This is a genomic window from Plantactinospora soyae, from assembly GCF_014874095.1.
GTDB classification, from domain to species: domain Bacteria; phylum Actinomycetota; class Actinomycetes; order Mycobacteriales; family Micromonosporaceae; genus Plantactinospora; species Plantactinospora soyae.
In genome coordinates, this window is sequence record NZ_JADBEB010000001.1 from 4305863 (window position 1) to 4420781 (window position 114919).

The 114919-nt window shown below is 69.1% G+C and carries 103 protein-coding genes and 6 pseudogenes (1 of these 109 only partly in view); 58 read left to right on the forward strand and 51 right to left on the reverse strand.

Annotated features, from left to right (window positions below; genetic code table 11):
• Positions 1-936: 936 nt before the first annotated feature.
• From H4W31_RS19250 to H4W31_RS19260, 3 genes and pseudogenes are all read left to right on the forward strand, one after another.
• Positions 937-3024: a serine/threonine protein kinase gene (locus H4W31_RS19250; RefSeq protein WP_192767926.1), complete on the forward strand. Its 2088-nt coding sequence runs from the start codon at positions 937-939 to the stop codon at positions 3022-3024.
• A gap of 125 nt (positions 3025-3149) precedes the next feature.
• Positions 3150-3476: pseudogene (locus tag H4W31_RS19255) on the forward strand (VOC family protein); the annotation flags it as partial.
• A gap of 422 nt (positions 3477-3898) precedes the next feature.
• Positions 3899-4558 (forward strand): hypothetical protein, encoded by a 660-nt coding sequence (locus H4W31_RS19260; protein WP_192767928.1) that lies wholly within the window; start codon positions 3899-3901, stop codon positions 4556-4558.
• 263 nt (positions 4559-4821) lie between these two features.
• Here H4W31_RS19260 and H4W31_RS19265 read toward each other — a convergent pair whose 3' ends face one another.
• A complete protein-coding gene (locus H4W31_RS19265; protein ID WP_192767929.1) occupies positions 4822-5220 on the reverse strand; it encodes a winged helix-turn-helix transcriptional regulator in 399 nt (132 codons plus the stop codon).
• Positions 5221-5374: 154 nt separating this feature from the next.
• Here H4W31_RS19265 and H4W31_RS19270 point away from each other — a divergent pair, with 154 nt between their 5' ends.
• Positions 5375-6229 (forward strand): NADP-dependent oxidoreductase, encoded by an 855-nt coding sequence (locus H4W31_RS19270; protein WP_318783273.1) that lies wholly within the window; start codon positions 5375-5377, stop codon positions 6227-6229.
• A 211-nt stretch (positions 6230-6440) separates the two neighbouring features.
• Entirely contained in the window at positions 6441-6818 is a 378-nt protein-coding gene (locus tag H4W31_RS19275) for a DUF4267 domain-containing protein (protein ID WP_192767931.1), read from the forward strand.
• Between the two features lie 153 nt (positions 6819-6971).
• Here H4W31_RS19275 and H4W31_RS19280 read toward each other — a convergent pair whose 3' ends face one another.
• Positions 6972-7343, reverse strand: coding sequence for a tetratricopeptide repeat protein (locus tag H4W31_RS19280; protein WP_192767932.1), 372 nt, complete (start codon positions 7341-7343; stop codon positions 6972-6974).
• Positions 7344-7370: 27 nt separating this feature from the next.
• On the opposite strand from H4W31_RS19280, the gene H4W31_RS19285 reads away from it, so the two are divergent.
• Together H4W31_RS19285 and H4W31_RS19290 are read left to right on the forward strand one after the other, a co-directional pair.
• Positions 7371-7631, forward strand: coding sequence for a hypothetical protein (locus tag H4W31_RS19285; RefSeq protein WP_192767933.1), 261 nt, complete (start codon positions 7371-7373; stop codon positions 7629-7631).
• 256 nt (positions 7632-7887) lie between these two features.
• Positions 7888-8295, forward strand: a complete 408-nt coding sequence (locus H4W31_RS19290; RefSeq protein ID WP_192767934.1) for a hypothetical protein — start codon at positions 7888-7890, stop codon at positions 8293-8295.
• A gap of 184 nt (positions 8296-8479) precedes the next feature.
• On the opposite strand, the gene H4W31_RS19295 is transcribed toward H4W31_RS19290, so the two are convergent.
• From H4W31_RS19295 to H4W31_RS19305, 3 genes and pseudogenes are all read right to left on the reverse strand, one after another.
• Complete coding sequence (locus H4W31_RS19295) at positions 8480-9250, reverse strand: S1 family peptidase (protein WP_192767935.1); 771 nt, start codon at positions 9248-9250, stop codon at positions 8480-8482.
• 519 nt (positions 9251-9769) lie between these two features.
• Positions 9770-9925: pseudogene (locus H4W31_RS19300) on the reverse strand (YdeI/OmpD-associated family protein); the annotation flags it as partial.
• A gap of 152 nt (positions 9926-10077) precedes the next feature.
• Complete coding sequence (locus H4W31_RS19305) at positions 10078-11025, reverse strand: helix-turn-helix domain-containing protein (protein WP_192767936.1); 948 nt, start codon at positions 11023-11025, stop codon at positions 10078-10080.
• Positions 11026-11144: 119 nt separating this feature from the next.
• On the opposite strand from H4W31_RS19305, the gene H4W31_RS19310 reads away from it, so the two are divergent.
• A complete protein-coding gene (locus H4W31_RS19310) occupies positions 11145-12170 on the forward strand; it encodes a saccharopine dehydrogenase family protein (RefSeq protein ID WP_318783274.1) in 1026 nt (341 codons plus the stop codon).
• A gap of 577 nt (positions 12171-12747) precedes the next feature.
• Here H4W31_RS19310 and H4W31_RS19315 read toward each other — a convergent pair.
• Genes H4W31_RS19315 through H4W31_RS19330 form a run of 4 tightly spaced genes read right to left on the reverse strand, consistent with a single transcriptional unit; the run spans position 12748 to position 15993 of the window.
• Entirely contained in the window at positions 12748-13377 is a 630-nt protein-coding gene (locus H4W31_RS19315) for a response regulator transcription factor (RefSeq protein ID WP_192767938.1), read from the reverse strand.
• Positions 13374-14546: a sensor histidine kinase gene (locus tag H4W31_RS19320; RefSeq protein ID WP_192767939.1), complete on the reverse strand. Its 1173-nt coding sequence runs from the start codon at positions 14544-14546 to the stop codon at positions 13374-13376. Before H4W31_RS19320 ends, H4W31_RS19315 begins: the two co-directional genes overlap by 4 nt.
• A gap of 20 nt (positions 14547-14566) precedes the next feature.
• Positions 14567-15313, reverse strand: coding sequence for an ABC transporter permease (locus H4W31_RS19325; RefSeq protein WP_192767940.1), 747 nt, complete (start codon positions 15311-15313; stop codon positions 14567-14569).
• Positions 15310-15993 (reverse strand): ABC transporter ATP-binding protein, encoded by a 684-nt coding sequence (locus H4W31_RS19330; RefSeq protein ID WP_225945593.1) that lies wholly within the window; start codon positions 15991-15993, stop codon positions 15310-15312. The genes H4W31_RS19325 and H4W31_RS19330 overlap by 4 nt, the downstream gene beginning before the upstream one ends.
• A 314-nt stretch (positions 15994-16307) precedes the next feature.
• Between H4W31_RS19330 and H4W31_RS19335 the strand changes: the two genes are divergently transcribed.
• Positions 16308-16856, forward strand: coding sequence for an aspartyl/asparaginyl beta-hydroxylase domain-containing protein (locus tag H4W31_RS19335; protein ID WP_192767942.1), 549 nt, complete (start codon positions 16308-16310; stop codon positions 16854-16856).
• Positions 16857-17009: 153 nt separating this feature from the next.
• Here the strand turns inward: H4W31_RS19335 and H4W31_RS19340 are convergent, their stop codons facing one another.
• Positions 17010-17612 (reverse strand): hypothetical protein, encoded by a 603-nt coding sequence (locus tag H4W31_RS19340; RefSeq protein ID WP_192767943.1) that lies wholly within the window; start codon positions 17610-17612, stop codon positions 17010-17012.
• A 612-nt stretch (positions 17613-18224) separates the two neighbouring features.
• On the opposite strand from H4W31_RS19340, the gene H4W31_RS19345 reads away from it, so the two are divergent.
• The gene (locus H4W31_RS19345) at positions 18225-18548 is read left to right on the forward strand and encodes a GNAT family N-acetyltransferase (RefSeq protein ID WP_192767944.1); all 324 of its coding nucleotides are present in this window, start codon (positions 18225-18227) and stop codon (positions 18546-18548) included.
• Positions 18549-18814: 266 nt separating this feature from the next.
• Here the strand turns inward: H4W31_RS19345 and H4W31_RS19350 are convergent, their stop codons facing one another.
• On the reverse strand, positions 18815-19453 hold the full coding sequence (locus tag H4W31_RS19350) for a hypothetical protein (protein ID WP_192767945.1): 639 nt from the start codon (positions 19451-19453) through the stop codon (positions 18815-18817).
• Between the two features lie 328 nt (positions 19454-19781).
• On the opposite strand from H4W31_RS19350, the gene H4W31_RS19355 reads away from it, so the two are divergent.
• The gene (locus tag H4W31_RS19355) at positions 19782-20984 is read left to right on the forward strand and encodes an IS110 family RNA-guided transposase (RefSeq protein ID WP_318783272.1); all 1203 of its coding nucleotides are present in this window, start codon (positions 19782-19784) and stop codon (positions 20982-20984) included.
• Here H4W31_RS19355 and H4W31_RS19360 read toward each other — a convergent pair.
• From H4W31_RS19360 to H4W31_RS19370, 3 genes are all read right to left on the reverse strand, one after another.
• Positions 20956-21900 (reverse strand): serine/threonine-protein kinase, encoded by a 945-nt coding sequence (locus tag H4W31_RS19360; protein ID WP_192767946.1) that lies wholly within the window; start codon positions 21898-21900, stop codon positions 20956-20958. The two genes, H4W31_RS19355 and H4W31_RS19360, sit on opposite strands and share 29 nt — an antisense overlap.
• Before the next feature lie 296 nt (positions 21901-22196).
• Positions 22197-23195, reverse strand: a complete 999-nt coding sequence (locus H4W31_RS19365; RefSeq protein ID WP_192767947.1) for a hypothetical protein — start codon at positions 23193-23195, stop codon at positions 22197-22199.
• 11 nt (positions 23196-23206) lie between these two features.
• Complete coding sequence (locus H4W31_RS19370) at positions 23207-23704, reverse strand: sigma-70 family RNA polymerase sigma factor (RefSeq protein ID WP_192767948.1); 498 nt, start codon at positions 23702-23704, stop codon at positions 23207-23209.
• 236 nt (positions 23705-23940) lie between these two features.
• Between H4W31_RS19370 and H4W31_RS19375 the strand changes: the two are divergent.
• Positions 23941-24359, forward strand: a pseudogene (locus H4W31_RS19375) (helix-turn-helix domain-containing protein); the annotation flags it as partial.
• A 44-nt stretch (positions 24360-24403) separates the two neighbouring features.
• Here the strand turns inward: H4W31_RS19375 and H4W31_RS19380 are convergent.
• The gene (locus H4W31_RS19380) at positions 24404-25351 is read right to left on the reverse strand and encodes a MerR family transcriptional regulator (protein WP_192767949.1); all 948 of its coding nucleotides are present in this window, start codon (positions 25349-25351) and stop codon (positions 24404-24406) included.
• 293 nt (positions 25352-25644) lie between these two features.
• On the opposite strand from H4W31_RS19380, the gene H4W31_RS19385 reads away from it, so the two are divergent.
• Positions 25645-26598 carry a ketopantoate reductase family protein gene (locus H4W31_RS19385; RefSeq protein ID WP_192767950.1) on the forward strand — a complete coding sequence of 318 codons (954 nt, stop codon included), beginning with the start codon at positions 25645-25647 and terminating at the stop codon, positions 26596-26598.
• A 601-nt stretch (positions 26599-27199) separates the two neighbouring features.
• A complete protein-coding gene (locus H4W31_RS19390; protein WP_192767951.1) occupies positions 27200-27415 on the forward strand; it encodes a hypothetical protein in 216 nt (71 codons plus the stop codon).
• Positions 27416-27484: 69 nt separating this feature from the next.
• Here H4W31_RS19390 and H4W31_RS19395 read toward each other — a convergent pair whose 3' ends face one another.
• On the reverse strand, positions 27485-28165 hold the full coding sequence (locus tag H4W31_RS19395; RefSeq protein WP_192767952.1) for an SDR family oxidoreductase: 681 nt from the start codon (positions 28163-28165) through the stop codon (positions 27485-27487).
• Between the two features lie 59 nt (positions 28166-28224).
• On the opposite strand from H4W31_RS19395, the gene H4W31_RS19400 reads away from it, so the two are divergent.
• Positions 28225-28605 (forward strand): MerR family transcriptional regulator, encoded by a 381-nt coding sequence (locus tag H4W31_RS19400; RefSeq protein WP_192767953.1) that lies wholly within the window; start codon positions 28225-28227, stop codon positions 28603-28605.
• Between the two features lie 393 nt (positions 28606-28998).
• Here the strand turns inward: H4W31_RS19400 and H4W31_RS45015 are convergent.
• Positions 28999-29150: pseudogene (locus H4W31_RS45015) on the reverse strand (IS110 family transposase); the annotation flags it as partial.
• A gap of 206 nt (positions 29151-29356) precedes the next feature.
• Between H4W31_RS45015 and H4W31_RS19405 the strand changes: the two are divergent.
• Positions 29357-30190 (forward strand): arginase family protein, encoded by an 834-nt coding sequence (locus H4W31_RS19405; protein WP_318783275.1) that lies wholly within the window; start codon positions 29357-29359, stop codon positions 30188-30190.
• A 323-nt stretch (positions 30191-30513) separates the two neighbouring features.
• On the opposite strand, the gene H4W31_RS19410 is transcribed toward H4W31_RS19405, so the two are convergent.
• Positions 30514-31278, reverse strand: coding sequence for a class I SAM-dependent methyltransferase (locus tag H4W31_RS19410; RefSeq protein WP_225945594.1), 765 nt, complete (start codon positions 31276-31278; stop codon positions 30514-30516).
• A gap of 140 nt (positions 31279-31418) precedes the next feature.
• Between H4W31_RS19410 and H4W31_RS19415 the strand changes: the two genes are divergently transcribed.
• The 4 genes and pseudogenes from H4W31_RS19415 to H4W31_RS44780 all read left to right on the forward strand — a co-directional run.
• Entirely contained in the window at positions 31419-32021 is a 603-nt protein-coding gene (locus H4W31_RS19415; protein WP_192767956.1) for a TetR/AcrR family transcriptional regulator, read from the forward strand.
• Positions 32022-32357: 336 nt separating this feature from the next.
• Positions 32358-32930, forward strand: a complete 573-nt coding sequence (locus tag H4W31_RS19420) for a GNAT family N-acetyltransferase (RefSeq protein WP_192767957.1) — start codon at positions 32358-32360, stop codon at positions 32928-32930.
• 465 nt (positions 32931-33395) lie between these two features.
• Positions 33396-33977: an alpha/beta hydrolase gene (locus H4W31_RS19425; RefSeq protein ID WP_192767958.1), complete on the forward strand. Its 582-nt coding sequence runs from the start codon at positions 33396-33398 to the stop codon at positions 33975-33977.
• An 89-nt stretch (positions 33978-34066) separates the two neighbouring features.
• A pseudogene (locus H4W31_RS44780) lies at positions 34067-34153 on the forward strand (hypothetical protein); the annotation flags it as partial.
• Between the two features lie 411 nt (positions 34154-34564).
• Here H4W31_RS44780 and H4W31_RS19435 read toward each other — a convergent pair.
• The gene (locus tag H4W31_RS19435; RefSeq protein ID WP_192767959.1) at positions 34565-35170 is read right to left on the reverse strand and encodes a TetR/AcrR family transcriptional regulator; all 606 of its coding nucleotides are present in this window, start codon (positions 35168-35170) and stop codon (positions 34565-34567) included.
• Between the two features lie 170 nt (positions 35171-35340).
• Between H4W31_RS19435 and H4W31_RS19440 the strand changes: the two genes are divergently transcribed.
• Entirely contained in the window at positions 35341-36081 is a 741-nt protein-coding gene (locus H4W31_RS19440; protein ID WP_192767960.1) for a GOLPH3/VPS74 family protein, read from the forward strand.
• 64 nt (positions 36082-36145) lie between these two features.
• Here H4W31_RS19440 and H4W31_RS19445 read toward each other — a convergent pair whose 3' ends face one another.
• The 4 genes and pseudogenes from H4W31_RS19445 to H4W31_RS19455 all read right to left on the reverse strand — a co-directional run bounded on the left by H4W31_RS19445 (position 36146) and on the right by H4W31_RS19455 (position 38458).
• The gene (locus tag H4W31_RS19445) at positions 36146-36496 is read right to left on the reverse strand and encodes a hypothetical protein (RefSeq protein WP_225945595.1); all 351 of its coding nucleotides are present in this window, start codon (positions 36494-36496) and stop codon (positions 36146-36148) included.
• Between the two features lie 28 nt (positions 36497-36524).
• Positions 36525-36677, reverse strand: a pseudogene (locus tag H4W31_RS44785) (PadR family transcriptional regulator); the annotation flags it as partial.
• A 27-nt stretch (positions 36678-36704) separates the two neighbouring features.
• Positions 36705-37307, reverse strand: coding sequence for a response regulator transcription factor (locus tag H4W31_RS19450; RefSeq protein WP_192767961.1), 603 nt, complete (start codon positions 37305-37307; stop codon positions 36705-36707).
• Complete coding sequence (locus H4W31_RS19455; RefSeq protein ID WP_192767962.1) at positions 37304-38458, reverse strand: sensor histidine kinase; 1155 nt, start codon at positions 38456-38458, stop codon at positions 37304-37306. Before H4W31_RS19455 ends, H4W31_RS19450 begins: the two co-directional genes overlap by 4 nt.
• A 104-nt stretch (positions 38459-38562) precedes the next feature.
• Between H4W31_RS19455 and H4W31_RS19460 the strand changes: the two genes are divergently transcribed.
• From H4W31_RS19460 to H4W31_RS19475, 4 genes are all read left to right on the forward strand, one after another.
• Complete coding sequence (locus H4W31_RS19460) at positions 38563-39468, forward strand: ABC transporter ATP-binding protein (protein WP_192767963.1); 906 nt, start codon at positions 38563-38565, stop codon at positions 39466-39468.
• Positions 39469-39494: 26 nt separating this feature from the next.
• A complete protein-coding gene (locus H4W31_RS19465) occupies positions 39495-40214 on the forward strand; it encodes an ABC transporter permease (RefSeq protein WP_192767964.1) in 720 nt (239 codons plus the stop codon).
• Between the two features lie 324 nt (positions 40215-40538).
• The gene (gene bla, locus H4W31_RS19470; RefSeq protein WP_404825600.1) at positions 40539-41459 is read left to right on the forward strand and encodes a class A beta-lactamase; all 921 of its coding nucleotides are present in this window, start codon (positions 40539-40541) and stop codon (positions 41457-41459) included.
• Between the two features lie 229 nt (positions 41460-41688).
• Positions 41689-41880: an alpha/beta hydrolase gene (locus tag H4W31_RS19475; protein ID WP_225945596.1), complete on the forward strand. Its 192-nt coding sequence runs from the start codon at positions 41689-41691 to the stop codon at positions 41878-41880.
• 460 nt (positions 41881-42340) lie between these two features.
• On the opposite strand, the gene H4W31_RS19480 is transcribed toward H4W31_RS19475, so the two are convergent.
• A complete protein-coding gene (locus H4W31_RS19480; RefSeq protein ID WP_192767966.1) occupies positions 42341-43264 on the reverse strand; it encodes a serine hydrolase in 924 nt (307 codons plus the stop codon).
• On the reverse strand, positions 43261-44193 hold the full coding sequence (locus tag H4W31_RS19485; RefSeq protein ID WP_192767967.1) for a LysR family transcriptional regulator: 933 nt from the start codon (positions 44191-44193) through the stop codon (positions 43261-43263). Before H4W31_RS19485 ends, H4W31_RS19480 begins: the two co-directional genes overlap by 4 nt.
• Before the next feature lie 604 nt (positions 44194-44797).
• On the opposite strand from H4W31_RS19485, the gene H4W31_RS19490 reads away from it, so the two are divergent.
• Entirely contained in the window at positions 44798-45703 is a 906-nt protein-coding gene (locus tag H4W31_RS19490; protein WP_192767968.1) for an SDR family oxidoreductase, read from the forward strand.
• A 397-nt stretch (positions 45704-46100) separates the two neighbouring features.
• Here the strand turns inward: H4W31_RS19490 and H4W31_RS19495 are convergent, their stop codons facing one another.
• The 6 genes from H4W31_RS19495 to H4W31_RS19520 form a co-directional block, all read right to left on the reverse strand.
• A complete protein-coding gene (locus tag H4W31_RS19495; RefSeq protein ID WP_192767969.1) occupies positions 46101-46790 on the reverse strand; it encodes a DUF6461 domain-containing protein in 690 nt (229 codons plus the stop codon).
• Between the two features lie 105 nt (positions 46791-46895).
• Entirely contained in the window at positions 46896-48227 is a 1332-nt protein-coding gene (locus H4W31_RS19500) for a NucA/NucB deoxyribonuclease domain-containing protein (protein WP_192767970.1), read from the reverse strand.
• 131 nt (positions 48228-48358) lie between these two features.
• A complete protein-coding gene (locus H4W31_RS19505) occupies positions 48359-48694 on the reverse strand; it encodes a hypothetical protein (protein ID WP_192767971.1) in 336 nt (111 codons plus the stop codon).
• 321 nt (positions 48695-49015) lie between these two features.
• A complete protein-coding gene (locus H4W31_RS19510) occupies positions 49016-49507 on the reverse strand; it encodes an SRPBCC family protein (protein ID WP_192767972.1) in 492 nt (163 codons plus the stop codon).
• Between the two features lie 251 nt (positions 49508-49758).
• A complete protein-coding gene (locus tag H4W31_RS19515; RefSeq protein WP_192767973.1) occupies positions 49759-50730 on the reverse strand; it encodes a hypothetical protein in 972 nt (323 codons plus the stop codon).
• A 706-nt stretch (positions 50731-51436) separates the two neighbouring features.
• A complete protein-coding gene (locus H4W31_RS19520) occupies positions 51437-51697 on the reverse strand; it encodes a hypothetical protein (RefSeq protein ID WP_192767974.1) in 261 nt (86 codons plus the stop codon).
• A 128-nt stretch (positions 51698-51825) separates the two neighbouring features.
• On the opposite strand from H4W31_RS19520, the gene H4W31_RS19525 reads away from it, so the two are divergent.
• Positions 51826-52536 (forward strand): DNA alkylation repair protein, encoded by a 711-nt coding sequence (locus H4W31_RS19525; RefSeq protein ID WP_192767975.1) that lies wholly within the window; start codon positions 51826-51828, stop codon positions 52534-52536.
• Between the two features lie 314 nt (positions 52537-52850).
• Here the strand turns inward: H4W31_RS19525 and H4W31_RS19530 are convergent, their stop codons facing one another.
• Together H4W31_RS19530 and H4W31_RS19535 are read right to left on the reverse strand one after the other, a co-directional pair.
• Positions 52851-53528 (reverse strand): YoaK family protein, encoded by a 678-nt coding sequence (locus H4W31_RS19530; protein WP_192767976.1) that lies wholly within the window; start codon positions 53526-53528, stop codon positions 52851-52853.
• Between the two features lie 424 nt (positions 53529-53952).
• A complete protein-coding gene (locus tag H4W31_RS19535; protein WP_192767977.1) occupies positions 53953-55026 on the reverse strand; it encodes an FG-GAP repeat domain-containing protein in 1074 nt (357 codons plus the stop codon).
• A gap of 443 nt (positions 55027-55469) precedes the next feature.
• Between H4W31_RS19535 and H4W31_RS19540 the strand changes: the two genes are divergently transcribed.
• On the forward strand, positions 55470-58835 hold the full coding sequence (locus H4W31_RS19540) for a S8 family serine peptidase (protein ID WP_192767978.1): 3366 nt from the start codon (positions 55470-55472) through the stop codon (positions 58833-58835).
• 557 nt (positions 58836-59392) lie between these two features.
• Entirely contained in the window at positions 59393-60448 is a 1056-nt protein-coding gene (locus H4W31_RS19545) for an SMP-30/gluconolactonase/LRE family protein (RefSeq protein WP_318783276.1), read from the forward strand.
• Positions 60449-60666: 218 nt separating this feature from the next.
• Here H4W31_RS19545 and H4W31_RS19550 read toward each other — a convergent pair whose 3' ends face one another.
• Positions 60667-63078 carry an MGH1-like glycoside hydrolase domain-containing protein gene (locus H4W31_RS19550; RefSeq protein ID WP_225945597.1) on the reverse strand — a complete coding sequence of 804 codons (2412 nt, stop codon included), beginning with the start codon at positions 63076-63078 and terminating at the stop codon, positions 60667-60669.
• Between the two features lie 436 nt (positions 63079-63514).
• On the reverse strand, positions 63515-64984 hold the full coding sequence (locus H4W31_RS19555) for an Ig domain-containing protein (RefSeq protein ID WP_225945598.1): 1470 nt from the start codon (positions 64982-64984) through the stop codon (positions 63515-63517).
• A gap of 34 nt (positions 64985-65018) precedes the next feature.
• On the opposite strand from H4W31_RS19555, the gene H4W31_RS19560 reads away from it, so the two are divergent.
• Both H4W31_RS19560 and H4W31_RS19565 read left to right on the forward strand, forming a co-directional pair.
• On the forward strand, positions 65019-65165 hold the full coding sequence (locus H4W31_RS19560; RefSeq protein WP_192767980.1) for a hypothetical protein: 147 nt from the start codon (positions 65019-65021) through the stop codon (positions 65163-65165).
• Positions 65166-65518: 353 nt separating this feature from the next.
• Positions 65519-65887, forward strand: a complete 369-nt coding sequence (locus tag H4W31_RS19565) for a cupin domain-containing protein (RefSeq protein ID WP_192767981.1) — start codon at positions 65519-65521, stop codon at positions 65885-65887.
• A gap of 234 nt (positions 65888-66121) precedes the next feature.
• Here H4W31_RS19565 and H4W31_RS19570 read toward each other — a convergent pair whose 3' ends face one another.
• Positions 66122-66547 carry a hypothetical protein gene (locus H4W31_RS19570; RefSeq protein ID WP_192767982.1) on the reverse strand — a complete coding sequence of 142 codons (426 nt, stop codon included), beginning with the start codon at positions 66545-66547 and terminating at the stop codon, positions 66122-66124.
• 150 nt (positions 66548-66697) lie between these two features.
• Between H4W31_RS19570 and H4W31_RS19575 the strand changes: the two genes are divergently transcribed.
• From H4W31_RS19575 to H4W31_RS19600, 6 genes are all read left to right on the forward strand, one after another.
• Entirely contained in the window at positions 66698-67348 is a 651-nt protein-coding gene (locus H4W31_RS19575) for a DUF998 domain-containing protein (RefSeq protein WP_192767983.1), read from the forward strand.
• 33 nt (positions 67349-67381) lie between these two features.
• Positions 67382-67753 (forward strand): YciI family protein, encoded by a 372-nt coding sequence (locus H4W31_RS19580; protein WP_192767984.1) that lies wholly within the window; start codon positions 67382-67384, stop codon positions 67751-67753.
• A gap of 64 nt (positions 67754-67817) precedes the next feature.
• Positions 67818-69056, forward strand: coding sequence for an RNA polymerase sigma factor (locus tag H4W31_RS19585; protein WP_192767985.1), 1239 nt, complete (start codon positions 67818-67820; stop codon positions 69054-69056).
• A 506-nt stretch (positions 69057-69562) separates the two neighbouring features.
• Positions 69563-70078, forward strand: coding sequence for a putative immunity protein (locus tag H4W31_RS19590; RefSeq protein WP_192767986.1), 516 nt, complete (start codon positions 69563-69565; stop codon positions 70076-70078).
• A 373-nt stretch (positions 70079-70451) separates the two neighbouring features.
• Positions 70452-71474 (forward strand): hypothetical protein, encoded by a 1023-nt coding sequence (locus tag H4W31_RS19595; RefSeq protein WP_192767987.1) that lies wholly within the window; start codon positions 70452-70454, stop codon positions 71472-71474.
• A gap of 19 nt (positions 71475-71493) precedes the next feature.
• On the forward strand, positions 71494-72684 hold the full coding sequence (locus H4W31_RS19600; RefSeq protein ID WP_192767988.1) for an amidohydrolase family protein: 1191 nt from the start codon (positions 71494-71496) through the stop codon (positions 72682-72684).
• A gap of 349 nt (positions 72685-73033) precedes the next feature.
• On the opposite strand, the gene H4W31_RS19605 is transcribed toward H4W31_RS19600, so the two are convergent.
• Positions 73034-74323 (reverse strand): hypothetical protein, encoded by a 1290-nt coding sequence (locus H4W31_RS19605; protein ID WP_192767989.1) that lies wholly within the window; start codon positions 74321-74323, stop codon positions 73034-73036.
• 251 nt (positions 74324-74574) lie between these two features.
• Here H4W31_RS19605 and H4W31_RS19610 point away from each other — a divergent pair, with 251 nt between their 5' ends.
• Positions 74575-76848 (forward strand): HelD family protein, encoded by a 2274-nt coding sequence (locus tag H4W31_RS19610; protein ID WP_318783277.1) that lies wholly within the window; start codon positions 74575-74577, stop codon positions 76846-76848.
• Positions 76849-77158: 310 nt separating this feature from the next.
• Positions 77159-78313 carry a serine hydrolase domain-containing protein gene (locus H4W31_RS19615; RefSeq protein WP_318783278.1) on the forward strand — a complete coding sequence of 385 codons (1155 nt, stop codon included), beginning with the start codon at positions 77159-77161 and terminating at the stop codon, positions 78311-78313.
• Positions 78314-78408: 95 nt separating this feature from the next.
• Here the strand turns inward: H4W31_RS19615 and H4W31_RS19620 are convergent, their stop codons facing one another.
• The 3 genes from H4W31_RS19620 to H4W31_RS19630 form a co-directional block, all read right to left on the reverse strand.
• Entirely contained in the window at positions 78409-79650 is a 1242-nt protein-coding gene (locus H4W31_RS19620; RefSeq protein ID WP_192767991.1) for a serine hydrolase domain-containing protein, read from the reverse strand.
• 131 nt (positions 79651-79781) lie between these two features.
• Positions 79782-80264, reverse strand: a complete 483-nt coding sequence (locus tag H4W31_RS19625; protein ID WP_192767992.1) for a hypothetical protein — start codon at positions 80262-80264, stop codon at positions 79782-79784.
• Between the two features lie 170 nt (positions 80265-80434).
• Entirely contained in the window at positions 80435-82717 is a 2283-nt protein-coding gene (locus H4W31_RS19630; protein ID WP_192767993.1) for an ATP-binding protein, read from the reverse strand.
• Positions 82718-82903: 186 nt separating this feature from the next.
• Here H4W31_RS19630 and H4W31_RS19635 point away from each other — a divergent pair, with 186 nt between their 5' ends.
• The 4 genes from H4W31_RS19635 to H4W31_RS19650 all read left to right on the forward strand — a co-directional run bounded on the left by H4W31_RS19635 (position 82904) and on the right by H4W31_RS19650 (position 89256).
• On the forward strand, positions 82904-85873 hold the full coding sequence (locus H4W31_RS19635; RefSeq protein ID WP_192767994.1) for an AfsR/SARP family transcriptional regulator: 2970 nt from the start codon (positions 82904-82906) through the stop codon (positions 85871-85873).
• A 189-nt stretch (positions 85874-86062) separates the two neighbouring features.
• Complete coding sequence (locus H4W31_RS44300) at positions 86063-87019, forward strand: C40 family peptidase (RefSeq protein ID WP_192767995.1); 957 nt, start codon at positions 86063-86065, stop codon at positions 87017-87019.
• Between the two features lie 26 nt (positions 87020-87045).
• Positions 87046-87990 carry a CHAP domain-containing protein gene (locus tag H4W31_RS19645; RefSeq protein WP_192767996.1) on the forward strand — a complete coding sequence of 315 codons (945 nt, stop codon included), beginning with the start codon at positions 87046-87048 and terminating at the stop codon, positions 87988-87990.
• Between the two features lie 231 nt (positions 87991-88221).
• Entirely contained in the window at positions 88222-89256 is a 1035-nt protein-coding gene (locus H4W31_RS19650; protein WP_192767997.1) for a Rossmann-fold NAD(P)-binding domain-containing protein, read from the forward strand.
• 84 nt (positions 89257-89340) lie between these two features.
• Here H4W31_RS19650 and H4W31_RS19655 read toward each other — a convergent pair whose 3' ends face one another.
• Entirely contained in the window at positions 89341-92178 is a 2838-nt protein-coding gene (locus H4W31_RS19655; protein WP_192767998.1) for an AfsR/SARP family transcriptional regulator, read from the reverse strand.
• A gap of 468 nt (positions 92179-92646) precedes the next feature.
• On the opposite strand from H4W31_RS19655, the gene H4W31_RS19660 reads away from it, so the two are divergent.
• Both H4W31_RS19660 and H4W31_RS19665 read left to right on the forward strand, forming a co-directional pair.
• Positions 92647-93591, forward strand: a complete 945-nt coding sequence (locus tag H4W31_RS19660; RefSeq protein WP_192767999.1) for a hypothetical protein — start codon at positions 92647-92649, stop codon at positions 93589-93591.
• Positions 93592-93745: 154 nt separating this feature from the next.
• Positions 93746-94045, forward strand: a complete 300-nt coding sequence (locus tag H4W31_RS19665; protein WP_192768000.1) for a hypothetical protein — start codon at positions 93746-93748, stop codon at positions 94043-94045.
• Between the two features lie 226 nt (positions 94046-94271).
• On the opposite strand, the gene H4W31_RS42905 is transcribed toward H4W31_RS19665, so the two are convergent.
• Positions 94272-94673, reverse strand: coding sequence for a hypothetical protein (locus H4W31_RS42905; protein ID WP_225947833.1), 402 nt, complete (start codon positions 94671-94673; stop codon positions 94272-94274).
• Here H4W31_RS42905 and H4W31_RS19670 point away from each other — a divergent pair.
• The 5 genes from H4W31_RS19670 (at position 94629) to H4W31_RS19690 (ending at position 101315) form a co-directional block, all read left to right on the forward strand.
• Positions 94629-95555, forward strand: a complete 927-nt coding sequence (locus H4W31_RS19670) for a M20/M25/M40 family metallo-hydrolase (protein WP_225946842.1) — start codon at positions 94629-94631, stop codon at positions 95553-95555. The two genes, H4W31_RS42905 and H4W31_RS19670, sit on opposite strands and share 45 nt — an antisense overlap.
• A 223-nt stretch (positions 95556-95778) precedes the next feature.
• Positions 95779-98793, forward strand: a complete 3015-nt coding sequence (locus H4W31_RS19675; protein WP_192768002.1) for an AfsR/SARP family transcriptional regulator — start codon at positions 95779-95781, stop codon at positions 98791-98793.
• Between the two features lie 101 nt (positions 98794-98894).
• Complete coding sequence (locus tag H4W31_RS19680) at positions 98895-99266, forward strand: peptidase inhibitor family I36 protein (protein ID WP_192768003.1); 372 nt, start codon at positions 98895-98897, stop codon at positions 99264-99266.
• On the forward strand, positions 99227-100162 hold the full coding sequence (locus H4W31_RS19685) for a hypothetical protein (RefSeq protein WP_192768004.1): 936 nt from the start codon (positions 99227-99229) through the stop codon (positions 100160-100162). The genes H4W31_RS19680 and H4W31_RS19685 overlap by 40 nt, the downstream gene beginning before the upstream one ends.
• Positions 100163-100262: 100 nt before the next feature.
• Positions 100263-101315, forward strand: coding sequence for a right-handed parallel beta-helix repeat-containing protein (locus H4W31_RS19690; protein WP_192768005.1), 1053 nt, complete (start codon positions 100263-100265; stop codon positions 101313-101315).
• A gap of 167 nt (positions 101316-101482) precedes the next feature.
• Here the strand turns inward: H4W31_RS19690 and H4W31_RS19695 are convergent, their stop codons facing one another.
• A complete protein-coding gene (locus tag H4W31_RS19695; protein ID WP_192768006.1) occupies positions 101483-101773 on the reverse strand; it encodes a DUF1905 domain-containing protein in 291 nt (96 codons plus the stop codon).
• A 402-nt stretch (positions 101774-102175) separates the two neighbouring features.
• On the opposite strand from H4W31_RS19695, the gene H4W31_RS19700 reads away from it, so the two are divergent.
• Positions 102176-102544: a YciI family protein gene (locus H4W31_RS19700; protein ID WP_192768007.1), complete on the forward strand. Its 369-nt coding sequence runs from the start codon at positions 102176-102178 to the stop codon at positions 102542-102544.
• Positions 102545-102793: 249 nt separating this feature from the next.
• Here H4W31_RS19700 and H4W31_RS19705 read toward each other — a convergent pair whose 3' ends face one another.
• Together H4W31_RS19705 and H4W31_RS43765 are read right to left on the reverse strand one after the other, a co-directional pair.
• Positions 102794-103489: a TIGR03089 family protein gene (locus H4W31_RS19705; protein WP_404825601.1), complete on the reverse strand. Its 696-nt coding sequence runs from the start codon at positions 103487-103489 to the stop codon at positions 102794-102796.
• A gap of 201 nt (positions 103490-103690) precedes the next feature.
• Positions 103691-104044 carry a hypothetical protein gene (locus tag H4W31_RS43765; RefSeq protein ID WP_264084074.1) on the reverse strand — a complete coding sequence of 118 codons (354 nt, stop codon included), beginning with the start codon at positions 104042-104044 and terminating at the stop codon, positions 103691-103693.
• Between H4W31_RS43765 and H4W31_RS44790 the strand changes: the two genes are divergently transcribed.
• The 4 genes from H4W31_RS44790 to H4W31_RS19725 all read left to right on the forward strand — a co-directional run bounded on the left by H4W31_RS44790 (position 103931) and on the right by H4W31_RS19725 (position 106606).
• Positions 103931-104395 (forward strand): phosphotransferase enzyme family protein, encoded by a 465-nt coding sequence (locus H4W31_RS44790; protein ID WP_404825720.1) that lies wholly within the window; start codon positions 103931-103933, stop codon positions 104393-104395. The genes H4W31_RS43765 and H4W31_RS44790 overlap by 114 nt on opposite strands.
• Before the next feature lie 330 nt (positions 104396-104725).
• Entirely contained in the window at positions 104726-104866 is a 141-nt protein-coding gene (locus H4W31_RS19715) for an NAD(P)-dependent oxidoreductase (RefSeq protein WP_192768009.1), read from the forward strand.
• 261 nt (positions 104867-105127) lie between these two features.
• A complete protein-coding gene (locus H4W31_RS19720; protein ID WP_192768010.1) occupies positions 105128-105658 on the forward strand; it encodes a hypothetical protein in 531 nt (176 codons plus the stop codon).
• 405 nt (positions 105659-106063) lie between these two features.
• On the forward strand, positions 106064-106606 hold the full coding sequence (locus H4W31_RS19725) for a hypothetical protein (RefSeq protein ID WP_192768011.1): 543 nt from the start codon (positions 106064-106066) through the stop codon (positions 106604-106606).
• Positions 106607-107147: 541 nt separating this feature from the next.
• On the opposite strand, the gene H4W31_RS19730 is transcribed toward H4W31_RS19725, so the two are convergent.
• Positions 107148-107741 (reverse strand): nucleotidyltransferase domain-containing protein, encoded by a 594-nt coding sequence (locus H4W31_RS19730; RefSeq protein ID WP_192768012.1) that lies wholly within the window; start codon positions 107739-107741, stop codon positions 107148-107150.
• Between the two features lie 231 nt (positions 107742-107972).
• On the opposite strand from H4W31_RS19730, the gene H4W31_RS19735 reads away from it, so the two are divergent.
• The 3 genes from H4W31_RS19735 to H4W31_RS19745 all read left to right on the forward strand — a co-directional run bounded on the left by H4W31_RS19735 (position 107973) and on the right by H4W31_RS19745 (position 109945).
• Positions 107973-108794, forward strand: coding sequence for an SAM-dependent methyltransferase (locus H4W31_RS19735; protein WP_192768013.1), 822 nt, complete (start codon positions 107973-107975; stop codon positions 108792-108794).
• A 315-nt stretch (positions 108795-109109) separates the two neighbouring features.
• Positions 109110-109466, forward strand: a complete 357-nt coding sequence (locus H4W31_RS19740; RefSeq protein ID WP_192768014.1) for a PadR family transcriptional regulator — start codon at positions 109110-109112, stop codon at positions 109464-109466.
• A 2-nt stretch (positions 109467-109468) separates the two neighbouring features.
• Positions 109469-109945 carry a hypothetical protein gene (locus tag H4W31_RS19745; RefSeq protein WP_192768015.1) on the forward strand — a complete coding sequence of 159 codons (477 nt, stop codon included), beginning with the start codon at positions 109469-109471 and terminating at the stop codon, positions 109943-109945.
• Positions 109946-109962: 17 nt separating this feature from the next.
• Here the strand turns inward: H4W31_RS19745 and H4W31_RS19750 are convergent, their stop codons facing one another.
• The 5 genes from H4W31_RS19750 to H4W31_RS44305 all read right to left on the reverse strand — a co-directional run.
• Positions 109963-110757 carry a hypothetical protein gene (locus H4W31_RS19750; protein ID WP_192768016.1) on the reverse strand — a complete coding sequence of 265 codons (795 nt, stop codon included), beginning with the start codon at positions 110755-110757 and terminating at the stop codon, positions 109963-109965.
• 193 nt (positions 110758-110950) lie between these two features.
• Positions 110951-112207, reverse strand: a complete 1257-nt coding sequence (locus H4W31_RS19755) for a hypothetical protein (RefSeq protein WP_192768017.1) — start codon at positions 112205-112207, stop codon at positions 110951-110953.
• A gap of 236 nt (positions 112208-112443) precedes the next feature.
• A complete protein-coding gene (locus H4W31_RS19760; protein ID WP_192768018.1) occupies positions 112444-112992 on the reverse strand; it encodes an SMI1/KNR4 family protein in 549 nt (182 codons plus the stop codon).
• Positions 112993-113311: 319 nt separating this feature from the next.
• Positions 113312-113986: a response regulator gene (locus tag H4W31_RS19765; protein WP_192768019.1), complete on the reverse strand. Its 675-nt coding sequence runs from the start codon at positions 113984-113986 to the stop codon at positions 113312-113314.
• A gap of 141 nt (positions 113987-114127) precedes the next feature.
• Positions 114128-114919 carry the 3' portion of a sensor histidine kinase gene (locus H4W31_RS44305; RefSeq protein ID WP_318783279.1) on the reverse strand. It continues 465 nt past the right edge of the window, so 792 of the gene's 1257 nt are visible here — the last part of the coding sequence; the start codon falls outside the window, past its right edge; the stop codon is at positions 114128-114130.

Sequence of the window (114919 nt, forward strand, 5' to 3'; positions counted from 1 at the left end):
CCGAGCAGGACACCGCGATCGGCGACTACATCCGATGGCGCAACCGCCGAGCCCAACCCAAGTCCGGATTCGCCATCAACTCCAAGATCCGACACCCGGATTACCCGCTCAGGACTGCATAACGCGGCACTAGGACACCCCGACCCTCCACCGGCATCGGCTCAGCACCTGGTGAGACTTCGCTGGTCTGGGACAGGCTGGCGGTGACCACCGTGTCGAGCGGGAGACCAGCCGAGGCCGCGACGGTGACTGCGGTGCCGATCATCCGTGGCGGATCGAACCAGCACGGCGGCGAGGGCCGCCGTGGCATCGTCGCTGTGTTGACTGGTGCGGGCGAGAGTTATTGCCAGAGATCGGGCTCGGGCGTTGTCGTGCGCGGCGGTAGCGCGGTCAGCGTGTCGGTGAGCGCCGGAGGCCTGGGAACGGTTTGCGCAGCGAGTCGCTCCAGCAGCACGGCCGGCAGGTGCGGTGCCAGTCAGGCCGGTCCCTGTTGCTTCCGATAGACACCCCGCAGCCGGTGAGTTGCCCGGCCCGCTCCCGGCACCACCAAGCCCGGGCCAAACCAGCCACTATCGACGATGCGATCAACTCGTTGATCGACCAGCTGTCGGCGTACTGGCCCAGGCGCAGAGACGGGTACGACTTGACGGTAAACAGCTGCATCGGGGTCAGCCTGAGCTTCTGCTGATCGGCTGCCTCGACGCCGCGGGCCCGGCCGACGGTTCTAGGTGGTGACGGTGCGTAACGAGCGACCGCCCGACGACGTGTGGCTCAGTTTCCGCTTCTGCCGAAAGTAGTGCGTCGGACCGTCGTCGGCGCTCCTTATAGAGACGATGCGGGGACAGCGCTCAACGGGCGATTGCTTCGTTTGATGGGAAGCCATCTCGTGAGCATCGAGACCAGGGGGTCGAGCGGGATGCCGCTATCCTGCCCCGTGTGACCTCTCCAATGATGCCGAACGATCCGCGGCGGCTTGGTAACTATGAGCTGCTCGGTCGTCTTGGCGAGGGCGGCATGGGCACCGTCTTTCTTGGACGCTCGCCGGATGGCCGGCTGGTGGCGGTCAAGATGTTGCGGGCCGAGCACGCTTGGGACACCGAGTTCCGGGGGCGGTTCCGCAGCGAGGTCAACCGGGCCCGCGAGGTGCCCGGCTTCTGCACTGCGGCGGTGCTCGACGCCGACCCGGATCACGAGACGCCGTATCTGGTGGTCGAGTACGTCGACGGGCCGAGTCTCTCCGAGGTGATCCGGGAGCGGGGGCCGCTGGACGGCGGCACGCTGCACAGCGTGGCGGTCGGGGTGGCCACGGCGCTGGCGGCGATCCACGGCGTGGGGGTCATCCACCGGGACCTGAAGCCGCAGAACGTGCTGTTCTCGCTGGGTACGCCCAAGGTGATCGACTTCGGGATCGCGCGGGCGGTCGAGATGACCAGCCGGCATACCAAGACCGACCAGATGGTCGGCACGGTGGCATACATGGCGCCGGAGCGGTTCGACAACGACTCGGATCGCACGGTGGGGCCGGCGGCTGACGTGTTCGCGTGGGGTGTGGTGGTGGCTTACGCGGCGACCGGACGTACCCCGTTCTGGGCGGATTCCCCGGCCGCCACGGCGGCTCGCATTCTGACCCAGCCGCCCGACCTGACCGGGCTCGGCGGGTCGTTGCGTGACCTGGTGGGCCGCACGCTGGCCAAGGATCCGACCGAGCGGCCGACCGCCCATCAGCTGCTCGACCTGCTGCTGGAGGCGGAGAGCGGGGGAGCGCTCGCCCAGCGGCCGGAGCTACTCAAGGCCGCCGAGGCGGCACAGCACACGGGTCGGGTGCGGCCTTCCGGCGTACGCGAGCCAGCCGCACCCGTTCGTCGGCGGGTGAGCCGCCTGGTGGCCGTGGCCGCGGCGGTGACCGTCGTGTGTGCCAGCATCGGGTTCGCGTTGTTCCGCCACCAACTCGATGGGGCGCTGGCGTCGTTCGTGCCCAGTACGTCGCCGTCGGCGTCGCGGCCCGTGGCGTCGGCCGCGCCCAAGTCGACGGTGGCCGTCTCGGGCAAGCCCCGGATCCAAGGGCCGGGGGTGTCCGATCGGCTCGACCGGCGCGGCCTGTGGAAGGCCGACCGGGCTGCCGACAGCGCCGCCGGATGGTGCACCTTCGACGAGCGGATGCTGGCGACAACCCACATGTCCACCCTCTATCAGTGCAAGGGGCCTAAGGACTCGTTCGCCGGCGACCAGACGATCGCGGTCGACGTCGGCATCGTCACCAAGGGCGCCTGCGCGGTGATCTGGTTCCGGTTGGTCGACCAGCGCGGTTACGTAGCCTCGTTCTGCGAGAACGAGATCCGGCTGGGGATCGACGAGAGCTCGGGAAATGGGTTCAACTCGGAGCAGCGGGTCGCCTCGAGCGCGTTTCAGGTCGGGCAGACGCACCGGACCGGCATCACCGTGCACAACGGCACGGCCCAGGTGACGGTCGACGGCACGCCCGCTCTGAGTATGCCGGTCACCGACCCGCAGCTGGTCGCGGGCCGGGTCGTGCTCGGGGTGCTCAACGACGCGTCCGAGGGGGACGCCGCAGTGGCCTTCGCGAACGTCGATCTGCGGTCGCCGCTGGTGGGTCAGCCGGCGCATTTCACCGATCCGGCCACCGGGTCCAGCCAGTCGATAGTGGAGCTTTACTCGTACGATCCGGTCGCGCACTCCGCCGTGGCCCAGCCGGTGCTCGTGATGGACAGTGCGGACTACTGCAAACAGTTCAAGATCGACTCGGACGATATCAGGTGCAGCGATCCGTTCCAGATCGTCGAGAGCCACACGAAGGTGACGATCCCGGTCCGGTCCGCGCCGAAGCTGACGTCGTGGGAGAACGTCGGTGGCGGGGACGGCATCGTCTCGGTGCGCGCCGGCGCCGGTCACTCCATCTCTGCGTCCAAGTTCACAAAGTGGCTGGCCGGGAAGCAGGGTGGCCTGGTCGCGGTCACCACCACCAACGGCGAGGTCACCACGCTGACCAAGATTGACAACCCCTGACCCGGTTGCGTCGCGGTCCCGGTCACCAGCGCGTCCGGGTCGGCGATCCGCCCCCAGGGCCGCGCTCTCTGTCGCCGTCAAGGCGCGGCAGCATCGGAGGCGACTGCTCGCGTGCGCTGCCCGACATGCAGATCGACTTGGTAGCTCTGATCGTTGACGAGTACGACCCTGCCATTGCGTTCTTCACCGGCGTACTCGGGTTTGACCTTGTCGAGGACTCCCCGTCGCTCACCAACGACGGACGACTAAGCGCCGGGTGGTCGTACGTCCCGCCGGGTGCTCAGACCGGTCTTCTTCTCGCCAGGGCAGATGGTGATCGCCAGAGCGCTGCCGTCGGTGATCAGGCAGCCGGTCGAGTCGGGTTCTTCCTTCCCGTCGATGACTTCGACGTCGCGTACCGAAGGATGACGGATGCCGGCGCAGTTTTCCTTCGCCAGCCGCGAACCGAGTCCTAGGGCCGAGTGGCGGCCTTCCTAGACATCGCCGGCAACCGCTAGGACCTCCTTGGAGACACCTTCGGTGAAGAAGACGCGGTGAATGACCGGGCGCACTAATCTGCTGCCGACCGCGCGCGCCACTCGCAGCCGAAGCAGCACGCTTCGTGACCGAGTTCCGACCTCCATGCACCGGGGGCCTCTTCGCGCACGGACGCTAGCGTCCGTACTGCGTCAAGGTCCGCTTGCGAGGCGGGTTCGGCCGCGGCCCGCTCCATCGCTGTGCCGGTCGACGGCATACGGGAAGGCATGCCGCGCTGGCTATTGGCCTGTAGAGGCGGGTACCGGCGAGTCGTAGACCAGGGCCGAAGTGTGAAGATCTCTTGCAGGTAATTTGTGCTGGGTTCCGCCCAGACGGTCAACCGATCAAGCTTAACCGGGTGATCGTCATCCTCGTTCTTGGTGCGCTGTCTGCTGTGGTGTGGTGGCTCGTTGCTCGTACCCGGCGGGTTGGCTGGACTGTCGGCCTGGCGCTGGTCGGCTGGGCTGCCGTCGCGGCCGTCGTCGTTACCGCTTTTCCACGGGCGCGGGCAGATGTAATCGTGGGCTACCTTCCCGTGGCCGTGGCGATCATTGGTGTAGGTCGAGCTGTCGAAAACCGGCGGCTTGGCCGAGCCGAACGAGACCGAGGCTCGTGGCTCTACCGGCTCGCGATTGTGCTGACTTCGTTTGTTGCCTGCGTCTGTGCACCGTTCTCCTTCTACGCCTTCAACGGCGAGCCGTACCTTCCCTCAGCCGATGAACTGTTGCCGGTGCCAGCAGGCCTTACCGCCACAGTCGAGGAGCCAGCAGGTCCTCCGTGTGGGTCAGGTGCATGCGGTCGTTTCATCACCGTGACTGGCAGGCCGGGGCAGTCGACGGGCGATGTTTATGAACAGATCCGACAACATCTGATTAGTCGTGGATGGGATCTCGGGCATGGCGGTCAGTCCTGCCGGCCAACTGGCTGGCTACTTGATCAACATTCGATGTGCGTCAGCCTTTCCATCCGCGAGGGCGGAGTACGCGTGTCCTTCGAGGGATGGCGGGCATGGCCCTAGCGGCTCGCCCTAACCCGGAACCCGAACGCACTGTACGAGCCGGCGCCGACGCAGCCCTTACTCGCGTCCTAGAACGCCCAACACCGCCCAACATCGACGAGCCGGCGTAAGGCGCAAACCTGCATCCTGATCTGCCGCCGACCGTGTGTGCCACCAGCCACAGCCGTCACACTCCGTGGGCGACTTCCGGGCCGGCCGACGTCCGCAATTAGCCGATCCGAGTGTGCCGATGAGCGGACACGTTGCGCCGTCTCTGAGGAGGTTTAGGGGCGTGCGTCGAATTGGGCGCGGGCTTCGAAGACTTGGTCCATGTGCATCTCCGCCCAGTTCTTGATCGCGACCATGACCGGAAACAGTTCATGGCCGAGGGAAGTGAGTTCGTAGTCGACGCGGACCGGTACCGAGGCGGTGACCGTGCGGGTGACCAGGCCGTCGCGCTCCAGCGTGCGCAGGGTCTGAGTGAGCATCTTCTGGCTGACGCCGGCGATGCGGCCGGCGAGTTCGCTGTGCCGCTGCGGGCCGTTGGCGAGGGCTGGGATCACCAGTGCGACCCACTTGTCAGTAAGCCTGCTCAACAACTCGCGGGTCGGGCACCGTTCCAGGAACGCGTCGTAGTCGCGTTTGGCCTGTTCGCGGCGTTGTGCCGCAGTCGTCGTCGCCATCCTGCCCTCCACCGGTGCCCTAGGCACTCCACGGTACCTACTTTCTGACAGTGCCCGCTGACTCCTACGGTCTTGGTGATCACGAGAGCCCACCGAGGAGACAGCGATGCGCGCAGTCAGCTATGCACAGTTCGGCGGGCCGGAGGTCCTGCACGTGGCCGACGTGCCGGTGCCCGAGCCGGGGCCGGGGCAGGTACGGGTGAGGGTCGCCGCCTCCGTCGTCCACCCAGTCGACCTGATGATCCGCTCCGGTCGGTTCCCGGCCCCGCTGCCGATCAGTCTGCCGTACACCCCCGGCTGGGATGTGGCCGGTACCGTCGACGCGGTCGACCCGGCAGTCGAGCATTTCACGATTGGCGACGAGGTCATCGGCTTCTCGCCATGGCTGCAAACCACGGTCGGTGCCCATGCGGAGTACGTGGTGCTTGACGCAGCCTGGCTGACCCCCGCACCCGCCGGCGTCCCTGCCACCGAGGCGGCGACCCTGCCGACCAATGGCCTCGCGGCCGCCCAGGCCCTCGACCTGCTCGCGGTCCCGGCGGGTTCGACCGTGCTCGTCACCGGCGCCGCTGGGCAGGTCGGCGGGTTCGTCCTGGCGCTGGCCCGCGCGACCGGCCTGCGCGCCACGGGACTCGCCGGAACCGACGACCGTGCGTTCGTGGAGTCACTGGGCGCGGCATTCTTGTCGCGCTCCGACGACCCGACGGGGACGTTCGATGCGGTCATCGACCTGGCGGTGATCGGCCCCTCGCTGCTGGGACTCATCCGCGACGGTGGCGGCTACGTGGCCGCGTCGCCTCCGCTTCGCCCGGAACCAGTGCGGGAAATCCGGACCTTCGCGCTGGAGGTGCGACCGGACGGATCGCGGCTGAATGAACTGGTCAAACTCGTTACCAGCGGCGACATCCCGCTCCGGGTTGCCGACGTGTACCCCTTCGCCGACGCCGCGGCCGCGCACGACCGGCTGGCCAAAGGCGGCGTTCGCGGCGGCGTGGTGATCGTTCCATGACCCCAGCCGAACCTCCGCCGTCACGATCAACTGATGCGCCCCACCGCGAGTACGCCGCTCGCGCCACGCCTGCTGCACGGCGGCGCGGCGCGGCGCGGGTGGCTGTACTCGACGCGTTCAGCCAGCCGTCGTGTGGTGACCACAAGCTACTGCCGCTACGAAATCTAGCGTCGCTAGGACTCTGCCAGTCTGACCAAGAGGGAAGCCGCCCATGCTCACCATCATCGCCAAGGTGCTCGTCGGACTGATCGGCGCAGGCATCATCTTCATCGGCGTGAACGCCTTCCGGGCGCCGCAGGCCGCAGCCGGCTTCGGCATCCCCGGCACGCCGACCGAGGACCGCACCTTCCAGGCCTGGCTGGCTGTCAAGGCTGTGCGCGACATCGCCTCGGGGCTCTTCATCTTCATCCTGCTTGCTGGGGCCACACCGCACCTGCTGGGCTGGTTCATGCTGGCCGCCGCCGGCATGCCCGCCGGCGACGCACTGATCGTGTTGCGCAGCAACGGGCCCAAGGCGGTCGCCTACGGCGTCCACGGGGCCACCGCCGCGGTAATGGTGGCGATCAGCGTGCTCCTGCTCGTCGCGTGACCACGCGTCACGCCGCTTCGGCCGAAGATCGCATCCACTGAAGGGAACAGCCTCTTTTCATGCTCAGCTTCGAGATCAATCTGATCGGTACGGTCCGCAATGACTGGACGGATGTCCAACACACGGACAACTGGGGTGCCGTCCGCAGCAGGATCACCCGAGTTCCTTCATGGTGGCGACCGCCTGCGGGTGCCCGAGGCGTGCGGCTTGCGCAATGTGGATGTTCGCCTCGTCGAACCGCTCGACCCTGCCGAGGACAAACGCGAGGACCCTGTGCCCGTCTGGCCATTCCGGATCCAGCCGAAGTCCCTCCTGCAACGGATCGATCGCCTCGGCCGGGCGGCCGGCCCTCACCAGTGACGTTCCGCAGAGCAGCCGGGCCGACATCCAGAGCGACCCGCGCACACCTTCGTTGACCTTGGCGAACTCCTCGGCGGCCTCCGACCAGCGTTCTTGCTCGAAGAGGTCAAAACCCCGGTCGTACGCCTCTTGGCCGCGATCATGCCCGGACCCCCACGATTCCAAGGGCAAGCCGTCGGGTACTGGGCGATCATGAACCGATTCGTGAATCCGGGCCGGAATGGCTGGCTGGCGTTGCTCGGCGGCTTGGTGCTGGGTGTGGTGTGCGCCTCGGCGTTCTTCAGGGTCGCGACGTTCGGTGACTCGTGGATGGTGCTGGCAGTTGTTGCGTTGCCTTGCCTCTTCGCTGCGATTCCTTACCGCCCGAACCGACCCTCGGCGCTGGCGCCTTGGCGTTACTTCGTACTGGCACTGGGCTTGACATTTTGTGCGTCTTCGCTGATCGGAAGTTAGGGCTCGTTCGCCATCTCGGTGTCAGCGCGATTCGTCACCGCTGACTCGGTCGCGACCCGGATCGGGCGCGAGTGGTGATGGTGCGGGTTGCTCGTGTGCGTCAGTTGCTCGGGTCAACTGCCGATGCGCGCCGGCGGCGGGTCTGCTCCACACCCCGCAGCTGCCGGTCGAGCCGGTCCCGGCGCGCGGTCCGGGCCCGCTGCACCGCCCGGACCTGCTCCGGGCCGGCCTAGTCGGCGAGCACGGCGCGGCCCAGGTGCGCTGGACACCCGATCGGGTCCACGCCGCGCTCGAACATGCCGCCACCCACCCCGATCTGGGCGGGCCACTCACCCTGCGCCGCACCGCCCCGCACACCTACACCGTCGGCCCTCGACTCGACCTGCTCACCGATGAGCAACGCACCGCCGTGCTCAACCCCGACCAACACACCCAACCGCTCACCGTTGAACAGGCCAACGTGCTGCTCGCCGCAATCGCCCTGCTCGGCGTCCGTCGCCTCGAACACGACCGCTTCGAACACGAGGCGCCCGCGGTCACCAGACCGCGTGAGACGGGACAGGACGCTCGCAAAATGCGCCGGACAGCTCGCAAGATCACTCGCAAACTGGCCTGGACACTCGCAGGGTTCGGTGGACCGGACAACACTGTCGCGTCCGCCTGAAGGTTGCGGATGATCAAGGCGGTGACCAGCCGCTCGCAAGGTAGGTCCGGACGCCGGCGAGTCCAGTCGTCCGGACCTACTTTGCGGTTTCCGACGAGGGTCACCCCGCAGACACCGTTGTGTGCGGTGGTGGCAAAGCTGTTCGTCCGATCTGCAGACCTCGGCCACCGCTGTCGGGTGTCGGTCAGGTGGAGCTTGAGAGCAGTTGGTTGACGGCTCGCTGGATGTCCTGGCTGAAGTAGGCGACGTCGGTGTAGGTGGGGGTCGGCTCCTCGCCGGCGTCCCAGTCACAGTCTGAGCCGCTGCTCACGATGCCGACCTGCTCCCAGACACCACTCGGAAGACGGTGCACTGCCGGCCCGCCGGAGTCTCCGCCGCAGTGGCTCTTCTGGTCCACAGACTTTGCGCAGATCGACGACCTCGGGTACTCGGGGTGCTCGATCCACCAGGGGTCGTCGAAACACTGCTCGTCCGGCAAGAACGGCAGCTCCACCTTGCCAAGGAAGCGTTCCTGAGGGGCCTCCCACTTTTGTTTGCCCCAACCGGCCACGGTCAGTGTCTGCAGCTGCCTGGGCTCGGTCGCGAGTCGCACGGTGGGCAGGTCGAGCGTCCGCTCTAACTTGATCACTGCCCAGTCTGGTCCCTCCCACCATTCGATTCCGCCGATGATGGCGGTGGACTTGGTGATCGTCCGCTGCGGGTCCTCAAGGTCGACTGCACCGGAGACGACGGTGAAGCTGTCCCCGGGTTGTCCATCGACGCAATGCTGGGCGGTGAGGACCAGTTGGGGGTGGATGAGAGTCCCGCCGCAACCCACCGGCAGGAGCCGGACCGTCCACGGGAACTCACCGGGTGCAGCCCGCTCACCTCCGCTGATAGCGGCGGCGGGAGCGGCCATGGCCAGCGTGGCGGCCAGCGCCAACCCGGCAGTCAGAAATCGCTTGAAGCGCATCATGCTCCTTGGGTGGGTTACAGGTCTCCACTAAGACGGCGCCGATGGGGCCTTTGGTTCAGGTCGGACCGATTTCCGGCCATCTCGGCGGTTCTAGGTCTCTGACGCGCGAAGCACCGCCTGCGATCGGCCGCGCAGCGCTGACCCGCGCAGCGCGCGGCGAACACCTCCCGCTGCACCCGTTCCAGTTCGGCCCACGTGGCTCCGGCGACGCTGCCCGCGGCATCCGCCCGGGCCACCGCGACCACCAGTTCCCCGCGTACCCGTTCGACATCCGCGCCCGAGTCCGGGCCAGCGGTAACACCACCCCGGGCACTGCCTGAGGGTGAGCGCATCCGATGAAACCCGCCGCCCTTGACTGGCAGGAGCGCGTATTCGAACTGTGCGGACTCCTGTGACGGGGAGGATCAGCGGTTACGCGGCGTTACTGTTCATGGCAGGCAGTCGCGGAGCTGGTGGTGTCGCGGGACCGGTCGCGGCGCGATCGACCCTTCGGGGCGTTGGACCGATGGCGGTTCGGGTTCACTTCTGTGGGCGTTCCTTGTGTCCGGCTTCGAGGAGTTGGAGCATCTCGGCGATGCGTTGTGGGCGTTGTTCGGGGCGGCGTTTGGTGGCGTCGATCCATCGGAGGTAGGCCCGCCGGTAGAACTGGGCCAGGGAGTCGAAGAACGCTGCGGCCTTCGGGTGGTGCCGGCGTTGATGGCTTGTCTGGTCGCGGTCGTCTGGTGGATGCCGAGGGCGTCGGCGATGACGGGGGCGGGGACCTGGGCGACGAGCTGGCGGAGGGCGCTGCTGGACGGCCGAGAGCCGTCAAGGCGAGGACCGCAGCCTCACGCCCGGAACGTGCGGCGGTAGGCGTCCGGCGGTACGCCGATCGTGCGGTGGAAGTGGCGGCGCAGTGTCGTCGCCGTGCCCATGCCCGCGGCCGAGGCGATGGTGTCGACGCTGTCGTCCGTGGTCTCCAGCAGCTCCTGCGCGCGGCGGATCCGCTGCGTCAGCAGCCACTGCAGCGGGGTGGTGCCGGTTACCGAGTGGAAGTGGCGGGCCAGGTGGCGCGAGCTCATGTTCGCCTGGCGGGCCAGGTCCTCCACGGTGAGCGGCTGGTCCAGCCGCCGCATCAGCCAGGGGAGCAGCTCGGCCAGGGGATGGCCGTCCTGGGTGGGCACCGGTGTGGTGACGAACTGGGCCTGGCCACCGGCCCGGTGGGGCGGCACGACCAGGCGGCGGGCGACCACGTTGGCGATCGCCGAGCCGTGGTCGCGGCGGACTAGATGCAGGCACAGGTCCATCGCTGCGGCCTTGCCCGCAGACGTGAGCACGCTGCCGTTGTCGACGTAGAGCACGTCCGGGTCGACCTTCACCCGGGGATAGCGCGCGGCCAGTTCATCGGTGTGGGCCCAGTGCGTGGTCGCGTGTAGCCCGTCCAGCAGGCCGGCGGCGGCGAGCACGAACACGCCCGTGCACAGGGAGACCACCCGCGCGCCCGACTCGTGGGCCGCGCGCACCGCCTCGACCAGGTCGGCCGGCGGGTCCTCGTCGACGTCCGCCAAGGCGGGGACGATCACGGTGTCGGCGTGCGCCAGCCGGTCGAGCCCGCAGTCCGGCTCCAGCAGGAACCGGCCGACCCGGACGGCGTGCGTGCCGCACACCTTGACGTCGTACCAAGGGCCTGGCAGGGCGGCCGGGGCGGAACCGAAGACCTCGTAGGCCAGGGCCAGCTCGAAGTGCAGCATCCCGTCGGTAGCGGCGACCGCGACGGAACGCGGGAAAGAACTCATGTCGGGAATTGTACGGGTCATGTCGTTCCGGACACTGGCACCGATGGGCAAACGGGGACATGATTTCCGCAGTGGATCACTTCGAGCACGCGGGAGCAGACGTGGGATCAGGTCGGAACGTGGCAGTGTTCGGGGCCTACGGGCATACCGGGCGGTTCGTGGTCGCGGAGTTGCGCGAGCGCGGATACGTCCCGCTGCTCCTCGGTCGCGACGAGGACAAGCTGCTGGCGCTGGCGCAGGTCCAACCGGGGCTCGAGGCGCGGCAGGCGTCGGTCGACGATCCAGCCTCGCTCGACCGCGCGCTGAACGGCGCGGCCGCCGTGATCAACTGCGCCGGGCCTTTCGCCACGACCGCAGCCCCGCTGGTCGAGGCGGCGCTGCGCGCCGGTATCCCGTATGTCGACGTGGCGGCCGAGATCGAGGCGAACCTTGACACGTTCGCGCACTTCGAGGAGCGCGCCCGCGCCGCGGGCACCGTGGTGGTCCCTGCGATGGCCTTCTACGGCGGCCTCGGCGACCTGTTGGTCACCACCGCGATGGGCGACTGGACGGCGGCGGACGAGGCGCACATCGCCTACGGCCTGAGCAGTTGGCACCCCACCGCCGGGACGCGTGTCGCGGGCGTGGTCTCGGGGCAGCGACGGGGTGGCCGCCGTGTCCGCTACACCGGCGGACGGCTGGAGTACCACGACGACACTCTGCCGACCCTGGAGTGGCCCTTCCCGGCTCCGCTCGGCCCCCAGAGCGTCATCGGAGAGTTCACCATGGCCGACGTCGTCACCATTCCCAGCCACCTGGCCATCCCGGAGGTGCGCACCTACATGACCGCCAAGGCGGCCGCGGACCTGTCCGCTCCTGACGCCTCGGCACCGACCGCCGTCGACGAGCGCGGCCGCTCCGCGCAGACCTTCGTCGTCGACGTCCTCGTCCGCTCCGGCGGAGCGGAACGCCGCGTGGTCGCCGCCGGTCAGGACATCTACGCCATCAGCGCGCCGCTCGCGGTGGAGGCCGTCGACCGCATCCTCACCGGCCGGACCAGGACCACCGGCGTCGCCTCCGCGGGCGCGGTCTTCGACGCCCCGGACTTCCTCCGCGCCCTGTCCTCGCACCTCTCGCTGCACGTCCCGCTCGACACACGCGGCTGACCGGCGACCCGTGCCGGGATCCAGACCGTGGTCAGTGCGGCCACTTTGCCAACTCGGCCGCGAACGGACAGCGCCCACGACGCACCCGAAAGGTAAGTCCGAACGCCGCAAGATCATCCGAAAGGTAAGTCCGGACTCCGCAAGGTTCGCGTGGACAGGACACCAACGATCGCGCAATCGCATCTGATCGAACAGGCGGCGGTTGCAGCAAGATATGCCGATTGGCGGCCAATTGCGCTCGACCGGGCGCGGTCGAGCGAGGCGAGCGGGCCGGCGTGTTGTCCGGCCCAACGGTGAAGCCCCGTGCCTGCTTGCCGTTCCTGGGTGTTCCGTGGTGGTGCAGCGGCCCGCGTTGGCGGCCGTCAGCCGTGGGGGGTGCCATCGTCAGCAGACACGGCCGCTTCGTCTGACTACGTTCGGTCACCCGCACGGTGGAGGGATGTGCGCGGGTCGCGGCAGAAGAGTGCGTTTCACCGGGCATGGTGCGCTGCGGGTAACGCGATGACCGGCGCGGCCATCAAACCCGGGATGGTGATTCGAGCGTGGTTGCTGGAGGTGGCCGTTGGCTACGGACTGGTTAGGTGCTGAGGTCGAGCAGGCCGCGTTGCAGGGCGGTGGTGACCGCCGCGGTGCGGTCGTCCACCCCGAGTTTGGTGAACGTGCGTACCAGGTGGGTCTTCACCGTGGTCTCGCTGATGTTCAGGCGGCGGCCGATCTGGCGGTTGGTGAGCCCGTCGGCGACGAGGGTGAGCACCTGCTGTTCGCGGGCGGTCAGTGGTTCGGTGGGCGGCGCCGCGGAGTGCGCCATCAGCCGGGCGGCCACGGTCGGGGCCAGCGCCGCCTCACCTATGGCGGCCGCCCGCACACCCCGTACAAGATCATTTCGCGGTGTGTCCTTGAGCAGGTAACCGACCGCGCCGGCGGCGAGCGCGCGCTTGATGTCGCGGTCGGTGTCGAACGTGGTGAGCACCAGCACCCGGGTGCCGGGCAGCTCGTCGCGCACGGCGAGGGTGGCGGCGACACCGTCGAGGCCGGGCATGCGCAGGTCCATCAGCACCACGTCCGGGCGCAGCCGCCGTGCCGCGGTGACCGCGTCCCGGCCGTTGCCCGCCTCGCCGACCACCTCGATCCCCGGCTCGTCGGCGAGCATCCCGCGCAGTCCGTCGCGCACGACCGGGTGGTCGTCGACCAGCAGCACGGTGATCATCGCTGGACCTGCATGATCACGGTGGTGCCGGAGCCGGGTGCGCTGTCGATCGACACGGTGCCGCCGGTCGCGGCCAGCCGGTCCCGCATGGTGGCCAGGCCGTAGCCGCCGGCCGAGCGCGCGGTGTCGAAGCCGAGCCCGTCGTCGGCGACCCGCACGGTCACCCGGCCGGCGCCTGCGCCGATCGTCAACCGCACGGCGCTGGCCCGCGCGTGCCGCGCCACGTTGGCCAGCGCCTCCTGCACCGCGCGCAGCAGGGCGTGCTCGGCGTCGGCGTCGAGCACCTCAGGCTCGCCGAGCACGCGCAGCTCGACGGGCAGCCCGGTGTCGATGGACCAGCGGCGCACCGCCAGCCTCGTGGCCGCGACCAGCCCACCGCCCAGCGCATCCGGACGGATCGCGTGCACCGCCGCGCGGATCTCGCCGAGCCCGTCGCGTGCCGCGGCGACCGACCTGGCCAGGTGTGCCTGGGCGCGCTCGCCGTCGGTGGCGAGCGCGCGCTGCGTCGCCTCGAGCTGGGTGACCACCCCGACCATGAGCTGGGCGACCGTGTCGTGCATCTCGCCGGCCAGCCGCTGCCGTTCGGCCAGCACACCCTCCCGGCGCGCGGCCTCGTCCAGCTCCACCCGTGCCGCCGCCAGCGCCTGCAACGCCTCCCGCCTGCGTAGACCCTGCCTGGCGACCAGGTGCACGAAACCGCCGATCGCGACCGACAGGATGACTGCGCCGGCCAGCTCGAACACGCCGCTCGGTCCGTCGAGGTCGTACCCGCGGTACCCCAGCCCGATGACTCCGGCGACCGCTGCCCCCGCGACCATGCCCCACCGGCCGAGCAGCACGAACGCCTGCGGGATCAGGCCGTAGATGCTCAGCACGAACGCCTCGCCGAAGCCGTACAGCGTCAGTACGCCAGCGCAACTGCCGGTCAAGGCCAGCAGACCACGCCACACCGACACGTCGATCCCGGGCCTGTACACCGGCAGGACCAGGCCCGCGTGCCAGACCATGATCGCCACGACCAACCCCCACATGGCCGGCCACCGGTCTGTGGCCGGGTCGGCAACCGTCATCAGCACCGCGGGGAACAGCAGCAGCACGTAGAACAGGCCGTGCCAGGCCAGGTCCGCCTGGTCCAGCACGTCCCGTTCGACCGACGATTCATTGCTCACCGCATCAGCCTGGCAGCACGTCAGGACCAGCGGAACAGTCGTGTGGCCAGCCCGGCGGCCAGCACCGCCGTAGCCGCGCCGATGCCGAGCGCGGGCAGGTCGAACCGGCCGTCCCACCATGCCGTGCGGACGCCCTGGACCAGGTAGCTGAACGGCACCCAATCGCCGATGGCCCGCACCGCCGCCGGCAACCCTTCGCGGGGAATCACCGCGCCGGCGACGAAGATCGCCGGAAAGTACAGCGCGGCACCGACGGCCTGGGCAGTACGAGTGGTCGGCGCGACCCCGGCGATCACGAAGCCGACGCCGAGCACCGCCGCCAGCGCGACCAGGAGAGCCAACACCAACGCGACCAGACCGACCCCAGAGGGCAACCGGGCACCGTAGGCCACGATCGCGATGCCCGCCAGCAGGACCAACCCGACCACGGTGACCAGCGCCTGCGTGCCCGCGTGCGCGCCCAACACCTGCCAGGAGCGCATCGGACTGGCCTGCAGCCTGCGTAGCACGCCGCGCTCCCGGTATCCGGCGAGCGTCTCGGGCATCGCCATCAGACCGGCGGTGAGCATCACCATCAGGATCAGACCGGGCGCCATGCCATCCGCGGTGGTCAGCCCACTGGCCTGCAGCTCGGGCCACGGATCGGCCGCCGAGTTGAACACCAACAGCAGCGCCGGCAGAACCAACGTGAAGAACACAGCGGCCGGCTCACGCAGGAATATGGCGAGCTCGATTCGGGTGGCCACGGTGAGCAGTCGCACAGTCATCCCCTCCCAGTGAGCTGGAAGTAAGCCGACTCGAGGTCGGCATGGCCGGCGGCGAGGTCGGCCGGGGTACCCAAGGCGACCAGCCGGCCGGCGGCCAGCACCGCCACCCGGTCGCACAGCGCGGCTACCTCGGCGAGGTCGTGCGAGACCAGCACGACCGTGCTGCCGCGCTCACCCAGCCGGCGGACCAGCCCCCAGGTCTCCCGGCGCGCCTCCGGATCCAGACCAGTGGTGATCTCGTCGAGGAACACCAGCTCCGGCTCGTTGATCAAGGCCAGCGCGATGAACAGGCGCTGCCGCTGACCGCCGGACAGCGAGCCGAACCGGGCTCGCTCGCGGCCCGCCAGCCCCCACTCCTCCAGCAACAGCCGCCAGGGCTCCCGGCGCCGGTACGCCGCCGCGAACAGCGTCATTGCCTCGGCCACCCGCATCCCGTCCGGCAGCGCGGCCTGCTGCAACTGAACGCCGATCCTGGACCGCACCGCCGGCGACGCCGGCTCCCCACCCAGCACGGTGAGCACGCCAGCATCAGCTCTCCGCAACCCGATAAGGCACTCCACCGTCGTGGTCTTGCCGGCCCCGTTGGGCCCAACGATGCCGAACACCTCACCGCCCGACACCTCGAATCCCACTCCGTCCACCACGGTCACCCCGCCATAACGCTTAGTCAGCCCAGCCATTTCGATCACCATGTGACCGATCATGGGGCCAGGACAGGCCCAGCAAAGTCATCCAGTGGGACGGCGTGATTGTCCTCCTTATGGAGGACGGCTCACTCAGCCAGGCTGGCGACGTCCGCTCTTCGGCATGATCGTGTCCCACACGCCTTCCGGGATCGTCACCCTGCGTACCTTAATAGGCAACCTAGCGACGCGCGTGCTCTGCGGCATGAGCGTGCGTCTACCGGTGGAGGTACGAACAAAGTGCCGACCATGACCGGGCTCCACGAAGCGGCGCCCACACAACGCGCGAGGTTGGTGCATCATGGTTTCTCATGTTCGTGGACCAGCGGCAGTTTCCCTTCCTGGCCGACCTTCGGGCACGGTGGGAAGCCATCCGGGATGAATGCCTTACTCTTCCGCTTGAGACCTACCAGCCGTGGGTCCAACGCGAGATGTACGGACAGGGCTGGAGTGTCTACGGACTTGTCGCCTTCGGGGAACGGATCGAGGAAGCGCTCGAAGCCTGCCCGAACACCGCCTCCGCGTTGACCAAGATTCCTCACCTGACGACCGCTGGGTTTTCTCGGATGGCTCTGGGCACCCACATCAAGCCACATCAGGGATGGGTCACCACCGTTTACCGCGCGCATCTCGGACTTGTCGTGCCGGAGGACTGCGCGCTGCGAGTGGGCGACGAGACTCGACAGTGGCGCGAAGGCGAGACCGTCGTCTTCGACGACACCGTCACGCACGAAGCGTGGAACTACGGCACCAGCAACCGCGTCGTGCTCCTGTTCGACTTCGCCCGTCCCGGCTGCGAGGACATGCCGCAGGATGAACTGCCGGCCTCGGTCGCAGGCTTCGTACGGCACGGAGGATGAGCGAGACCACACCAGAGCACCTCCACGGCCCTGTCTCATCCTCTGTCCCGTCCCGAGAACCCGGCCGACCGCCGGGCGTGCGCAGCGGCACCCCGGGGCATCACGCTCCGTGCAGCGCGGTTCGCGGCAGATGCGGATGTGCCCTGCCAGCGACTATTCCGAGGTCGGCGCGGTGCGTCGCCTGCGAGTCCATTCCTCGAAATCGGCAGGGCTGCGCACGCCGTCGTCAAGCACCGCAGCGTAGATATCCCACCTGGACACGCCTTTTCCGTACTCTGGTCGCCCAGCCCAGGCATCCTTGACCAGCAAAATCGCGGCACGAGTCTCGTCGGTCAGCCTCGTAGGGAGGTCCCTCAAGTGGGCAAGATCGGGTTGGCGGTCGGGCTCATCTACGAACCAGATGTCAATCTTCCATCGTTGGCCGGCGCGGTTGCGGCACCGCAAACCCAGGTACAGACCGTCGGGATACCGGGGATCGGAGTTCCAGTCGCCCGTATCGTTCCTGAAGCACACCTCACGCATCTGTCCATGGAGAGCCAGTAAAGCACCCGTTTGGGCCACGTCTCCCGTGTCCAGGGTTGGGCAGACTACCGTCGGGTCCAGGTCACGCCACACCATCAAGCCCAGCGCGGCGCTACCGACTCCCGTGACGCGGCCATGCCGAGCCAGGACGTCATCGAGTGCGAGGTCCGCCCGCAGATCGGCTGCCTCGGACTGGAGCTCATGCTGCCGACGGACGAGGTCATCGATTTTCACGAACGGATTGTTCCAGCCCTCGGCAGCGAAATGATGCTCGGTCTCGCGACCGCAGCGACACACTTCCGCTCATCGGCTATGTCCGGACGCTCACCGGCACGCCGATGATCACGCTCTGCGGCGCCCTGATCGCGGCAGAAGAGTACGTCACATCCCGGTGGCCCTGGGCGGGTTGCAGTGCTCCGATGTGGGGGGAGGTGACCTTCTAGGGTGCCTCTGTGAGTCTGCGTGGAGGAATCGAGCTGGCCAACGCCAACACAGTCGCCTTCGCGGTCGCCATGGCCGGGGCGAATGGTCAGCACGTCGCCCGTTCTCTGGACCTGCTCGTCGTCCTGACCGGAAACGAAAAGGTCCGGGTCATCGTCCTGTCACCCAGTCCAGGCGTCGATGCGCAGGCCACGATCCGCAGGCTGGTTCAGGAGTACGGCAAGGGCAGAACTGTGGTGGAGGACCCGTTCTGCTGTCTCGATCTTGCGTGGTCCGGACTGGAGGCCAGGTGCATGACGATCATGGTCCGATCCCCGGGCACCGAGCGACATCGGACCGTCGAAGATTGGGCTGGACGTCGTCCAGGCGGACACGTCGGACCTGCTCGCCGTCGTCGGTCAGACAATGGTGGACGGCTTCCCCCTGCCCGGTAGGGCGCCGGAGCAGATAGCGCCACCCAGCGCCCTCGGAACGATCTCGTTCTTCCTGGCTCGATCCGACAATGCTGCCGCTGGCGCCTGCGCGACCCTCGTCCGCGCGGACACGATCGGGCTCTACCTACTCGCTGTACTGCCCGAACACCGTTCGAAGGGGATCGGCCGCGCGCTGGTGCGCGCGGCTGTCGTGAGCGCGGACCTGCCGATGGTGCTGACGGCGACCGCCGCCGGACTACCGCTCTACAGTTCGATGGGCTTCCGTCCGCTCGGCCCGACCCACTGGTGGCGCTGACAATCCGAGACGAGACCAGGCACCTGCCGACCGAGCGACGAGGCCACGCCCCCTGCAGATGGCGACTGACCGGAGCGACGACACGAGAAGAGCCAGTAGGCAGCACTGGCACCACCAGCGTCTGAATCAGCCGAAGCGGTGCGGTCGCCACCGCACCTACGCCGACGAGGGCATCGGTGGTGACCACCGGGTGACAGTTCCCCTCTGGATCGCGGGTACGGACGGCAGCAGATCCGGATGCAAGGAAGAGCCGGGTTCGCGCTGCTTCAGCTCAGCACATCGACGGTTTGCGGTGCGCAGGCGCTTGCGATTAGGTGCAAGGCCCACAGGGAGTCGTGGGCTTTGTGCCAGTTAGGCCAGTCGATGTCGGGCCAACCGGCTACTTGCCGAAGATGCTGGAACCGAGTCTGGAGTGAGCGCACCTGTTCAAGTTCGGTGCGACTGAGGCATCCTCTACGTTCTACGCAGGTCGACGACAGCCGAAGCACCTCCGCATCGGTCGTATGGGCTCTACCTGGCCGGCCGCGCTCTGCTTGCCGCAGCAGGAAGCCGAGTGCGAACAACGCGGCCTTCCTCGAATCGCCGTACCAGCACGCTGCGGAGTTCAGGTTGAGATCATGGGCCTGTGGGTTGCGCCTCCCCAGGCGCTTGGCTGCCTTCCGCTGCTTCGCATAGGTACCTAGTTCGGACAGCCAAAGGTCGCGGCTGGATGACAGCGCGTCGATCGCTCGAAGGAGCGCGGCCTCCTCGCGACGGAAATGTCCAGCGACTTGTTCGAGGTAGCCGAAAGTAGCGTGATAGCCGATCGGCTGATACCGCTCGACGCATCCGGCGAGGGCGTTGATCCGTTGTCCGTACGACCGCGAGGGGTCACGAACTTTACGAGCGTAGGTCCCGAAGCTCACGCTGTGAGGCTAACGGCGCGGTCCAGGCAAATTCCGATGACGGCCGCGCGTAGCGCCGGTCAGGCGAAGTCTTGGTGCGACGGTCCGCGACCGGAAGCGACGCCCTGGTGGTGCACTCACCTCGGCTGCTTGTTTCATTGCGGTAGGACCGTAGCCCGGCCAGGCTTTGGTCCAGGTGCACGGGCTGTCGCTCTCACATCGGCTGCCCACGCTGGTCGTGTGGCTCTCATTTGGCCTGCGCAGTCCCGGGCGCCGCCAGGGCGGGGAGAGGCTCGAGAGGGGTTTGCGTAGCTCGAAGCAGCGTTGCCCTCCCGGCTCGACAACTCAGGTGGATCGAGCATCGGAGGACGCGTTGAAGGTCACGTCGGATCGTGTGGTCATCGGTATGGACCCGCACAAGCGCTCTGCCACGATCGAGGTCATGGCCGGCGACGAGACCATCGTCGGCGGCGGCCGGTTCGACACCGGTCGGGACGGCTACGCGGCGATGAGACAGTACACCGGCCAGTGGCCGGTCCGGGTGTGGGCGATTGAGGGTTGCCAGGGCATCGGCCGGCACATCGCCAACCGGTTGTTGGCCGACGGTGAGCAGGTCGTCGACGTCCCGCCGAAGCTGTCCGCCAGGGCGCGGGTGTTCGCGACCGGCCAGGGTCGCAAGACCGACGCCACCGACGCCCACTCCATCGCGCTGGTCGGCACCCGGATGGCCGGATTGCGTCCGGTCGTCAACGATGAGCAGCTCGCCTTGCTTCGGATTCTGGTCGACCGTCGTCGGTCGCTTGGTGAGGACCACACCCGGATGGTGTCCCAGCTGCACCAACTGTTGCTGGAGCTCATACCGGGCGGCGCGAAGAAGAGCCTGTCCGCCGCCCAGGCCAAGGCACTGCTGGCCACGGTCCGGCCCCGTGACGTCGTCGGCAAGACCCGGCGCCGGGTCGCCGCGGAACTGATCGGTGACCTCGAACGCGTCTACCGCCGCACGAAGGAAGCCGACAAGGAACTGAAAGAGCTCGTGGCTTCCACCGGGACCACGCTGATGGACCTGCACGGCATCGGACCCTCCGGCGCCGCCCGACTGCTGGTCGAGGTCGGCGAGGTCACCCGGTTCCCGAACCGGGCCCACTTCGCCTCCTGGAACGGCACCGCCCCCATCGACGCCTCCTCCGGCGAACAAGTCCGCCACCGGCTCTCCCGCGCCGGGAACCGGCAGATCAACCGAGTCCTGCACATCATGGCCACCGTCCAACTACGCAACCCCACCGAGGGCCGCGCCTACTTCGACCGGAAGAAGACCGCCGGGAAGACGTCGATGGAAGCGATGCGGGCGCTGAAACGACGCCTGTCCGACATCGTCTACCGGCAGATGATCGACGACGCCACGGCCGGCCAGGTGACGGGCCCGGGAGGACAACGAGGAACGACTACTGACTCCAGCGTGACCAGCTCACATCCCCATGCCGGCTCTTCGGAGAAGTCACTTCCCGGACCCGCCGCCACCCAGCTTAGAACCCCGCTCCCGACGATGGCTTGACACAGAGGGGAGCCATGTCAGTGCCCCTCGAGTCGGATTCCCCTCGGATCGTGGGATGGCGTGGGGGAGCAGATTGGGAGCACGGCTGTGCTCCAAACGGCACCATCGCGTACGGCAGGATGGCCAGCACCCGGCGGCGAGGTTCCGGCCGGCCGGGTTGGCCGAGCCCTGCGGGATGGGGCTGAAGCCCGTCCAGCCGCGGCGGCTGGGTCAGGATGCGGGCGGCGGTCGCGGACGGCGAGTCCCCTCGGAACGGGGTCCTCCCGGTGCCGGCGAAACCGATCACGCAGCCCCAGGCGAATACGTCGGCCGCGGCGGTCACCGGCGTTTCCGGCCCGTCGGAGAACCGCTCCGGCGCCATGTAGGCGACCGTGCCGACCATGACGTCGGTACGGGTGTGCTGGCTGGTGGCCTCGAACGGCCGCGCGATGCCAAAGTCGATCACCTTGGGGCTGCCCGGCGGCAGCAGTATGTTGTCCGGCTTCAGATCGCGGTGGATGATTCCCGCGCCGTGGATGCCGGCCAGTGCGGTGGCGACCCCCACCGCCAGCGAGTGCAGCGCGCCACCTCGTAGGGGGCCACGCTCGGCGACCACCTCGTCCAGGCTCGGGCCGTCGATGTATTCGACGACCAGGTACGGCGGATCGTGGTCGAGGTCGGCGTCGAGGAACTCCGCGGTGCAGAACGACGGCACCTGCCGGGCCCGTTCGACCTCGCTGCGGAACCGGCCGCTGAACTCGGGGTCGGTCGTGAGGGTCGGATGGATGAGCTTGATCGCGACGTAGCCGCCGTCGTCGCTGTCCGCGAGATACACCACGCCCATGCCACCCGATCCGAGCCGGCCGATGAGCAGGTAATCGCCCAGCCGTTCGGGATCGTTGTTGCGTAACGGAGTCACGCGGTACGCGGTGTCCATCAGTTGTCCCTCCTGGACGAGACCGTGTGGAGCACGACGTCGGCGCCCTTACCACCCGCTGCGGCGCACTGGCCAACCAGCCGTCAGAGATCCGCCAGACCAGGATTCGGCCGTCGGGCCAGATTTCGATCCGCAGCGGTACCGCTGGCGGGTCCTCCGGGGTCAGTCACACCTGCGCCCTGGGGACTATCCGCAGATGGGTCTTGAGTCCCGCTGGGATGACGTGTTGTCTGTGAACGTGGCCCGTGCGCGCCGCCCCGGTGGTGCGGACGGCGCGCACGGCGAGGGATCGAGGGTCAGAATTTGCCGGCCCTGATGTCGGCCACTGTCACGCGGGAGACCTGGAAGGTCTGCACGGTGGAGGTTTCCGCGTTCGGGTCGTTCACCACGGAGCTGATCGGTACCCCGTTCTGGGCGTTGATCGTCAGCACGTGTTGGGTGTCGTCGGTCCACACTCCCGCGGTGATGGTCAGGGTGGGCTGCCCGCCGGTTGTCGAATCCGCGACGGTGACGTCGGGGATGGTGGAGATCAGGCGAAGTACGCCCGCCCGTACCTTCGGGTCGCCTCCGCCTGCGGAGAGCACGTCGACGCTGTTGACCCAGAGGTGGTTGTTGGCGATGTTGTCCCGGTCCTTGTCGGTGAGCGGCGGCGGGTTTGGGAGCCCCTTCTGGCGAAGGATTTCCGTTCGTTTCTTCTCCTGCTCGGCGGCGGTGGGGGGCTTTCCGTCGTCGTACACGGAGTTGATCATTTGCTGTCGGGCTTTGGTGAGGTCACCGGTTGCCGCGTGCCGTGCCGCCGCCACCCCACGGGTATGGAAGCCGTTGCCGAGGTTCTCAGCACGAGCGACCACCTGTGGTAGTTCGCGCCTGGCCTCGGTGTAGTAGTAGTCGCCGCTGTCGGCGTACAGGTGGTACCGGGTACGAGATGGCACGGTGCCCCGACGGACATCGACCTTCTCGATGATCAGCGACGCGTCGCCCGGCAGTGAGGCGTTCTCTGCGGTGAGGCTGGTCGCCAGGGACACGAGCTTGATGTCGCCTGCCGGTGCCGCAGAGGCGGACCCGGCCTGATTGTTCGGGCCGGTCGGAGCCGGGGCCGTGCCGGATCCCGTGGCCATCGGCAGGGCCAGCGCGAGCGCGGCCACGGCCGCGACGACACCACCGGCGGCCACGCCGAACACGTGGCGCTTGCGTCGCCGCGCCCGGCCGCGCTGCTCGATCGCCTCGACCGGACGATCCATCTGTACGTCGGAAAGGGTCTGCTTCACCGCGTCCCACACCTCATCATCGTTCATGATCCAATCTCCTAACAGGCTGCGGGCGCGAGCTGCGCCCGCAGGGTTGCGGTGGCACGGGATAGATGGACGGCGACGGTTTGGGCGGAGATGCCCAACACCGCGGCCACGGACCTGGTGTCCAGGTCGAGCCAGATGCGTAACACGACCACCTCGCGCTGCCGCCGCGGCAGCCGGCGAACGGCGGCCAGCAGGGCGTCGTTCGTGTCGAGGTCGTCCTCGATGAGGGACGCCCGCTCGTGGCCGTCGAGGGCCACCTCCCGCCGGCGTCGCCGCCACCAGGACACCCGGACGTTGAGGGCGGTGCGCACCACCCACGCCGCCGGTGCCGGATGCCGGCTCACCCGTGGCCAGGAGGCCCAAGCTCGCGCGAACGCCTCAGCGACCAGATCCTCGGCCAGCACGCGATCGCCCGTACCAGCTAGTACGGCGCGCAGGCAGTTGTCTCGGGAGCGCTGATAGAAGTCCGCGAAGTCCTTCCGTTCTCGTTCCACACGGGGTTTACGCATCAGCGCCCCGATCCATTTACCCCCGCGGAAGAAATTTCCGTGATCATGAGGCTAGCGGCGACAAATCGGATGAACCCTACGCTAACCTCATGATCAACTGGGAAAGCTCTCGGCTGGTGCGCTGACCATGAACGTTCACCTGGTCGGTGACACCCCGTGCAGCGTCCGTCCTGACGGCTGGACGGGCCCCACGCCCGACAGCGAACACGTTTGCTGTCGGGAGGTGGGGTGGGTGGATGGCTGAGCCGGTACGGGCGCGACGGCTGACCGACGAGGAAGGCCGCCGCCTGCAGCAGATCGTGCGAGGAGGCAAGCACAGCACGATCCGGATCCGCCGATCGTTGATCATCGTGGCGTCGGCCTCCGGGACGCCGGTGCCGGCGGTCGCCCGCCTGCTGGCGGCGCATGAGGACACCGTCCGTGATGCCATCCACGCCTTCAACCAGATGGGTTGGCCTGTCTGGAGCCTCAGTGGGCGGGTGGCCGTCCCCGCCGGATCAGCGTTGACGACAAGGCGTGCATTGTCGCGACGGCCATGACACGCCCGGCCAAGCTGGGCCGTCTGTTCACCCATTGGAGCATCCGCAAGCTCGCCGACTACCTGACCCACAACCGCGTCCGCCGGGTAGCCATGAGCCGCGAACGGCTACGGCAACGTGGAACGAAACGGCGTGATACAGCGGTGCGGCAATGGGGTCGTCAGGTCAATGCATTGACGGCTGCGTGGAGCCAGGTCGAGGCCGGCGCGTCGGCTGCTTCCGGTTGCGGTGCGCCGTTGACCGTGGCGGTCAACGAGTTGTACCTGCCGAGCAGGGCGGCATGTCGGGCCACGTGTGGCCGTGGATCAGCGTCGACGAGCTGGCGCTGGACATCGGCGATGTTCTGGTCGCCGGTGCGCGCCGCCACCCACGTCACCCACCGGCCTGCCAGCTCCTGGGCCCGGGGGGAGTCGACCGGTAGCCCGGCTTCTGCCGCGGCCTTGGCTTCCGTGAGGATCGCGACCTGTTGCTCCTCCTCTGTCGGCGTGCCTTCCAGCTCGCGTGCCGCCGCCGTCGCGAAGGTCTGGTGAAAGTACTGGCGGACCGCCTGCCGGAAGCCGGCGTCTTGCAGCATGTCAGCCAGCTCGATCCAGGCTTCGAGCTGTTCAGAGGTCGGGTCCTCCGGCAGCTCGGGCCGCCACGGGCGTAGGTAGTCGACGAAGAAGTCTTGAATGTCGAGGCCGTCGGTGACCTCGGTCCAGAACTCCTCGATGAGCTGGGCACGGTCGTCATCGGACATGGACACCAGCTTGTGCATGAGGCTCACCTGTTCGGTCGCACTGTGTTGCCTGACGATGGTCCGCAGGACGGCACGCTGAGCCCGGAAGCGGCTCAGTTGACGTTCGACGAGTGTCAGACGTGCTGTTGCCAGATCTGGCAGCGTGATCTCGTCAGCCAGCAACTGACGGATGTCGTCGAGGCTTGCGCCCAGTTCGCGGAGGGTGCGGACCAGCTCAAGGCTCGCGATGGCACGAATGTCGTAGCGCCGGTATCCGGCGCCGGTGTGCCCGGCGGGGGTGATGATCCCCGCGTCGGAGTAGAACCGGATCGCGCTGACACTCAGACCGGTACGACGGGCGACATCCCCGATTGAATAGAGCTCGTCCATGGCAGCCACTCTGGCGTCTCAAGCGGCTTGAGAGTCAAGAGCACTCAGCATTCAGCACGCAACATGCTCAGGCATCCGCATCTTCCGCATTGAAGGCTCGTTGCTGTCGTGGGATGGCAACGGACCTGTCTGCCCACTCGCGGGCGAGCCCGCGGCGCGCAGTTGGAGCAGGCTCGTCCTGTCTCACGACGCGCGGGGGCGCAGGCCGTCGAGCACGAGGATGACGCCGCCGTCCGCGTCGTCCCGGGAGACCACGTCAACGGTGGCCGGGGATCATGGCCATGATGTGCGGTATGAAGATTTTGATGTTCGGCCGGGGCGTCATCGCCGTGGCGTACGGGTGGGCGCTGGAGCGGGCCGGGTACGAGATCGAGTTCTACGTACGTCCGGGTCGAGCAGCGAAGTACGGAAAGACAGTCGACCTTGAACTGCTCGACGCGCGGCGTCGGTTGCGAGGGCGACCCGTCACCGAGAAGTGGCCGGTGTGTTACCGCGAATCGCTGGAGCCGGACCACGACTTCGACCTGATCGTGGTGAGCGTGCAGCACTACGGTTTCGCTGAGGCCGTGTCCTTCCTGGCGCCGCGCGTAGGCAAGGCAACGTTGCTCGTCTTCAACAACCTGTGGGTCGAGCCGTTGGCCGCGGTCGACGCCCTGCCCGCCAGCCAGGTGGCCTGGGGGTTCCCCGGCGCCGGTGGCGGCTTCGGCGACGACGGCGTGCTGCGGGCAGCCCTGCTGCCCGTGGTCTTCTTCGGTACCCTCGGCGGGCCGCCGACCGAGCGCGAGCAAGCCGTGCGCACGGCGTTCCGCCAGGCCGGGTTCAAAACCCGGGAGAACGCCGACTTCCGGGGCTGGTTGTCGATCCACTTCATCCAGAACGCGGGCTTGCACACGCAGAGCTTGAAACTGGGCTCCCTCGCCGAGCTGGCCGGGAAACCACGCAACGTACGCGAGGCGATTCTTGCCACCCGCGAACTACTGCCCCTCGCCGAGGCACGCGGCGTCGACTTGCGGCGACACCGTAGCGACGTGCTGCCGTTCACAGCGCCTGTCTGGCTGACGGCGCCGGTGCTCACCTGGCTTTTCGGTCACTTCCCGCCGATGCGTACGGTGATGCGGGCGCACGCCAACCCCGAGGAACTGCGCGCGGTTTGCCGCGACACCCTGGCCGAAGCACACCGCCTGGGCGTGTCAGTGCCGCGATTGGAGGCAGCCGAGCCCTATTTCGCTGCCGAGAGAAATATCTGAAGGCACGGCAGCCACGCTATCGTTTCTGCCGACTCTTCACCGGACGCCCTCTGCTGCCGCCGTCCGTGCGCGTCGCCACCAGCCGGGGCCTGTTGGGCTCGCAAATCCGGATCGGTGGCTGTGATGTGCGGCGTTGTGCGAGGTCGGCCCAACCAGCGCGGCGACGATCCAAGGTGTGGCAGCCTTGCTGCGACACTGGACCTACCCACACGCGCGGCTCGGTCGGTCACCGGTCGATCGTGAGATCCGGGAACTGGTCCTGCGCCTGGCAGCAGAGAGGACCCGGCCTGGGGCCATCGACGGGTGCGGGACGAGTTGGCTCGTCTCGGCTACCAGGTAGCGGCCAGCACCGTCTGGAAGATCCTGCACCACGCCGGCGTCGACCCGGCACCCCCGCCGAACCGGACCGACCTGGCGACAGTTCCTCACCGCCCAGGCGCACACGATCCTGGCGTGCGACTTCTTCACGGTCGACACCGGGCTGCTGAAGCGGATCTACGTACTGTTCTTCATCGAGCTGGCCACCCGCCAGGTCCACATCGTCGGAGTCACCGCGCAACCGACCGGCGCCTGGGTGGCGCAGCAGGCCAGGAGCCTGCTCATGAGCCTCGATCAGCGGGCCGGCGGGCTCCGGTTCCTGCTCCACGATCGCGACACGAAGGAGTTCCCGCCGCCGGAGCAGTTGTGGATGCTGACGCTGCAGAACCCCTTCGGCGCGGCTGCCGGGCGGCTAGTCCTTGTCGTAATCCTTTTCGCGGTGTCCGACAAAGCTGAGCGGAGCCGCGCCGTCGACGGACCCGCGCCGGATGCCAGCTGATGCGGGACATCCACTCATCGGCAATACGCAGGTGATCCTTGTTGACTCAGCGTCACACCGGCATCCGGGCTACCCGTAGAAGGCGCTCGGGTCGCCGGCGAGGGATGCCTTCACATGGGCACTCCAGTCGTCGACGACCACCTCGATCCGGTCCTGCTCGAGCCCGTCCAGCGCGGTCCGCACGACCACCGCCGGGTCGACCTTCGGCCCCTCGTAGTCACGGGACATGTCGGTGTCGGCGGCACCTAGGTGCAGGGCGGTCACCAGCGTCTTGTGGGGTGCGAGCTCCAGGCGTACGCCGTTGGTCAGGTTCCACTCGGCCGCCTTCGCCGCCCCGTACGCGGTGTGCCCGTTGTAGTTGAACCACGACATCGCGGACAGCACGTTGAGGATCGCCCCGCCGCCGAGCCGAGGCGCGAACGCCCGGATCATGCCGAGCGTGCCCCAGAAATGGGTGTCGATCTCGCGCCGAATAGCGTCGAGGTCGCCGGTGACGAGATTGGTGACGGTGTCCATGCCGGCGTTGTTGACCAGCAGCGTGACGTCCGGCGCGGTATCGGCGGCGGCGGCGATCGAGGCTGGATCGGTGATGTCCAGGCGCAGCACGTGTGCACCCGGGAGGTCGACGAGTTCGGGGCGGCGGGCGGTGGCGTACACCTTGGCGCCGCGCTCCAGCAGTTGGCTTGCGAAGTGCCGGCCGAGGCCGCGGTTGGTCCCGGTGACCAGAGCGACTGCTCCAGAGATCTGCATGCGAAGTACGCTAAAAGCTGACGTTGGCGTCAGAGGCAAGGATTGTGGCGGGAGTCACCATGCGCATCGGCGACTTGGCTGGCAGGGCGGGCGTGAGCGTGCGTGCCCTGCGCTACTACGAGCAGCAGGGGCTGCTCGCCTCCGACCGCAGCCCCCGGGGACAACGCCGCTACCCGGACGAGGCGGCAGATCGGGTGCGGCTGATCCAGCAGTTGTACGCGGCCGGCCTGTCCAGCCGTACCATCGCTGACCTGCTGCCGTGCGTGACCTCCAAGGTCAGCACGCCGGAGTCGCGGGCCCGGTTGGCCGCCGAGCGGGACCGGATCGACGCCCAGATCGCCAAACTGACCGCGGCCCGCGACCGGCTGGGCGAGGTCATCGCGTACTCCACCAGCGCGCAGAGCGGTTGCCGCGTCGAGGCCGATCCGGCCACGGCTTGAGCCGTCCGACCGCCGACGACACGTCGCCGCCCGGTCCGCGAGTAGCGCGCCGCGCCACCGCCCGGTTCGTCGGATCGTCCGACGACCGCCGAGCACCGTCTCCTCGACGGCTTGTACCGATGGGCGCGCGCTCATGCCGCCGGTCGTGCGCGCGGGCATTGGTGCAGCCGGCATCGCGTGCAGCCGGCCGCCGCTGGCCCGAGCGTCCTGTCTGTCCGATGAGAGCACCTCGCCGGATGGCTCAGGGCGCAGGAGCACGCATTCGGCACGAGCGTGCGTTAGGCAGCTGGACGATGACGTACGGAGAGTGATGGGGCGCGCCGGGTCCAGCGTGCCCACTCGGCGGCAGACATCCCAGGTCCTCTGATGTCAAGCGGTGGGCTGTAGATGGCTTCAGGCGGTGATCTCGTTGTAGCTGGTGCCGGTCTTGAGGCAGCCGTGGAGGATGCCGACGAGGCGGTTGCCGAGTTGGCGTAGAGCGGCCTGGGACCGATGCCCCGCTGGCGCAGTGCCTGGTAGGAGGCGCGAGCGCCTGGGCTACCGCGCGCATTGGGCAGAGTGCCCACTGGTGGACCGCGTCGCCGCGCTCCACGACGCGCGTATTCGGGTCACTCGTTGAGCGATCCGGCCGACCGCCCCGGACCCGCCTTATTTACTGGACTTACCGCACCCCGCGCGTGTAACAATATGCATTCTACTGAGACATTATGTCGAGAGTGGGTGTGGGGTGCTGGACGTTACGGTCCTGGAAGTGCCGCAATGGCAGGGGTCGGGCTCACGAGGCGCGTACCGGTTGCGGCAAGGCGCGTCCGTGCTGGCCGGGCTGTTCCCCGCCGGGCAGCGGGTGCGAGTCGACACGGATGGCCAACCGGCCGATTCCCGCGACGGCGTTGCCGCACTCGACACGCTCGCGGCGAACCTGAGCGCGGTACGCGACGCCCACGCCAACGCACGGGCGCGCGGGCGGGCAGTTGTGACAGTCGGCGGGGACTGTGCGGTCGACCTGGTTCCCATTGAGGCGGCTCTGGCCGCGCACGGCGACCGGCTGACCGTGGTGTGGTTCGACGCGCACGGCGATCTGAACACCCCGGCCTCGTCGCCGTCCGGCGCGTTCCACGGCATGGTCCTGCGGGCCTTGCTTGGTGATGGCCCGCGCGAGTTGGTTCCGGCCAGGGCGTTGCGGCCGGACCAGGTCGTGCTGGCCGGTGTACGCGCGCTCGATCCCGGGGAACGGGCGTTCGTGGCCGAGCATCGGATTCGGCACGTCGCGGTGGAAGGGCTGGCCAACCCGTCCGTACTGGTGGACGAGGTCGCCGCCACAGGTGCTGACGCTGTCTATCTCCACATCGACCTCGACGTGCTGGACCCGGAGGTGTTCGGCGCCGTCGGCACGCCCGAGCCGGGCGGTCTGACCCTCGAACAGCTGATCACCGCGGTGCGCGGCCTCGCCGCGCGGTTCACCATCGCCGGATTGTGCCTTGCCGAGTACGAACCGCAGACCGACGGCTGCCCCGAGGTCCTCACCGACCTGATCACCGCACTGGCGTCCGTTATGGACGGCGACGGCGAGGACGGGACGGCGTAAGAAGTCGACCCTGCACCAGGTTCGCCTCGACATCACCACGGGCCCGCAAGACTTGTCTGGTCGCCACTGACGGACTGGGGCATGGACTCGTGTCAGGGCGCGGGTCGAGGTCTGACCCATATCCCCAGCACATAGCAAGGACATGAACTGCGTGGGCGACCCTCGGCGTGGACATCGACGTCGAGGTCGCCCAGCTCGGCCCCGCCGGCTATCGCCCACTGCGGGTGCGCGACGCCCTTGTCTGGGTAGCCGTGGTCTCCGGGGCGGAATCCTGGTCTGGGGTCAGCGTCCCCGAGCGCAGCGGATAGACCCGCCGGGCCGGGTCAGGTGGCACGGGTTCGTGCCGCGGTGACCATTAGTGTGGTGTACGGCATCGTGAAGCCGCCCCCGATCTTGTCGATGGTGGCCCCGACCCCCTCCAGCACCTGTGTCAGCTTGTCCGGCGGGAGCTTCGTGAGACCGCCGGTGGTGGGCAGCAGGTCCAACCACTCGTCGCGGGTGTAGGACTGCTCCCAGTCGAACCGCCACTGTTCCGGTTCGCCGAACCCACCCACCTCGCGGATCCCATCGGCGAACTTGGCGAACATCGCCTGGTAGAGGTCCACGCCGTTCCTCGTCGACTGCACGTTGAACGGCGAATCGGGCACCACCCGCCGGTAGACCGCAGCGAAGGCATCCGCCACCGCGGACGGAGGCTCGAACACATGCGCGAAGACCGCCAGAAGCCCATCGGGACGCAGCACCTGCGCGGCCTTGGGCGCACCCACAACCGGGTCCACCCAGTGCCAGGCCTGCCCCGCGACGACCGCGTCGAAGACCCGGCCGGCGGGATCCCAGTCCTCGAACGTCGCCACCTCGACCTCGACCCCACTGCGGCGCGCGAACTCGGCCATCCGCGCGTCCGGGTCGACACCCAGCACCTTGCGGTTGGCCGACTGGAACTGCCGGGCTTCGATGCCGGTGCCGCAACCGACGTCGAGGACGTCCGGCCCGGGGCTGGCAGCGACGATCCGGTTCACCAGGGCGTCGGGATAGCGGGGCCGGGCCCGGTCGTAGCGTTCGGCGTCCGCACCGAACGACTCGGCCATCTGCCTGGCTTTATGAGGCTCGGGCCGAGGCGGATGTGATAGCTCCTGCGGTATCGTGGGCATGCGCCCACCGTAGTGGGCTCATGCCCACTCGGCAACCGGTGTAGTGGTTCGCGGTGAGCGTAAGGAGAGTGCGCGGTATGCCGACCGGGATACAGATCCGTGACGCGCGCAAGCAGCTGCTCGATGCCGCCGAGCGCATCCTGCGCCGGGAGGGGCCGAGCGCGCTGACCAGCCGCGCGGTCACCACCGAGGCGGGCTGCGCCAAGGGCGTGCTGCATAAGCACTTCGCCGATTTCGACGCCTTTCTCGCCGAACTCGTGCACGACCGCGTCGCCCGGATCGAGGACCAGGCCACCGCCCTGCGCAAGTCCGCCGGGACCGGCAGCGTGGCCGACAACCTCAACGGCGCGCTGATGGACCTGTTCGACCCGGTCGCCGTGGCGATCGTCGGCCTGATCATCTTCCGGGACGAGCTGCGCGCCCGGCTGCGCCACACCAGACCGGCCCATAGCGTCCCGGTCTTGACGGAGGCCAGCGCCATGATCGCCGCATACCTCACCGACGAGTGCGAAATGGGCCGCCTCGCTGCCGATGCTGACATCGACTCGCTCGCGCTCTCGCTGATCGGGGCCGGGCACCTGCTGTTCACCGCCCGGGACGGCACCCCGCCGGATGCCGGAGCTGTCGACAAGGTCGTCACCACCATCATTGCCGATGTCGTACAACGTCGGCTGCTCTGAATCGCCCAGCAGCAAGCCGCTCGATGCAAGGTGTTGAGGAACCTCTCACAAACGCTCGATCCTGAGAAGCATTCACCGGACGCAGTATCAGCCGCGTCACCACCAGCGCCAGCCATCCCGCCCCCTCAAGGCAACCGCCCACGTGAGGCGGTCACATCGCCCTCAATTCGGCTACTTCAGGATGCCCGCTCGACCCGTGGCCGGCTACCGAACGTGATGGCCCCGGTTGGTTAGCGCACACGACTGGCGGCATGAGCGTGCGCGGGTGGCCGGTGGGCGTAGTGGTGCCTGCCGGATTGGAGAGCCCTGTCGGTGGAGGGTGGCAGGGTAAGCGTCATGGCTATCGAGGTACGCCCCGCGACGGTGTTCGACGATGTCGCAGCTGTCGTGGGCCCGAAGCGGCCGGATGCGAACGTGTGCTGGTGCCTGAGCTACCGCATCGGCGCGAAAGCGAACCTGCATCTGCGCGGGTCGATGCGCGGCGACCGGGTGCGCGAACTCGTCGGGCTTGATCCCCCTCCGGGAGTGCTCGCCTACGATGGCGACGAGGCCGTCGGCTGGGCGGCGGTGCACCCGCGAGCCGACACGAGCTTCGCCGGCAACAAGCGGATCCCGCACCTCGACGATCTCAATGTGTGGAGCGTGTGGTGCTTCCGGGTACGGCCGGGCCACCGCAAGCGGGGCATCGTGCACCACCTGCTTGCCGGCGCCGTCGCCTTCGCCCGCGAGCGCGGTGCGCCAGCGATCGAGGGCTACCCCGTCGACAACCGCGGCGAGAAGGTGGACCTCACGATGGCCTACGTCGGCACCCGCGCGGTTTTCGAGCACGCCGGCTTTGCGAAGGCGGCCGACACCACCTCGGTACTCGCCGGGTTCCCACGTGTGCTCATGCGGCTCGACCTGCGGTGACGTCGATCGCCACGGGTACCTCACCGAGCAACAGGCTCAAGATCAAGCGCACCCGCATTCGGCTGACGGCCCGCCTCGTGGCCAGAAGCGTGCGGGTACAACTCACGCTGCTCCACCGCGTGTGCGTGTCGTAGCCGGTTTGATCTTGGGTGCCGCACAGTCTCCGTCAGGGCACCCCGCAGGCCGTTGACGCCGTCCTGGTGGACCTCGCCGCGGTCGCTGATCGCCTGATCGCGGACTCGGCGGCAGCACAGCGCGAACTCGACGAACGAAACGACGACAACGAGCGGTGGCTCGCATACGGCGATCCGCCGGTCGGCTTCGAAAGCTGTCCAGATCCGAGTCGCGCGCTGACATCGATGCGTCTGACCCACGCCATCGACCACGCAAGCCTTCCGCGGCAGGCCAGCCGGAGGGTCGTGGCGTGGTGGGCGGGTCGTACGGTGCCACGCGCGGCGACTCTCCGTGGCCGCGCAGGTCGACGCGGACCGTGCGGAAGTGCTTGGCGAGCGGCACGCGGTCCCAGAGACGGCGGTCTTCGGTCATGCCGTGGATGGCGAGGAGGAGGGGTCCGGTGCCGTCGATGTCATCGGCGAGAGGGACGGTCTGGATCATCGGCCGGACCGTACTCGGCGCTGGTGCCCAACCGAGTGCGACGACGTGCCGGTGTGCCGGACGATAGCGACCTCCCTCGGGTGGGACCGGGCACGTCCTACACCTCCAGGTCGAACCAGCGCTCGCCGGTTTTGTGTCTACTCGGTGAATCGCAGCGCTTGTAAGTTCGTCACCACCTCATTCTTCGCGTGGTCCGGTGGTGTGAACAGTGACGGCACGTCACGTGTGGGGTGTGACGTGGCGGCACTGTTGGGTGGGTGCGGCGGCTGGTGGTATGGGGGCATCGGGCTGGGGGTTGAGGAAGGGCCGACCGTCGAGGGGGAGGGACACACCATCGTCTCCTCGGGGAAGAGCGAGTGTGTCGACACCATCGCCGCGGACTACCTCATCGACCTCAAGCTGCCGGCCAGCATGCCCACCTGTTCCATCTGAACCCGGCGGTACGGCGTTCGAGATGAGCGTGGGAAGGAGACGACATGGGCTGGAGCACAGGTGCGCTCGCGGAACTCGTCGGCACGACGATGAACACCATTCGGCACTACCGTCTCGGTCTGGTCGAAGAGCCGGAGCGCCGGTACAACGGATACAAGCAGTACGGGGCGGGGGATCTCGTACGCCTTCGGTGCATCGGACGGCTCGCCGATCCGGGGGTGCCGCTCTTCCGGATCGGCGAGGTGGGCGGGAACATCGCCGCGGACGCGTTGAGCCAGGTCGACACCGATCCCGTCGGCCACGACATCGACGTCGTGCAACCCGACGCGGACGAGGCGACTCGGCGGGGGAACCTTGCCGAGAGACTCGCGCCGATCCTGGCGCGGCATCTCGTCGACCACCCCAGGCTCAGCGACCCGGCAGCCGACCTGTCCCAGAGTGAGCACGTGACGCGGCAGACGTTCATCGATGCGGTGCAAGAGCTGTATGACACCGCCCAGCTCGATGCGCTGCGACGGGCGGCGGATGATCGTCATGGCTGTCGGGCAGCGCCGCCTCGGATGACCTCGAACGGGGTCACGCGGTCGCTACCGTGGCCAGCTGAGCATGGCCGTGTCGGCGATCTCCTGGAGCTCGTCGGGGCCGAGGCCACTGGCGGCCTGGACGGCGATGCCGAACCCCACCGTCATGATGTATCGGGCGAGTCGCGCCGGCTTGGCGTCACGCGGGAGGTCGCCCTCGTCGACGGCGCGCTGGAAGCGCTCCTCGAGACGCACGCCAGCGTCGTTGCGCCAGTCGACGAGCACCTCGCGGGCGGGTCGACCGTCGTCGCCGGACGCCAGCGCGCCCTGAACGGTCAGGCATCCGGAGGGGGCGTCGGGACGGGTCGTGGTCTGGACCGATCCACGGAGGAACGCCTCGGCCACTGCTCGCGCGGTCGGCTCCGTCAGGGCGTGCGTCGCGTAGGAGGCTGGCCCCTGCCCGTAGCGCTGGAGGGCCTTGCGGAAAAGCTGCTCCTTGTTGCCGAAGGCCGCGTACATGCTCGTCTTGGTGATCCCCATGGCAGCGGTCAGATCGGTGAGGCTCGCGCCCTCGTAACCTCGGGCCCAGAACACCTGCATGGCGCGCTCCAGCGCCTCGTCGATGTCGAACCCGCGAGGGCGGCCGATGGCGGCCTTCCGGAACCCATCCATACGGCCAGCGTACTCCTCGGTACAGAACCCGTACGGAGAGTCGAGACGGATCTCGACCGTCGCAGTTCGCAGTTCGCAGTTCGCAGTTCGCAGTTCGCAGTTCGCAGTTCGCAGTTCGCAGTTCGAGGAGCATGCCGTGAGACCCATCGACAACAGGAAGGTTCGACCCGATGACGCAGCACCCTGAAGATCCCTTCGTCGGCGGCGGGACCGGGACGCCGGGCGAGGCGAAGCGGATCGAGGCTCCGACCCTGGCGGAGGATCTCCTGCTGCTCCTGTTCCAGCCGGGCACCGGGACCATCGCCGGAGAGAACACGCTCTTCTACACCCTGGCCGGAGCGGTGCTCGCAGATCTCGGGCTCGGCGATCACGTACGAACCGGTTCCGGCCGGGGCGGGACGGCGCGGGTGGAGGCCGTCGAGGATCACCCGCCGTCGGATGACATCCTGCGCTCAGCGTGGGACTACCTTTCCGCCAAGCCCCGAGGGGTCCAGACGGTGCTCGCGGCGATCGGACCAACGTTGCGCAGCCCGCTGTTGGAAAGGCTCATCGAACGCGGCGACATTCGCAGGGGTACCCGCAAGGCGCTCGGTCTGTTCCGCATGACCGTCCTTGAGGACGGCGGAAGCGGGCGTCGATCACGCCTCCTCGCCGACGTCCGCGACGTGCTCGTCGAGGGGGCCGAACCGCAGCCTCGTGTCGCCGCGCTCACGGCGCTGTTGTCGGGAAGTGGCACACTGCCCCAGTTCCACCGCGAGATCCCCTGGACCTCCCCTGTGATAACCCGCGCCAAGGAACTCGAGAAGGGCAACTGGGGAGCCGGGGCCGCCGCCGAAGCGGTCGCCCGAACAGTCACGGCGACCATCGTCAACAACGCCGTCATCGCCGCGGCCACGCTTCCCCGGAACTAAGGATCGACCTCACCACGATTGTCCGAGGAGGACATCCGCACCCATTCCGGTCCCACACCACTGTTCAACCGGCGCGACACCGCCCGTACTCCAGCCAGAGACACCCCAATTGACCGCGCAGGCGGGCCTCGGCGGCGTCGAGCCGGCGCACGACCGCCTCCAGCCGGAACAGCTCCGCGTCGATCACGAGCCCGAGGCCGACCTCGCCGGCCGGGGCGTCGGCCTTGAGATGGGTGTACCGCTGCATCGCCGGCACCATGTGCCGGCGGTGTAGCTGTAGCAGTTCGGCCACGTCGACGCTGGGCATCCGCAACGCGACCTGGACCTTGATCACCAGCTCGTCGCGGGGCGGGAAGCCCGCGTCTGGCGGCGTGCGCAGCCACCGGTCCAGCTCGTGGGCGCCGGCGGCGGGCATCGGAACCGTTCTGGGCGCCGTCGACCTCGTCGGAATCGAGGCTGCCATCCTTTCCGAGCCGGTGAAGAATGGAATACACCTGCCCGACGTTGAGCGGCCAGACCTCTCCGGTCTGCGCCTCGAACTCCTGCCGTAGCGGCGGGCCGTATTTCGGGCCCTCGCTCAGCAGCGCCAGCGCCAGATGACGGGGAGCCGTCCGGACAGTCGCTTACAGCCAGTCGTGTTCGCGGGCGTAGCGCGCCGCCTCGTGGCGGGTGTGGGTCTGGGTCTTCTGCATGGCGTTGGAGAGGTAGTTGCGCACCGTGCCCTGCGCAAGGTGGAGCCGGCCGGCGATGTCGGCGACCGAGTAGCCAGAGCCGGTCTCCCGCAGGACGTCGAGTTCGCGGTCGGTCAGGGGGCAGTCGTCGATGACGGCCAGCGCGGAGACTTCCGGGTCGATCCAGCGTCTGCCGGTGTGCAGGGTGGCGATGACCGAGGTGATGTGGGCCGGCTCGGCGGACTTGCTGACGAAGCCCTGGACACCGAGTTTCAACGCCTTGCGCAGCACGCCCGGCCGCGCGTGCCGGGTCACCATGAGGACCACCTGTTCCGGGCGCGCGCGGCGGATCTGCGCGACCGCGCCGAGGCCGTCCACGCCCGGCATCTCCAGGTCGATGACCAGCACGTCGGGTCGATGCCGCAGGGTGGCTTCGACGGCCGTCTGTCCGTCTTGCGCCTCGGCGAGGACGGTGATGTCGCCCTCCAGCGGCAGTAGTGCGGCCAGGGCCGTGCGGAGCAGCACCTCGTCGTCGGCGAGGACGATGGTCGTCATCGGTCGTGCCCCCACCCAGCCGCGGTCGTGCCGGCACGGGCGGACGGGAACATCGCGGCCGTCCGGAACCGCCCCTCCTGCTGTTCCACGGTCAGCTCACCTCCGTCACCGGACACTCGTTGTCGTAGGGCCGACAACCCCCGCAGTCCCGGAAGTGAGTTGCCCGCCACTCCGTCGTTGACGATCGTGATACCCGCCTCGGAGAGCGTGATCTGCACCTGGGTGGCCTGCGAGTGCCGCAGGATGTTGGTGGCCGTCTCACGCAGAACCTGGCCGAGCAGTTCGCCGGCCCGGGCGTCGACCTCGGCCTCACGTGTCACCCGTACCCGGATGCCGGCGGCCTCGAACAGGTTCTTCGCGTTCTCGATCTCCGCCGAGAGGTTGAGCCGCCGTTGGGCGTAGGCGAGTTCCTTGGTCTGCGCGATGGTGTCGCTGACCAGGGCGTACGTCTCGCGTAGTTCCTTATCCGCCCGTCCGGCGTCGCGGAGCAGCATCTTCTGCGCCAGCGCGATCTTCAGCTTCACCACGTGCAGGGTGTGGCCCTGGATGTCGTGCAGGTCGCTGGCGAACCGGACGCGTTCCCGGACGACAGCCAGCTCCGCCTCGCGCTCCCGGGTCTGTTCGAGTTCCCGGATGAGGTCGTAGAACCGCTCGCCCAGAATCGTCATGACCGTCACCAGGACGGTGAGGGCAGTCGGGATGAGGACGTAGCTGACCAGGACCTCGCGTACGTCGTCCCGCTCCACCAGCAGGCGCGCCGCGCCGACGACGGCGACGTAGGAGAACAGCCCGGCCACCGCCAGGGCCCGATGCCGCCGCACCTCGCGCAGGGCGAGGGAACCCACGGCGCAGAAGCCCCAGTACGCGTTCGGGCTGCCGGTCAGCAGCACCCCCAGCGGCCACACGGCTCCCGCCACGATCAGGCCGGGCAGCGCGACCCGGGCGAGGTCGTTGGCCGTCCACCGTTCGAAAGCCACCAGGCCCGCCGCGACCCCCGGAGCCAGGACGATGACGTGCCACCAGACATGCGCGTCGATGAACAGGAGGACTGCCGCAGCGATCATGAGCGGCGGCAGTGAGACCGCGAGATTGAGCCGGCGCAGCCGTCCCTGCGTCGACTCGGTGTAGCGCGGCGATCTTGCGGTCACCATCCCAGTATCCGCCTGTCCCCGGCCGCGACCAGTGACACCAGGTCACATGTACCCGTGACATGGTTGCACTGACGGGTGGCCGCGAATCCCGCTGTCATGGATGCATGTCCAATACACCAGTCATCGAAGTCGAGCGCCTGAACCTCACGTACGGCGACTTTCACGCGGTGCGGGACCTCTCTTTCGAGGTACGGCGGGGGGAACTGTACGCGCTGCTCGGCACCAACGGGGCTGGGAAGACCTCGACGCTGGAGACCATCGAGGGACACCGGAGGCCGACCTCCGGCACCGTGCGTGTCTTCGGGCACAGCCCGCAGGACCGACGCGCCGTACGTCCCCGGATGGGCGTGATGCTCCAGGAGAGCGGGTTCTCCCCGGACCTGACCGTCCGCGAGTCCGTCGGTCTGGTCGGCCGGCTCACCCGGCGTACCGACGACGTCGACCGGTTACTCGACCTCGTCGACCTCACCGACCGGGCCGGCCGGAAGGTGTCCCAGCTCTCCGGCGGGGAGAAACGACGGCTGGACTTCGCGACCGCCGTCTACGGAACACCCGAGCTGATCTTCCTGGACGAGCCGACCACCGGCCTGGACATCCAGTCCCGCGACGCCGTGTGGGCGACGGTGGACCGGGTGCGTGAGAACGGCACGACCATCGTGCTCACCACGCACTACCTGGAGGAGGCGCAGCAGCGCGCCGACCGGATCGGGTTGATGCACCAGGGCACCTTCCACCGGGAAGGCACGGTCTCCGAGCTGACTCGCACCCTGCCGGCGGTCATCCGCTTCTCCCTTCCGACACCGACACCGACACCGACACCGCCGTCGCCGTTGCCGTTGCCGTTGCCGGCTGTCGTAGACGCCGACGGGAAGGTCATGGTCGAGACCTTTGCTTTGCAGGAGGACTTGCATCTCCTGCTCGGGTGGGCGCACGAGCACGCCGTGGAGTTGCGGGGTCTGGAGGCCGGGGCAACCCGGCTCGACGACGTGTTCCGCGCCATCAGCAGCTGATTCGTTCTCTCGATTGGAGTGTCACCGTGTTGCCCATCGCTGCCAGCGAGCTGATCCAGATCTTTCGAAACCGGCTTGTGTTGATCACCAGCTTCATCATTCCCGTGGCGATCTGCGTGTTCTTCGTGCGTCAGCACGAGACCTTCGCGACCATCGGCAGCCTCGGCTACATCGCGGCGATCGTGGTGTTCACCGCGGCCGCGTTCGGGTTCTACGCCACAGCCGTCACCACCCTGGCGTCGCGGCGTCAGAACCTCTTCCTCAAGCGGCTACGATCCACCGCCGCCGACGATGTCAGCATCCTCGCCGGTCTGCTGTTACCCGTCCTCGTCCTCGCCCTGGTGCAGGTAACCGCGATCCTGACCGCACTGGCGGTGGTCGCTGGTGGGCCGGCCAACGTCGTCCTGCTGGTGGTGGCGGTCCTCACGACCCTGGCCATGATGATCGGCCTGGCCCTGGCCACCGCAGGACTGACGAACTCACCCGAGCACGCCCAGGTGACCACCCTGCCCGTCACCCTCGGCGTGATCGCCGTGGCCACCTGGGTGGGCATCAGCGGCACCGAGGACCTGACCCTGCTCAAGAGGGTCCTGCCCGGCGGCGCGGCCACCGAGCTGACCATGAACGCCTGGAACGGTGGAGTCGCGGTGACCGAATCCCTTGCCCTGCTCGCACCGACGCTGGGCTGGGTCGTCGTCGCCGTCGCCCTCGCCACCCGACTCTTCCGCTGGGACCCCCGCCGATAACCGCCGACCGGTACGCCCGGCGCGCGGGACGGGTCGTGTTCCGGGTGAACCACGCCACGTCCCACACCCAAGACTTGGCCCCGATGCCCCCCCCCGATGCCCTGAGGAGCTCGGGGCGCGGCCGGTTAATTCCCGGACATCTGAGCTGAGGTGACCTTGGCCGCTGGGCAGGAGTTCGTGCCAATGCTCGGCCGTCGCCGAGTGGATGCCGGATCGGCATCAACATCGTGAATTCGGTCTTCGACAGCATGCTCGACTCCTGTGAGGGTCGATTCATGCCCGACCGGCGCTGTTAGCGGTCGGGTCCCCGCACGACAAGGAGTGATGATGGTTGTTTCGATACGACGTCTGGTGATCGCGGTGACGGCGGTCTCGGTGATGGTTCCCCTGGCCGCGTGCGGGACCGCCGGCGCCGCTGAGCAGCGGACCCGCGCCCGCGAGGTGACGGCCGGCGCGTCGACCGTCGCCGATCGGGACCGGGAGTTCCGACGGCTGGAGGAGAGGTTCGACGCGCGGCTGGGGATTTACGCGATCGACACCGGTACGGGTCGGATCGTGGGGTACCGGGCTGAGGAGAGGTTCGCGTACGCCTCGACGTACAAGGCGTTGGCGGCCGCGGAGGTCCTCGATGAGACCAGGGATGCCGAGCTGGATCGTGTGGTGCGGTATTCGGTGGAGGACCTGGTGACGTATTCGCCGATCACCGAGCAGCATGTCGCCGTGGGGATGACGTTGCGTGCGCTCGCTGACGCCGCGGTGCGGTACAGCGACAACACGGCCGGCAATTTGCTGTTGCGCCATCTTGGTGGACCGCAGCGGTTTGAGGAGGAGTTGCGGGGGATTGGTGACAGGGTCACCGACGCGGCGCGCTACGAGACTGAGCTCAACGAGGCGACGCCGGGCGATAGGCGGGACACCAGCACCCCGCGGGCGTTGGTCGGTGATCTGCGGGCGTACGCGGTCGGGGATGCCCTCGAGCCCGCGGACCGCGGCATCCTCAATGGTTGGCTGCGGGGCAACACCACCGGGGGCGCGTTGATTCGTGCCGGTGTTCCCGACGGGTGGGTCGTCGGGGACAAGACCGGGGCCGGCGGGTACGGCACCCGCAACGACATCGCGGTGGTGTGGCCGCCGGATCGCGCGCCGATCGTCCTCGCCGTGCTGTCCAGCCGTAGTGAGAAGGACGCCGGCTACGACGACGCCCTGATCGCCCAGGCGACGGAGGTGGTGATCGCCCAGCTGTGACCGGACTGGTGGCCTGAGTCCGGCGACGGGAAGTTCCTGCACAGAGAGTCCTCCCGGCCTGGTCTGATCCAGCCCCCAACTGATTTCGGGTCTTGAACGGGAGCTGTCGACCGAGGCCGGGAGGACTTGTGGTCGGGCCGGTAGCGGGGTCCCGATGGCGAAGATCTTGGAAACCGGCATGTCGGGAACGGGTAGGTCGTCGGCGCACACACCACACGACCGATCTCTCTTGGCGGGTGGCAAGCTGCTGCGTGAGCAGTTCGGCCAGCGCGCTCGGCTGGTGACCGCCAACGAGAGCGGGCACGGCGTCTATGTGCTCGGCGGCAACGCCTGCGTGCTGAACCTCACCACGTCGTACCTGGTCGACGGCCACGATGCCAACCCGGGACACGACCTGCCGGCGCGACTGACCATGTCCTGAGTCGGCATCGGGGCGGAACAGGTGTCCGCCCCCGCTGCCGAGCTGGCGGCCAGCATCGAGCACAGCAGCGGATGCGCGAGGAACTGGCGGGGATGGAGCCGCATCCAGGGTCGGTCGACGGGCATCGGGTCGACGTCGTCGAGGTAGAACCGGACCGAGGCGGTGCGTCTCTGCCTACAGCCCTGCGCACTCGCCGATCCTCTGCCTTCAACCGGCGGATTCCGGGCCGAGACGCCTCCATTTGACCGGAGTGTGCCCCACGGCACGGTGTTCGCCCGTGAGCACATCACCGATCCGAGCCCGAGAGGAACTTTCCCGATGATCGCGCCGCGGGTGGCGAGGCCTTCGCGATCGACCGGTCCACCGACTCGGGCGACGCATCCCTGCTGATCCTTGCCGCCGTCAACATCGGCATGGCCGTGCTCGTCTGGCTGCGCGAGCGGCCAGGGCCACGAGCTGGCTAACTCCACCATGGCAGGGTGCCCGTCCGCAGGTGGTCGTGCAGTGTTCGCGCGACATGCGCCATCGTCGCCTCGCTGCCGGGTTGCGTGACGGCCGGCACACGGGAGGCGGTGAGTGCGGCGACCGCGTACGACTGTCCGTCGACGTGGTCCACCACGCCCATCTCGTGCCGCAGGTGCAGCAGGGTGCCGGTCTTCGACGACCAGCGGGAGGCGTCGGAGGTGAAGTCGGGTGCGAGCCGCTGCCGGAGCATGTTGTCGCCCATCAGGGCGCGTACCCGTGCCGCGGTGGTCTCGTGGATCGTCGAGGGCCGCCGCCAGAGTGCGTGCAGCAGGTCGACGAAGGCCCGGGCTGATCCGGTGTTGGCGCGGGTGACGTCGAGCTGGGCGACGGGGTGGCCCTGCCCGGCGGTCGTGGCGCCGATGGCGAGGGAGTGAGCCAGGTGTACCTCGTCGGGGTCGAAGCGTTCCGCCGGCGTCTCGGTGAGGTCGCTGATCCGGTGCCGGACGGTGATGCCCGCAAGGCGTAGTCGCCGCAGTTCGGCGGCGACAGCGGCCGGTGGGGTGAGGTCGAACAGGGCGTCGGCGGCGACACCGTCGCTGATGGAGGTGCTCAGGTAGAGCAGGTCGTCCAGGGCGACCCGCGCGGGGTGGCGGAATCGGCTCAGTCCGGTCGGGCCCGGTGTGGTGATCAGACCGGGCGCGATGTCTACCGGCATCGTGGGGTCGAGTTCCCCACGCGCGACACGTTCCAGGACCGCGACTGCCAGCGGCACCTTCACCAGCGACGCCGACGGGTACAGGGTGTCCGCGTCGAAGCCGATCTCCTCGCCGGTGTCGAGGTTGCGGACGAGGAAGGACCCGTGCAGCCCCGCCTCTTCGAGCAGGTCACGGGCATTGCGCAGCACTGCGGTGACGCTCATGTCGGCTCTTCCGCTGACCGGTGTTCGGCTGTTGGACCCTCGATCGGCGTCCGGCGGCGGTCGGGAGCGCCCAGGCATCGCGCGATGTCGGCATGCAGGATCGTTCTCAGCTGTTCGAGATCTTCGGAGACTCCGGCGGCGATGTCGTACCCCCGCACGAGTCGGGGGCCGGCGAGGGGGCACCAGTGCAGCCCGAAATCTTCGGCCTGCTGGGGCGAACACAGCAACAGGTCGGGAGAGCCCAGGGCCGCCGCCGCGGCATCGACGAGGGACGGCGCGACCGTCACCTGAGCCGGCGCCAGACCGACCGACTGGCCGGCCCGGGTCAACAGGTCACGCAGATGCGGGACGTCGTCCTCGGGCTGGATCAGGATCCGCCGACGTGCCTGCGCGCCGGCTCGGCCGGTACGCAGCGTCTCCAGGAATACCGTCGGCGCCGGGAAGGGGTTCCGGGCAGCCAGTCCGAGCGGAACGCGCCAGGTCGCCGTCCCTTCCGGAACAGCCACGATCCCGGCGCTGACCTCGAGGGTCTGGCAGAGCCGGGCGCGCTCCTGCGGACCGGCCGGTCGTACCTCCAGGTGGACTCGCTGCCGTCGTCCCGCGGTCATCAGCGCGGCGAGGCGGTTCGGCGGGCAGATCTCGGGCACGGCGACTCGAAGAGGGCGTAGCCGCGCCCGCTCGGCGTCGTCGGCCATGGCGTCGGCGAGGTCGACCAGCCGCCGTGCCGGCGGCAGCATGTCCTGCCCGAACGGGGTCAACCGGACAGCCCGGGACGACCGGTCGAACAGCCGCGCCCCGAAGTGCTCCTCCAGGGCGGCGATGCGGCGACTGGCCACCGACTGGGGGATGCCCGCAGCGGCGGCGCCGGAGGTGAAGCTGCCGTGGCCGCTGACGGCCACGAACGCCCGGCAGGCGGCAACGACGTCCACCCACCGAACCTATACCCGGAACGCATGAGCGATGCGGTGGGTCAACTGGTCGGCATCGGTCCGGTTCCCCCTGGTCCGGCTGTGGCCCAAGTCATGCGCGGACGAGCGTCACGCGGTGCGCCTGGTTGGCAGCGATCAGATCATCGAGCATCCCGCGGGTTCGGACCAGGTCCTCGATGTGTAGCCAGTGACACGACGTCACACGGATCCGTGACGTGCTGTCACTGATGGGCGGCTGTGGGGGCTGGTGTCATAGGCATGTCCACCACGCCGGCTGTCGAAGGGAGATCGACGTGGTCTCTGGCCTGCCGGGCGCCGGGCACGCCTGATCTCCGACGTTCGTGCCGTGCTCGTCGACGGTGTGGAACCGCAGCCCCGGGTCGTCCCGCTTGGGGCGCTGTTCCCGGGAAGCGGTACCCCGCGCCAGTTCCACCGCGGGAGCCCCTGGACCTCTCCGTGATCACCCGCGCCGAGCAACTCGAGCAAGGCAACGGGGGAGCCGAAGCGGTTACCCGCACCGTCACCGCAACCGTCAACAACGTCGTTGTCGCGGCGGCGTATTCGCTCAGCAGTAATCGGTGTTCCCACAGAGACAAGGATTCGCATGGGCAGTTACGCAGTGACGGGTTCGGCATCGGGGATGGGCGCTGCGGTGACCGAGCGGCTGAGCGCGGCCGGACACTTGGTGATCGGTGTGGATCTGCACGGCGCCGAGATCATCGCCGACCTCTCGACAGGGGAAGGCCGCTCGGCAGCGGCCGCCGCGATACTCGAGCGGTCCGGTGGTGTACTCGACGGCGCGGTAGTCGCCGCCGGGATCGGGCCCGTGCCCGGTCCCGACTGCACGCGGAGGATCGCACAGATTAACTACCTGGGCTCGGTCGAGCTGCTGACTGCCCTGCGGCCGGCGCTCGCGGCGAGCGGTGATGCTCGGGCCGTGGTCTTTGGCAGCAACTCGCCCACCGTCATGCCTCACGTGCCCCGGATGGTGTTCCGTGCCATTCGCGCTGGCAAGATCGAACAAGCGGTGCGGAGGGCGCGGATATTCGGGCGGGCCGCCCCCAACTTCGCTTATGCGGCGTCGAAGCTCGCGGTGGCCGACTGGGCACGGCGCGCGGCAGTAACTCCGGCGTGGGCCGGTGCTGGGATCAGGCTCAATGTGATTGCCCCGGGACCGGTGAAGACGCCGCTGCTCGACGCGGAACTGGCGGACCCGGTCGCGGCCAGGGCGTTTCAGTCGTTCCCCAACCCGATCGGCGGAGTGGGCGACCCCGGCCACCTCGCCGACTGGGTGATGATGATGCTCTCGCCCGCGGCGGCGTTCATGAGTGGCAGCGTCGTCGTCGTCGACGGCGGCGCCGAAGCGTGGTTCCGCGCCGGCGAGTGGCCCCGGCCCGTCGCGATCCGGCAGATGCCCCGCCATCTTTGGCGTTGGCGAGCCTTCTCCCGGCTTTCGTCCACGGATCGCGCTGAACCGTCGAGCAGGCATCTTCCTCCGTCTTTCCACTGACCTGCCGGGAACTCCGCGTATGTGGCTTACAACGTCGAACGCGAACGGCGTTGTCAGCTGCCGAGCTGTCGCTGCACTGCCTGGGAGCGGGCGCCGAGATGATCTCTGTCGCCTTCGATTCGAAGGCACGGGTCATGGCAGGTATTTGATCAAGGTGTTGAACGGGCGCGATGCGGAGCCCCGACATCTTCTGAAACTCGGAAGAGGTCACCCCCCGGCTCGTGTCGTGGAAGCGACCTCTTCCCAAAGTCGGAAGTGGTCAGGCTCGCTCACGTACATCGCCGGTGTGCGGCGTCTGCGCCTCATCGGGGTGTCTCGCAAACACCGTTGGCGAAACACACCCCACCCAAGGGCTTCCTTGCCAGCAGCGAGAACGTCGAGGCGATCCAAGAGGGGCTCAGCTCTCCGGTGGCGGGATCGGACGGGTCGCCGAGAGGTCCAGACGGCCGATCAGCCGCCCCGGCGGTCGGCCGGGCCGGGCCAGGGGTGGCGCCGGCGGCAGCGGGGTGGCCAGCACCAGCGTGGCCAGCGGCCCCGCCAGCAGGTCGGCGCGGAGGACGACGCCGACGTGCTCCTCAATCGCCAGCAGGCAAGCCCGGTCGGCGGGCAGGCCCTCGCGCCGCGCGATCGCCTCGGTCCGCTCGTAGAACCGGTGCGGCCGCTCCCCCCTCGGCGAGTAGGACATCCCCGGCTCGAACATCTCAACCCGCGCCCCGTCGCGGTAGTCGTGGAAGCTGCCCATCCCCGGGCCGACCACCAACGCGAGGGCCGCGCCGCCGCCGGCGGACAGGGCGGCAAGCACCTCGGCACGCCCACCCTCCGTGCCCCACTCCTCGAGACAAAAAGCCCACGGGGGTACGGGTGCCGGCGCGGCCCCAGCGCCGTCGAGCATCCCGGCACGCAGCAGCGGCCGGCCCCACTCGGTCGGAAGGGCGTCCCGGGCCTGTGCGTGGGTCAGCGCTCGCGCGCTCGCCGGATCGGCCCCGTAGGCGGCCAGCATCGCGCCCGGATCGAGGCCACGGCCGAACGTGACCGTGAAGCCGACCTCGCCGGCCAGCTGCCAGGGTCCCGGATCGCGATTCGCCATGAGGTCCATCCTCTCGCCTCGGCGGCCCGCCAGCTCGCGGCCTCGGCGGTTGTCAGGGCCATCACGCGGTGGGCCGCGCCGGCGACGCGACCCACCGCTTCGTGATCAGGTGATCGCGACCGTGTAGGCCTCGTTGTCGATGACCCGCTCCGACTGCGGAAGGCTGCCGACCTTCCCGCCGGCGGACTCGTTCTCACCGAGCGGCACGTGCCCGCGCACGCACGGCTCGTTGAAGTCGACCGGCTTGTCGGCCCGCGCCTCGTAGAAGTACCAAAGCCCGTCGGCCTCCTGCAGCGCCACGATGTCGGCGCAGAAGCTGCCCGTCGTGCCGCCCTGTTGGGTGGCCGCGAACGGGTACTCGTCGCACGAGTCGTCCACCACGACCGAGTCGTCGAACGGGATGAACGGGTCGAGCGGCGTCTCGCAGGTCGCCCGCCGGTTCGAGTTGGCGATCGCGGTGTCGGCCTGGCGGCGCAGCGGGCTGTCCTCGGCGCCCCAGTGGTCGATCAGGTAGATCTGGGCGAACGCGTACGTCGCCGCCGCCGCGCGGTACTGGCTGAGCGGCAGGACCAGCTGGGCCCGCACGGCCGCGTAGACGCAGCCGGTGGTGCCGGAGACGGCGAGCGAGTTGTCGCAGCGCACGTTCCACGGGTTGGACCAGTTGTAGTTGGGCTGGATCGGGATGGCGCCGAGCGCGACGACGAACATGTGGTAGCTGGTCTGGATGTTCGTCTGCGTCCCGGCGGACGGGCTGGCCGCGTAGGTCACCGTGCCGGAGGCCGAGGCGCCCTCGACGAGGGTGACCATCCCGTCCCACGGGTTGGCGTCGGCCATCGAGCAGGCGCCGGTGCACGCGGCGTCCATCGCGATGTTGAGGGCCAGCACCTGCCGGTCGGTGTCGGTGACCGTGACGGTCAGGTGCTCGGTGAACGTCGCCCGGCCGGGGCTGAGCGTCATGCTGCCGCTGGCCAGGAACTCGGCGGTGCCGATGATCCGGCCTCGGTCGTCGAGGAGCCAGTACTCCCCCTCGAAGTCCTTGAAGCACGAACCGGACCGCGTGTAGATCCAGTATCCGGACTGGCCGATGTCGCAGGGGTCGGCCGCCCGGGAGACCCGCTTCGTCCGGACCGTCGGGGTTAGCCGGGTGCACGAGCTGACCGCGCCGAGCGCCCGCTCCTTCGATCCGGGGGCGGTGGTCACACAGCTGGTCCCGGCGGCGACGGTCGCCGTGGATTCCACCACGTCCGGCTTCCGGGCGCGGTCGTGCCGCGCGATGTCCGCGGTGCTCAGGGTGCCCAACAACCGCGGCGCGGCCCCCGGCGCCGCGTTGCTTCCTGCTGACGCTCCGCTGTCGGTCGCCCTCGCGGGCGCCGCCGGTGACATCGCCACGAGGACGGCCACCGCGGCCGCCCCGGCGAGAAATCTGAACCTTCGCACGGTGTCTCTCCTGGGTAGAGGTCGAAAGGACAGGTCTTGCCCAGGAGGGGATCGACGCTCAGCCCTGGCCAGGCATGGTTGATCCGGATCGCCCCGCTTCCCCCGCCTGAGACGCATTCAAGTCCATCGACCTAGATCGTGCTGTCCCGTTCCTGACGCACTTCACAATTCGCATCGTCAGGGTTGGCGACGTCGACGGCGGGCCGGGTTGACCACGGGGAGGTGGCGTCTTCGGTGCGCTCGATCGCGGCGCTGCACCGGGCGACGGCGTCGGCGAGGTGCGCCGGCGGTTGGCCGGTGGAGTGCAGCGCGGTGACGGCCTGGTTGAGCAGTCCGCCCATCCGGCCGAGCAGGCTGCGGATCCGCATCGGTTGGGCCACCGCCTCGCGGAGTTTCTCGGGGTCGACAGTGCCTTGCAGTTCGGCGCGCGTGACGATGAGGGCGACGCGGGCGGCGTACCCGGCCATGGTTTTCGCCGGTGCGGTCGGCGGCGGCCAGGTCGTCGATTAGTCTGGACTTCACCGATGAGCACTGACACCTGCGCTGCCCGCACTGTCAGGGAGTCGCGATCGGCCTGCTCGCCGTCACTGTCCTGGCCCTGGTCGCGCTGCTCACCGGGTACGCGCCTGAGGTTCAGGCTATCGCTCTGGCGTGGCGACGCGGCTCGCCGCCGGTGTACGTGTCCACACACACATGCCGTGCGACGCCGGCCAGCGCGCCTGGGCCGAGCGGGGCGGGACGACTCCGACCGAGGGAGCGCCCGGATCGCGGCGGATGTTCGCGTCTGGTCAGCGCTTCGCTTCGCGGACGTCTTCTCCCTGTTCGGCGAAGGCCTTGAAGTCCTGCATGTGCTGTTGCGACTGCTTTCGGAAGGCGGCGGGCATGAGGAGCCCAACCAGCCGCGTCAGCAAGCCGCTGAACCGGTACTCGCTTTCGCTCTCCCACAGCGTCGTCTCCGGACCGGCTTGGATCAGGCGCTCACGCACGGCGCTCCACATGCCCTTGCCGACGATTTCGCGGTCGAAATGAACGATGCTCTCGCTCGGGATCCCGTGCAGGTCCACCGGTTCCCGGCGCGTGATGGTCTCTGTGCACTCGATTTTCTGCCGCCCCATCTGCATCACGACTCGCGACGTGGTGCCGACCTGCCCGTGTACCCCACTCAGCGGCTCGTGCAGCACCAGGCCGTGCAGCCACTTCGGCAGGTGTTCCGGGTCGGCGAGCAGCTGGGCCACCCTCTCCCGGGGCAGGGCGATCTCGATCGAGACGGTGTACTTCATGACGGAGCGCTCCAGTTCTCGAGTGAACGGGCGCACACTAACAGCTTCGCCTTATATTAGTCCATGCTAATTCGGCGCTTCGCTGGCCGAGACTTCGCCGAGTGCGTGATCTCCGCGTCCGCATGACGCGTCCCACCGATCCGCTGCACAAGCACGACGCTGCACTGAGTGGCGCTCAACGGCGCATGAGGACCATCTGGGCTCCTCTTGATCGCGCGCCCAACTCAACGAGCTGGAGCATCGCGCTCGGGTCATCGACGTGGCCGGCTGGGTCGACCGCTCCGTGACGCAACTCGGGATCGCACCTCGCGCACTCCTCTGCGGGACCGCCAGCCGGTCAGTCTTGTGACCATCGCGGTCATGCGTGGCCGCCGACTGAGCCATGCGTAGCCGTGCTCGGGCGGCCAGGCATAAGCTGGCCCGTCAGCGCGGACCAACTGAAGCAGTTTAGGTTGCTCGAGATCATCCGCAGCGTGTTCGTAGAGCGCCTGAGCGCGGGGAAGGATGGCGCCGTAGTCGATGAGACGTCCGAGATAGTTCTCAGCCTCGAGTACGCTGACGAGCTCACGTTCCTGGATCGGGTAGCTGGCCGGCAGGATGTTGTTAAGCGACAGAAAGACGGCCGTGCCCTTGCGTCGGGGGTCACCGAGCACCGGCCCAAGCGGGGCGAAGTGGCCCAATGCCAGCCTGGGGTTGGACAGCAGGCAATCGGCGTAGAGCACGCGCAATAGCGCCACGTCCATGAAGAACTTCTCTACCGGAAGTTCGGCCTCCACGAGATGGCGGTGGGCCAGGTACCCGGCGACGATGCTGCTGTTGTGCGCCCGGTACCACGTCCTTGGTGTAGGCGTCCGGAGGAATGCCATCCAGCGCTCAACCGGCGCGCTGCCAGCCGTCAGCTGCCCAGAGCGCAGCCGAAGGTTGGCTTCGAAAGCGTCGCGGAGAAGGCCTTCGTTGACCGCGCGCCACCATGGGCTACCGCCGCCTTGACCGTCGGCGTCGACCGGGTTCAGCACCCCACGTTGGATCTGCCAGCGCATGAACGCGATCTCGGCCCGCCGATACGGCCTGATTGTCGGACCCCCGCTGTTGCTGTCGTAGAACTGCGCCGCGAGCCGCAGCCGCGCTGCGGGGTCGTTTCGCACAGCGCCAACGAGTTCGGCTGCTTTCGCCGCCTCGGGATCCGCCATCGCGCTGGCATCACCTTGCTCTCGAGTGCTCACCCTAGCTTTCTACATGAGTAGGTAGCAGATTGGCGGATGCACAATCGACGGTCCGCGCACGATCTTGAGCTTCCGCCGCCTTCCCTGAGCCGGATGGATGACCCAGAGCCCGCGCCACGGCGTCGGAAAGGCCATGTGGAGCGGCGTGGGTGGCGCGGTAGGCGATCACGTGGTCGAGTCGGACCAGCACAGGGCACCGTCCCGCCGATGCCGCAGTGATCGCTCCGATGAGGGAGGAGCGCTACGTCGAGGAAGTGCTGACGGCGACCGCGGCCGGACTACCGCTCTACAGTTCGATGGGCTTCCGTACGCTCGGCCCGACAATCTGGTGGCGTTGACAATCCGAGACGAAACCAGGCACCTCCGGACTGAGCGACGAGGTCCACGCCTCTGTGGCTGGTCACCGACCGGAGTGAGCACAGGAGAAGAGCCAGTAGGCACCACCACCACCGCAACCAGCCGAAGCAATCCGGCTCCAACTGGACCAGCCGTTTCCGGTGGGCAGCCCCGCTGTCGCCTATCGACTGCCTGGCTTACGACCGCAAGCGGATGGCGTAGTTTCTTCGAGTTCGACCGGCCAGTTGGAGATGCACAGCCCGGCCGCCGAGCGACGCTGTGCTGCCGCGCCGCCGATCCGCTACGGCGACCGCCTGGTCGGCAAGCTCGACGCCACCTCCGGCTGAACGGCGGGGTTCGCCGTCGGCCGCTAGGCGGGTCTCAAGGGCCGATCATTGAGAACCCGCAGGGTTTGGACCGCCTGCTCGCTGCCGGCCGGCCGGGCGACGTACACCGAGACGAGCCGGACCCGGTCGGCGGCGGAGCGTCGTACCGTGGGCTCCCGGTCGTGCGCGAAGCCGGCGGTGTCGCGCAGCCGGTCGCCGAGGTCGGCCAAGGCCCGGTCGACCTCGGCGCCCCGACCTGGACCGGTGTGGACCGCGACGGTGGATCGCCGCCGTCGCCACGTCATCGATCTGTTCGAGCCCGACCTCGGGTCCACACCGGGACTGCCGGTCAATCGCTGACGTCGCGATCACCTCGGGAGATCCGAAAGCTGGGCAACGTGCCGCATTGGCGGTCGCGGTACATTGCACAGTCATGGCCACGACCGCGGACGTCCGCCACGAACTCGCCAGCCTCGCCGACCCGCGCCGGGCGGAGGGAGTGAGCCGGTATTTGCAGATCATTCCCGGCGGGTATGGCGAGGGCGACCGGACCATCGGCGTCTCCGTTCCGGAACAGCGCAGGGTGGCCGGCCGGTACTGGCGCGACCTCTCCATAGCCGAAACGGCGACGCTGCTGAAGAGCGGCGTGCACGAGGAGAGGCTGACGTCGCTCTTCATCCTGGTGCGAAAGTTCAACAAGGGGGACGAGGAGGAACGGGGCAGGATCTTCAGCATCGTCCTCGCCAACACCGGCCGCATCAACAACTGGGACCTGGTGGATTCGTCCGCGCCGTACATCGTCGGCCCCTGGCTGCTCGACAAGGACCGGAGCGTACTGGATCGGTTGGCCGAGTCGAGCCTGGTGTGGGATCGGCGGATCGCCATCATGGCAACTTTCGCCTTCATCAAAGCAGGCGACTTCCATTGGACCTTCCGGCTCAGTGAACGGCTCCTGCGCGACCCACACGACCTCGTCCACAAGGCGGTGGGTTGGATGCTGCGCGAGGCGGGCAACCGTGACAGAGCGGCGGCGGAGGAGTTCCTGGCGCGACGTTACCGGGTCATGCCACGGGTCATGCTGCGGTACGCGATCGAAAAGTTCGAACCGCAGCGACGTAAGGAGTACCTGTCCGGCGTGGTCTAGATGATCGATGCTCGCCGGATGGTGGGCATCTCTTTGATAAGACTCGCCTTTGGGTGCGAGTCGGAGCCCACGATGCACTATCTTCGGCAGTTCCGGATGTCAACCGACACCGGAGGTCGGCGACGGAACATGAAGGCTCCAGTTAGTGGTGGCGCGCACGGACGGCAGCAAATGAATACACACCTGATCAAGTGGTTCTGGCGACCGTGCCGCACCTGATCGGCGGCAGAAGTTGACCGCCGCGCAATGAGCGGCGGGCCGGCAGGCTACGACGTCGTCGCCGGCCAGGACCCAGCCCGCAGCGGCGCCGCCGGTCAGCGCCAGTCGTCCGAGCGGGGACGAGCGGCGGCCACCCCGGCGCCGATCCCGTACCCGACCAGCAGCAGCGCGGCCAGCCACAGCGGCGCGGGCAGGGCCAGCCAGCGCAGCAGGGCGGCGCCCACGATCGCACCGCAGAGCAACGCAAGCACGGACAGCAGCGGCCGTGCCGGCAGCGGCGCGTGGCCGGCGTCCACTACCAGGCCGGTGATGGTCCGGGTCAGCACGGTGGTGGGCAGGCCGGGCACGCCGAGGCGACGGACCACCCCGTTCTGCCCGCCCATTGCCAGCCCGAGCAGCCCGAGCAGTGCCAACTGGGTGGCGAGGTTCGGTATCCCGACGACGCTGACCACGATCGCGGCGACGATGACAAGTCCGGCCTGTACTCCGGTAGCGATCGCCAGCAGGCGGCCGCGGTGCAGCGTCCGGTCGGCCGCCCACCGTCCGCCGACCCGGGCGCCCAGCACGAAGGCCACCAACGCCAGCAGACTCGCCTCGATCGAAACCCCGCCAGTCCCGGCGATGGCGAAGCCGAGAAACACCACGTTGCCCGTCATGTTGGACACGAACACGCGGCCCAGGCTCAATAAGCTGAACGCGTCCACCAGGCCGGATACCACGGTCAGACCGACCAGCAGCCCAGGCAGGGGCCCCTGCGGACGCCGCTCGGTCACCGCCTCAGTTTAATGCAGCTACCGGCCCGGCCGGGCCGTGATGCGTACGCTCCGCCGCCGACGGCAGGGCGTCAGACCAATCGTCCCGGCCGCTGGGTGTCGGCCGCTCGCCGGAGACGTCCGGGACCGCCCAGTCGTATTCGATCGTGGTGTCGGGACAGGCGACCCGCACCCGTCGGCCATGCGTTGGCGGCTGACCGCGATACAAACCCGGGGCCGGGGGCTGCCGCTGTGAACCGTAAGTACATATCCGCGTGGGGTAGAGGCTGATCTTCCTGGGGGGCGCGAGTAGCACGGCGGCCCGTGTGCATCCGACACGCTTCGAGCGGTCATGTGTTGCGCTGGCCACTGACTGACTCCAGGAGCTGACTCCATGGGGCGGCGGGCGACGGCGGTAGCTCCGATGCCGCCCGCGCCCGCGTCGCTAGTCCTTCATCTTCACGGTCACGGTGCCGGTGTCGGTAAGGCCGTCCTGGGCGAGCCGGTAGACGAAGCTGTCTTGCAGCTTATGGGCTGCGGTGCGCTGGTAGACCACCTCGTATCGGGAGTCGTGGCTGGTGAGGAAGCCATATTTGGGTGGAACGACGATGTTCAGGATGGCGCTGGGACTGGCGACGTCGTTGTCCCGTACCTTGATCACCTTGGCAGTGGTCCGGTACGCGTGTGCGAGGTCGTCGTTGGCGATCGGCCCGGTGCCAAAGGTGCGGTTACCACGGTTCAGGAAGAGGCCTTCGCTGGTCTGGACGTCGGGCCGGCCGTCGGCGTTGGCGTCGACCACCTCGGCGGTCCAGCCGCCGTCGTCACCCTGGTGCAACCACGCCTTGGTTCCGTCGTCGAAGATCACCACTACTCCCATGGAGGGTTCGGTTGTGGCGGTGTGGAAGGCGACCAGGGCGTCCATTGCGCCGTTGCCGTCGAAGTCCGCCACCTGGTGGTCGTTGATCTCGCCCTGGTCCTGCTGGATCGGTCCGTACGAAAGTTGGCCGGCCGCCGTGTTCAGGTAGGTGACGAATCCGGCGCCCTGGTTGGTCCACCAGAAGACGTCGGTGCGGCGGTCGCCGTTGAAGTCGGCCGTTCCGATCTCGTTGAGCTGGATCTCGGACGACTCGAGCACTTCAGGGACGAAGTTGCGCAGGACGAAGATCGAGCCTTGTGCGCCGACCGGGCCGCCGTGGAACGAGCCGACGATCAGTTCGGTACTACCGTTGCCGCCGAGGTCGACCGCCACGCCCATGTCCGGGCAGTGTGAGACTGGTACTTGGGCGCCCGGCGGCAGGTAGGGGTGCTCCTCGACCGCGCCGGTGCCGCCCCACTGGACGCTGATGGCGCACTGCTGGTGGTCGCTGGAACTGCCCGGATGGATGAGGTCCAGTCTCCGGTCCCCGTTCAGGTCAGCCCAAATCGAGTCGTTGAGTCCACCGGCCCGGACCGGTACGACGAATGTCAGCGATCCGAGTAATACCGCGCTGACAAGGACTGCGAATCGTCTCTTCCACATAGGAAGTCCCTTCGTGGCGTCAATAACGCCGGGGTTCGGGTTCGAATCGCACTGGAGCCTATGGTCACGCAAAGCATCTGCGTTGTCGCTGATAGTGTTCCGACAGCTACTCTCGGCCTGACAGCGAAGGGGACTGGCTGACCGGCTGGAACTCGCGCGATATCCGCCGCTGGGGTCTGGACGAGCTGGCTCTCGCGCTGGCCATTGCGGCAGCTGCACCGCTTGCCGGCGCCACCGGTACCAGTCGTCTCGTGGGCCGGGGCCGGCTGGCCGGCAGCGGAGGCGTGCCGTGGGGTGGCCGGCTCGAGGACCTGGTAGCTGCCTGCGGCTCGTACGGTGCCTGCGAGCGCGGTCCGAGAGGAATCAGCGCGGGACGTTGAAGATTTCCTACGTCATGTCCCCTAGTATCGAAGCATTCTTACATCTCGTTACGGGGAGGACGCATGGGTCCTGGAAGAAGGCTGGCCGCCTGGCTTTCCGCCACCGGTCTCGGTGCCGCGTTGCTGGTGGCTCCGCAGGCCGGCGCGCAGGCAGCGCCGGCGCCGGCGGGCGGGGCGGTGGCACCCGCGAGTCGTACCGTGACGTTGATCAGCGGCGATCGGGTGCTGCTGACCGACGACGGGCGGACCAGCGTCGAGCGGCAGCCGGGACGCGAGCACGTGCGGTTCGTGTCGTACCGCGACGACGCCCGGCACCTGCACGTGATTCCGTCGGACGCGCTGCCGCTGCTGCGGGCCGGGCTGCTGGACGCCCGGCTCTTCGACGTCACCGCCCTGCGCGACTTCGGGTACCACGACGGCCGGGCCGACCTGCCGTTGATCGTCACGTACCGGGGGGAAGCCGCGCGGGTGTCGGCCCGCTCGGCCGTGGCGGGCGCGACCGTGAGCCGGGACCTGCCGGCGATGGACGCGCTCGCGGTCCGCGCGCCGAAGTCGAACACCGGACTGCTCTGGCGGAGTCTCACGGCTGACGGCACTGCGACCCGGAGCCTGAGCGGCGGCATCGGTAAGGTCTGGCTGGACGGGCTGCGCAGGCCGACGCTCGAGGTCAGCGTGCCGCAGATCGGCGCGCCCGCAGCCTGGCAGGCCGGATACGACGGCACCGGCGTACGCGTGGCGGTGCTGGACACCGGCATCGACGCCACCCACCCGGACCTGGCCGGCAAGGTGATCGCCACGCGGAACTTCACCGAGGGCGAGGAGGACGACCGGGACCTGGTCGGCCACGGTACCCACGTGGCCTCCACCATCGTCGGCAGCGGGGCGGCGTCGCAGGGCCGGTACCGGGGCGTCGCGCCCGGCGCCCGGGTGCTCGACGGCAAGGTGTGCGTGGACGGCGGCTGCGCCGACTCGTGGATCCTCGCGGGCATGGAGTGGGCCGCCGCCGAGCAGCACGCCTCGATCGTCAACATGAGCCTCGGCGGTCCCGACACACCGGGCACGGACCCTGTGGAGGAGGCGGTCCAACGCCTCAGCGACCAGTACGGCACCCTCTTCGTCGTCGCCTCCGGCAACGACGGCGGCGAAGCGGCGGTCGGCTCCCCGGCGAGCGCGGACGCGGCCCTGGCCGTGGCCGCGGTGGACGCCGACGACCGGTTGGCCGATTTCTCGAACCGGGGCCCGCGCGGCGATGACGGGGCGCTCAAGCCGGACATCTCCGCTCCCGGCGTCGACATCACGGCGGCCAACAGCAAGGACGGGCGGCTTGGCGAACCGGGGGAGGCCTACACGACCGTCTCCGGTACGTCGATGGCCACCCCGCACGTGGCCGGAGCGGCGGCGCTGCTCGCCCAGCGTCACCCGGACTGGTCCGGGGCCTCGCTCAAGTCCACGCTGATGGGATCGACCAAGCCCACCAGCCCCATCGACCTGCTCGGCCAGGGCGCGGGCCGGGTCGACGTGGCTGCGGCGATCGGCCGGAGCGTCACCACCGCCCCGGCCAGCGTCAGCCTTCCCCTCCAGGAGTGGCCGCACGGCGACGACCCGCTGCTGACCAGGACCGTCACCTATCACAACCACGGCGACGCCGACGTGACGCTGGCCCTGGCGTGGCAGGCGATCGGTCCGGACGGTAGCCCGGCACCGGCCGGCATGTTCAGCCTGGACCGGCAGACCGTCACCGTGCCTGCCGGTGGCGACGCGACGGTCCGGCTCAACGCCGACACCAGGATCTCCTCGCCGGTCGGCCGCTTCGGCGGGTACCTGACCGCGTCCGGCGGCGGGCTGGTGGTACGGACCCCGTTCGGGGTGGAGAAGGAGTCCGAGCGGTACCCGCTCACCCTGGTCCTGACCACGCGGTCCGGCGCGCCGGCGACGGACTACAGCGCCATCGCCTTCCGGCTCGACACGTTCGACTCATTTCCTGCGAACGACACCGGCGGCACGGACGGCACCCTGGAGTTCCGACTGCCCCGGGGACGCTACGCGATCTTCTCGGCCATCTTCGAGGGTCAGGACGAGCAGCTCACCTCCACCCTGCTCGCCCAGCCGCAGCTCGACCTGACCGGCGCGCAGACCGTGGCCCTGGACGCCCGGCTGGCGAAGCCCGTGAATGTCACCGTGACCAACCCGGCCGCCCGGGGCGTCTGGGGTGAGTTCAGCGCCCGGACCAGGGCGGCCGACCTGCCGGGCATCTCACTGGAGATGAACATGGGGAGCCTCGACGGCTTCGACCGGGCCTACACCGGCCAGATCGGCCCGGACCAGGCCGTGGACGGGTTCTCCACAAAGATCAACGGCGTGTTGGCCCTGCCCGGACCCGACGGCAGCCTCGACGGCAGCCCGTTCGCCTACCACCTCGCCTGGTTCCGTGAGGGGCGGATGTTCAACGGGCTCGACCGCCGGCTGAGCCCGTCGTCTCTCGCCACGGTCCGCGAGAACTACGCCGCGCAGGGCACGGGCACCACCGGCGCGACAACGGCGTACGCGAGGGCGCGCGGTCTGTCCGGCAACTTCACCACGACGGTCCTGCCGTTCACCCTGCCGTTCACCCGCACCGAGTACTTCAACACCGACGGTGAGGTCCAGTGGACCAAGTTGTTCCAGGAACGGGTGCCCAGGCCCGGCCAGCCGGCCAACATCCAGACCACGGCGGAGCAGCCCGACGTCGCGTACCGGGCCGGCCAGAGCTACGACGAGCGGTGGAACCGGGGCGTCTTCGGGCCCTCCCTCGCCGGTCCGGGTAGCTCGCCCGAGTGGGTGAGCCGGCAGGGTGACACCATCCTGGCGGCGCCGCCGATCTTCACCGAGGGCTCGGGACGGCGGGTCTCCGGCCGCGTGTCGAACCCGCACATCGCCCTCTACCGGGACGGGAAGCTGCTCGCCGAGGCCGCCGCGCTGCGCGGGGAGTTCACCGTGCCGGCCGGCGACGCGGGCTACCGGCTGCAGATCGACGCCCAGCGGGCCGCACCGCTCACCCTCACCACCCGGGCGAGCGTGGCGTGGACGTTCCGCTCGGCACACGTCGACAGCGACCAGCCGCTCCGGCTGCCGCTGTCGGTAGTGCGCTTCACGCCCGCGCTCGACGAGCGCAACAGCGCCCCGGCTGGCCTGACGTACCGGGTGCCGGTCACCGTCGAGACCCAGCCCGGCTCGGCGGCGGGAACTCTTCTGCGTCCGACGGTCGAGGCGTCGTTCGACGACGGCCAGACGTGGCGACCGGTGCCGGTGCTCGGTGAGCAGGGCGGTTGGTACGTGAGGGTCCCGCACCCCGCGGCCGACGGATACGTCTCGCTGCGGGCCAGGGCGACCGACACCGCCGGTAACACGGTGGACCAGACCATCATCCGCGCCTACCGGATCGGGGGATAAGCCGACGGGTACGGCCCGACGGCGGCCGACTGGCAGCCGTCGGGCCCGTACCGCGGACGAGTTCGCGGGCCGACCGGTGAACCGAGCCTCGCCCACCCAAGAGCGACAGCGTCGGCCTGAGCCTGTACGCGGTACTCCGCGACCTGCAACACCTACTCATCCGCCCGGTCGGCGCAGGCCCAGCCCGCACACCCAGATGAGGAAGCACTACCAGTTGGTTGGCTGAGTCGATACCTCCTGTCGGATCGCGCGACGCTCGACGATCCGGCGCCATGCCGATGCCTCTGGACGGCAGGGCCGTCCGCAGCGGCCCTCCCGTGACGTCGTGATATAAATAGACGTCGATTGATGGGGAACGCGGGGAGCTGCCCTGCATCCGCGTCGATGGATCCGATCGGGCGTGCGAACGCTCGTACTGACCGGCGTTGGTCCGGCGCCTCGATCACCACGCCCACGATGGCGACCAGCTACGCCGCGACCTAGCGGCCGGACGGTGGAGTCCGCGCTGAGCCGCCCCGCAGCTGAGCAGGTCCACCCACTCCTGATTGGAATCGACGGTGCCCCGACGATCCGCCCCCGCCGCCCTGGCCGGCACCTTGACGCTGCTGACCGCCCTGACCATCAGCACCACGATCGCCGGTGACCCGGCGGATGCCGGTGACACCGTGCGCGCCGGCGGCCCGACGGCCACCGGAGTCCCCGCCGGCAGGGCCGGCCCTTGTACGCCGGACGCCTCCTACCCTCCACCGCTGCCCGCCACCAGCGTGGCCGCCACCAGGATCAGCGGCAACTTCAGCTTCCTGGAGGGACCGGTCTGGCTCGCCCAGTCGGGTCAACTGCTCCTTTCCGATATGCGCGGCGGTACGGGCCCGGAGAACGTGCAGCCCTCGACGATTCGCCGGTTCACCCCACCGAACACGTTCGATGTGTTCCGCGAGAACGCCGGCAGCAACGGGCTGGCCGTGACCGCAGACGGCACCCGGCTGCTCGCCGCCACCCACGACCAGCGCAGCGTGTCGTCGTACCAGCTCTTCGACGGAAGCCGGAGCTCCCTGGCGAGCGGTTTCCAGGGGCGGCGCTTCAACTCCCCGAACGACCTCACCATCCGCTCCGACGGCACCGTCTACGTCACCGACCCGAACTTCCAACGCGGCAACCGACCGGACGAACTGGGCGGGATGACCGGGGTCTTCCGGGTGAGCGGGGGTGAGGTGTTCCTCGTCGACGGCACCGTGTCCCAACCCAACGGGGTTGTGCTGTCGCCGGACGAGACGACCCTCTACGTGGGTGGCAACGCCGACAACACCATCTACCGGTACGACCTCCTACCGGACGGCAGCACCAGTGGGCGCACCGTGTTCGCGAACATCGCCGGCCCGGACGGCGCGACGGTGGACTGCGCCGGCAACATCTACTGGGCCTCCCACACCGACGGGCGAATCCACGTTTTCGCGCCCAGCGGCGAAAAGCTGGGCACGATCTCCGCGGGCCGGAACAGCACCAACGCCGCTTTTGGTGGCCCCGACGGCCGAACCCTCTTCATCACCTCCGGCACCTGGGGCAACTTCGGTCTGTACCAGGTCGGACTCAACGTGCCGGGCTCGCCGTACTGACGGGCGGGGGCGGCTCAACCAGCCATTCGCAGATCACGGGCTGGGACGCGGGCACCGGCGGGCCGGGTTGCGATCCCTCATGACCTGCTGTGGCGACGGGCGTCGACAGGAACTCCAGGACCCCGGCGATGAGGCAACGTCCTCATCGCCGGGGTCTGCGAGCCAGCCGCATGCGTACCCGGACGCCCGGTCAGCGGTGGGGTTGGGCGGTGGCACCGTTAGCCAAGCTCGACGCCGACCTTGCGGAACATACTGATCATCTGGGTGCTGGTCTGCCTCACCTGGGACGGTGACTGGAGTCCCGCGTACGCCTGGTTGTAGGTGATCGTGGCGCTGCCGCTCGGGAAGGTGACCGCCCCGGTGTTCGGATTCCAGACGAACCGCACCAGCCGGTCGACCGTAGCCACCCGGGTCCCGTTCATGAAGATCGAGTAGCCCTGCGGGATGCCCGCGTACCTCACCACGCCGTCGGCCGGGTCGTCCCAGACGATGCTCAGGTCGGCGTTGCGGTAGCGCAGGTTGTTGACCGCGAAGTTGGGCCAGCCGATGTTGATGGGGCTGAGCTCGACCTGGTTGTCGTTGCGCGGCCGCAGGCCCGCTACGTCCTCGATCACGGTGAAGTTGCTGCTGCCCAGAATGTTGTGGTGGATCCAGGAGCGGTACTGGATGGTCCTCGACGAGGCGTTCCAGTCGGCCCAGAACTCGTTGGCGTCCGGCCACTGGGTGTTGCCGCCGACGTACTGCGCCCAGGTGTTCCAGTAGAGGAGCTTCTTGTAGTCCTCGGCGCTCATCCACTGGTTGGGGTAGTTGCGGAGCACCGAGGAGTACAGCCGGAACTGCACCGTCGAGTTGATCGTGGAGAAGTTGTTGGAGCCAGGCTGGCCGGCCGCCGCGGCCGCCGCCTTGTCCCGCTGGTTGGCGGTGAAGAACGGGAAGATCGGATATTCGGCCGGGTCGGCGAACAGGCGCAGGGCCTGCCGGTACTCGTCGGTGTTCGGCATCGCGCCCACCGAGTACGGGTAATAGTTGTTGATCTCCTTCCACGGCACCAGTGCGTTGGTCGCCACGTGCCGGTGCTTGATCAGTTTGTTGGTCGAGTCCCACAGGACCGTGGAGAGGGCGGTTCTGATGCGGTCGGCGATCGCCTGCATCTCGGCGGCCTTGGCGGTGTTGCCGACCGCGGCGTAGGCCTGGCTGGCGGCAAGGGCGCCACTGTAGACGTACGCGGACTCGGCGCGGTCCAGGTTGCCGGAGCGCCAGTGGAACGACACGGCGTCGGCGTCGTTTCCGGTGAGCGCGCCCCAGTTGTACTCGATCAGGCCGTTGTTGTCGCGATCGTAGTAGGAGAGCTGGCCCTTGACGTCACCCTCGGCGTACCTCGCCAGGGTGTTGGCCACGGCCGGCTGCCCGCCGTGGATCTGGTAGCTGCGCCAGGCCGCCTCGGCGATGTACTGGGTGTAGCTGTTCGACCAGTTCTCCGGATCGCCCGGGTTGTCGACGAAACGACCGCCGTTGGAGACCTTCCCGACCGACAGCCAGTCCCCGTACGACCATGCGGGGTTGCGTAGGTACTTCAGGTCGTCGATGTGCATCGGCTGGGTGAGCACGATGGCGTTGTTGTAGCCCAGCGCACCCTCGACCGAGATCGGGAATTCGAAAGCCCTGGGCATGTTGGCGTCCAGGTGGTTGAAGCGCATCAGCCACCAGCGGTAGTAGATCTCCTTCTTGATGGCCGGCTCGGGGACGTCGATGTACGGCAGGTTCTGCGCCCACCAGAGGTTGTACGCCCGCACGTGGGTGGCGAACGCGTCCTGCGCGCTGGCGTTGCGGAAGGCGTTGTAGTCGCTGAGCGACTCGGGGATCTCGTTGGCCACGAAGCCCAGCTGCACCTTGACCGTGACGGTGGCGCCGGCCGCGACGGGCACGCTGCGGGTCAGCGCGCCGCCGGTGGCCGTGAAACCGTCACCGGACAGCCGGGGGTACAGCGTGGTGAGGTTGTTCTTCACGGCACGCTGGCCGGTCAGCTCGCTGCCGTTCACCGTGGTGGCGTACGGCGAGGTCACCCGCAGCGCCACGGTCTGCGACGAGCTGCCGGTGTTGGTGATCGCCAGGTTGTCCACCGCCACGTTGTTGTGGGTGATGAACTTGGTCTGCATCATCCGCAGCGAGCCATTGGTGTGCGTGCTCCTCCAGTGGCTCGGCGCCTGCCAGCGCTGCGCCACCTGCTCGGTCCAGCTGCCGCTGCCGGCCGTGACGGTGAACGCGGGCTGGTCGCTGATGCTTTCCCAGTACGCGACCTGGCCGCCGAAGCCGAGCACCGACGGGGTGTGCGTCTTCATGAAGACGGCGCGGCCACGGGTCATCAGCCAGGTGCCCGCCGGGTCGTTGCCGGGGCGGGCGAGCAGCCGGTCCATCCAGAAGTCGGTGCCGCCGGCCTCCGCGTCGTAGCTGGCCTGCATGGTGTTGCCGGTGGTCATCGCCACCGGTGGAGCCGGGATGGCGGAACCGGTGAACGTCGGGTAGCCGATGGTCTGGGCAGCCATGGCCGGTTCGGCCGCCAGGACGGTGGCGCCCGAGCCGGTGAGGACGGTTGTCAGCGCGAATGCCAGCCAGCGGGGACGGTGCGGCATCGCGACCTCCTTCTGCAGAAGGTGGGTAGCCAGACCCGCATCGTGGACGGGCCACGATGGGCCCGCGGTGGTACAGGGGGTGACGTGATGACGGGTCGGCTGCTCGCGGAAATGGGGGTGTGGTGCTCAGTACGGCCGGTCGGAGTCGCCAAGACGGACCCGGTGGCCCTCTTCCTGTTCTGATCGCTTTGCGCACCACGAGCGAGCCCGTTGACCGTGACACAGCCGCACAGGGGCGTACGCGCGTGGCCTGAAGGTCCAGTGGGTGCTGCGGCGCAGATCCAGGACGCAGCCGGTGCAGACCGGGCGGGTCACGCCCGCGCGGTCGCTGTCCGCCGCCGGCAGGCGGCGACTTGCTACCAGCTGCGATCACTTCCCGGTTGACGACCACAGCGACCACCCCTCCGAACTGTCATGAACCGTGCCGGGTGCCTGGTCAGCGCGCGACGATCTGGAAGGTCCTGGTCACCGGCGTGCTCAGCCGGTCGTAGTCGCGCAGCTCGACCGTGAAGGAGTAGGACCCGGCCGCCGTCGGGGTGCCGCTGAGGACACCGGTGAACCGGTTGAGAGTGAGACCGGGCGGCAGGGCGCCGGAGGTCACCCGCCAGTCGTAGAAGGGCACCCCGCCCTTGGCCGTCAGCACCTGCTGGTACGCCTGAGCCACCGTCGCCGCCGGCACGCTCGCGGTCACGATCGAGGGCTTCAGGAACGGCGTGAGCTCACGGTTCAGCGTCCAACCCGCGTTCTCCGCGATCAGCAGCGCCAGTTTGGTCAGCATCCACCGGCGGGTCGGGAACAGGTGCGTCCATCCCCCGCTCTGGCCGCTGATCCGGTCCCAGTTCGGCGCGCTGCCCGGAACGTGGTAGCTGCTGTCCAGCGGTACGGCGCGGCCCTGGTAGGCGATGACGTCCTGGTCGTTGGCCCCGCTGGTGGCGACGTAGTTGCGCATACCGGCCCAGTCGCTGTGGAAGGCGACGGCGTGGCCGTACTCGTGCATCACCAGGCCGTGCACGTCGAGCACCGACCCGGTGATGGTGGTCCTGTACCAGTCCTCGTCGGCGAGCGAGGTGAACAGCTGCTTGCCCGCCTCGTCGTACTCGAAGATCATCGCGGTGGACCGGTGCAGCGGGCCGGCGACCTGCTGGCCGTTCCGGGTGTGGTACCGGCCGTTGCGCGCGGGGTAGCCGGTGGAGTACGGCGTCTGGATCCCGCGGAAATACACGTACATGCCGTTGTACGCCACCTCGTTGGTGACGTTGACGGTGTTCTGCCAGTCGTTGCCCGGCAGGTGGTTCGGTTCAGCGCCCGCCGCGACGGTGTCGAACGGTGCCAGGTCGAAGAACCGGAACCAGTCCTTGACCCCCTCCTCGGCCGCGGTCCGCATGTTCGGATCGTTGAAGTACCTGGTGATGTTGTCGTACCGGTAGTCAAAGGTGATCGGGATGCGGGGCTCCAGCGCGGTCTTCTCGTCCTGCTGCACCAGGATCGGCATGGTCTGGGAGGTGGTGCTGTTCGCCTCGCGCGTGGTGAGCCGCAGGGTGTGCTGCTCGTCCGCGCCCGGCCCCCGCCTGGAGTGGATCGCCAACTTGAAGGTCCTGCTCTCGGCGGCGTTCGCGAAGGTCAGCCGCTTGGTCGCACCCGTCGCCGACAGCTGGCTCGGTAGGTCCATCATCAGCCGGGACGTGCCCTCGGCCTGCAGGTCGACGGTGACCGGGAACGTCGCGTCCTGCGGCGGCCGCACGGTGAGTTCGACGTACGGGTTGGCCAGATACCCCTGCCAGTCCACCAGCCTGACCCCATGGCCGTTGATCACCCGCCCGAACATGTCGATGACCTGCGGCGCCGACGCGGCGTTCGCCGGTGGGGCGAGCACCAGGGCCGCCGAAGCAACCAGACCCAGCCCCAAGGTCGATACCGATATACGACGTACTGTCCGTTCCATGGCTGACCTCGATTCTCAAAACCTCGTGACGTTTTTGTTGATGCCGTCGCGCCACCGGGCCAGTGCGGCCAGTGCGGGCCAGGTGAGTGGCCATCCCCAAGGCAGCGTGGCCACCGAAAACCTTTTCGTCAATAGACAGACATGAATTCCCAGGTTGTTGGGGGTCAGCCTCGGTCACCAGGCGCCAGCAACCGAAACATGAACTGCTGCGACGCCCGCCCGCCCCCCCCGCCTGGCGGCACGGCGGCACGGCCTACGCACATCGACATGGTCGGTCGTCGGCCGAGAAACCACCGGGCAACTCGACCGGTCGCCACGGGAGGCCGACCACGGAGCGTGACGACTTCGGCCGGTGCTCCGACCCGAATTCCGACGAGCACTGCGGATCGGGTCCCTTCGACTGTCGGCGCCTCCGACAGGTCCGGTGTGGCGCGATCGGCGGCCGATCAGAACGTGCCCGTGCCATTGGCGGCGAGCTCCAAGCGCTAGATTGTCGGAATGAACGACTTCGTGGTCCGTCGATGGGATCTGGATCATTACCCTGGTGATCAGGCGCCACCCCATGTGCATCACCGATCGGATGAGGCGTTCTGTGTCCTTCGTGGTCGCCTTGAGGTGCTCGTTGGTGGCGTCCGGCGGGTTCTCGAGCAGGGGGAACATGTGACCGTCCCGGCCGGGACCACCCATACCTTCGCCACCATCGACGCAGATGGCGCCCAAGTGCTTGTGGTAATGACACCTGAGGTGGACCAGCTGGTAACGGCGTTGCACGCTGCCTCGACGGACAAGGAGCGAGCCGTTGTCTGGGCCCGTTACAACTCGGAGGTAATGCAACTGCCGGGTCAGTTGGCCAACCGGGAATCCTGACCGACGACGTACTTCTCTCGACAGCCCCGGACGTCGGCCGAGACCGGAGGTCGGCCACGGAGCGTGATGGCTCCGGCTGGTGGCGGCGCGCATGGACGGCGGCAGGTGGATTGTCGATGAGAGCGTCAGCGTCTGACCGGCTTGGGAGCGACGCGGGCAAGAACTGTCGGAGCGCAGTGTCTCCTCGAGGAGACACTGCGCTCCAGCCGCTCGGGTCGGTGCGGCTTTCCGATCTCAGATCCGGGTCATGGTGGAGGTGTAGCCGCCTCCGCCGGGGTAGATCCAATCGCCGGTGACCGTGGTGTCGTCGGTGCTGAATGTGCCCTCGTAGTAGGCCGGGCTGCCCTTCGCGCCGGCCCAGATGGTCAGCTTGTCGCCGACGAGTTCGTAGACGTAGTCGAAGGTGTTGCCGGCCGCGTCGTAGAACCGTGACATCACGTCCGCGCCGACCGGCTCACCGAACGGGTGCAGGTTGCCGATGACCTCCAGACCGGTGACGGGTTGGCCGAACTGGCTCAGTTCGACGTGCTGGAGCAGGAAGAATCGGCCGGCCATCCACTCGTACCGCACGGTCCCCTCGGCGCCGCCGGTCACCGACCAGGTGCCGACCAGACGGTCCAGGGCCCTCAGTTCGGCGCTCGGCTGGGTGTTCTCAGACATCGTGTCCTCCTCGGTGGGTGTACGCCGGTACCTCGGAGGTGACATCCGGGCTTTGACCTCGGCATCGTGTGACCCAGCTCGCATTCTCCGAACGTCAAGGTTCGCGGTGCGGCCACGAGGTAGCGGCAAGCACCCACCAAGGAGGAAGTCATGGCCACCATCGCCGCCACCGTTCCCGCGGGCCGCCGCTCGTCCGACCGCCTGCTCCTCGCCGGCGGCCTCGCCGGACCGGTCTTCTTCGCCTCGGCCGTGACGCAGATGCTCACGCGCGAGGGCTACGACATCACGCGGCACCCGATCAGCCAGTTGGCCACCGGAGGTCTCGGCTGGATCCAGATCACCACGTTCGTGCTCGCCGGCCTCGGCGGGATCGCCCTCGCCGTCGGTGTCCGACGCGCGCTCACCGAGGGAACCGGCCGGCGTGTGGTGCCGATCTTCGTCGGGATCTTCGGTGCCGGGCTCATCGCGGCCGGGGTATTCCCGATGGATCCCGAGTACGGCTTTCCGGTAGGGACCCCCGAGGGGCCGGTCGGCGAGATGTCCTGGCACAGCATCGCGCACTCGGCGGCGGCCGCCATCGCCTTCACCGCGCTGGCCGTCGCCGCCATTGTGCTGACCATCAGGCACGTCCGCCGTCGGGCCGCCCTGCCGGCGGTGCTGAACGGCCTCGCCGCGCTCATCCTGCTGATGCCGATGTCGCCGAGTCGCATGAGCATCCAGATCGCCGTGAACGGCCTGGTCGCCTTTACCTGGACGACGGTCGTCGCCCTCTCCCTGCGCCGATCGAGCCGATCGGCGTAACGTGATCCGAGCCCCGCGAACGCAAGGATGATCATGAAGTATCTGCTGCTCAGCTACACGCCGGCCGCCGCCTGGGACGCCGCGACCGCCGACACCCCGTCCGAGGAGGCGCTGGCCGCGTTCGCCGCGTACCAGCGGTTCGAGCAGGAGCTGATCGAGACCGGCGAGTTCGTCAGCAGCGAGGGACTCGGTCACCCGGCGGTCAGCACCACGGTCCGCAAGACCCCGACCGGCGTGGTGGCCACCGACGGCCCATTCGTCGAGCTCAAGGAGGTCCTGGCCAGCTTCGCGGTGATCGACGTGGGCAACCAGGAGCGCGCCGTCGAAATCGTCTCGCGGATGGTCGAGGTTCTGGGCGAGCCGATGGAGATCCGGCCGATTATGGGCGCGGACTTCGCGGCATGACCCGCCGCATCCAGCGTCGGCGGACGGCGGCAGATTGGGAGGGCACACGAACGGCAGCACCGGCGTGACGCCGGACGTCGAGCACCTGCTGCGCACCGAGGCACCGCAGGTCCTCGGCGCGCTGGTGCGGCGCTTCGGTCACTTCGATATCGCCGAGGACGCGGTACAGGAGGCACTGCTCGTCGCGAGCCGGGCCTGGCCGACGGACGGCGTGCCGGAGAACCCGCGCAGCTGGCTGATCCGGATCGGGTACCGGCGGATGGTCGACCTGCTCCGCACCGACCAGGCCCGACGCCGCCGCGAGCGGCACGCCGGCATGAGCGAGCTGGCGATGCGGGACCCGACCCGCCAGGCAGATCCTGCGCTGGAGACCGACGACAGCCTCACGCTCCTGCTGCTGTGCTGTCACCCCACGCTGAGCCCCACCTCCCAGGTGGCGCTCACGCTGCGCGCGGTCGGCGGCCTGACGACCACGGAGATCGCACACGCGCATGGGACGACCGAGAACACCATGGGCGCCCGGATCAGCCGCGCCAAGCAGCAACTGGCCCGCGCCGGCGCCCGGTTCACCCCGCCCACCGACGCCGACCGCGACAGCCGGATGAACGCCGTCATGCAGGTGCTCTACCTGATCTTCAACGAGGGCTACACCGCCTCCACCGGAGACGAACTCACCCGCGTGGACCTGACCCGCGAGGCAATCCGGCTGACCCGCATGCTCCACGACTGTCTGCCGGACGACCCCGAGGTGACCGGGCTGCTCGCCCTGATGCTGCTCACCGAGTCGCGGCGCGCTGCCCGTACCGAGGGCGACGAGCTGGTGCCGCTGGACGAGCAGGATCGGACACGGTGGGATCCCGAGCTGATCCGCGAGGGCACCGAGCTCATCGACAGCGTCTGGCGGCGGCGCGAGGTCGGCACGTACCAGCTGCAGGCGGCGATCGCGGCCGTGCACGCCGCGGCCGCGTCGCCGGACCAGACGGACTGGCCGCAGATCGCGGCCCTGTACCTGGGACTGGAACGGCTCAGTCCGACCGCGCCGGTACGGCTGAGCCGGGTGGTCGCCGTCGCGCACGCGTACGGGCCGGGCCGAGGGCTGGCCCTGCTCGACGACCTCAACCGGGGCTACCACCTGGACGAGGAACCGCTGACCCGGCAACGCGAACGCGCGATCCGCGCACATCTGCTCGAGATGACCGGTGACATGGCCGGCGCGGCGGCGCGGTACCGCGAAGCAGCCGCCCTAACCCAGAACCAGGTCGAACAGCGGTACCTCCGACGCCGAGCCCACCGCCTCGGCTGACTCTGAGGGCTCCGGCGGCTACGGCGCCGGCCTGGCCCGGCATCGTTGGCCGGTGACCGCACATCGGCTGCGGAAGTGGGCACGTGATCAAGGGTGGTGGTCGGGGGTCGGGAGAGCGGTGTTTGCCCGCCTCCTGTCTCTTCGCGCCGGCGACCGATGCGCTGTGGGTGACCCCTCGATTGAGGGTTTCCGAGACAGGTGAGCGAGGAATTGGTCGCAGAGCCTCCACCGGACGTTCAAGGATAGGATTCATGGATATGGCGCAGAGCGGGCAGACCGGGTCCGGGGACTTCGACCTGACGGGGATGCCCTGCTGGGATGGTCGCGGCTGCGTACGGCACCGGCGCTGATCGACGTGCTCCGCCGCTACCCGCCGCGACAAGCGTCAGCAATCGTGTCGCCCCACTGATGAGCACTCTGGACCATCCTCCGCACCAGGCGGCTGACCGGCCGCCAGGGCGTACCGCACTGAGTCGCGCCGACACGCGCAGAAGGGAGCACCGGTCATGATTCTCCCGAAGATCCGGGATCCTCGCTTCGTGACGATCCGCCGTGGGGGGACTCTCACTGATGCCGATCACCGTCTCCTCGCGCTATGGGCTGCCTCGTGTGCGGAGCACGTCCTTGGCCTCTTCGAGTCGACCCAGCCTGGGGACCCGCGACCGCGCCACGCGATCGAGCATGCCCGAGCCTGGGTGCGCGGCGAGGTCAAGATGATGCAGGCTCGCGCGGCGGGCGGCCATGCGATGGGAGCAGCCAGGGACCTGCGTGGGGCAGCACGACATGCCGCGTACGCCGCTGGCCAGGCCGGGGTCGTCGCCCACGTCGCCGCACACGAGCTCGGCGCGGCCGCGTACGCGATCAAGGCCGCACGTGCGGCGGCACCGGAAGGCCAGAGCGAGGCCGCAGGGCGACTCGAGTGTCAGTGGCAGCGCGATCAGCTCCCGGAGGCGATCCGCGAACTCGTACTTGATGACCAGAGGTTGCGCAACAGCATCTGCTGGTCGGTGTTCGACTGTTGAGGCCGAACATTGCCCCGACCGCGCGTTGACCGCGGCTGATGAACGTGCCCACTGCCGAAGTGCGTCGCGCGCCTACAGTCCGCGTACCTCAAGCACCCGCCTGTGCGATCGCATCCCACGGTAGCCGTCGATGGGCCGCCCCCCGGGTGAGTGCAGGGTGAGTCCGGGGCGTGTGGGGTGCTGCGGGCCGGCACTGCGCTCCCCCGGGCAGTGGATGGGGGTCTCGCCGGTGGGCTGCCACTTCCCTCTTGCGGGGGAGAGGATTCACCTCCTACCGGGAGGTGACGCAATTCGACGGAGTGGATGGTGGGCCCTGTGACCGTCAACCGACTCGTACGGAGCCGAGTACTCGGCTCCATCAACGGGAACCGACATGAACGCTGATGTTCCGGGCCGGTCCACAGCTGTCGCCTGCGGGCAGGGGAGCAGGTTCCAGCTCTTCGCAGTGGCGTGGCAGACCGCGTACGCGCTGGTCCATCTGTGGTGGGTCGTCGGTGGTGCACCACGATTTCTGATGGGCAGGGAATCCTACTTCCCCGGCGGCTGGGTTCCCGTGGTCATTGCCGCGGTTGCCTTGCTCGGCTGCGCGGCCGTCGTAGTGGGCGCCGGTCGAGGACTGAGCGGCTCCGGTCACTACGTGCTCGCCGGTCTCAACGCCGCTGCGGGCGTCGCTCTGTGCGTGTACTCGTTCCTCTTTCCGGTCATCATCGTGTCGATTCTGTTCGAGGGCGGTGGCACCGACAAGGTGGTCAGCCTGCTGGCCACCGGCAGCGGTGCCGTTGGTGGCGTTTTCTGCCTGGTCATCGCCGCGAGCGAACGACGCCTGGCCACGCATCCTTGCAACTCCTGCGGGCGGGTCCACGGCCGGTCGCCGGAGCGCCGGGACGAGAAGTCTCCCGGCTGGGCCTATGCCGGCGCCTACCTTGCCGTCGGTGGGTTTCTGGCGCGAATGAGCGTTTGGTTGGACGACACGGTCGCGGGCCGGTGGCCATCGGCGGCGAGCAGGGCGAACGGATTCTCCTGGACCGCGATGGTGGTCTTCCTCGCGCTGATGGGTCTGGCCGGCACGATGCTGCCGCTGGCTCTGGCGCACCGCTGGGGCCGGCTCTGGCCGGCGTGGCTGGGTCCGCTGAGCGGGCGGCCGGTGCCCCGATGGCTGGTACTCGGCGTCGGGCTGTTCATCGGAGCGAGCCTGACCGCGTATTTCGGCATCGCCGGTATGACCGCCTGGATTCGCGGTGAGTTCGGTGGTCCGTTCCTGCCGTTGCTGCTGGAGATGGTGGGCTACACACTCTGGGGCGTCGGCCTGCTGGTGGCTTCCGCGTCGTACTTCACGCTGACCAGAGCTCCGTGTGCGCGGGGCGCCGCCAGTAGAGAGTTTGGCCGGAACGGTTGAGTTCAACGGGGGAGTGTCGATGACGAAGCATGCTGTCCGGGCGGCGCGGATGTTCGACGGTGAGCGGCTCGTGGACGGCGGGGTGCTGATCCTGCTGGACGGCGGACGCATCGCTGACGTACACCGGGGTTGGGCCGAGGCGCCGGAGGGCTGGCCGGTACGCGAGGAACTGGACGGCACCGTGCTGCCCGGCCTGGTCGACGCGCATGTGCACCTGTGCGCCGATGCCGGGCTCGACGCGCTCGGCCGGCTCGCCGAGCGTCCCGAGACGGACCTCGACGCGGTCGTCGAGGCGTCGCTGCGCACACACCTGGCGGCCGGCGTCACGACCGTCCGGGACCTGGGCGACCGGCGTGGCGCCGTGCTCCGGTGGCGGAACCGGGAGGTGCGCGACGACCTGCCAACGGTGGTGGGGTCGGGTCCGCCGGTCACCAGCGTCGGCGGGCACTGCTGGTCGATGGGGGGCGAGACGAGCGGCGTCGACGGGATCCGCGAGGCCGTGCGGCTGCGGAAGGTGGCCGGCGCCGACCTGGTGAAGGTCATGGCCAGCGGCGGGGTGTTCACCCCCGGCACCGACGTCACCCGGCCGCAGTTCACCGACCACGAGCTGACCGCCGCGGTGGCCCGGGCGCACGAACTGGGCCTGCCGGTGACCGCGCACGCGCACGCGCTCGGAGCGGTCGAGCAGGCGCTGCGCGTCGGGGTCGACGGCATCGAGCACTGCACGTGCGTGACCGCGACCGGCGCCCACGTCCCCGACGAGATCGCGAACGGCCTGGCCACGTCCGGGGTGGCGGTCTGTGCAACGCTCGGCACCGACCCGGCCGTGGTCACGCCGCCGGAGGTGGTGGCGATGGCCGCACGGGCAGGGCTGAGCGAGGCCGCGCTGCGCGACGGCGTCGCCACGCTGCACCGGGCCGGGGTCCGCCTGGTGGCCGGGTCGGACGCGGGTCTCGGCCCAGCGAAGCCGCACGGGATCCTGCCAGAGACGCTCGTCGAGTACGTCGCGTGCGGCATCCCCGCCACCGCCGTCCTCGCCGCGGCCACCTCCGTCGGTGCCGAGGTGTGTGGCCTTAAGCGGCGCAAGGGCCGGGTCCGACCCGGCCTCGACGCCGACCTACTGGTCGTGGACGGCGACCCGACGAGCGACATCACGGTCCTGCGCCGCCCCCTCGCCGTGTACCGCGCAGGCGACCTGGTGAGCAGATGACCGATTCCACAGGGTGGATGGTCGATGTCCTGAGCTACCGGAGAACACCGGATCACGGCCTCCGATGTGGCCGGGTGGTGTTCGTGGTCGCGGGCCGGCTCACGGTGGGTGGTGGCCGACCCCGAGATTGACCTGGGACCGTACCGGCGCGAACTGCTCTCGCTGCCGCCCCCGCCACCGCTCGGGAACCCGGTTCTGGCCTCTGAGGCGCGGTTTCGTGCGGCCCAGCCGGGCCGAGGAGGGGATTCGTGAATCCTTTTGCTCGCTGAGCACTCTTATGGGAGTGCTGGTCAGCCGGACCGGGAGCGTCGACCGTACCGGATGAGTCGCTCCCGGATCCCGCGAAGATCTACCCGGTGAAGCGGGCCTGGATGGCCGACGGGTGGGAGGCCTTCTGCCACACCAGCGCGAATTCGCCGGTGGGGCTGGCGGCGGCCGTGACGGTGCGGCCGTCTGGCGTGATCGTCTCCACCTGGCCGTGAGTGCCGTTGGCGGCCAAGGGCACGGCATGCACCTGCGACGTCTGCACCATCAGCCCCGGGTATTGCCATGCGACCAGGCCAGCGCCGGTGTCGTCGAGGGTGATCGACGGCCAGTCACCGGGGCCGAGCAGAGTGACCTGGCCGGGCGTTCCGGTGGCGGGGAAGCGCCGCAGGTATACCTCGCGGGAGTTGTCGGTGTCCCAGTTCCACCGGCCCCACACGAGCACCGATGTCCCGTCGTGGTCGGTGACGACCGACGAGTAGAAGGTGAGCCAGTGCGTGTCCGGCGTCGCCACGACGGCCGGCTCCAGTACCCCGTCGCGGCTGTAGCGCTGCAGGACGAGGCGTCCGTATCCGCTGTACGGGGTGATCCGGTAGGTGAGCACCGCGTCGCCCTCGGCGTCGAGGGCCATGTCGATCTGGCCGTAGCGGACGTCGGTGACCGGCGGGGCGATCTCTGTGCGGGCGGAGACGCCGTCGTCGGGCTCGATGCGCGCGGAGACGATTCGGTTGTAGTCCTCGGTCCAGACGACGAGCGCGGTGCCGTCGTCGGCGAACGTCGCGGTGGGCCCGTCGACGCCGCCCGGGCCGAGGGTCAGCTCGGGGCCGAGCGTGCCGTCGACGCCGAAGCGGCGGGCCTTCGCGACGTAGCTGGAGTCCACACTTTCCGTCCAGGTGACCAGGGCGGAGCCTGACCGGCTCACCGCCACCGACGGACTGATCGAGCTCCACCGCGTGATGAGCTGCGGTGGGCCGGCGATGCCGGCGGCCGACACCCGGGCGCCCGCGATGACGGAGTTCTGCACCCACACCACGGCCGCGTCACCGTCGTCGTCAACGGCGACTTTCGGCCACAACCCGGACGTCCCGGGTTCGGTGACAACCTGGATCGGCGTAAGCGCCCCGGCCTGTGTTCGCACCTGCACCTGTACCTGGTCGGTGCAGGCCGCGGCGTTGCCGTCGCATCCGGCCCAGGCGAGCAGCGCGTCGCCCTGCCGGTCGATCGCCACGGTGGGCTGGTCCTGCCCGGACCAGTTCGGTTGGGACACGGTCTGGATGGCGGTCCAGGCGGCGGCCGCCGGTGTCGCGGCCAGCGGCAGTACGCCTATGGCACCGACTGTGGCCGCCGCGACGGCGCGGATCAGCTTCGCTGGCAACAGATTCTCCCCGTGCACCGTTGTCCCCCTCGATCGAAGACCATCAGGCGATGCACGAATGATGGCACGGGTATGAGCCGTGCGCACGGTGAGGTGTTTGCCAGGGGTCCGGCGCCAGTACGTCAACCCGGTTGCCATGTTCATTGTACCGGCGAACCGGCCCGGACAAATCGGCCGGAATAATGATCCTTATCCCCTGACCTGTACATATTCTCGTCGGGACCCAAGCTCGCACTCACCCGGGGAGCACTGTGCCCGACGTCAGAGAACAGGAAATCGCAGCCGAGCAGCAGGTCGTCGACCGGGTGTACGAGCAGCTCGAAGGGATGCGAGCGCAGGCGAACGCGCTTGCCACCGAGGGGCACCGGAGGGCAGCGACCAGCTCGAACGCCGGATTGGTCGAGCGGGACGCGTTGGTCCACCTCGCGTCCGCGCAGCTGCGGGCGCTTGACGCCGAAGCGGAGGGCCTCGTGTTCGGCCGGCTCGACTTCGACGACGGCGAGACGTACCACATCGGGCGGCTGGGCGTGCGGGCCAATCGGGAACCACTCCTGGTCGACTGGCGGGCGCCGGCCGCCGAGCCCTTCTACCGGGCCACCTCGGGAGAGCCGCTCGGCGTGGTGCGTCGCCGGGTCATCATCTGTCGGGGCCCGAAGGTCATCGACCTCGACGACGACGTGCTGTCTCCCGACGACGTCGGCGACTTGCGCGTGCTCGGTGAGGGGGCGCTGCTGGCCGCGCTCCGCCGTTCCCGTGGCCCGCACATGCGTGACATCGTCACCACCATTCAGTCCGAACAGGACGCGGCGATTCGGGCGCCGGCGCGGGGCGTCACTGTCATCACCGGAGGGCCGGGGACCGGCAAGACCCAGGTTGCGCTGCATCGGGCGGCGTACCTGCTCTACACCGATCGGGCCCGGTTCACCGGCGGGCGCGTCCTGATGGTCGGCCCCTCGACGGTGTTCACCAGCTACATCAGCCGGGTCCTTCCCTCGCTCGGGGAGGACGGCGTGCACCTTCGCGCGCTCGGCGATCTGGTCGAGGGGGTGACCGCGACCCGCCGCGACCCGCCGGAGGTCGCCCGGATCAAGGGTAGCGACAGCATGCGGCAGGTGCTGATCGAGCTGATGTGGCAGACGCCGCCGGCGGCGCCGGATCGGTTGCGAGTCGTGTATGCGGGGCAGGTTCTGACACTCGGGGTGGACGACTTGGCGGACGCACGCCGTCGGGTACGCGACCGGTGCGAAGCCACCGGCACTATGCCCAACGCCGCACGCGCGGCTACCGCCGCAATCCTCCTGAACGCCTTGTGGAGCAAGGCGGACGGCCCGCATCTCGACCGGCATCTGTTCGCCGACGACATCGGTGACCGCGGCGAGTTCCATCGATTCCTGCAGTCCTGGTGGCCCGCACTGACGCCGACAAAGGTGCTGATGTGGCTCGCCGACACCGCACGGGTGGTCGGCCTGGACGCCCGGGCGGCCGAAATGCTGGCCGGCTCGTACCAGGGTAGGCCCGACTGGTCCGTCGACGACGTGCCGTTGCTCGACGAGCTGACCGAACTGCTCGGCGACCTGCCCGCCGTCCCGAAGGCACCCGAACCGGAGTGGCGGCTGCGTGAACTGACCACTGGCACCCGGCATGTCGCAACCTTCGTCCTCAGTTGCGGTCTGCGCGACGGGTGGGAGCTGTACGCACCCGGACATCCGACCCCGATCGCCCTCGCGGGACCGACGATCGACAACGACGCGATCACCGCCGCACAACGCTGGGCCGAGACCGTCATCCTCCGGGAAGGACACCGGGTGATCAGTTGGACCGACGGCTTCGACCCGCATGGCGAGGAGGGTTACGTGCCCGTGCTGGCCGAGCCGCTGCCCGTCGAGGAAGTCGACGACGACTCACCTGCCGAGGAACCGTACCTGCACGTAATCCTCGACGAGGCGCAGGATCTGTCCCCGATGGAGGGTCGGGTGATCGCACGCCGCGCTGAGTACGCCTCGATGACCGTGGTCGGCGACTTCGGGCAGGCCACGCATCCGCTGGCAGCTGATTCGTGGCCGCGGTTGCTCGCCCGGCTGGGCAGGCGCGAGGCCCGGACGCTGGAACTGCCCACCGGATACCGACTGCCCAAGGTCATCGCGGACTACGCGACGCGGGTCCTCGCGCCCGGAATCGCCCCGACGCGCTCGTACCGGTCTGGCGGTACGGTGTCCGTGCGGCAGGTCGACGATCTGCACGCCGCAGTTCGGAAAGCGGTCCGGCAGGCTCCGGGCGACACGAGCATCGCTGTCATCGCCACCGACGGCGCGGCGGAGGAACTCGTCCCGTTGATCGATGTCGCCGTCGTACCAGCCAGCTTGGTCAAGGGCCTGGAGTACGACCATGTCATCGTGGTGGAACCAGCCGACATCGTGGCCGCCGAACCTCGTGGTCTGAACCGGCTGTACGTCGCGCTGACCCGAGCCGTCGCGGGTGTGGTCGTCCTTCACCAGCAGGCCCTGCCCGCCGCCCTGCACGACTGACGGATCGTTGCCGGCACACGGTTGGCAGCATCGTCGTGAACGACGCAATCTCGATCACGGCATGGAAACGGCAGGTCGGCCGTCGCACCTCAGGCGAGCCGGCGTCGCCATGTCGGGCATCATCACGTGTTCGCATCATCGCTGCCTGCGGGCCTGCCTGGGGGAAATCCCCCAACCGAAGACGGCCGTCAGCCGGCTCCCGCCCCGGCGACCGCGTGCCTAGCGTGATCTTCCGTAGGCACCGACGACGGAAGGAGTTCGGATGGGCGCACGTACCGCAGTCCGAAGGACGGTGAGATGGCGAAGGGTCGTGGCGGCCGCGACGGCTGGCGTGGTGCTGGCTTCGGCGGTCGGCGGTGGGGCCGGGTCGGCCGCGCCACCGGCTCTGGATCACCGGTCCACGGCCACCGTGCTGCAACACGGCCTCGACGATCTGCACGACCTCGGCGTATCCGGGACGCAGGGCCTGGTCCGCGACGGGAACCGGGTGACCGTGGCCCGCAGCGGCGTGGCCGACCTGGCCACCGGCAGGCCAATGTCGGTCGACGGGTACTTCCGGATCGGCAGCACCACGAAGACGTACGTGTCGGTGGTGCTGCTCCAGCTCGTCAGCGAGGGCCGGATCGGGCTGGACGACCCGATCGAACGCTGGCTGCCCGGCGTCCTCAACGGCAACGGCAACGACGGCCGGCACGTCACCGTACGCCAGCTCCTGCAGCACACCAGCGGCCTCTACGATTCCACCAACGACCTCGCCGCGCTGAGGTCGGCCGGCGAGTTCCTGGCGCACCGCTTCGACCACTACACCGAGGCGGAGCTGGTGGCGATCGCGATGCGCCACCCGCCGCTGTTCGCCGCCGGTACGCACTGGAGCTACTCGAACACCAACTACCTCGTGGCCGGGATGCTCATCAAACGGGTCACCGGACACCTGTGGCACACCGAGGTACGCTCCCGGATCCTGATGCCGCTGCACCTGACCCATACGTTCTACCCCGGCGACCGGCCGACCCTGCCCCAGCCCCACGCCGAGGGGTACCGGCAGTTCGAGCCCGGTGGGCCGCTGGTCGACACGACCGTCTTCAATCCGACCGTGACAGCCTCGGCCGGCGGCCTGGTCAGCACCACCGCTGACCTGGCCCGCTTCTGGCAGGCGATGGCGCGCGGCCAGCTGTTGCGGCCCGGACAGATGGCCGAACTGCACCAGACCGTGCTGGCCGATGGGTTTCAGGAGATCCGGCCGGGCATCCGCTACGGCCTGGGCATCATGTGGATACCCAACCGGTGCGGCGGCTCCTGGGCGCACGTCGGCTCCATGCCCGGAATGAGCACCCTCGCCGCGGTCACCCCGGACGGGCGCCGCTCGACGGTCTTGTACCTGGCCACCGAGCTGGCCGATCCGGGCCGGGCACGGGCGGTCATACAGCGGGAGATGGTACTGCTCGACGACCTGATCTGCGGCTGACAGGTATCGGGGGAAGATCGCGGATCCGTCGTTCCGGGGCCAGGGTCCCTGAATGAGAGCCCACCGAGGGGATCGCACCCTCGGTGGGCTCGCTGTCAGTCCTCGATTGCCTGGTAGGTCGTGGTCCAGAAGTCGTGGATAGCCCTTGCCGAGTCCGGGACGGACATCCCGACCTGGGTGAGCAGGATTCCGGTGAGCTGCTTGTCCGGGTCGGCGTAGGTCGTGGTGCCGCTTCCGCCGTCCCAGCCGAACTGGCCGATGGGCGCGTAGTCGCCACGGTAGGTACGCACTGCCATCCCGAAGCCCCAACTGCCGTGCTGCCCTTGGCCGTACGACAGATGGACGTTGTTGCGGGCCAGGGCATCCCGGGCGGCCTGCTGCTCCGAGGTGAGGCTGTTGGTGGTCATCAGCTCGACGGCGGGCCGGGAAAGGATCCGTTCGGTCCCGTGCATCCCGTGATTCAGCAGCATCTGGAAGTAGGCGTGGTAGTCGTCGACGGTGGACACCAGCCCACCGCCGCCGCCCTGGAACGCCGGAGGCTGGCTGCAGCGTCCCCCGCTGGCCTCGTCCCACACGGTGAACTCGCCGGTCTGCGGATCCGGGGCGTACAGGGGCGGCAGTCGGTGGATCTTGTCGGCGGGCACGTGGAAACCGGTGTCCTTCATGCCCAGCGGATCGAAGATGCGTTCACGCAGGAACGTCTCGAACGACTGGCCCGTGACCCGGGCGACGAGCACTCCGAGTACGTCGTTGCTGATGTGGTACTGCCAGCGCTCTCCGGGCTGGTACATCAGCGGAAGCCCGCCGAGGCGGCGCATCCACTCATCGGGCTCGGGCATCGGCTCCGGCAGATCGGGCGTGAGCCCCTGCTCGAAGATCGCACCCATGATCGGAGCGCCCAGCGCCGTCAGATCCATGCCGAGCCCGAACGTGGAGGTCAGCAGGTCCCGGACGGTGATCGGCCGCCGCGCCGGCACGGTGTCGTCCAGCGGGCCATCGATCCGGGTCAGCACTCGCCGGTCGGCGAGTTCGGGCAGCCACGGATCTACCGGGTCGTCCAGCCGCAGCCGGCACTCATCGAGCAGAACCATCACCGCCGCCATCGCGACCGGCTTGGACGTGGACGCCATCCGGAAGATCGTGTCCCGGCGCATCGGCTCGCCACCGTCATGACGCATCGTCCCGATCGCCTCGACGTGCGTCTCGCCGCCCCGGCTGACCAGAGCGACAAGTCCGGGAATCTTCCCGGACTCGACATGCCGGGCCAGCACGTCGCGCATTCTCTGCAGCCCTGGCCTGGAAAAGCCGGCCTGCTGGTCGGTGAGGGTGGTGGACATGGTCGTGTGCTCCTTCGATTGAACGGACGGATGGTGGAATGCGGTCCGGTTGGCACCCGGGTACCTGGATCGTTGAGGTCGGGTCGCTTGAGCGGCCTCCCGCGCCCCGGCGTCAATGGGAGAGCGGATTGTCAGCAGCCGAGCCGATCGGCGATCACGTTCAGCACCTGCCGCAGGTCGCGTGACATGCGGGCCCGCAGGCCGATCTCGGCGATCCCGGCCGCGAAGCCCGGATGGTCGGGGAGGACCCGGTGGACGCAATGGGTCACCCGGGTGCCTGCGGGGCAGGCGGTGGCGGTGTGCACTCCGGCGTACCAGCTCTGCACCGCCACCCTGGACCGGGCCCAGTCCACCTGGATCTGCGCCGGCTCCACCGGCCCGGCGAACTCGGCGTGGTAGGCGACGGTCCCGGACTCGGCCACGACGGTCATCGCTCCCTGGCGTGCCGCCGAAGCCCTGGCCAGTACCAGCAGGTTGTCATCGCCGACCCGCCCCTCGGCGACGCTGAGCAGGAGCGCGGTGACCGCCGCGACCGGCGCGCCGATCGTCTCCTGCACCTCCCAACGGGCGGGCAGCGCGTCCAGTTCGGCGAGCAGGGAAGGCGTCGTGTGCATGACGAAGAGCCTCGACGTGGCGGCCGGTCCGGGACAACCCGTGCCGTGCCTTCCGGGACGCGTGACATCCCACCGGTAACCGGCTGACCTGTGCTTTCACGTCCGCGGACGGCTGCTGCGCGGGTGTCCCGGGACGGGACGGGACACCCCCGCCACCCCCGGGGACAGGCTCAGGACGCCCGGGCCAGACGCGTACGCGCCGCCGACACCACATAGTCGATGCCGTGCGCGGTGCCGATGTCCAGCGCCGCCTGGAAGTGCCGCGCCGCAGCGTCCCGATCACCCGTGACCAGGCACGCCTCCGCGTACGGGAGGAGGCTGAGCACCACCCGATGGGGTTCACCGGCCCGTTCGAGAATGTGTACGGCCTCGGCGTGCCGGGCCGCCGCCTCCTCGGTGCGGCCGAGGTGGCGCAGGGCGACGGCGGCGTCGGTGAGGCTGGCCGCCTCGAGAATCGGGTGGCGGGTCACGCGGTTGAGTGCGACGGTCTGCTCGGCGAGGTCGAGGGCGGTCCGGGCGTCGCCCAGGCCGAGTGCCGCCCGGCCGAGCACTTCCAGGCACCAACGTTCCGTCTGCCGGTCCAGTCCGCGCGCGGTCTCGATCACCTCCGTGACGACCTGGCGGGCGTCGTCGTACTTTCCCAGCTGCACCAGCGCGAGGCCGAGGCCGGTACGCACCCGCACCAGGACGGCGGCCTCGCGGGGTGAGAGCAGCACGGTCGCCTGGTGCAGGAGCTCGACGGCACCTTCGGCGTCGGCCGTGTACAGCCGGATGTCCGCCAACTGCAGAAGCGTGAGAGCCTCGCTGATGACGTCGCCCTCCGCAGCCATCAGCACCCGGGCCGCCTCGAGCTCCGGCACCGCATCCGCCAACCGGCCGACCCGCAACAGCACGGCGCCCAGCAGGTACCGGTGCGAGGCGAGTACGCGACGATCGCCGAGCCTCTCTGCGGCGGGCATGCTGAGCTCGAGCCCGCGGCGCAGCTGCGCCGTGCCACCGCGACGCGCCTCGGAGATCGTCGCGAGCTGGGCGAGCCCGACCGCCGGCGCGTCGATGCGCAGCTCCACCGCCAGCGAGAACGCCGTTGTGAGGTTGACCCACTCGGTCTCCATCCAGTCGACGACCTTGTCGTAACCGGAGAGGTCGGGAAGCGCGGGAGGCGGCTGCGACACGATCACCGGCAGCGGGATGAGGATCTCGACCAGCTTCTTCACGGCCAGCATGCCGCTCAGGTAGTAGTCGGCGAGCCGGGTGATCGCGGGTACGGGGTCAAGCGCGGCATCGTCGGCGCGGGCGACCTGCCGCAGCAGGTCGTGCATCCGGTAGCGACCCGCCGCCGGCTCCTGGACCAGATGGGCGTCGACCAGGTCCTCCAGCAGGGCACGGGCGTTGGCCAGCGGGATCCCGGCCAGGGCAGCCGCACCGTACGCGTCGATGTCCTCGCCCGGCACCAGCCCCAGCAGCCCGAACATCCGCCGCTGGGCGGGATCGAGCTGCCGCAGCGACATCTCAAACACGTCCGACACCACCGGCCCGCCCTCGCGCAGCCGCTCCACCAGGGTGTCGAGCGTCCACGCGGGCCGGTGCCGCAGCCGCGCGGCGGCCACCCGGATCGCCAGCGGCAGGTTCCCGCACCGGCGCAGCACCTCGCCGACGTCACCCGGCCGAGCCCCACCCGCGGATTCGACGAACAGCTCGGCCGCCTCCTGGATCGGCAGGACGTCCAGCGAGATCGGCTGGACGCCGTCCAGCTCCACCATCCGCCGACGGCTTGTGATCACGACGAAGCTCTGGCCGGCGCCGGGCAGCAGGTCGCGTACGTGCTCGGCGTCGGCGGCGTTGTCCAGCAGCACGATCGCGCGCCGCGTCGCCAACTCCGACCGCCACAGCGCGGCCCGCTCGGCGACCCCGTCGGGAATCCTGCCGGGTGGCAACCCGAGCACGGCCAGCAGCACCCGCAGTGCCTCCGCGGGCTCCACCCGCTCCCGGCCCGGCGTGAACCCGTGCAGATCCAGGTAGAGCTGGCCACCGGGGAAGTCGGCGATCAGCAGGTGCGCGGCGTGTACGGCCAACGCGGACTTACCCACCCCGCCCATGCCGTCGATCGCCACCACCGACGTGTTCCGCGCGGCGCGGAGGAGGACGTCCAACTCCGCCCGGCGTCCAGTGAACGCGGTGATGTCGTGTGGCAGGTCGTTGCGTACCGTCGCAGTGGCGACCGTATCCGTCTGCGGCCCGTCCTTGGCCCGCTCCCACACCTCACGCAGTGGCCTGGGGTCTCGACCAGCCGCCCTGCAGAGCGCCACCACCGTCGGCCAGGGTGGAACGGCCTGGCCGGAGAAGTAGCGCGACAGCGAGGAGCTGCTGACGTGGATGTCGCGGGCGAGCTCGCGCAGACTCCGTCCGGTCAGCTCACGTAACTGCCGTAGCCGTCCCGCCAACTCCTCGCGCACTCTTGCCAGCCTTCCTCCAGCGTCACGCGCTGATCCTAGAGTGAGGGGGCCAAGGCCGGTGCCGGGCCGTCCCCGCATAGATCGCGGGCGTGCCTCGACCGACGGTGGGGCCACCGATCCGGGTACGCAGCCTCGATGCCCGGTCCGGCGATGGTGCCGGCTGCTCTGCTCGACTAGATAGAGGTAATGAGATTCGGATTGCTCGGACCGGTGGTCGCCTGGTCCGGAGGGCGCGCCGTGCCGGTCGGCGGCGCCCGGGAGCGGTACGTGCTCGCCACGCTGTTACTCAACGCCGACCGGCTGACACCGGCCGATCGGCTCGTCAACGCACTCTGGCCACAACCGCCCAGCTCCGCGCGGGCCCAGTTGCACAACCTGGTGAGCCGGCTGCGTGGCCGGGTCGGTGGCGGAGTCATCCTGACCAGGCCGACAGGCTACGAGCTCAGCACCGCCGGGGCGGAGGTGGATCTACTCGACTTCCGCGAACTGGTCGAGCGGGGTCGGCGGGCGGCGGCGACCGCTGCTTTCGCGCCCGCCGAGGCGTTGTTCAGTGAGGCGTTGGCGCTGTGGCGCGGCTCGGCCCTGGCCGACGTCGCCGACGAGTTGGCCGGCCCGGCCCGGGTGGCCCTGCACGAGGAGCGGCTGGCGGCCCAGGAAGCCCGGCTGGGCTCCCGTCTCGCGTTGGGCCGCCACGACGAGGTGTTGGCCGACGTGACACCCCTGATCGCGGAGCATCCGTACCGCGAGCGCCTGTACGAGACGCAGATGCTCGCGCTGGCGGCGGTGGGGCGGCGAGCCGACGCGCTGCAGCTGTACCGCGAGGCGTACCGGAGGTTCGATGAGGAGTTGGGGGTGACCCCCGGTACGGCACTACGCGCACTGGAACGGCGCATCCTCGCCGGCGAGGTTTCCACCCTGGGCCACGCGGCGCCTGTGGTCGTACCCCGTGAGCTGCCGCCGGAGATCTCCGTGCTGACCGGTCGGAGCAAGCTGCGCGCGGAGATCGCCGGGGCGTTGCGCCACCACGGCGGCGGCGGTCCCTCGGTCGCCGTCCTGGTCGGCCCCGGCGGCGTCGGTAAGACCGCGCTGGCGGTGGTGACCGGGGGTGCGGTGCTCGACGCCTTTCCAGATGGTCAACTGTTCGCGAACCTGCGGGGGTCGCACCGCGACCGGGCCGATCCACACAGTCTGCTCGGGCGGTTCCTGCGTCGACTCGGCGTCGGGGACTCGGCGGTACCGGACGACCCGGACGAGCGGATCGGACTGTACCGCAGCACCCTCGCCGAGCGCCGGCTGTTGCTGGTCCTGGACGACGCCGGCGCCGAGGCCCAGGTACGCCCACTGCTGCCGGGCAGCCCGTCCTGCGCGATTCTGATCACCTCGCGTTACCAGTTGGGGGCGCTGCTGGACGCAAGACGCTGGACGGTTCCCGCGCTGGACCCCGAGGACTCGGTGGAGCTGCTGGCCCGGATAGTCGGGGCGGACCGGGTCGCCGCCGAACCGGTTGCCGCGAGCGCGGTCGTCACGCTCTGCGGCAACCTGCCGCTCGCCACCTGCGTGGCTGCCGGTCGGCTCGCCGGACGTCCGCGGTGGAGTCTGGAGAAGTTCCGGGACCGGCTGGCGCGCGAGCGCGGGCGGCTCGACGAGTTGGCCCTCGGGGATCTGGACGTCCGGGCCAGTATCGCGACGAGTTACCAGCTGTTGGAGCCAACGGCCCGGCTGCTGCTGCGTCGGCTCGGCCTCCTCGCCACACCCGACTGGCCGGCCTGGGTCGCCGCCGCGTTGCTCGGCGACGACGAGGACGCGCTGTCCGGTCGGCTGCTGGAGACGTTGGCCGACGTCCACCTGATCGAACCCCTCGGTGCGGACCCGGTCGGTCAGGACCGGTTCCGGCTGCACGACCTGATTGCCGACTTCGCCGCCGAACGCGCCACCGCCGAGGAGAATCCGGCCGACCGGGACGCGGCGCTGACCCGGGTGTTGTCCGGATGGTCGGGGCTGGCCGCCATCGCGGACGAGCGAATCGGCCACAGCTTGCAGGGTGCCATCGGGCTGCCGGTTCCGCCGGTGCCGTACGGCGCCGAAGGTCCGGCCCGTGACGCGCCGCAGCAGTGGTTCGAGACGGAGCTGACCGCGCTGACGGCCACCGTGGAGCAGGCCGGCGAGTCGGGTGACGCCGAGATCACCAGTGGACTCGCGCTGCGCATGGTGGGCTTTCTCGCCCTGCGGACCTATGACGTCGAGCGGGAACGGGTGCTCCGCGCGGCCGTCGCCTGCGCCCGCGCGCATGGCGCGGATCGGTATCTGGTCCGGCTGCTGCTCAGCCTGTTCGGGCTGGCCGCGCAGCGGTCACGCTTCACCGAGCTGCCCGAGCTCGCCGCGGAGGGGCTTGCGCTCGCCCGGAAACTGGGCGATCGACTGGGCGAGGTAGGCGCGCTGGGCAACGCCGGCTGGGCGGCCCAGAGCGTCGGCCGGCTCACCGAGGCCGCGGAGTGGTTCCGTGCCGGGCTCACCGCGTGCGGCGAGGACACTCCGCCGGATCTCGTGCGGTGGCTGTCGTTGTCGGTCGTCCGTACGCGGCACGAGGCCGGTCAGTCCGCGCAGGCCGTTCCGCTGGTCGAACGGCTGCTGGCCGATCGGCGGCCGGCGGACTCCCCGCGTGCCACCGCCCAACTCCTCACCCTGGGCGCCGACGTGCTGCTCGGGGTCGGTCGGACCGACGACGCGGAGCGGGCGCTGATCGAGGCGGCGCAGATCCTCGACGGCCTCAACGACGAACTCGGACTCTCCCACGTCGATCACGCCATGGCCGGAGTGCACCTGTCCCGCGGTGAGTGGGTCGCCGCCGAGGAGCGACTGGCCCGGGTGCTGCCGGTGCAGGAGCGGCTGGGCGTCCGGGTCGAGCTGGCCGGCACGCTGCGTACGTACGGCGACCTCGAACTCGGTCGCGGTCGGAAAGCCGCCGCAGCCGAGCTGCTGCGCCGGTCGCTGGAGATCTGGCAGGAGATCGGCGCGGAGTTGGAGGCCATCCGGACGCTCGCCCGCCTGGCGCACTGCGATCCGGCCTCGGCAGCCGCCACGCGCGGTGAATGTCGACGGGTGCTGCACGATCTGGGCCTGACGGACGACGCGCTGCGCCTGCCCGGGTACCTGTGACGCGGCGCTGGCCCATGGCTAACCACGGTTGCCCCGTGCTGGTTAGCGACTTGTTAGCACGCCTTTCTAGCATTCCGGAAATGCCGAAGGAGCTCCTCAGTCGCGGAGCTGCGGCAGGACGTTCCGGAGGATTGCATGAGAGCCAGAGTTCGACAGGGCGTGCGACAACTCGCCGTTATCGCCGCCTTGGTGACGGGACTTGCCGGCGCGGCGGTCAGCACCGCGACGCCGGCTCAGGCCGCGGTGACGGTACGGGTCGAATCGACGATCACCGCGCATGATCTGCCGTACCTGAACAGTCCCTACATCGAGGGTTCGGCGTTGAGTGCGGGGCAGTACGTCTCCGTCGAGTGCTACATCCGTGGTCGGGAGTACGTCGGCGACAACTTCTTCTGGTATCGGATCAACACCAGGTACTATCCGGCGTACGCGATTGCGACGGCGACCGGAATTCCTCAGTGTGGTGGACCGTCGACGGTGCCGTCAGCGGCCAACGGATACAGCAGCCCATCGTTTGACGCGCCCTTTGCCACCGGATGGTTCGACTCCAACGAAACTGTCCAGGTTCTCTGTGTCGCCGCCGGCCAGACCTACAACGGCAGCAATGCCTGGTACTTCGTCAAGGGCTACTTCCTGCACGCCAGCCGGCTCGCCACCCGCCCCGCGCTCTACACCTGCCGGGGCTTCAGCACGCCGGGGGACGAGGTGGCGGCAACGATCGCCGCGGCGTCCAGCATGGTCGGCAGGTACCCCTATTCCTGGGGTGGTGGCAACCAGAACGGCCCGACCTACGGCATCTGCTGTAGCCCGAGCGGCCACGACGACCGCGACGTCTACGGCTTCGACTGCTCCGGCCTGACGCAGTACGCCTTCTACAAGGGCGCCGGGGTCAACATCGGCGGGGACTCGAGGTCGCAGTACAGCAACGGCTATCGGGTTCCGTTCTCCCAGCGCAAGGCGGGTGACCTGATCTTCTGGTCGAACAGCAGCCTGTCGCCGAGCGCGATCCACCATGTGGCGATCTACGTCGGTGGCGGCTACATCATCGAGGCCACCCGGGCCAGCAGCGGTCCCCAGGTCCGCAGGCGCAGCTTCAGTGCGGGCGAGTCCGGCGTGATGCCGGCCGTCGTCCGGCCAATCCGTTGACCCCGACCGACACGAGAAGGTGCCGAATGTCGAAACACATCGCCGCCCGGGTGGTCGCCGCCGTGGGCCTGCTGGTTGTCACCGCCCTCGGGCAGGCGGCGACCGCCGCGCCGGCTCAGGCCGCGGTGACGGTACGGGTCGAATCGACGATCACCGCGCATGATCTGCCGTACCTGAACAGTCCCTACATCGAGGGTTCGGCGTTGAGTGCGGGGCAGTACGTCTCCGTCGAGTGCTACATCCGTGGTCGGGAGTACGTCGGCGACAACTTCTTCTGGTATCGGATCAACACCAGGTACTATCCGGCGTACGCGATTGCGACGGCGACCGGAATTCCTCAGTGTGGTGGACCGTCGACGGTGCCGTCGGCGGCCAACGGATACAGCAGCCCATCGTTTGACGCGCCCTTTGCCACCGGATGGTTCGACTCCAACGAAACTGTCCAGGTTCTCTGTGTCGCCGCTGGCCAGACTTACAACGGCAGCAATGCCTGGTACTTCGTCAAGGGCTACTTCCTGCACGCCAGCCGGCTCGCCACCCGCCCCGCGCTCTACACCTGCCGGGGCTTCAGTACGCCGGGGAGCGTGACCAACGACTACCCGTACCGGGGTCAGACGTCGGGCGTCGACCGATGGAACTTCTACAAGGGCCAATGTACGTCCTTCGTGGCGTGGCGGCTCAACGACCGCAACAACATCGCGTTCCACAACTACTACCGATCCGTCCACTGGGGTAACGCCTACAACTGGGAAAATGCCGCGCGCAGTGCCGGAATCACCGTCAACAGCACGCCGAGAGTCGGCTCCGTCGCACAGACCGACAGCGGTTCCGGACACGTCGCGTGGGTGGCGGCGGTGCACTCCGACGGGACCGTGACGGTCGAGGAGTACAACTACGCCACCCCCAGCGCGTACGGCACCCGCCGGGTGAGTAGCAGCAGATTCGTCTACCTGCACTTCCCTCAGGCCTGACAACCCGGTGGACTGTCGCGACGCGGCGGCAGTCCACCGGGCTCGGGGGCCCTGGGCGATCGGTGGCTACGTGGGCGGATTCGACGCGGGCGCGGAGAGTCACGTGCCGGCCGTGGCGCGTTCGAGTTGGTGGATCAGGCGGTGCGCGTTGGGTGCCGGTGCGCCTCGGCTGCGTTACGCCGCCCGCGAACCAGCTTGTCGCAACGCCCCATTCGCTGATCGACTAGGTCGATGGACATCCTGATTCTCGGCGGCACCGCATGGCTCGGCCGGGAAATTGCTCGACAGGCTGTCGACCGCAGCCACACCGTCGGATGCCTGGCTCGTGGCCACAGCGGACAGCCTGCACCCGGCGCCCGCCTTCTCGCGGCCGACCGGCGGGATCCAACCGCCTACGACGACGCCCGGAACCAGTCGTGGGACGCGGTTGTCGAGGTCTCCTGGCAACCCGGCTTCGTGCGTGCGGCGCTCGCCGCCCTAGCCGCCCAGGCCGGACACTGGACGTATGTGTCGTCCGGCAACGCCTACGCGGCGTTCGACACCCCCGGCGCGGACGAGTCGTTCCCGCTGCGGGAACCCACCGACCAGGACGAGGTGGGCCGGGAGCTCTACGGCGAAGCCAAGGTGGCCAGCGAACAGGCCAGCGCCGCCGCCCTCGGTGACCGGCTACTCATCGCCCGCTCCGGCTTGATCGGCGGCCCCGGCGACCCGAGCGGCCGGTCCGGCGCCTGGGTGACCCGGGCCGCCCGGGCACCCGGGGAACCAATGCTCGTCCCCGACACTCCCGACCTGCCCACCCAGGTCGTCGACGTCCGTGACCAGGCTGCCTGGATCCTCGACTGCGCCGAGCGCGGCACCATCGGCGCGTACGACGTTGTCGGCCCCACGGTGCCGTTCGGCGAGTGGGTTGAACTGTGCCGTCGGATCGGCGACCACACCGGCCCGGTAGTGCACGTACCGCAACAATGGCTCCTCGGGCAGGACGTAAAGCAGTACATGGGTGCGGACTCGCTCGCGATGTGGGTCGTCGAGCAGGGCTGGGAGGGCTGGTCCGCCCGCACCGGAGCGGCCGCCGTCGCTGCCGGCCTGCGCCACCGCGACCGCGCCGAACTGGTCACCGACATCCTCGACTACGAACGGGCAGAGGGGCTCGACCGACCGCGCGGGGCCGGCCTCAGCCCGCAACGCGAACGCGCCCTGCTCGCCGCGTACCGCTCGGTGGCTGCTCCCCGTTCGGTTTCGCGCCGACCTGGCGGCCGGCGGTGATGGAAGGTGCTTGCTGCTGGCACCCAGCCTGCCGAACCGGAGTTGGACAATCCTTGAGGAATTCTGACCCGAAGCTTGCACGGATCAGCCGGGAAGGGTCTGCCGGGCGATCTGTTCCTGGAGTGCGTCGGCTTCCCCGCCACGGTGCTGCATTCGCAACAGGGTCAGCGCCCGCCCCCACGCCTGGCGAGCCTCGTCGCGCCGGCCCAGGCTCGCGTACAGCTCACCGAGGCTGACCAGACAGTCCACCTGCCCCCGGGCGTTGTCCACGCCGTCGTACAGCTCCAGAGCCTGTCGGAAATGAGCCAGCGCCTCGGTGTGCTGACCGGTGCGGTGCGCGATGAAGCCGAGGCTGTGCAGCGTGTCGGCCTCGGCGTCCGGGTGCGGGTGGCTCCGGAGCACGGCGGCCGACTCTGTGCACGAGGTCCAGGCCTGCTCGTACTGACCGAGTTGGGCGTGCGCCCAACCGACGGCGTTGAGCCCACGGGCCTCCTCCACCGGGTCGATTCCCAGCCGCCGGAATATCCGCAGACCCAGCAGGGCGTGCAGCAACGCCCGCCGGCCGTCACCTCGCCGGCCCCAGGTCACGTGCAGAGCACGGTGGGCACGGGCCTGCTCGGCGACATCGCCGGCCCGGCGAGCCTGGCTGATCGCCCAACGCAGGTGTGCGGTGGCCGCCCGGTCGTCGACCAGTGCCTCGGCGGCCTGTCCCAGGTAACGGTGCGCGACTGCCTGGATCGCCCGGTTGCCCTCCTCCCGTGCGGCCGGCAGCGTGACCCGCCAGACCATGACCTGGTCGTGCCCGCGATTGCCACGCACGTGGAAGGTGGTCATCGCCTGGGCGAACTGCCACACCTGCGAGTGCAAACCGAGTTGTCCGGCGAGCTGCTGCACGGTGAGCAGGTGGCTGTGCTCGCGGTCGAACCAGGTCATCGCCTCGGCCCGGCTGCGCAGTGGCAGGGGGACGCAGCCCGGTGGCGGCTCGCCGACCGGGACGGGGGCCCGGCGCGGATCCAGCAACTGATCGGCGGCACAGGCCGTATGCAGGTAGAACTCGACCAGGCGTCGCAACGCCGCCGCCCGCGCCGGGGCGTCGGCCGTCCGGTCCACCTGCTCGCCCGCGTACAGCCGGACGAGGTCGTGCATCCGGTAGCGGCCAGGCTCGTGCTGTTGCACCAGGTGGGTCAGCTCCAACTGCCGTAGCAACTCGCGGACCCGGGGTTCCGGCTCGGCCGCGAGGCTGGCCACGGCGGCGAGGCTGAGGTCCTCGGTCGGCGCCAGTCCGAGCAGGCCGAAGGTCGCTGCCGCGTCGGCGCGGAGCGCCTGCAGGGACCAGGAGAAGACAGCGCGCAGGTTGACGGTCAACTCGCCCGCGTCCAGCGCGTCGAGCCGGGTCGACGTGTCGGCCAACTCGCCGGCCAGCATCCCCAGCGGCCACAACCGCCCGGTGGCGGCCCGGGCGGCGACGATGCCGAGCGCCAGCGGTAGGCCGGCACAGTGGTCGAGGAGGACCCCGACCGCCGCCGGCTCGGCGGCCAGCCGGTCGCGGCCGAGGTGACCCGCCAACAGCTCCCAACTTTCCCCCGGGCTCAACATGTCGAGGGTGATCAGACGGGCCCGGTAGGTGGCGGCCAGCCCAGTCAACTGGAGTCGGCTGGTGACCAACACGGTGCAGGTGGGGCTGCCCGGCAGCAGAGGCAGAACCTGACCGGTGTCCCGTGCGTTGTCCAGCACGATCAGCAGGCGTCGACCGGCGACCAGGCTCCGATACAGCCCCGCCTGCGCGTCCGCGTCGACCGGTACGGCACTCGGATTGACGCCCAGGGCCGCCAGGAAACCGCGCAGTACCAGGGAGGGCGGCACCGGGTCGGGACCGGGTCCGAAACCCCGCAGGTCGGCATAGAGCTGACCATCGGGGAACCGGTCGAGGTGGGTGTGCGCCCAGCGCAGCGCCAGGGAGGTCTTGCCGACTCCGCCCGAGCCGCCGATCGCCGAGATCACCACTGTCGTACCCGATGAGCTCTGGTCTTGCGCCGCGTCGTCGAGCGAGACCAGTTCGTCGACGCGGCCGGCGAACAGGCCCGGTGGCGCGGGGAGCTGGCGCGGAATCACCGAACGTCCCAGCGGTCCGGCGTCCCCGGCCGACGGTGGTGTCGGGTCGACATCCGGTTCGGGCACCAGGTCGAGGGCCGGATCGGTGGACAGGATCCGCTGGTGGAGTTGCCGCAAGGCGGGCCCCGGATCGGCACCGAACTCCTCAGCCAGTACCAGCCGGGTCTGCTCGTACCGCGACAGCGCCTCGGCCTGCCGCCCGCCCCGGTACAGCGCCAGCATCAACTGGCCGGCGGCCCGCTCGTCGAGCGGGCGTGCCACGACCCGGGCCGACAGCTCCGACAACAGCTCGTTGTGCCGGCCACGCCGCAGCGCGAGGTCCGTGTGAACCAGCTCGGCTTCGAGTCGCTGCTGGTTGAGCCACTCCCGCACGCCATCGCCCCACGGAGTGTCGAGGCCGGCGAGGGCCTCCCCCCGCCACAGCCCGAACGCCCGCTCGAACAACGCCAGCGCCTGCTCTCCGTCGCTCACCGACCGTGCCTGGCCGACCAGCCGACGAAACCGGTGCAGGTCCACCGTCAGCTCGTCGACCGCGATCAGGTAGCCACCGGAACGGCGGACGATGTCCACCCCGGGCGCGCCCGAGAGGGTCCGGCGCAGCCGGGAGAGATAGCTGTGCAGGGTGTTCCGTACCGTGTCCGGCGGCCGGTCGCCCCAGACCCGGTCGATAAGCTGATCGGGTGCGACGAGCTGGTTGGCGTCGACCAGCAACGCCACCAGCACAGCTCGCTGGCGGGCGTGACCGAGGGGAAGACGTCGGCCGTCAACTCGGACCTCAACCTCGCCGAGCAGGCCGAACCCTACCGTCACGCCGACCTCCTCCAGCCCCGGTTGTCGCCAACTCATTGATAGCAGGCAGTGCCGGCCGCTCGTACTCCAATACTCGCAAACGGCACCTACTCGCGGCATCCGAAGGTCGCCACTGGACCGCATCGGCATCGCCGTCCCCGACCAGGACCTGGTGCCGGAACATCCACCTCCGCCAGACCGGTCACCCGAAGCCCGAGGGCGCGGACCGACAGATGGCGATGACAGCGCCCGCTGCCAGGAGTCCGGACTCTCGAACGCCGTCCGACCGTCGGGGAACGCCTCCCGGTACAACGCCACCGCGTACGCAACCGTTCCGCGGGCATTCCCAGGTGAGGCACGGATAGCGTTTCGCGGGCGCTTCCGTGAGCCTCGTCGACGCCTTGACCGCCCTACCGTCGCGCAATAGCCTGCACTCGACGATCTCTGAGGCGCCCGGCCTCAGGTCGTCGAAAGCCTGGGGAGGACAGCATGCGGTTTGGTAGGCGACTGACCATTGTGGTCGCAATGGTACTTGGTTCTCTGGTCCTGTCTGGAAACGCAGCTCAAGCTGCCTATTACAATACGTACTCCGACATTGCCAGCACGCCCGACACGAGCTGCTGCACCGGGGTACAGGGATTTGCCGCCGGATCCACCTACCTCTACTCGATCAAGACCCGTACCAATTACGACGACGTCTCCGCCATCTACCGTGTCCACAAGACCACCGGTGCGCGAGTGGTGATGAGAAACGGCACGAACAACACGTCGACCAACACCTGGCTCGGGCACGGAAACGACATGACGATCGTTGACATCGATGAGCAGCACCACATGTTCATCGTCACCATGAACGAGACCGGCGCGCAGCTCGTGAAGCTCCGCTACGACGGCACCACGTACTACCACGCCGGGTCGTACCAGGTGCGTCTCAACGGGGTCGCATTCGCGCCGTCCGGGATCGATCGAGTCTCGGACAACAGCACTGCGATCACGTTCATGTTCAAGAGTGGCAGGACCATCTATAACGGCAGTCTCCCGCTGCGCGCCGCCTCCGGGACCATCAACGTGACGAAGGCGTTCGACCTGCAGGTCGACGGCGCCCTCGTCAATGGCGCCACGGTGCCGGACCTGGGCACCTTCTCCAACCAGGGATTCTTCTACGACGAGAGCAAGAAGGTTCTCTACAACCCGCTGACCAAGGGCCACCGCAGCATCGTGCTTGTCTACCGGAACGTGTCGCCGACGACGACAGGAACCGCGCCCGCGGCCACTGACCTCTCCTTCCGCATCACGTCCGCGGCATACGCGATCAAGTTCGAGATCGAAGGCGTGGGACTCAGCGACGGCAAGCTGTACTTCAGTACGAACCGGGCAAACGAGAGTGGTGCCCACGACGGGGTCCACGTGTTCAACGGCTACGTCGCCGCCTAGCGCACGCGACGGTGGGGATTCGTTGTGGCTCAGCGATTGGGCCACAGCGAATCCCACGCCCGATTGCTGGGTTTGTACTTGGTACTCCAGCCGTACCTCCGTGGGTGGCCTGGCACGTGCGGGCCACCCCTGCCCAGCACTTCCGGGAGAGTCCATGGCAACCTTGAACGTATTCCGAAATGACGCCGTCGGCCTGCTCGGAAGGATGACGCTCAAGGTCGACGGCCGTACCGTCGCCAGGTTGCGCGGAGGCCAGACGGCGTCAATCGACCTCGCCGCTGGGCGACACGAGGTACGGGCGCACATGAGTTGGCAGGCCAGCGAGCCGGTGACCGTCCACCTCGCCGATGGTGACGAGGTTGCCGTGGAGATGTGGACACCGGAATTCAGCGGCACGGTGGGCAACACGTTCTGGCGCGCCCGCCGTGCTCTCGGGCTGAAGGTCGGCAGCTGACCACGAGTCCTCCTGCGTCATCGCCGCCCAGGCCTCGCACGGGGAGATGTGGTCCTCGTCGGTCCAACCCTCTACACCGACTCCAACGTGCCCGACGGTAGGGACAACCCTCAGGTCAAAGAGAAGGGCTGGCGTCACTGTGCTTACCCGTCGGGTGCGACAGGCTCTTCTCGACCGGCGTGCTCAGGTGGCCGTCGCGCTCATGCTGGAGGGAACCATGTCGGAGTCAGAAGGTCGCGTCGTCAGCCGCCGCGCTGTACTTGGTGGTGCCGTTGTCGGCGCGGCGGGAGCGGCACTGGCGGCACCCTGGGCCGCGCACGCGAGCGGTGGTTCGGAAGCCAGGGGAATCGACCGACATCTGGTGGACGCCGTGGCGTCTGGGCTGGACCACGATCTGATCGAGTTGCGCCGTGACATCCACCGGCACCCCGAGATCGCCGGCCAGGAAGAGCGAACCGCCAAGCTGGTTGCCGGGCGCCTTCGCGCCGCCGGTCTCGACGTCGCCACGGGCGTCGGCGGGCACGGGGTCGTCGGGGTGCTCACCGGCGCGCGCCGCGGCCGAACGGTCGCCTACCGGGCCGACATGGACGCGGTGGCGCCGAACGGACAGGTGGGGGGCGGCACGCAACCCGCCCACCTTTGTGGACACGACATGCACACGGCCGTGGGTGTGGGCGTCGCCGAGGTGCTGGCACGCCTGCGCGACCGGCTCAGCGGCGCCGTGGTGTTCGTCTTCCAACCCGCCGAGGAGACGCTGACCGGCGCCGCCGCGATGCTCGACGCCGGCGTCCTCGCCCACACCCGTCCGGTGGAGATCCACGCCCTGCACTGTGGTCCGTTTCCGGTCGGACGGTTCCTCGTCACATCCGGCTTCGGACTTCCCGGCCAGGACCGTGGCACGATCACGCTTACCGGGTCCGATGCCATGGTCCGGGCCCAGCGGCTCGCTGCCGAGATCGGCGCACTCGGCACGGTGTCTCCGCCCACCGTCCCGGCAGACCTCGAACGACTCGTCGCCGACGTCCAGACACCGAACGGGCCACTGACCAACTTCGTCTTCATGCAGGCCCGAGCCGCCGAGATCGAAGGCCGCGCCGAGGTCCAGGTGGTCTACCGCTGCTGGCCGGAGGACCGGTACGTCGAGATCCGCGAGAGCATCCACCGCCTCGCGCGATCGGCCGGCGGGGCGTCGGTGACCTTTCCGAGCGATCCGTTTCCCGCCATGGTCTGTCCCGAGCGGGAAGGCCGGGCACTCGAGCGGTACCTGCACCAGACCGTCGGACGCGACCAGGTACGCCGGATGCATGCCGCGATCCCGTTCAACGGCGAGGATTTCGCACTGTTCCTCGACCGGCTTCCCGGCACGTTCACCTTCCTCGGCGTGCGCTCGCCCGGCGCCGCCATCGAGACCAGCTACCCGCACTTCGGCGCCTTCAACCCGGACGAGCGGGCCATCGGCCACGGCGTCCGTGCGATGGCGGGCTGGCTGGCTGGCCGCAGCGGCAGATAGTAGCCCGGTCGAACGTGGTTCGGGGCCGCCGCGGTCGCCGAGGCCGCCTGGCTGGCGACGCGCTCGTTCGGAGGAGCCGCGGGGTTGTCGCCTTCGTCCCGACAGTGGCCATCGCCGCTAGGGTGGTCACGTCGCGGTTTTCGACGGAGGTGTCCGTACCGTGCCCAGTCCAGGTCGACCTGAATTCGCCGTCCTCGGCCCCGTCGAGGTCCACGTCGGAGCCGTGTCCGTACCACTGGCGGGGCACCGGATTCGTGCCCTCGTCGCCGTGTTGGCGCTGCGAGCCGGCGAGCCGGTGCCGGTGTGGCGGATCATCGAGGCGCTGTGGGAGGGCGACCCGCCCGCGGGTGCCCGCAACCAGGTGCAGGTCTACATTTCTCGGATCCGCAAGGCCCTGCTCGCGGCGGGCTGCGTGGGGCCGGTGGTGCGGACGCGCGGTGAGGCGTACCTCCTCGATGTCGAGCCGGACCGGGTCGATGCCCTGCGGTTCGCCCGGCTCGTGGCGGCGGCCGAGGCGCGGCGGACCCGCGACGCCGGGCCGGTGGAGGAGGCCGACCTGCTGCGCGAGGCGCTGGCGCTCTGGCGGGGAAACGCCCTCGCGGACGTCGCCGGGGCGGTGCTCGGCGTGGACGCCGCCGCGCTGGAGGACGTCCGGTGCGCCGCCCAGGAGCGCCGCGTCGACCTGGACCTCGCCCGTGGGTGTCACGGTGACCTGGTGGCGGAGCTGCGCGGCGCGGTGGCCGAGCGGCCACTGCACGAGGGTTTCCGGCGCCGGCTCATGCTGGCGCTGGCCGGCTGTGGCCAGCCGGCCGAGGCGCTCGCGACCTACCGGGAGGGGCAGCGGCTGCTGCGTGATGAGCTGGGCCTGGATCCCAGCGAGGATCTTCAGGAAACGGCCCGGTCGATCCTGCGGCGTACCGCGCCCAGGCCCGACCGGCCCGGCGATCAACGGGTGCCGGTGGGCGGCCGGCTCGCGGCGGTGATCAGCTGCTCGCTGCCGCCGGCGGTGGCGGGATTCGTGGGACGCGGCACCGAGGCGAGCGAGCTGCGGGCCGGCCTGGACCGGGTCGGCGATTTTCCGGCCGTGGCGCTGGTGACCGGTGCGGGTGGGATCGGCAAGTCGACGCTCGGCATCCGGGTGGCGCACGAGCTGCGCGGTGCCTATCCGGACGGGCAGCTCTTCATCGACCTGCGCGGAAGCCAGGGCGATCCGATGCCGCCGCGCGAGGCGCTCGGGCACCTGCTACGCGGCCTGGGCGTGACCGGCGCGCTGCTGCCCGACGACCTGACCGAGCGCCTGTTGCTGTACCGGTCGATGGCCGCCGACCGGCGCATCCTGGTCATGCTGGACGACGCGGCGCACGAGCACCAGGTGCGGCCGTTGGTCCCGGGTGCGGGCGGCTCGGCGGTGCTGCTGACCAGCCGCTCCCGGCTCGTCGGGCTCGACGACGCGACCCGGGTCGAGCTGGGTGTGCTGGCCCGCGCGGAGTCGCTGCGGCTGTTGGGCAGTATCGCGGGGGAGGACCGGCTGGCGGCGGCACCGGTGGCCGCCGGCCGGATCGCGCGGCTGTGCGGGGATCACCCGCTCGCGGTACGGATCGCCGCGGCCCGCCTCGCCGAACGTCCGCACCTGCAACCGGGCCGACTGGCCGCCGAGCTGTCCGACGAACGTGCCCGGCTGGACGCGCTGCGCGCCGGTGACCTGGAGGTACGCGCGACGCTGGCGGTCAGCTACGGCGGGCTGACCGACGCCGAACGACGGGCGGTACGCCTGCTCAGCCTCGGCGACGTACCGGACTTCCCGGCCTGGGCGGCGGCCTGCGTGCTCGACCTGCCGCCGGACGAGGCCGAGGGAATCGTCGAACGGGTTGCCGACGCGCGCCTGCTCGATCCGGTCGTCGCCGACAGCGGTACCGGCGAGGTCCGGTTCCGTTTCCACGAACTCGTCCGGCTGTTCGGCCGGGAGCGGGCGGCGGCCGAGGAGACGCCGGCGGCCCGGGCCGGGGCGGTGCGCCGGCTCCTCGCCGGCTACCTGGTTGCCGCCGAGGAGGCGGATCGGATGGCGACCGGAATCGTCGGTGCCCCGCCCCTGGACGCGCCCCGGTACCCGCTGCCCGATGACCGGTTGTCGGCTGTCCGGGCCGACCCGCCGAACTGGTTCGCCCGGGAGTTGGCGGCGCTGGTCGCGCTGGTCCGGCAGGCCGCCACGGTCGGGGAGGCGGTGGCGGCCTGCGGGCTCGCGGCGAGCATGGCGGGGTTCCTGGAGACGAGGAACTTCTACGACCACTGGTCCGACACCCACACCCAGGCGCTCGCGGCGGCCCGCGCCGTGGACGCCGTACCCGCGATCCTGGCGATGGTCCGTAACCTCGGCGAGCTGCACACCATCCGTGACGAGCACGCCGCCGCCGTCGACTGCTTCACCGAGGCGCTGGCGCTGTCCCGGCAGACCGGCGATCTCGGGTACGCCGTCGCCGCGTTGGTCGGCCTCGGCTACCTGCAACGCCTGGCCGGCCACTACACCCGCAGTATCGCCTCGTTCACCGCCGCCGCCGAGGCTGCCCGCCGCGACGGCAACCGCAACGGCGAGATCTACGCCGAGCAGGGCGTCGGCGCGGTCTGGTTCGAGCAGGGCCGCCTCGATCAGGCCGCGACCCGGTACACCGAGTGCCTGCGCCGCAGCCGGGCCGCCGGATACCGGGCGGTCGAGGCGCAGGCGCTGCGCGGTATCGGGCTGGTACAGCTCGCCCGGGGTGAGCCGGCCGAGGCGGCGGAGTCGTTCCGCCAGGCCCGGGAGATCAGCGCCGCGCTGGGCGACCGGCTCGTCGAGGCGTACGCCGTGCAGTTGCTGGGTCATGCCCACGCGCTCACCGGCGAGTATGCGCGGGCCGAAGCCCTGCTGCGGCAGGCCGACCGCGTCTTCGAGCGCTTCGACAGCCGGTTCGGCCTGGCGATGGTACTGGTCAGCCTCGCCACCATGCGGCTGGGCCAGCACCGCGTCGAGGAGGCCCGCGGGCTGCTGGAGCGGGCCTGCGGGCTCTGGCGCCGGCTCGGGATGCCGTACTGGGGCGCGCAGGCGCTGGACCTGCTCGCCGAGGCCCGCCGGCGGACCGGTGACGGCCCGGCGGCGGACCGGGCCGCGGCCGAGGCCCGTGCGCTACGGCTCACCTGCGATGCCGAATCGGTACGGCCGGGTGCGCCGAGGGTTCCCGGCGGATCGGTACGGGCCGGCCGCTGAACGCTCTCGTGCACGGGGTTCAGCCGCGAGTCAGCACAGGTACAGCGCCGATCGGCAGTCTGCTGGCGAGAAGTTTCCCTGCCACGGAACGGAGACGCGCAATGCGTTCACCGAAACGGATCCTCGCGGCGTTCGGCGCGACAGCCATGCTGACCACCGCGCTGGTCGGCGTCACCGCCGCACCGGCCAGCGCAGACCCCTGTCCCTCGGGGGCGACCTGCGCCTACACCTCGACGAACTGGGTCGGCGCGCCCGGCCCGGTGTACGGCGACAACCGGGACCTGTCCGGCTTCGCCAAATGGGCGGGCGCGGAATCGATCTACAACAACGGCACGAGCTGCAACGTCTACGTCTACTCCGGCACCGGCTACGGCGGCATCCGTTACCCGCTCAACCGCGGCACGGGCTGGACGACGCTGAGCGGTTCGAGCCTGTGGCACCACGCCTACAGCAACCGCTGGTACGGCTGCTGACCGTGATGCGACGCGCCCTCACCGCGCTCGCGGCGGCGGCACTCGTTCCGGCGGGCCTGGTCGGCTGCGGGGGAGAACCCTCCGCCGACCGGGCCCGCCCGGCCCGGTTGTATCCCTTCGCCAGCGCGGTGTACTTCACCGCCGAGGAGGAGCGGGTGATCCAGGACGCGCTCGAGGACCGGACCGCCACCTGTATGCGCGAGCGCGGCTTCGACTACGAACCCGTACACGGTGGGTCGGCGGAGCCGGAGCCCGACAACCCGTACGCCCTGCTCGACGCCCGTACCGCCGCCACCCATGGCTACGGCATCGTGCCGGCGGCGGTACGGCACCGCGCGCGCCCCTCGGCGACGAGCACCCCGCGCCCCGATCCCGCGTACGACCGGGCCCTCGTCGGCAGCCAGAACGCCCAGGTCACCCTGTCGCTGCCCGGTGGCGAGCAGGTGGCGGTGGCCACCGACGGCTGCGTGGCGGCGGCGCGTACGGCGGTCTTCGGCGCCGACTGGGACGCCCTGTACTACGCGTTCCAGTCGCTCAGCAACCGGACGATCGAGCGGACCGGGCAGGATCCGGCGGTGAGCGCCGCGGTGGTGTCCTGGTCGGCGTGCGTTGCCGAGTCGGGTTACCAGGCGGCGACGCCCGCCGAGTTGCGCGAGCAGCTTGAGCAGCGGGCGGCGCAGGCCACCGACGACGTGGCGATGCGCGAGGCAGCGCGCTCCGAACTGGCCGCCGCCGGGGCGGACGCCGCCTGCCAGGAGCGCGCTCGTCTGCGCGGGGTGACGGAACAGGCCCAGGCCGCCGCCGAGCGCCAGCTGCTCACCGCGCCCCTGCAACAGGACCTGACCCGCCTCCGGCACCTCAAGCAGGCGGCCCTGACCTCCCGTCCGCCACCATGAGCCGACTCCAGCCTGTCGTCGGCACGCGTAGAACGATGGTCATCGTGGTCCCGCCGACTCGTCGGGTCGGCGATCAAGAGCGATTCCAAAGGAGTTGGACATGCGCAGAACCTCCCTCGTGGCCGCCGGTACGGTGTGCGTCGCACTCGCGGGCGTACTGCCGGCGCTGCCCGCGACAGCCGCGCCCGTCGAGCAGCTGACCGTGTACGTGAACCCGGCGGTTGCCACCGGCGCCGGAGCGCTGGAGCGCGGTACCGGCCGGACCCTCGACACCGCGGTGGCTTCGATCGAGGAGGCGCAGGACGTCCTGCGTACCCGGAACGTGAGGAACGCGACGGTGCTGCTCTCCGCCGGCACCTACCGGCCGGCGTCGACCATCCGGGTGACCTGGGCACCGCCGGGTGGACGGCTCACCCTCGGCACGGTCGGCGCGGCGGCGGTGACCATCGACTGCGGCACCTTCGAGGACACCAGCACCAACACCGAGTACGGGATGACGGTCACCGCCGACAACGTCACCGTCTCCAACTACGTGTTCCAGAACTGCCGCAACGGCGGAATCCGTGCCGCGGGTACCTCGGCGAACCGGCTTGCCGGGTTGGACGTCACCGGCAACACGTTCCGGCGGCTCGGCGGGAAGTTCCAGAGCGGACCCGGCAACGGGTACGGCGCGGTGCACGCCACGTACACGACCGGGCTCAACGTCGAGGACAACCTGTTCCAGAACCTGGAGAACACCGAGAGCCCCGCCGCGATGCACGGGGTCTACGTCGCCAACTACGCGAACGACACCGTGATCTACAACAACCGGTTCGAGCTGATTTCGGGCGACCCGGTGCGGAGCCGGAACCGGTCGGACAACACCACCGTCGAGTCCAACAAGTTCTGGCGCACCGGCGCGTACGCGATCTTCAGCGACTGGCGGTTCGACAGCGAGGGATGCAGCACGAACGGCTTGTTCGACCGGAACCAGGTCGGCACCACCTCGTACAACAACGACAGGTGGAACGAGGACGCGCAGGGCAGCATCAACCCGGTCCGGGTACGCCTCTGGGGGCACGACGCGGCGACCAACGCCAACCTCTACGGCTGCTCCAGCGACCCAATCACCTTCGGCGGTAACAACGACTACGTGACCAGCAAGCCCTGGTAGGACAGCGCTGCACCGGGCCGTGCCGAGACCGGTACGGCCCGGACACGGTGCGTCGACCACGGTGCGTCGACCAGCGCGCCGGCTCCGGGCGGCCGACGGCGAGGTGATCCGGGACCGGTCGGCTAGGGGTGCCGCACACCCGGCCGGCCGGCGATGACCCGCGACTGCTATCCCGCGAGCACCATCAGGCGGACGTGCACGATGTCGTGGAGGGCGATTTCCTCTCTCCTGCGCACCGAGTCCCGCAGTGGCAGTACGTAGCCGCCGTCCTTCGGGAACAACGAGGTCCGCCAGCGGCTCCGTCCGAGCCACACCTCGACGGGCACCATGCCCCAGCCGTACGTGGCCGCCGATGCCAACTGGCGTACGACGTCGGCGGACTCGGGCGGCACCGTCACGAAATGGTACGGGGACGGCCCTCGCCATTCCCACACCACGCCCTCGAACTCGCACTCCATCGCGGCATCATTCCACGCAGAATTCCTTGGGCTCGGGGTCCTGCGGCACGACGTGTCCCAAGGCGTCGTCGTACCACTCCTCTCGGACCAGCGTCGTGCCGGCGGCAACCAACTCGGGCACCTTCAGGGAGCCAATCGTGGCCCCTGCCATCCAACCGGTCGCGAAGGGTGACGGCTCGGCTGCCAGCTGGCGCGCACGGAGGGCGGCAGATGACTGTGGGACTATTCGTGGCCAGTGGCGGCGGCAATGATCCCCGCGAACACGGTCGACTTGACGCCCGTAGGCGCCGTGCGGCGGAGGTCACGTCAGAATTTTCCGGGATGACGTCGGATCCGGGGCGAGTCGTTCGTATAGCAGGCAGAGGCGGCTGGACGAGGCCGCCGGAACAAGGGAGTTCTGGGATGACGCGGTACTTGGTCTCGTTCAACGACGGCGCGATGGACCACATCCCCGACGCGGATTGGCCCGACGTGGGCAAGGCCTCGCATGCGGTGATCCAGGAGGCCGTGGACGCCGGCGTGTTTGTCTTCGGCGGTGGACTCGAACGCCAGAGGGCGAGCGTCGTGGCCACGGACGGGATGGTCACCGACGGCCCTTACCCGGAGACCAAGGAGGTCATTGGCGGGTTCGTGGTCGTCGACGTGGCCTCACGCGAGGAGGCGCTGACCTGGGCTGCCAAGATTGCCGGCGCTTGCCGCTGCGCGCAGGAGGTTCGGGAGCTCATGCCCGATCCCGAGACAGACGCGATGCTTCGCCGGGCTGACAGGTGACGATGACGTTCCGACGATGTCGGATCGAGGAAGACTCGCCGTGCCAGAGCAGGACTTGCCTGGCCGCGGTTGACGACGCGGATCTGCGCGTCGACCTGGACTAGGACGCCGTGACGGTGACCCGGGGATCGGGCGCGGGGCGAGGCCCAATCCCCGGGCCTGTGTCGCGTCCGCTCGAACCTTGCCGAGCCGGACCTACCTTGCCGAGCCGGACCCACCTTGCGGACTCCGCACCTACCTTCCGCGATGTCACAGCGTCCGCGTGACGCGTTCGGCGATGATCCGTTCGTCGAGCCTCGATCGGTCCAGGTTCGCGCACAGCACGAGGGAGGCGCCGGCAAACAAGGGGGCGAGCCAGATCCGTGGTTCCTCGCTGGCCGCCGCGTCGATCAGCACCCGGTCACCGGGACCGATACCGCGCATCTGCGCAATGTCGACGGCGAACGCGCCGTACTGGCCGTAGGTGGTTCCGTCGACCGTTGCCCGGCCCTGTATGTCGATCGAGGTGTCCGGAGGCGCTGCGCCCAGGTAGGAACGGACGGCACGAGCGTAATCCTGGTAGCCCTCCGGAACCTGCGCCACCGGCGCGCCGCCGGGCTCAAGGCCCAGGACGAACTGATACCGCGCCGACGGCACCTCGTCCAGCCAACTGCCCACCCGCCGTCGTTCGACGAATGTCACGTCAAGCGGATCGCCGGCCGGGGCCAGACCCGCGGTCGACCACCCGCGGAACGAGACCTCCACCCCGGCAGCCCAGACACCCAGCAGTACGGCCGCCGTTTGCCAGTGCGGCGGAAGCAGCACGCCGGCCTGCCGTCCCGGACCGAGCCCGCACCCGTCGGTGAGCAGGGCTGCCGTTGCTGCCGCCCACTTTCCCAGTTCGCCTGCCGTCAGCGCGGCCCGTTCGCCCGTGGCGTCGTCGTAGTAGGTGATCAACGTGTCCACGGCGGGGTGCGCGAGGCTCTGTGTCATAGCGGACAACTCTAACGATGACGCCCTACCGGCATCGCCACCGAGAGATTCCAACCCGGGCTGAATCGCAAGATTCATGGTTACACCGCCGCTGCGGCGCTGCGGCCCCGCTGTTGACCCCGTACGGCTACCACCGCCGGTCTCCCTGGCGGGTCACCTGGTCCCCTCATAGGCTCACTCGATATGCGCGTGACCCACTCGCTCCTCCACGCCGAGGACCTCGCCCAGCTCGTGGATCGGGAGTACGCCATCGCAGCGCCCGTCAAGGTGAGCTAAAGCCACGACCGCTACCACCTCGACGAACACATCCTCGTCGAACGGCCGCTGGCCAGCCTGGCACCCTATGCCGGCTCGGGCCGGGCCGCGGCGGACCTCGCCGAACTCGGCAAGCTCGGCGAGCGACTGACCGGCGAGATCCAGCGGCTCCGAGCGATCGACGGCGCGTACGGGATCATCCATGCAGACCTGCACCGGGGCAACACCAACATCGACGGCGACGGACGGTTCGTCACGTTCGACTTCGACCACTGCGGGTTCGGGTTACGCGCGTACGACCTGGTCGCTCTCTATCGCGGGCCCGACTCGCCGGAGGAGGATCGCGAACGCTGGGCAGCGGTCCTCGCCGGCTACCAGCAGGTCCGTCCGCTGAGCCAGAGCGAGGTGGCCGGCTTCCCCGAACTGGCTGCCTGCCGGGCGGTGTGGGACATCGGTGATTGGCTGGGTGCCGCCGACCGTACCGCCGACGCCTGGGTGACCGAAGCGGTGATCGCCAAGCTGCTGGCGGACGTCCGCAAAGCGGAATCCGATCCGTCCCCCCCGGCCGCCCGCCGAGGGGACATTGGAGCGATATCCCCCACACGTCGACTCCAGCCCACGTGATCCCCACGCCGCCGACGAGCAATCGCATGACGAATCAGGCGACGCGTAACGCCACACGAGCTCTCATCACCGCCGGTAGGTGCCAGGTGAACTGCTTGATCTCGGAGCCTGAGGCGTTAGCCAACTCGTACCAGCCGCTGCCATCAGTGGCGAACGCGACGCTGCCCGCCTCCATTCGTAGCCACCAACGCTCTCAGTTCGGCAATGCCGGATATCCAACGGCCGGGAAGCGCGGACGTCGGGAACTGCCGTGCGAGGTCCGGTCGGAGGCGGAGGGTGTTCTGGGCCGACCGGACACGCTGACGGAGAACTAACGAAGCCCAGCTCAAGTTGCCGCCGGGCGGGACCAACACCCACGGCTACCTCGACATCACACGTACCCGGCAGGACACCGGATACCAACCCGTATATGACACCGAGCAGGCCGCCGCCGACTACATCTCCTGGCTACGCGCGGGCAACGAACGCTGACCATCTGACCACACTCGTCTCGGCCAGCTCCGCTCGCGCCGAAGTCCGTGCCGTGCCTGGTGAGGAGGGCGCCGTGATGACCGCGACACTGAACGATCAGACCGGACGCAAGAAGCCGGCGGAGGGGAAGGCATCGGGATCCGCGTCAATGGCCGGCGATCGCCGCCGGAAGCTCCGCTGGCGTACTGGCGCTCGGGGCCGCTCAGCGGGTGGTCTCCTGTGGACCTCGCGGTTTTCGACGATGCTGGTTAGGGTGGCGCCATGCCGATCGTGCCGAGGGGGTACGCGCCCGGACGGAGCGCGCTCACCGGGGCAGGCACCGACTCCGGGCCGCGTCAAGCGGATCTTCCGTCCGGTGGATTCCTGCGGCTGGTGCTCTGGCTCCTGGGCGTCCCGCTGCTGCTGATCGGCCCATTCATGGTGTACGCGGCCGCCGTTCTCGCCACCAGCGAGCCCAGCCTGAACCGGTGGATCCTGGGTGTCGCCGGGTTGGGGGTCACGATCTACTGCGTCAAGCTGGCCAGGTACGAGTTGCGACTGCACGAACGGACCCGGCGGGAACTGCGCCGGCTGGAGGCGGTGGGCGTGGCCGCCACCGCCGAGATCACCGCCGTGCGGTCCGCCTCGCTGGGCGAGGAGAGCGGGGTCGAGTTGAGCCTGCTGGTCAGCGGGCCCGGGTTCGAGCCGTTCGAGTCCACCTCACAGTGCAAGGACGACCCAGCCCTGACGGTCGGGGCGCGACTCAACGCCGTGGTCGACCCGACCGACCGGCTGTACGCGATTGTGCCCTGACACCGCGATCTCGTACCACTGCGATCTTCCCAAGAACCGTCGACCGCCGCCACACGCACGAGTCGATCATCGGATGCCGTCCGCATACCGGCAGTTCCGGGTGCCACAGGATGTCGGAAAGCCCTACGGCACGTGATGGCGGATCGCCTGGCGTCACGCACGATCTGCGGCAGAAGCGTATGCGTTCTGGATCAGTACGCCGAGTCGAGGGGGTTCCCGACGGGAAGCCCGGTTCAGTGCGCGTCCAATCGCCATCCAGTTGGCCTGCCTAGCCTCGGCGCATCGTCGCCCGTTCGTCGTCGGCCACCGTGACGGTGACCGACCCAGAGGCGAAAGGGCACCACAGCCGTGGAGGTACACGCTATGAACACCAGTCGTTCCAGAGGGCTCCTCCGGCAGCTCGTCGTGGCACTCGGTGCGGTGGTCGCCGTGACGGTATTCGCGGCCGGTCCCGCGTCCGCGTTCGTGCCGACGTCGGGGTCCGACCCGGGGAGCGGCAGCCTGACCGCGGCCGGCCTAGCGGCCGAGGGTCTGACGGCCAAGGGCCTTGCGCCGTCCGGGGCCGGTGCAGCGGTGCACCTGTTGTCGCAGTCGGGCGGCACCGCTCGTGGCGGGCTCGTGGCGGCCACCACCTGCACGGTCAGCATCAGCCCTCCGGTCAGGTCCGGGGCGGCCTCGGTGGCCGTGGACTACTCGGTCCATTGCGACCAGGAGGTAAACAGTATCTACGGCATCATCGGGATCTTCCGTGGCAACGAGTCCACGCCGCTGGAGAACACCGTCGACCAGTTCGACCTGGGGCGCTTCGGCGGCGGCTTTCAGATCCAGCGCACCTGCGCCACCGGCACCCTCTACGCCTTGATGCGGGTGATCGTGAACTTCAAGACCGGCTCGCCGACGAGGATCGACACCAACTTCGCCGGACCGGCGGGCGCCATCACCTGCTGATCGCGGTACGCGTCGGGGTCGGCGCCCGCTCGGGCACCGGCCCCACGCCTGTGGGCGTTCGCGCCGGTCTCACCACTGGGTTGCCGTTGCGTTGGCCGATCGAGGGATCGAAGCGGGCTTGACCGGTGATGCGCGGTTCCGCTCCTCGTTGCCGCCTCGATCTGCCTTTGCTGAGTTTCACTTCCCGGTCGAGGCGATCCTGGCGGCGGTGCGCTGGTACCGAGGAAGCCGGCGCCGTACAGGGTCACGGCGGTCAGAAGCGCGACGAGGCAACGGTTCCCGCCCGGCCAGCCATCGGCGAGAGCGCGGCGCTTTCCCGTATCCCATCGGCGTGCGCGCGCCGCGGCCGGTCGCAGCCCCAGCCGACCGGCCCACGCGACGACGCCGATCACGAACCCGATTGCGAGCATCGCCAGCCAACCGAGGTAGCAGCTACGAGGCGGTCGTCGCCAAGCTCAACCCGACCGACTGCGTGAAGAAGCGCGCCCGCGACCCCGGATAACCGGTCGAGAAGTGGTGGGAAGTGCACCGCCTACAACGGTCACACGGGCAGCTCAGCGTCCGTCGTCGGTGACCTGCGCGAACCCGTCCGAACCCAGGCCGAGGACAACGCCACCAGCAGAACCAGCCGCCCCACTGCCAAGTCCGCCCTGCCTGCGCTCCGCGCCCTGGGAGTCTGACCCACCACCACCGGGCCGCACGGCCGCCCACAGCGGCGCCGTGCGGCTCGGTCTCGTCTCGTCAGCCGGTGCCGGCGGATCCGGTCGATGAGGGCCGTCCGGATGGACGCCAGGGCGTGGTCGGCGGCCTCTTCCCTTGTCGGTGTCGCCTGTCTGTCGACCAGCTCGGCGATGCCGCCGTCGAGGCGGTCCAGCAGCACCTTCGCACCACGGTAGGCGTACCGCTGCCAGCGCAACGAGGTGTCGGCCAGCGCCTCCAGCGTGCACACGACCGTGTCGAGCTGACCGGTCCGACTGGTGTGTTTCCAGGGCTCGGTCTGCTCGGCAACCACGATTGTCAGGTCGAAGTCAGACCGTGCGGTGGCTACACCGCGGGCACGCGAACCGGTCAGAACCACGCCCCGTACCTCGGAATCGGCGGTGGCCTGAGCCATCACCTGCTCGAGGATGTCCATCGCTGCGTCCCCTTCCTCGCATCGCCGCTCACCGGCGCGCCCGGACCAGACATAGCCGAACCACGGTACTGGCGGCATTGAATTCCCAACTGGCCTTCCACGGGCTGCGTCCGGCCCGCTGCCCGAGCACCGAGTGGACCGCACCGTAGTTAGTCCACATAGGAGCGAAGCACCACGTGTGACCGGTGTAGGGTCGCCTGCGAGTGACGACATCGTTTTGCGGAGGCCCTGGTGGAACGTCGTGGTGAAGATACTCGTGAGGTCGATCTGCGAACCGACCGGGCGCACGGCGCACGGATCTACGACTACATCCTGGGTGGCAAGGACAACTTCGCCGCCGACCGCGAGGCCGGCGAGAACTCACTCCGGATCTGGCCCGCATTGCGGGTGCACATGCAGGCCAACCGATCCTTCATGTACCGGGTAACGCGTTTCCTGGCCGCCGAGTGCGGGATCCGCCAGTTCCTCGACATCGGCACCGGATTGCCGACATCACCGAATCTCCACGAGATCGTGCAGTCGGTTGACTCGACCGCACGGGTGGTCTACACCGACAACGATCCGCTCGTACTCGCGCACGCGCGCACGCTGATGGTCGGGACAGCACAGGGACGTACGGCCTACGTGGCGGGGGACATGCGCGACCCCCAAACGATCATCTCCGCGCCGGAGTTCCAGCGGACCCTCGACCTGAATCAGCCGGTCGGGTTACTGCTGATCGCGATCGTGCACTTCATCGAGGACGACGCGGAGGCAATGCGGGTCGTACGGCAGGTCCTGGACGTACTGCCGTCGGGCAGCTACCTGGCGATGTCGATCGCGACCGATGAATTCGACCCGATCCCGCTGGCCGAGGTCCAGCGGGAGTACAACAGGCTCGGTGAGACCCTCGTCTTCCGTGACCGCGCCACGGCGCTGGGGTTCTTCGACGGCTTGGAGTTGGTCGAGCCAGGGCTGGTCCAGGTCCACAAGTGGCGTCCGGACGGGTCCGAGGCTCCGGGGATCGCAGACAAGGACATCGCCATGTACGGGGCGGTCGCTCGTAAGCCATAGGCGGCCAGTCCCGTAGATCATGATTGGCGGTCACGAACGTCGACCGCCGGACTCGGTACCGCCCCGATGCTGTCCTGGTTTGATCGCACGACGTCGTTCGGGCGGCGGGACAGGTCGCGTCCCGCCGCCCGGTGCCGCCGGTCAGACTCCGGTGACGCCGCGGATCCAGTCCAGACTGATCGGGACGCTGCCGGTTGGTGATCCTGGCCGACCGCGGTCCGCCGGGTGCTGGCGGGCCCGAACAGGAGCAGTAGCGAGGCTGAACCGCTCCGGCCAGGGCTTGACGTATATCCGTCGCGGATATAGTTTCGACTCATGGCGAGCAACAGAACCGGCGGCCCCCTCACCCCGGCGGTGCTGCACATCCTGCTCGCGCTCTCGACCCAGGAACGCCATGGCTACGGGATCATGAAACAGGTCGAGTCCGACTCCCGGGGAAAAGTCAGAATGGGGCCGGGAACGCTCTACGGCTCGATCCGCCGGATGACCGATGCGGGATTGATCCGCGAGAGCGAAAAGAAGATCGACCCGAACCTGGATGACGAGCGCCGCGTCTACTACAGCATCACCGCGCTCGGTCAACAGAGCCTCGCGGCGGAGTTGCAGCGGTACCGCCAGGTCGTCGCGGTCGCCCATGAGCGATCCCTCATCCCCAGGGCGATGGGTGCCTGACCATGGACGCGCAGGCACGATATCGACGTTGGTACCGCAGGTTGCTCGGTCTCTATCCGAGGCCGTACCGCGAACGCTTCGCCGACGGCATGGAGCAGACGTTCACCGACATCTGCCGTGAACGGGCCGGAACCGAGGGCCGTGGACATGGTGCATTCATCCTCTGGATCTTCACCGAAACATTCGCGGGCATCATCCGGGAGCGTGCGACAGACCTTGCGAGGTTGACTATGACCAGGAATGCAACCAACGTCTTCAGGATCGTCAAGTACCTCGCGCTGGCCGCCGGTGGCTTGATGGTGGCGGGGATCGCCACGGTCATGGTGCTGGCCCGCGGAACCGGCGAAGACATCACCGGTGTCGTGGCGCCGGCGTTACTGCTCGCACTTCTTTCGGTGGTGGCCGCCGTCGTCGCCGCCATCTTGCAGGGCGCGAGCGATCGTCGCAGGCACAGAGCGGGCGACGATCTGGCCGGCTGACGCTGTACCGCAGCCGACTACCCGGGCCGTGGTCTGTGTGGTGGTTCAGCGGACGGGTCGGCGATGGCCCGTAGCGCCTCTTCGAGCGCCACCTCGGCCTGCGGGCTGGTCAGCGTCCCGCGCCGCGCCGTGAGCCGGACGGCGAGGTCCGGGCCGGTCAGCCAGTCGACCACCTGTCCCGGTCCCGGCCGGGCGGCGCCGAACGGCCCGTGCGGTTGTTCGACGGCGAGGTAGGCGTTCCAGCCGCGCTCTCCGTCGCGGATTCGCCGGATCTCCCGTGCGTACTCGGCAAGGTTCGCCAGGGTGACAGCGTCGTCCGAGCGTTCCCAGTACGCGAGGTACGGGGCGAGATCGTCCTCGATCAGCATGACACCGGCGAGGACGGGCTCGAAGTAGACCAGATCCGCACCCTCGGCGAGCGCTGTCCTCCAGTGCGCCATCGCCAGGTTCCGTACGGCTGACCGTTCGGAGGTCGGCCAGGTGGCGAAGGAGCCGTACGCGAGGTGCCCGTACACCACCTCCACGTCCGGGAAGTCGAAGCCCTCGGTCGCGGCGATCTCCAGGATGCGGGGCAGGAAGTGCTTGAGGTCGGCGAGGTCGCCCCACAGCATCAGGGACTCGGCGGTGTACCACTGCAGGTCCTCGCAGGTCAGCTCGCGCAGCGGCGCCCGGCGGAGCACCTGCTCGTCGTCCTCGGTGTGACAGTGTGAACACGGGTCGGTCCAGTCCCGCAGTGGATAGCGGGCGAAGACGTCGTAGAGCACCGCGATCGCCTCACGCAGCACCCGTTGGGACTCCTCGGCATGGTCCATCCGCTGGATCGTACGGTGATGATCTGTCCTGTTCGATGCGGAGGACGGGATCGGCCGGGCCAGGAGAAGCTCGGCGACCGCGCGAACCGGGCATCCGGAGTACGCGGAAGAGCGGTTGCGGGCAAGGTGGGAGAGCACCTCGCCTGCAACCGCTGCTATCCGAACGATCCCGCTGGGCCGAGCAGGTACGTCCTCAGGCGGTTTGCTTCTCGTCGTCAGGGGTCACCAGAACCACCCGGCGGCGGCGGGCCGCCAGAAGCAGGACAGCACCGGCCACCACCACTGCGGCACCGACACCACCGAGCGCGCCGGCCTGCACACCGGTCACCGGCAATCCACCGCCCGAGCCGCTGCCGGAGCCGCCGCCCGAGCCACCATCCGCGGACACCACCACGACGAACCCGTCGACGTTGTCGCTCGCGTCAACCTCGTTGACGCCGGCCTCCTTGGCGCTGACCATCTCCACGTTGTCGGGCAGCGCGCCGGCGGCACGGGCGGTAGACGAGCCCGGCGAGGCCTGGCCGAGCGCCTCGACGGTCCACGAGCCGTCGGGCAGCGTCACCGGGGCCTCGACGTCACCGCTGACGGTGATCGGCCAGTGGAAGGCTGCGACGTGGTCGTCCTCCTCGTCCATGCTGGTCGGGTTGAGCACCAGGGTCTTGTACTCGCAGATCGCCTTGCGGTTGCCGGCGCTGTAGGCGCAGTCGGCCTCCTCCTCGGCGAACGTCACCTGCTCCGGCAGTTGCACGGTGACCCGCACACCGTTGGCCGTCATGTCGCCCCAGTTGAAGACCAGTCCCGAGACGGTGGTCGTGTCGCCCGCCCGCAGCGGCCGGGACTTCCCGCCGTCTGGAAGCGGCGTCTCCTTCACGTCCGGTACCCACACGCCGAGGTCGACGCCGCTCTCAGTGCTGTAGATGACATCGACAGTCTTCGAGTTGTTCGCCTTGTTGGTGTCGTCGGGCGAGTTGATGGTGAAGGGCACCGGGAAGGTGTACGCCGGTCTGGGACCCCCCGCCTGCTCGAAGGCGAACACCGCGAGTTCGACCGTCTCACCCGGACCCGGGATCAGGCTGCCCGTCAGCTCGCAGGTCCAGATCACCGGCCCGTTCTCCGATTCGGCACCGCAGTCGGCGTCCGGGCTGGTCTCGTGAAGGAACGGGTTGACCAGCACGAGACCCTTGTCGAGATCGACGGCGGAGAGATCTGCTGTGATCGACAGCTCACGTGGGGTGTTCGAGCCCTTGTTGGCGATCTTCGCCCAGCCAACCTTCCAGGGATTCAGGTTGTCCTTGACGTTGGCGGCGATCTTCGTGCCGACCACGGTGAGTTCCAGATCGGTATCGGTGCCGGCGGCGTACGCGGGCGCACCCAGTGCGGCGGCGGCAGCCGCCAGCAGGACCGCCGCACCGGCGCGCGCCAGGGCACGGGTACGAATACGGAACTTCATCGGAGAGCCCCCGGAAATCAAAAGGAAGTACGACCGGGGAACTTTAGCGATCGGTGACCGGTTACCGCCACCCCGTCAGATTGGCGGGCATTGGGGTCCGTCGCCGCCGGCTCTCGAGCGACCCGAGGCCGTCCTTCGAGGACAGTGCGGCTCTTTGGCGGCTCCGGCCGGAGTGAGTCGCTCAGTTGGCCAAGCACTTGCCCCGGGGTGCGCACCGGCCGGGGAGGATTGCGCCGTCAGTCCTGAGTGGGGGGTGCCGGCAGCGCCAGTCCGACTGTCGGGTTCGGCCCCGGCTGGGGCGGCAGGCCCCAGTGCTCGACCGTTCCGTCGATGAGGCCGACGATCAGCGCCAGGAAGCCGCCGTCGTGTTCCCACCAGTAGCTGGTACTCGAAGAGACGACTGCCGGCCAGCGGTCCGGGTCCGGGCCGTCCTTGCGCCAGAAGAAGTAGTCCCCCGTGTCGGTGCCGCCCCAGCAGATCAGCCCGCCCTCCGCCGGATGGAACGTGTAGTCCTCCGTCAAGCCGTCCTCGGAGAGGCTGGCGAACTCTTCACTGAGGCTGAACACCCCGCTGACATAGGCGGCCTCGTCACCGGGTTCCGGCACCCGAAGGATCATGACGTCATCGAGATGCAGAGGTGGATAATGATCCACGAACTCACGGTAGTCCGTCGGGAGCGCGACCCCCAGAGTTGTCTGCAGCAGCTCCCAGTCGATCGGCCGCACCGTTGCCGACCGATGGGGCAGCAGCGCCGGCGCGACGCGCTCCAGGTCACTCAGCCGCATTTCCAGTCCCTCGGTTCGTCGGACACGCCCGTCCACGTACGACACCGCGTCGGTCAACGCGAACGGGGCGTCCGCCCGCGCGCTCAGGCAACCGTAGAGGTCCCCACGGGAGCCGGCCAACACCGCCGCCGAATCAGCCGCGGGCACGGCCGCCGGGGTGTCGCGGGTGGACCAGTCCGCCCAGGTAGTTGAGGGCGATCGGCTTCGAGCAGGTCCCGGCTGGACCCGGCGAGCGGTCCGCCGGACGTACGTGTCCAGGGCGCTTACGGATGGGGCGCCCACGGATGGGTGGGCGACGGATCTGATTCGGCTTGCCGGGTCAGTTTGACGAAGCGGAGACCACTCCCGACTCGTACGCGGCGATGACCAGTTGGGTACGGTCGCGGGCGTCGAGCTTGGTCAGCAGGTGGCTGACGTGGGTCTTCACGGTGGCGAGGCTGACCCGCAGCCGCTGGGCTATCTCGGTGTTGGAGAGCCCACGAGCGACGAGGACGAGGACCTCGCGTTCCCGCCCGGTGACGTCCGCCATCCTTCCACCGAACGGGCCGACCGGCTCGTGGCTGCGGGCGAACTCCGCGATCAGCCGTCGGGTGACCGACGGGGCCAGCAGGCCGTCACCGGCGGCGACCACCCGGATGGCCGACAACAGATCACTCGGCGGGGTGTCCTTGAGCAGAAATCCGCTCGCCCCGGCCCGCAACGCGGCGTAGACGTACGAGTCGAGATCGAACATGGTGAGCATCAGCACCCGGACGTTCGCCGTCTCCGGTGAGCCGCAGATTCTCCGGGTGGCTTCGATCCCGTCCAGCTCGGGCATCCGGACGTCCATCAGTACGACGTCCGGTGCCGTCAGCCCGGCGAGTTCCACCGCCCGGCGGCCGGTGTCCGCCTCGCCGACCACCACGAAGCCCGGCTCGGCCTCGATCAGGACCCGGAAGCTGCCCCTCAGCAGTGCCTGATCGTCGGCAACCAGCACCCGGACGGCATCACTCATGCCGTCTCCTCGCTTCGCTCGTCGGCGTCATGAGCCTTGGAACTGGGCCGACTGATTCGCTCGCTGGGCTCACTCATGCCGTCTCCCCACTCCGCTCGTCGGCGTCATGAGCCTTGGAACTGGGCAAACCGCTGCGCTCGCTCATGGCCGCTCCTGGACTGGTCGCCGGGCCGATTGACAGGGGATCCGGGCGGTGACCTGATAACCACCCTCCGGCCGTGGTCCGGCGGCGAAGTACCCGCCGTACATCAGGACCCGCTCCCGCATACCGGTCAGGCCGTGCCCGGCAGCGGTGAGTACGTCACCGGCGTGCCCAGCGGCTTCGCGCGTACCGCCATCGGGTCCGTCGTCGGTCACCTGGATGCGTACCTCGACCCCGGTCGCCTCGACCGTCACCCGGCACCGGGTCGGCGCCGCGTGCTTGGCTGCGTTGGTCAACGACTCCTGCACGATCCGGTAGATCGTCAAACCCATCGCCCCGGACACCTGATCTACGCCGTCGACCGTCAACTCCACCCGTACGCCAGAGGTCGCCGCCCGCTCGACCAGCGCGTACAGTCCCTCGGGCCCCGGCGCCGGTGTCAGGTCCGGCGCCGCCCCATCCTCCGCCAGCCCCTCCGTCGGCCGTCGCGTCGTCGCCCCGTCGTCGTACGCCTCCGAGCGCAGCACCCCGAGCATCTGCCGCATCTCGGCGAGGGCGTTCCGACTGGTCTCCTCGATGACCCGCAGCGCGTCGGCCACCTCGGCCGGTCGGGTCCGTACCACGTGGTTGGCGACCGCGGCCTTGACCGCGATGATGCCGACGCTGTGCGCGACGATGTCGTGCAGTTCCCGGGCGATCCGCAACCGTTCCGTGGTCACCGCGGACCGGGCCAGCTGCTCGGCCGCCCGCGCCGCAGTGCTCCGCTGCTGCCGGACGGCGCTGCCCAGCAG

What these genes read in the sequence shown, in the direction of transcription:
- H4W31_RS19265 (WP_192767929.1), bottom strand. Translation starts at nt 5,220, where the DNA reads ATGGCGACGACGACTGCGGCACAACGCCGCGAACAGGCCAAACGCGAC.
- H4W31_RS19275 (WP_192767931.1), top strand. Translation starts at nt 6,441, where the DNA reads ATGCTCACCATCATCGCCAAGGTGCTCGTCGGACTGATCGGCGCAGGC.
- H4W31_RS19285 (WP_192767933.1), top strand. Translation starts at nt 7,371, where the DNA reads ATGAACCGATTCGTGAATCCGGGCCGGAATGGCTGGCTGGCGTTGCTC.
- H4W31_RS19295 (WP_192767935.1), bottom strand. Translation starts at nt 9,250, where the DNA reads ATGATGCGCTTCAAGCGATTTCTGACTGCCGGGTTGGCGCTGGCCGCC.
- H4W31_RS19305 (WP_192767936.1), bottom strand. Translation starts at nt 11,025, where the DNA reads ATGAGTTCTTTCCCGCGTTCCGTCGCGGTCGCCGCTACCGACGGGATG.
- H4W31_RS19315 (WP_192767938.1), bottom strand. Translation starts at nt 13,377, where the DNA reads ATGATCACCGTGCTGCTGGTCGACGACCACCCGGTCGTGCGCGACGGA.
- H4W31_RS19325 (WP_192767940.1), bottom strand. Translation starts at nt 15,313, where the DNA reads ATGACTGTGCGACTGCTCACCGTGGCCACCCGAATCGAGCTCGCCATA.
- H4W31_RS19330 (WP_225945593.1), bottom strand. Translation starts at nt 15,993, where the DNA reads ATGGCTGGGCTGACTAAGCGTTATGGCGGGGTGACCGTGGTGGACGGA.
- H4W31_RS19335 (WP_192767942.1), top strand. Translation starts at nt 16,308, where the DNA reads ATGTTCGTGGACCAGCGGCAGTTTCCCTTCCTGGCCGACCTTCGGGCA.
- H4W31_RS19345 (WP_192767944.1), top strand. Translation starts at nt 18,225, where the DNA reads ATGGTGGACGGCTTCCCCCTGCCCGGTAGGGCGCCGGAGCAGATAGCG.
- H4W31_RS19360 (WP_192767946.1), bottom strand. Translation starts at nt 21,900, where the DNA reads ATGGACACCGCGTACCGCGTGACTCCGTTACGCAACAACGATCCCGAA.
- H4W31_RS19365 (WP_192767947.1), bottom strand. Translation starts at nt 23,195, where the DNA reads ATGAACGATGATGAGGTGTGGGACGCGGTGAAGCAGACCCTTTCCGAC.
- H4W31_RS19370 (WP_192767948.1), bottom strand. Translation starts at nt 23,704, where the DNA reads ATGCGTAAACCCCGTGTGGAACGAGAACGGAAGGACTTCGCGGACTTC.
- H4W31_RS19380 (WP_192767949.1), bottom strand. Translation starts at nt 25,351, where the DNA reads ATGGACGAGCTCTATTCAATCGGGGATGTCGCCCGTCGTACCGGTCTG.
- H4W31_RS19385 (WP_192767950.1), top strand. Translation starts at nt 25,645, where the DNA reads ATGAAGATTTTGATGTTCGGCCGGGGCGTCATCGCCGTGGCGTACGGG.
- H4W31_RS19390 (WP_192767951.1), top strand. Translation starts at nt 27,200, where the DNA reads ATGAGCCTCGATCAGCGGGCCGGCGGGCTCCGGTTCCTGCTCCACGAT.
- H4W31_RS19395 (WP_192767952.1), bottom strand. Translation starts at nt 28,165, where the DNA reads ATGCAGATCTCTGGAGCAGTCGCTCTGGTCACCGGGACCAACCGCGGC.
- H4W31_RS19400 (WP_192767953.1), top strand. Translation starts at nt 28,225, where the DNA reads ATGCGCATCGGCGACTTGGCTGGCAGGGCGGGCGTGAGCGTGCGTGCC.
- H4W31_RS19410 (WP_225945594.1), bottom strand. Translation starts at nt 31,278, where the DNA reads ATGGCCGAGTCGTTCGGTGCGGACGCCGAACGCTACGACCGGGCCCGG.
- H4W31_RS19415 (WP_192767956.1), top strand. Translation starts at nt 31,419, where the DNA reads ATGCCGACCGGGATACAGATCCGTGACGCGCGCAAGCAGCTGCTCGAT.
- H4W31_RS19420 (WP_192767957.1), top strand. Translation starts at nt 32,358, where the DNA reads ATGGCTATCGAGGTACGCCCCGCGACGGTGTTCGACGATGTCGCAGCT.
- H4W31_RS19435 (WP_192767959.1), bottom strand. Translation starts at nt 35,170, where the DNA reads ATGGATGGGTTCCGGAAGGCCGCCATCGGCCGCCCTCGCGGGTTCGAC.
- H4W31_RS19440 (WP_192767960.1), top strand. Translation starts at nt 35,341, where the DNA reads ATGACGCAGCACCCTGAAGATCCCTTCGTCGGCGGCGGGACCGGGACG.
- H4W31_RS19445 (WP_225945595.1), bottom strand. Translation starts at nt 36,496, where the DNA reads ATGCCCGCCGCCGGCGCCCACGAGCTGGACCGGTGGCTGCGCACGCCG.
- H4W31_RS19450 (WP_192767961.1), bottom strand. Translation starts at nt 37,307, where the DNA reads ATGACGACCATCGTCCTCGCCGACGACGAGGTGCTGCTCCGCACGGCC.
- H4W31_RS19455 (WP_192767962.1), bottom strand. Translation starts at nt 38,458, where the DNA reads ATGGTGACCGCAAGATCGCCGCGCTACACCGAGTCGACGCAGGGACGG.
- H4W31_RS19460 (WP_192767963.1), top strand. Translation starts at nt 38,563, where the DNA reads ATGTCCAATACACCAGTCATCGAAGTCGAGCGCCTGAACCTCACGTAC.
- bla (WP_404825600.1), top strand. Translation starts at nt 40,539, where the DNA reads ATGATGGTTGTTTCGATACGACGTCTGGTGATCGCGGTGACGGCGGTC.
- H4W31_RS19480 (WP_192767966.1), bottom strand. Translation starts at nt 43,264, where the DNA reads ATGAGCGTCACCGCAGTGCTGCGCAATGCCCGTGACCTGCTCGAAGAG.
- H4W31_RS19490 (WP_192767968.1), top strand. Translation starts at nt 44,798, where the DNA reads ATGGGCAGTTACGCAGTGACGGGTTCGGCATCGGGGATGGGCGCTGCG.
- H4W31_RS19495 (WP_192767969.1), bottom strand. Translation starts at nt 46,790, where the DNA reads ATGGCGAATCGCGATCCGGGACCCTGGCAGCTGGCCGGCGAGGTCGGC.
- H4W31_RS19505 (WP_192767971.1), bottom strand. Translation starts at nt 48,694, where the DNA reads ATGGCCGGGTACGCCGCCCGCGTCGCCCTCATCGTCACGCGCGCCGAA.
- H4W31_RS19510 (WP_192767972.1), bottom strand. Translation starts at nt 49,507, where the DNA reads ATGAAGTACACCGTCTCGATCGAGATCGCCCTGCCCCGGGAGAGGGTG.
- H4W31_RS19520 (WP_192767974.1), bottom strand. Translation starts at nt 51,697, where the DNA reads ATGACGTGGCGACGGCGGCGATCCACCGTCGCGGTCCACACCGGTCCA.
- H4W31_RS19525 (WP_192767975.1), top strand. Translation starts at nt 51,826, where the DNA reads ATGGCCACGACCGCGGACGTCCGCCACGAACTCGCCAGCCTCGCCGAC.
- H4W31_RS19535 (WP_192767977.1), bottom strand. Translation starts at nt 55,026, where the DNA reads ATGTGGAAGAGACGATTCGCAGTCCTTGTCAGCGCGGTATTACTCGGA.
- H4W31_RS19540 (WP_192767978.1), top strand. Translation starts at nt 55,470, where the DNA reads ATGGGTCCTGGAAGAAGGCTGGCCGCCTGGCTTTCCGCCACCGGTCTC.
- H4W31_RS19550 (WP_225945597.1), bottom strand. Translation starts at nt 63,078, where the DNA reads ATGCCGCACCGTCCCCGCTGGCTGGCATTCGCGCTGACAACCGTCCTC.
- H4W31_RS19560 (WP_192767980.1), top strand. Translation starts at nt 65,019, where the DNA reads ATGGCTGACCTCGATTCTCAAAACCTCGTGACGTTTTTGTTGATGCCG.
- H4W31_RS19565 (WP_192767981.1), top strand. Translation starts at nt 65,519, where the DNA reads ATGAACGACTTCGTGGTCCGTCGATGGGATCTGGATCATTACCCTGGT.
- H4W31_RS19570 (WP_192767982.1), bottom strand. Translation starts at nt 66,547, where the DNA reads ATGTCTGAGAACACCCAGCCGAGCGCCGAACTGAGGGCCCTGGACCGT.
- H4W31_RS19575 (WP_192767983.1), top strand. Translation starts at nt 66,698, where the DNA reads ATGGCCACCATCGCCGCCACCGTTCCCGCGGGCCGCCGCTCGTCCGAC.
- H4W31_RS19580 (WP_192767984.1), top strand. Translation starts at nt 67,382, where the DNA reads ATGAAGTATCTGCTGCTCAGCTACACGCCGGCCGCCGCCTGGGACGCC.
- H4W31_RS19590 (WP_192767986.1), top strand. Translation starts at nt 69,563, where the DNA reads ATGATTCTCCCGAAGATCCGGGATCCTCGCTTCGTGACGATCCGCCGT.
- H4W31_RS19595 (WP_192767987.1), top strand. Translation starts at nt 70,452, where the DNA reads ATGAACGCTGATGTTCCGGGCCGGTCCACAGCTGTCGCCTGCGGGCAG.
- H4W31_RS19600 (WP_192767988.1), top strand. Translation starts at nt 71,494, where the DNA reads ATGACGAAGCATGCTGTCCGGGCGGCGCGGATGTTCGACGGTGAGCGG.
- H4W31_RS19620 (WP_192767991.1), bottom strand. Translation starts at nt 79,650, where the DNA reads ATGTCCACCACCCTCACCGACCAGCAGGCCGGCTTTTCCAGGCCAGGG.
- H4W31_RS19625 (WP_192767992.1), bottom strand. Translation starts at nt 80,264, where the DNA reads ATGCACACGACGCCTTCCCTGCTCGCCGAACTGGACGCGCTGCCCGCC.
- H4W31_RS19635 (WP_192767994.1), top strand. Translation starts at nt 82,904, where the DNA reads ATGAGATTCGGATTGCTCGGACCGGTGGTCGCCTGGTCCGGAGGGCGC.
- H4W31_RS19645 (WP_192767996.1), top strand. Translation starts at nt 87,046, where the DNA reads ATGTCGAAACACATCGCCGCCCGGGTGGTCGCCGCCGTGGGCCTGCTG.
- H4W31_RS19650 (WP_192767997.1), top strand. Translation starts at nt 88,222, where the DNA reads ATGGACATCCTGATTCTCGGCGGCACCGCATGGCTCGGCCGGGAAATT.
- H4W31_RS19660 (WP_192767999.1), top strand. Translation starts at nt 92,647, where the DNA reads ATGCGGTTTGGTAGGCGACTGACCATTGTGGTCGCAATGGTACTTGGT.
- H4W31_RS19665 (WP_192768000.1), top strand. Translation starts at nt 93,746, where the DNA reads ATGGCAACCTTGAACGTATTCCGAAATGACGCCGTCGGCCTGCTCGGA.
- H4W31_RS19670 (WP_225946842.1), top strand. Translation starts at nt 94,629, where the DNA reads ATGGACGCGGTGGCGCCGAACGGACAGGTGGGGGGCGGCACGCAACCC.
- H4W31_RS19680 (WP_192768003.1), top strand. Translation starts at nt 98,895, where the DNA reads ATGCGTTCACCGAAACGGATCCTCGCGGCGTTCGGCGCGACAGCCATG.
- H4W31_RS19690 (WP_192768005.1), top strand. Translation starts at nt 100,263, where the DNA reads ATGCGCAGAACCTCCCTCGTGGCCGCCGGTACGGTGTGCGTCGCACTC.
- H4W31_RS19695 (WP_192768006.1), bottom strand. Translation starts at nt 101,773, where the DNA reads ATGGAGTGCGAGTTCGAGGGCGTGGTGTGGGAATGGCGAGGGCCGTCC.
- H4W31_RS19700 (WP_192768007.1), top strand. Translation starts at nt 102,176, where the DNA reads ATGACGCGGTACTTGGTCTCGTTCAACGACGGCGCGATGGACCACATC.
- H4W31_RS19720 (WP_192768010.1), top strand. Translation starts at nt 105,128, where the DNA reads ATGCCGATCGTGCCGAGGGGGTACGCGCCCGGACGGAGCGCGCTCACC.
- H4W31_RS19730 (WP_192768012.1), bottom strand. Translation starts at nt 107,741, where the DNA reads ATGGACATCCTCGAGCAGGTGATGGCTCAGGCCACCGCCGATTCCGAG.
- H4W31_RS19740 (WP_192768014.1), top strand. Translation starts at nt 109,110, where the DNA reads ATGGCGAGCAACAGAACCGGCGGCCCCCTCACCCCGGCGGTGCTGCAC.
- H4W31_RS19745 (WP_192768015.1), top strand. Translation starts at nt 109,469, where the DNA reads ATGGACGCGCAGGCACGATATCGACGTTGGTACCGCAGGTTGCTCGGT.
- H4W31_RS19750 (WP_192768016.1), bottom strand. Translation starts at nt 110,757, where the DNA reads ATGGACCATGCCGAGGAGTCCCAACGGGTGCTGCGTGAGGCGATCGCG.
- H4W31_RS19755 (WP_192768017.1), bottom strand. Translation starts at nt 112,207, where the DNA reads ATGAAGTTCCGTATTCGTACCCGTGCCCTGGCGCGCGCCGGTGCGGCG.
- H4W31_RS19760 (WP_192768018.1), bottom strand. Translation starts at nt 112,992, where the DNA reads ATGCGGCTGAGTGACCTGGAGCGCGTCGCGCCGGCGCTGCTGCCCCAT.
- H4W31_RS19765 (WP_192768019.1), bottom strand. Translation starts at nt 113,986, where the DNA reads ATGAGTGATGCCGTCCGGGTGCTGGTTGCCGACGATCAGGCACTGCTG.